Genomic DNA, 115,343 nt, shown 5'->3' with positions numbered 1-115,343 from the left:
TTTTGTGTTATTTACTCTATAAGAGAGTAAGTTTTTTAGCAATAGTGAAGCAGAATAAAGCTATTTTTGCGGTGACCACTTTTTATTTTTTAGTTTCACTTTTCTTTATTTTCTTTCATGGGGAGAAAATTAATCTAATGGATAATCCATTAAGAGCATTTTTATTTCTTTCTGTAATTATTTTTATAGTTTATAGTTCAGCTAAATTTGATATATTGCTCTATAGTATTCCTTTAGGTTCCTTTATTTCAGGTGTTGTAGCGCTCTATCAGTATTATATTTTAAACTTAGAAAGTGCTTTTTATAACCAAATGAAGATCCAGTCTGGAGATATGTCGATGTCATTAGGCTTATTTAGTTTTGTTATTGCATTTCATTTATTGGATGTAAATAAACATAAGCAGAAACTGGTTGCGTTGGTAATCCTCTTTGGAATATTCGGGGTTTTAGCAAGCCTACTTTCTTTTGCTAGAGGAGGATGGGTTGGAGTTCCAATTTTATTACTAATTCTTATTTTCTTATATAGACATTTATTATCTAAGAAACTTCTATTAGGTGGAATCACTTTTTTATGTATTATCTCCGTAGTATTAATAGTAAATAATAAATTTGTTAATCGACTATCTGAAGCACAATATGAATTAAAATTATATTTATCTGGAGATCATAAGGTCAGTTCTATTGGAGAGCGCCTAGATATGTGGAAGATTGGTTCAAAAGCTTTTTTAGAACACCCGATTTCTGGGTGGAGTTTAAAAGAATTAGATTCTTATAAAAAAGATCTGTCTGATAAAAATATTGTGACTAAGGCCTCAATCTCTTTTTCTCATTTACATAATCAATTTATAGATGAGTTAGTTAAAAAAGGTATTGTTGGTGGAGTAGCTATTTTAGGGGTATTTTTTCTACCTTTATATATTTTTTATACCAAGCAAAAAAATAAGAAAAATAATAAACGAATAAAATTTATTACAACTTTGGGGATTGTTCATATATTATCTACGATGAGTTATTGTATAACACAAGCTTTTATTTCCCATAATTCAGGAAATATTTTTTACTTCTTTGTTCTATTTTTATTTTATGCTTTCATGGTTAACGAAAGTGTGACTACATCAGAATAAATTGTACTTCATTTTATGAGTAATAGAATTCTCATCACTGGCGGTTCCGGCTTCATCGGTTCTGCCCTTATTCGGTATATCATTAATCACACTCAAGATTCTGTTATCAATATTGATAAACTGACCTATGCGGCAAATCAATTAGCGTTGAAAGAGGTAGAAAATAATCCTCGCTATGCTTTTGAGCAAATTGATATTTGTGATCTTAAGGCGATAGAAAGCGTTTTCGAGAAATATCAGCCTGATGCAGTGATGCATTTGGCGGCAGAAAGTCATGTCGATCGTTCTATTTCGGGAGCGGCTGATTTTATTCAAACCAATATTGTTGGTACTTATACGTTGTTAGAGGTTGCTAAGAATTATTGGCATACCTTAGACGAAGCTAAAAAAACGACCTTTCGATTCCACCATATTTCTACAGATGAAGTATATGGGGATTTATCCCTTTCTGAACCGGCCTTTACCGAACAGTCTCCTTATCATCCGAGTAGCCCTTATTCAGCCTCAAAAGCGGCGAGTGACCATTTGGTGCATGCTTGGCATCGTACTTATGGTCTGCCGGTGATTATCACAAACAGTTCCAATAACTATGGGGCTTATCAGCATGCTGAAAAGCTTATCCCTTTAATGATTTTAAATGCGCTGATGGGGAAGCCTTTGCCAATTTATGGCGATGGGCAGCAAATTCGTGATTGGTTATTTGTGGAAGATCATGTTCAAGCTTTATATTTAGTTTTGACAAAAGGTCGGGTCGGGGAAAACTATAATATCGGTGGAAATTGTGAAAAAACAAACCTTGAAGTGGTTAAAACAATTTGCCAATTACTCGAAGAACTTGCGCCAAATAAGCCTAATCACATAAAGTATTACGAAGATTTAATGACTTTTGTAAAAGACCGACCTGGTCACGATGTGCGATATTCATTGGATTATTCTAAAATTCATGCAGAATTAGGTTGGCAACCGCAAATAACCTTTGAACAAGGACTTCGTCAGACGGTAAAATGGTACCTAGAGAATAATAGATAAATAAAGGAGAAGAACCACATGCAAATTACACTATCAACGACTCCTGCTTCGGAGAGTTGGGGCAAAAATGCCATTTTAAGTTTTAATCAAGATCAAGCCGTTATTCATCTTAAAGATGATGAAAAATCTAACCTTGTTTTAGTTCAAAAAGCTGCACGTAAGTTACGTGGACAAGGCATTAAAGATGTTGAACTTGTGGGGGATGCATGGGAGTTAGAAAATTGCTGGGCATTTTATCAAGGTTTTTACTCGGCGAAGCAAGATTATTCGATTGAATTTCCTCATTTAGATGATGAGCCGCAAGATGAGTTATTAGCGCGTATTGAATGTGGTGATTTTGTACGTGGAATTATTAATGAACCAGCCGAAACACTCACGCCAGTTAAATTAGCAGAACGCGCGGCTGAGTTTATTTCTAAACAAGCCGAAAATTATGCCGATAAAAGTGCGGTCAGTTTTCAGATTATTTCTGGTGAAGCTTTAAAAGAGCAAGGTTACCACGGGATCTTTACTGTGGGTCGTGGTTCTATTAATCCGCCCGCTATGTTGCAATTAGATTTTAACCCGACTAATGATCCAAATGCGCCTGTATTAGCGTGCTTGGTTGGTAAAGGTATTACTTTTGATAGTGGTGGTTACAGCATCAAACCAAGTGATGGTATGAGTACTATGCGTACCGATATGGGTGGCGCAGCGTTATTAACGGGCGCATTAGGATTTGCCATTGCGCACGGTTTAAATCAACGTGTAAAACTCTATCTATGCTGTGCGGAAAACTTGGTGAGCGGTAATGCGTTTAAATTGGGTGATATCATCACGTATAAAAATGGTGTAACCGCTGAGATTTTAAATACTGATGCGGAAGGCCGTTTAGTATTGGCGGATGGCTTAATTGAAGCCGATAATCAAAATCCACAATTTATTGTCGATTGTGCAACCTTAACCGGTGCAGCGAAAGTGGCAGTCGGTAATGATTACCACAGTGTGCTTTCTATGGATGATGCGTTGGTAAATAGCTTATTCCAAGCTGCCAAAGAAGAAAATGAACCGTTCTGGCGTTTGCCTTTTGAAGAATTCCATCGTAGCCAAATCACTTCTTCTTTTGCGGATATTGCAAATACAGGTACAGCGCCGGTTGTCGCGGGCGCAAGTACTGCAACGGCATTTTTATCGTATTTTGTGAAAAACTATCAACAACGTTGGTTACATATTGATTGTTCGGCCACTTATCGTAAATCTGGTAGTGATTTATGGGCGGTTGGCGCAACCGGAATTGGTGTGAAAACTTTAGCAAATTTATTAGTAACGAAAGCAAGTTAAGTAGGATTTTATGGTAGAACGTACTTTCTCAATTATTAAACCTGATGCAGTAAAGCGTAATTTAATTGGTGCTATTTTAGGGCGTTTTGAATCTCAAGGATTCCGTGTCGTTGCGCTTAAAATGGTGCAATTAACCAAAGAACAAGCGGAAGGTTTCTATGCGGAACACCAAGGTAAACCATTTTTTGAGCCGTTGGTGGAGTATATGATCTCTGGACCGATGGTGGTTTCTGTATTGGAAAAAGAAAATGCCGTGAAAGATTACCGCACTTTGATTGGTGCAACGAATCCAGCTGAGGCGGCAGAAGGCACTATCCGTAAAGACTTTGCGTTAAGTCAGCGTGAAAACTCTGTTCATGGTTCTGATAGCGTTGAAAGTGCAAAACGAGAAATTGCTTATTTCTTCGTAGATTCAGAAATCCAACCATAATTCATTTCTATAAAAAAGCACTTAGTGAATATCTAAGTGCTTTTATTTTATTGCTTTTCAATTTTTGAGATAGTCTTTTTCAGTGGATCAATCTCAGCCCGAATATGAAAGGCTTTTGCCAAATTCTCCGCATTTAACACGGCTTGCGTTTCACCTACAGCTAACAATTTTCCTTTATCTAATAGAACAATTTCATCACAAAATTGATAAGCCAATGAAAGGTGATGAATGGCAACAACACACGTATGTTGTGGTGTGAGTGATTGAAGCTGTTCCATCATATCAATTTGATAATAAGGATCGAGTGGTGCAATCGGCTCATCGGCTAATAAAACAGGGGATTCCTTAATGCAGCAGCGAGCGAGTTGTACACGTGCTTTTTCGCCGCCTGAAAGTTGTTGAAATGGCTTATCAAGTAAATGAGTTACCGCAAATTTTTCTGAAAATGCTTGAATTTTTGACCGCTCTTTTTCTTTTGGTAACGGAGCTGACAAACCTAACGCAATCACATCATAAACGGATAAATCCCAATGAATTTGCGTATTTTGTGCGAGGTAAGCAATGTGTTGGCTTTTTTCAGTCGCATTCATTTTGCTTAATGGGTGATTATCGAACCAAACCTCCCCTTGTTTGAGGGGTAAGATACCAGCAATGGTTTTCAATAAGGTAGATTTCCCCGCACCATTGGCGCCCATAATGCCAATCAATTTACCTGATGGAAGCGTGCAGTTGATGTCATTTAAGCAATAGGATTGGGTGAGTTTTTCAATTCTAATCATAGATTTTTCTCTGTTGCGTTAATAACATCCAAATCAAGCAAGGGGCACCGATAAGCGCAGTTAACGTGCCGATGTAAATATGTGAGAACAGCGGGATGTATAAAATCGCTAAATCGGCCAGTAACAGCAATAATGCCCCAATTAACGCGCTAGTAAGGTAAAGCTGTGATGGGCGAGCTTTCAGTAAAATGCGGGCGAAGTGTGGCGCGATTAAGCCGATAAAGCCAATAGTCCCTGTTTGAGGAATTGTCGCACCGACTAATAAAGCCACACCCAAGGTGCTGATGAAAAAGCTACGTTTGGGATCTACGCCCATTGTGCTCGCTGTTTCTTCACCAAAGGTGAGTAAATCTAAGTATCGGCGAGTGTGGTATAAGCAGAAAACCCCTGCCAGAACAATCGGGAGTGAAATAAGCAGGGTATCTAATTTAGCCCACATCAATGAGCCTTGTAGCCAACGGTAAAGTTCAGCTAATGCCCATGGGCTTTCCGCGTTGGAAAGTAGTAATGCAATTGCTGAACCAAGCAACATATTGACCGCTAAGCCACTTAGAATCATCATTGTGGTGCCGTAGTTTTTGGCGATTAAATACACGATGAAAAAGCTTAAAAGCGCACCAATTACTCCTCCGGCTAAGAGCAGTGAAAATGGCACGGCAAAATAATAGAGGATAAATACACTAGCGGCTGTTGCCCCAGAGCTACTGCCGAGTAAGCCTGGACTCGCTAATGGATTTTGGAAAATACCTTGCATCGCATTGCCGGCAATCGCTAGGCTGGCACCCGTCAATAAAGCTAAACCAATGCGTGGAAAACGAATATCCCACAGCACCATTGAACGCATATCCGTGAGTACGCCATCCGCATTTTTGAGATGCGCGAAATTACCTAGCTGATGATAAACTGCAAATCCGCTAATCAATAGCAACGCGAAGAAAAGTGCGGTATTTAATTTTAGTGTTTTGGTCAATGATCAATTTCCTATGTAATCCAAATATCATTTGTTAATTTTATTTTGTCAAATCTCCCCTAACCCCTCTTTGCTAAAGAGGGGGATTAGAGTGTAGGGATTTATAATTCTGATGTTTTCTTCTAATCATTTATACATAAAGACATATAAATATGTCATCTAGGGTTAATTTAATAATGAAATTCCCCTCTTTAGCAAAGAGGAGCTAGAGGAGATTTGTCAGCTACATTATTTTAACTGTTGATAAATCTTCTCCGCCCCTTGCCACACGCCATGATCGAAACAATAGGTATATTTCATCGGGATGCTGACAAGCGGTTGGTTTTTGAAAAAATCTTGCAACATAGGGTGGTGCAGTAATTCGGCTTGTGCATTGTAACCTTGTTTGTCAGTCAGTGAAATGAGCACATTCGGTTGGCTTAAAATCACTTTTTCTAACGAGAAATTTTGTGCGGTAAGTGGTGTTTTTAACGGTGTTAATCCGAGTAAACTTAACAGCACGGGATATTGCGGATAATAACTTTCTACCACACCAGTTTCTGACAAAATCAGTGTATCAGTAAGCGGTCGATTTAAGTGAAAGTTTTGCGATTTGAGTTTTGTTACTAAATCAGCCGCTTTTTGCTCATTACCCAGTTGTTTGCCTAAGTCTAGAATCAACGTAAATAATTCATCTGGCGTTTGTGGGCTGTCGTTAATGGGAATAATCTTCACATTGAGTTTTTTCAGCTCTGGGACTAATTGTGGATAAAAGGTTTCGTTAATCAGAATCGTTTTATCCAAATAGGGCAATAATTCCGTTAATTGCGGTTCCAGTACAGGTTTGTCGGTATTAATTTTATCCAACATCATCAACGGATTTTTTGAATAAGGCGACTGTGCAGCAATTTGAGAAGGCTCAGCCAGTTCGATAAGCAGTCTGTCACTGCAAAGCGTAAGCGAGACGAATTGTTCCGAAGCCTGAGCGGTAAACGGAAGGAGAAGTGCGGTTAAAATTAAGCGAGTTTTTTGCATATAGATAATGATACGCTACGCCATCAAGAATGTAAAAAGGCGTGCTAAGCACGCCCTTGTTAGTAGGTAATAATTAGAACGATCCTTTCAACCCAACGTAAACATTACGTCCTTCTTGGCCATAGCCCAGTACGTTTTCATATTTTTTATTGAATACGTTGTTAAGATTTGCATAAATCGTCAAGCTATCCGCCACTTTATAGTTCACGCCTAAGTTTGCCAAGGTGTAAGATGGCAATTTCACTTTATGCGTGCTGTAGGTCGGTGAATAGTAGGTATCCATGCGTTTGCCTGTGTAAGATACATTTACATCCGCACCTAATTTTTCAGTGATTTGGTATGCTAAGCCCGCGTTCGCCAAATGTTTTGGACGACGAGCCAATTCAGCGCCTTTGCTATCTCGGGTTTGCGTGTAGGTGTAGTTAGCATAAGCAGTTAATGCATCGGTGATTTTACCGTTGTAAGTCACTTCAACACCTTTCACTTTGCTTTTACCTTCAAGGTTTACTGCACGGCTTGCATAAGTGGTAAAGTTGATTACTTCGCTGCTAATCGCGTTTTTCACGTTGCGAGCGAAATAAGTCACATCAAAGCTGTGACGACCATCATTGGTTTCAAATAAGAAACCAACATCGCCACCTAAACTTTTCTCTGGTTGTAAGTTCGGGTTGCCGATATAGCGCGCATTGTAGCCGTAATATTCCGTGATTGTTGGGTTTTGAATTGCTGAACCGAAACTTGCATGTGCTTTCACATTATTGTGTAAACGGTAAGCGCCCGCGATGCGGCCAGTCCATGAGTTTTCATATTCAGAGCTGTCAGTGTAGCGACCGCTAATATTTAAGCTATGATCTGCATCGTGTAATAAGCGATATTCTGCCGCTAAGCTTTTCTCAACAAGCTTTTTATTGCCAGCATTGTTGAAATAAGACGAGTTGAAATCTGTTTTTTGATAGTCAGTTAAGAAGCTTAAACCTTGTGTGAGAGTGCCTTCACGATCGAAATTGACGTCTAATTGATAGTTTGCATTGAGTTTTTTCGCATCGTAAGCTGATGTATAGCCAACGGTATCGCTGTCCGTTTTGATATGACTTACTCCCACTTTGTGTTTAAGTAATTCATCATCGTTACCCAAGAAACCACTTAATTTGAATAAGGTTTCACGTGTGCGAGTGTAGTGACCTTTTTCATCCGTTGCGCTGTTATCAAAGTTAGCGGTTTGGCTGCTGTGAGAGGTTAAGAAATCAAAACCTTTTTGGTTATCATCATAGCCAAAACGAAGAGAAGCGTTATCACGATGGAATTTATCGCGTTCGCTTGAACCACCAGTACTTACCGCTGTGCCATCTTGTGCAGTGTAGTTAAAGCGATTTTTGCTGAGTGCTGAAACGCCTTTGGTATGATGGCTGTCACCATGTAAAGCATAATAGAAACTGTTGTTTGAGCCTGAAAGGGTTAATGAACCATCTACCGTACGATTAGAGCCTGTGCCAAAATCGTAATCGACGTTGAAGGTTTTACCTTTTTCTAAGCCTTTCTTCGTGGTGATATAAATCACACCACCCATCGCATCACTTCCCCAAAGAGCGGATTGCTCTCCGCGTAATACTTCGATGCGGTCAATATTGCTTAATGCTAAGCCACCGAAATCAAAGCCATAGCCAGAAACAGGGTTCACTTTCACGCCATCAATAATCACTGCAGTGTGGTTTGCATCTGCACCACGTAAGAATACATTAGTTAATGTGCCACGCCCGCCAGAAGTGCTCACGGCTAAACTTGGTACAGTTTTCAATACATCACTGACATAAGTCGCACCACGTTGTGCAAAATCTTTTTCCGTTAAAACGGTAACAGATGAAGCTGTTTGATGAAGGCTAGTTGGAGTTGCTGAGGCAGAATAGACGTTAATCACATCTAATTTTGCCACATCTTCAGCCGCCGCTAATGCCGGAACCGCTAATAAAATCGCTGAAGTAATCACATTTTTTTTCATTTTAAAATCCCTAGGATAAAAGTCTGTATAAAAGCGCCAGCAGTTTACACATTTGAGGCTTGGCAAGCAAATCTCTCATGATGAAAATAACTCATCATCAAAATGAATAAAATTTAAGAGAAATAAAAAATTTAAGGATTTTTCTGACCGCACTTTTTCGCCTTTATCCGCCTTATAGTTTCAAGTATAATGCCTGTATTTTTCATCACATTGTTATTAAAAAAATTATGAGTACAAAATTCAACGTAAAAACATTCCAAGGCATGATTTTAGCCTTGCAAGAATATTGGGCAAATCAAGGTTGTACCGTTGTTCAACCTTTTGATATGGAAGTGGGCGCAGGAACCTCTCACCCAATGACTGCATTACGCGCATTAGGCCCTGAGCCGATGGCATTTGCTTATGTGCAACCTTCACGTCGTCCGACCGATGGTCGTTATGGCGAAAACCCAAACCGTTTACAACATTACTACCAATTCCAAGTGGTGATTAAACCGTCTCCAGATAACATTCAAGAACTCTATTTAGGTTCACTTGAAATGCTTGGTTTTGATCCGACACAAAACGACATTCGTTTCGTAGAAGATAACTGGGAAAACCCAACCTTAGGTGCGTGGGGTTTAGGCTGGGAAGTATGGTTAAATGGTATGGAAGTGACCCAATTTACTTATTTCCAACAAGTGGGTGGCTTAGAATGTAAACCCGTAACAGGTGAAGTGACCTACGGTTTAGAGCGTTTAGCGATGTACATTCAAGGCGTAGATTCTGTGTATGACTTAGTTTGGTCTGACGGCCCGCTTGGCAAAACAACTTACGGTGATGTATTCCATCAAAACGAAGTCGAGCAATCAACTTACAACTTTGAATATGCGGATACTGATTTCTTATTCTACTGCTTTGATCAATACGAAAAAGAAGCAAAAAGCTTATTAGAATTAGAACGTCCGTTACCATTACCGGCTTACGAGCGCATTTTAAAAGCGGCACACAGCTTCAACTTGTTAGATGCACGTAAGGCGATTTCGGTCACAGAGCGTCAACGCTATATTTTACGTATTCGTGCATTAACCAAAGGCGTGGCTGAAGCATACTATGCGAGCCGTGAAGCCTTAGGTTTCCCAGGTTGTAAAAAATAAGGCGAAAAACGACCGCACTTTAAGCATTAACCCAACGATATAAGGAGAAAATGATGAAAGATTTTCAATACCCAGATGATATCTACACGGAAGCAGAAACTGATCCTAATACACTCGCGAATTTAGGCCCATTAGCTAGATTAGCGGGTGTTTGGGAAGGTAAGCGTGGTGTGGATATCAACCCGAAAGCAGAAGGACCAGAAAAAGATCCTTATATCGAACGTTACGAAGCCCATCCAACTGATGGTCAAACCAATGGTCCGCAACTCTATTATGGATTACGTTATCACACCCATATTGTTGAGCCAGGCGAAGTGGAAACATTCCACGATCAAGTGGGCTATTGGTTATGGGAACCTGAAACAGGCAATATTTTATTAACTGGTAGCATTCCACGCGGCCAAACGTTTATTGCTGTCGGTAATGCACCGGCTGATGCAAAAGAGTTCACTGTAAAAGCGGTACGTGGTTCACTAACAAACGGTATTATTTCGAATCCGTTCTTGGAGCGTTCATTTACCACGGAAAGTTTTGAAATGACGGTGAAATTCCATGATGATGGCAGTTGGTCATATGATCAAACCACTATCCTGATTATCCCGAATTATGATGCGCCATTTGAACATCGCGATCGTAACCGCTTAACTAAAATTGGCGAACCGAAATTGAACCCAACTGCGGCAGCCGAACAAGAAGGTGAATAATGAAACCCATTCTTTATTATGCGGCAGATTGCCCAGATACAGCGCCATTTGTGGCAGAGTTAAAACGCTTGGGTGTGGATTATGAGTCAGTGGAAGTATTATCTTCCATTCCAAACTTGAAACAATGGTTACGCTTACGTGATCGTCACGCCGCATTTGATGATGCCAAAGCACAAGGCTATGCGGGCTTTCCAGCGTTATTGTTAGATGATGATCGTGTTATTTTAGATGAATCCAAATTAAAAGAGATTTTTTAAAGTGATGAAAAAAACCTTAGCCTTTGCAACTTCAGCGATGATTTTGACCGCTTGTAGTCATGCACAATCTCAAGGTGAAATGTTGTGTCTGGACAAAGGGAAATCAGATACTCACGGTTGCTTTCAAAATTTAGGAGAGTCTTACTCTTATTTGAAAAAAGCTTGCGTGCAAGTGTTTGATGTGGCGGATATTAAGTTAGATGATCCTGCCAATAAAACTCAAGCGGTGTACGGCATTCTTTCAGAAGATAAGCAACAGGTTGAAGTGTTTGCGTCTGATTTGCCAGAAAACACGATTTTAGATGTGGTAAAAGGCGGATATGTCTCCAAAGATGGCAAAGTGCGTTTAATGAAAACCAAGAAAAGTTGGAAAATTCGTAAGTAATGAAGAAAGTCAGTTTTTTGCAATTTTTATTTAGAATTGGTGATGACTATTTAATGTTTTTGCGAAATTTAACACCCGCTGTGTTGTTTTTATCACTCGCGTTATTTATGTATTCTGAGCTGAATTAGACACATTGGGCGTGGAGTAATGTGCTAGTGCTGTTTTTAAGTTTGGCTTCAGGATTTATTGCACTCAGCGTCATGGCAATAAATACTGTCGCTTTTGTACGCAAGATGCTGAAAACCTTAAGAACACTAAGCGGAGAGAGCGAACTTGATGAAAATATTGGTACGCTCGCATTATTTAAAATGCTCTGGGTGGAGAGCAACAGTAAACAACTAATCTTTTTTGCGGTAGTCAATATTGTTGCAGTATTTATGGTGTTAGTTTACGGCACCAAATATGCCTTGAATTTTTATAGCTCAATTTCAACATTAAATGATTAGGTCTCGAATATGAAAAAAATAACCCTAAAATTCACCGCACTTTTGCTTGGCTCAGCTTTAGCAAGTAGTGCGTTTGCAACAGAAAATGGTCAAACTTCCTCAAGTTCTGATTATGAATTAGAGAAAGTATTGATTTTCAGCCGACACGGATTGCGTTCACCAGTGGAAAAAGATCCGCAAGAAATGGCGAAATATTCCCCTTATGAATGGGCAAAATGGAATGTACCATCTGGCTATCTCACTGCAAAAGGGACGGTGCTAGAAACCTATTTCGGACAGTATTTAGGTCAATGGCTTGCAGATAAAGGGTTACTAACAACAGAACGTTGTGCATCGGGCGAAGGCATTTTTGCTTATGCAAATGGTGTGCAACGCACCATTGCAACAGGGCAAGCGATTGTTTCTGGTGCATTTGCGGGCTGTAATGTTCAACTGCAACATCACGGTAAAATTGGTTCAGAAAAAGATCCGATTTTTAAAACGCAAGCGCATAATCCAAGCAAAGCCTTGATTGAATCTGCAAAAAATAACGTTGATTTAACCGCTTTACAGCAAAAATTAGCGCCAAATTATGCACTATTGAGTGAAATCATTGATTACAAAAACTCACCAAATTGCTTACAAAAAGGCGAGTGTGATTTAGGTGGGAAAGTCGGTGAATACAGTATTAAAGACGGCAAGTCAGTCAAGATTACTGGTTCTATCAGCACCGGAAAGAAAATTGTCAGTGCATTATTACTCGCGCATTATGTGGGTAAGCCTGATTCAGAAATCGCAAACGGCCGTGTGGATAGCCAAGAAAAATGGCGTGCAATTAACGAAATTAAAAACGAATATTACCGCACGTTATTTAAAAATAACGAAGCGTTAGCACAAAATGCATCATACCCGCTATTGGCATTTATTCAGCAACAGTTAAATAGTGAAAACAAAATTAACTTATTGGTTGGACATGATTCTAATATCGTCGCTTTGCTTGCAGCACTGGGTGTTGAGCCTTACGAATTAGATGATTCATTGGAAAATATCCCAATCGGTGGCAAGTTGTTATTTGAAGTGTGGAAGCAAAAAAACAGTGGTAAGCTCAAATTTAAGTTGGATTATGTGTATCAAAGCACTGAGCAGCTGATTAACATCACACCACTAAGTTTAGCGACACCACCAAACCAAACCACATTAACCCTCAAAGGCTGTGAAAAAGATGAAAATGGCTTTTGTGATTACGAGCGTTTTCAACAGGTGTTGAGTGAGGGGATTAAAAAAGGCAAACTACCAGGAAGTAAATAATTATGTCACATAATTTATATTGGGCTATATATCAAAACTTAGAAGAAGGTCTTATTGAATTATCTAATAATATACATATTGATGATGAACAATTAAATGTATATTCCATGAAAATAGCTGAGATGTTAATTAGAATATCAGTTGAAGTTGAGTCAATTGCTAAAGAGCTATATTTTAAAAATGGTGGAGATAAGCCAGATGATAATAAATTATTTTTTGATACCGACTGTTTAAAATATCTTAATGAAAAGTGGGATTTGAGTAAAAAGAAAATACAAGTGGTCTCTGGTCAATTTTATTTTAATAAAGAGGAAAATAATGTGCTAACTCCTTTAAAAAAAGCACATAATAGGGGAGGAGAGAAATGGTTAAAAGCTTATCAAGCAATTAAACATAATAGAAGAAATTCTTTAAAGGATGCTAGTTTAAAAAATCTAATTCATGCATTAGCTGGATTGTTTCTACTCAATCTATATTATAAAAATGAGAGTATTGAATTAGGAACTGATTCAAAAGGAATGGGTTTTGATGCGAGTTTAGGGTCAAAGATTTTTGCAGTGTTGCCAGCTAAAACACTCCCAGTTTCAACAGATGAAAATGACGAAATAGAAAATAATAATGATGAATATGTATATATAATATCTCCGAAGAAAGAGGATAGAGAGAAATTAAAAGATAAATTACTAGAGCTGATAGATAAGATAAATAACGATCCTTCTCCTAATAAAGAATTTTCTGAAGAATATATTCAGCAAAAAGTAATAGAAATCGATCTTGAAAAGATACGAAATGAAACAAAATATGAAGCAATTTTGAATAAAAAGGATAAAAAATGATCCAAAACTTCCTAGTAGAAATCGGCACAGAAGAGCTGCCGCCAAAAGCTCTCAAAACATTAGCAACTTCTTTTGCGGATAACGTTGAGGCGGAATTGAACCAAGCAGGATTAACCTTCGACAAAATCGAATGGTTTGCGGCGCCGCGTCGTTTGGCGGTGAAAGTGTTGAACTTAGCGACACAACAACCGAGCAAAGAAATCGAAAAACGAGGGCCCGCAGTATCAGCAGCTTTTGATGCGGAAGGTAAACCAACTAAAGCCGCAGAAGGCTGGGCGCGTGGTTGTGGTATTACCGTTGAGCAAGCAGAACGCATTACAACTGATAAAGGCGAATGGCTTGTTCATCGTGCAAAAATTGAAGGTCAGCCGACCAAAAACTTATTAAACGACATTGTGGCCAATGCGTTGGCAAAACTGCCAATTCCAAAACCAATGCGTTGGGCAGACAAAACCGTGCAATTTATCCGTCCGGTTCATACCGTGACTATGTTATTAGGTGACGAGTTAATCGAAGGCGAAATTTTAGGTGTGACAAGTGCACGCACCATTCGTGGACACCGTTTCTTGGGCGAGAAAGAATTTGAAATTCAACATGCAGACCAATATCCGCAATTATTGCGTGAAAAAGGTTCTGTGGTAGCAGATTTCAACGAGCGTAAAGCGGAAATCCTTGCAAAATCTCAAGCAAAAGCGACCGCACTTGGTGGCGTGGCTGACATTGAAGAAAGTCTGCTTGAAGAAGTCACTTCCTTGGTGGAATACCCAAATGTTTTAGCGGCAAAATTTGAAGAACGTTTCTTAGCCGTACCTGCGGAAGCTTTGGTTTATACCATGAAAGGCGACCAAAAATATTTCCCGATTTATGATAAAGACGGCAAATTATTACCGCACTTTATTTTCGTATCGAACATCAACCCTGAAGATCCAACGGCAATTATCGAAGGGAATGAAAAAGTGGTTCGTCCACGTTTAACCGATGCGGAATTCTTCTTCAAAACCGACTTAAAACAAAAACTGGTTGATCGTTTACCACGTTTAGAAACCGTGTTGTTCCAACAACAACTCGGTACATTAAAAGACAAAACTGATCGTATCGAACAACTTGCAGGCGAAATTGCAAAACAAATCGGTGCAGACGAAGCGAAAGCAAAACGTGCCGGTTTACTGTCAAAATGTGACTTGATGACCAACATGGTATTCGAATTCACCGATACGCAAGGTGTAATGGGCATGCACTATGCTCGTCATGATGGTGAAGATGAAGAAGTGGCAGTGGCGTTAAACGAACAGTATATGCCACGCTTTGCGGGGGATGAATTACCTAAATCACTCGTTGCAAGTGCGGTCGCTTTAGCGGATAAATTTGACACTTTAACGGGTATCTTCGGCATCGGCCAAGCACCAAAAGGCAGCGCAGACCCATTTGCACTTCGTCGTGCAGCATTAGGTGCATTACGTATTATCGTTGAGAAAAACTTACCACTTGATCTAGAAGATTTAGTGAAAAAATCAGCTGCACTTTTCGGTGATAAACTCACGAATCAAAACGTGGTTGCTGATGTGGTGGACTTTATGCTTGGTCGTTTCCGTGCATGGTATCAAGATGAAGGCATTGCGGTGGATGTGATTCAAGCGGTATTGGCGCGTCGTCCAACTCGCCCTGCTGATTTTGATGCACGCGTGCGTGCGGTTTCACACTTCCGTACTTTAGATTCAGCGGAAGCGTTAGCGGCAGCAAATAAACGTGTAAGTAATATCTTAGCTAAAGCGGATGCTACAATTGGCGAGATCAATTTGACCGCTTGCGTAGAGCCAGCAGAAAAAGCCCTTGCTGAAGCGGTACTTGCATTGCGCACTGAAGTACAACCGCTTATCGCACAAGGTGATTATACGGCGGTATTAGATAAATTAGCGAACTTACGCGCGCCAGTAGACAGTTTCTTTGATAACGTAATGGTAAATGCTGAAGATTCTGCATTACGCCAAAACCGCTTAGCGATTTTAAACACGTTGCAAGGCTTGTTCTTACAAGTGGCGGATATTTCGGTATTGCAATAATCTTAAATAGCCCCTTTATGGGGCTTTTTATTATCAAGTGAATAGAATCTATGAAGGGATTTGTTATTTATCTGTCAAGTCAGAAAACTGAACTTGCTCATTTCTTGGCCCAAGCAGATGGTTGTGATTACACGGCTGTTGTTTCTGTTTCATCTGAGTTAGTTTCTCAGCTTGGTGGTGAAACGGTATTTAATTTGTCAAAAGCTAAAGCGATTTTACATCGAGAAATCACGGTAGATGAAATTGCTAATACGCTTTCACATATTGAATGTTGGCGGAAAATAGCGGCAGATGAAACGATTGCTGATAATGAATTTGCGATTGTCGCGGAAGCAGATTTACAGCTATCGCCAAATTACTTTAGTGCATTGCAAGAATATGTGAATGGTTATCTAGCAGATTCTCAATATCAGCTTGCATTACTAGAATGTTCGCGTCAGCATGAATTTTGGGATGATAAGATTTATCAGGGAGAAGGGCGGATTAATTCGGCACTTTTTCGACGGATAGAACATTACAATCTTGCGTATTGTCAGATGTATTTGATTCGTAAGGCTTTCATTAAGGAAATGCTGAATAAATTAACGAGTGAGAAACCTTATTGGTTAGCTCATCGATTAGGTGATTTTTGTGATATTGATGTTCTAATCCAAACGTTACCTCTAATTGCTCAGGCAAATCATAAAGTTTTACCTCGTCAAATAAAGGTGAAATCCGTAGATGAAACCTTGGATTTTATGTTGCAAAACCCTTGTTCAGTGATTCGTTTTGGTGATGGTGAATTTATCCTGATTAAAGGGAATTGGATTGTTTACCAAGATTATGATCCAAAATTGGCGGCAGAGTTAGAAAATATTTTACGCATGGAAAGCAATGAAAATCGATTGATTTGTTTACCACCGATGTTTGATTCACTTTCACCTTATATTGATTCAACGCAAAGCTATTGGCGAACTCATTTAAACAATCATTCTCTTTATTATGAGAATGTATGTACTGCGAGTGAGTATGGGAATACTTTCCTCTCTCGTCCTTATATCGATTGGCAAGATAAAAGCCAGTCTGCTCGTTGGTTCGAGAAATTAAAACAGCTTTGGCAAGATAAAGATTTATTGATTGTTGAAGGTGTGACTTCGCGTTCTGGAGTGGGAAATGACTTATTTGATAATGCTCATTCCATTAAGCGAATTATTTGCCCTGCCAGAGATGCATATTCTTACATTGAACAAATTCAGCAAGCAATCATTCAGCATGCAGAAAATCGTCTCATATTGCTTATGCTTGGACCAACGGCAAAAGTGTTAGCCTATAATTTATCCGAATTAGGTTATCGAGCCATTGATATAGGCCATATTGATTCGGAATATGAATGGTTTAAAATGGGCGCAACAGAAAAAGTCAGATTTATCCATAAACATACCGCTGATTTTAATGAAGATGGAATTAAGTTAGAGGATGATGCTGTTTATGAGCAGCAAATAATCTGTCGGATTTAAAAATAGAATAGTCAGACTAAAAAAGGATGGTCAATTTTCCAACGACCATCCTTTTGTATATAGACTTCAAAGGATTATTTCTCTATAATCAACCGCACTTTCCCCCTTTAGCTCAGTCGGTTAGAGCAGGCGACTCATAATCGCTTGGTCGCTGGTTCAAGTCCGGCAAGGGGGACCATTTATTGAGATCGCATTAGGCGGTCTTTTTTATTGCCTTTCTCTAATGCGTTTTAGGCGTTATAACCTTTCAACAATTCAGTCCAATTTTCTTCATTGAATTGAATATTCATTCTGCCGACTTCTTTGACAAAAGAGCGGTGTAATCTTTCCAAGTTGCCTTGTTTCCAAGAATCTCCTGATTTTTGACCGCACTTATCGAAATCAATGAGCCAACATTTTTGTTCATTTCCGAGTTGTTGAACGAGAATATTGTGAGCGTTGAGATCCGTATGGCAAATTTGTAAATCATGTAACTGGCGAATTAATTTGCCGATGGCTTGCCAGATATCATTAGGCAGCTGCTGGGTTTGCAAAAGTGCGGTCAGATCTTGGGCATTTTCGATCTTTTCAATCAAGATATCCGCTTGATAGCAAATACCTAATTTACCTTTTTTGACTCGCGCAGCGATCGGTTTTGGCACAGCAACGCCTGCTTGATGGAGTTGATTTAAAAGCTGAAATTCTGCCACGCTACGTGTTTCAGTAAATGATTGAAAACGATAGCGATCTTTGTTGAACTTTCCCCATAAACCACCGCGATAATAATGACGAAGGGCAGTGTTTACCCCAAACAGATCTTTTGTATTCAGGAAATAGGTTGTGCCACGTCCTTTGGCTGAACCGGTAATACGTTGTTGTTTTTTCCAAAAAGCCGATTCAAAAAATGAAGTGGGCTCTGTTGGTTTTTCTGTGAGATTTAAAAGAAAGAATTGATTATCTTGTTGGAATTCAAGCATTTTAGTTGAACCGAATAATAGAAAATGCCTTCATTCTACTTTAAATACGCTGATTTTCTAGCATTACAAGCTTTTCATCTTATTTTATGTCAAAGTTGTGAAGCAGATCACATCACATAAGTAGTGAGATATCTGTATTTTGTTAATTCGTAAAATTTTCTCAGAATTTTACCGCTTGCAGTGTGATTTTATGTTATAAAATGAATAGAAGTGAAAAGCACTACTTTACATATTTATGTTGTTAGGTTACACTTTTTCCAGAAATTATTTTGATGACCCTCTATTTAATATGAGGAAATTAGCTATGAAAAAACCTCTATTTACTGTTTTAGCACTTTTTTGTATTGGTTCTGCTACGGCGTATATTCGTTCAACAATAGAGAATCAGACTTTTCATCCTAACGGTAATATAAAATCGGAGGTGGTTGAAATAAATGGCGTCAAAACGACTAAATATTATGATGAATCAGGAACACTTATCTCGCAAGGCGAATTAAAAAATGGCGTAGAGCAAGGAATGTGGAAATATTTTGATAAAGATGGTAACGTTATCTTTACTAAGCACTATGTGAACGGGCATATTGTTGCGGAAGGATTAGGTCCTAAAAAGTAGCAATCTAGATAAATAAAAGGGCGAATTAAATAAATTCGCCCTTTGTTTTCATTAAATTATTTTGGGTTAATAGACGGAAATTAAATGCGCGAGGAATTCAAATGTCCCATTCTCCACTTTTTACCTCTCCCCCTAAATCACTTTGTATTTTGCGTTTGTCTGCGGTGGGGGATGTTTGCCATGCACTTGCTGTGGTGCAGCATATTCAACGTCATTGGCCACAAACGAAATTAACGTGGATTGTGGGGAAAACAGAAATGGGCTTGCTTTCTGGTATTGAAGGCGTGGAACTGGTTCCTTACGATAAAAAGAGCGGTTGGAAAGGCGTGTGGAATTTATGGATGTTTTTGAAAAATAATAAATTTGATGCGCTTTTGAATATGCAGACGGCATTTCGTGCATCTATCATATCTCTTGGTATTCAAGCAAAATATAAAATTGGGTTTGGCAAAAAACGTTCCCGAGAAGGGCAGTGGTTATTTGTGAATCGTCGAGTGCAAGATCCTGAAACGCCTCATGTGCTAGATGGTTTCATGGCTTTTGCAGATTATCTTGGTGTGCCACCGGCAGAAATGCTTTCTTGGCAATTGGCAATTTCTGATTCAGATCGAGAATATGCCAAACAGTTTATTGATCCAACACGCAAAAATCTGATTATTTCTCCTTGCTCTAGTAAAGCCGAGAAAGATTGGTTGGTTGAGCGTTATGCGGAAGTGGCAAATATTGCTCATCAACATAATGTGAATGTAATTTTTTGCAGCTCACCGGCAAAACGCGAATTAGAAATGGTGAAAAAAATTACCGCACTTTGTGACTTTCAACCGATTGATGCTTCAGGAAAAACCAGTTTGAAACAACTTGCTGCATTAATTCATCAAGCAAATTTAGTCATCTCGCCTGATTCTGGGCCAGCTCATATCGCGACCACGCAAGGAACACCTGTCATTGGATTGTATGCCTATCATAATCCATTGCGAACCGCGCCTTATCATAATCTGGATAATGTGGTGTCGGTATATGAAGAAAATGTGCAGAAAGAACAAGGAAAACCTTCAAGTGAATTGCCTTGGGCGACTAAATTAAAAGGCAAAAATTTAATGGCTGAAATTCAGGTAGAGCAAGTGGTGGCTCAGATAAGAGCTTTGAATTTATTTTAAAGTGCGGTCAATTTTAGAGATAAAAAAAAGCCCTCAAATGAGGGCTAAAAGAATCATAAAGTTCCTTGCGAATTATTCGCCTTTTTGTGCGTTGTAAGCTTCTAATGCACGAAGAGAGTAGGTGTAAGCTGCACCTGCATTTAATGCGATAGACATCGCTAATGCTGCTGCCACTTCTTCTTCAGTTGCACCTGCTTTCACCGCTTCATCAGCGTGCACGCCAATGCAGCTTTCACAACGTGTTGTTACTGCAACGGCTAATGCAATTAATTCACGGGTTTTGGCATCTAATACGTTACCTTCTGCTGCCGCCGCACCTAATGCGCCATAAGCTTGTAACATTTTAGGGTATTTTTTACCTAATGCACCGAATGATTTTTTAACGTGTGCTACATCATTTTTCCAATCTGCAAACATTGTTTTTCTCCTTAAATTTAGTACAAATTTCGAGAGGAATTATAAGCAGATTAGCGTATGATACTTGTCAAATTGTCTTAACTTTTAGACGGAAAATCTCACAATGGATTATTTAGATAAATTAACACAGCTGGGGCAAGTGCGTGGGGAAATTAATATTCACTGCTTGTTTCAAGGGGATTGGCAAGTTGAACATCAGCCTGATGCGGCGGAATATCAAGGTTTATTTCATTTAATCGAGCAAGGTGAGTGCTGGGTAACCTTTGCGGGAAAACAATTTCATTTGAAAAAAGGCGATCTCTTTTTTCTCCCTCAAAATCGACCGCACTTTTTGGGCAGTTCTCAACAAAAAAGAGAGAACAGCCTACAGCGAGCGCAATCAAATGCACTTTTTAATGTCCATCAAATAGGTGCAGGTACGCCCGATCTGAAGATGTTTTGTGGGACATTTTATTACCAAAAACCGTCATTATTAATTGATTCGTTACCAGACTATTTGCATCTTTCTCTACAAAATACACCTGTACAGCCCTTGATTTCACTTTTTTTACAAGAAGCCGAGAAACCGGAGCAAGGCACAAAATCGGTGATTGATGCACTATCAAACGTGTTGTTTATTTATATTTTGCGTCATGCTCAGCAAATAGGTTTGCTCAATCAAGGCTTATTGGCCGCGTTGCAGGATAAAAGACTGAATCAAGTCCTTGAAAAAATCCTGTTTTCACCTCAATTAGATTGGCATATTGAGCAATTAGCAGAGTTGGCTTCCATGTCTCGTGCGACCTTTATGCGGATCTTTCAACAACAACTCGGGATGCCCCCAGGAAAATTTCTCACACAAGTGCGGTTAGAAATGGCGGCTGTTTTATTGAAAAATACGCAAAAGACCATTTTGGCAATCGCCCTTGAAGTAGGGTATCAATCAGAAGCACATTTTAGTAAAGCGTTTAAAGCAATTTATGGACTTTCACCGAGCCAATTTCGCAAAACCTAGCCCATTGTCCAAAACTTACGCTATAATGACTGCACTTTAGGCGGCACTGTCGCCTTTCATTTTTTAAGGTATTGTTATGTTTAATAAAATATTTTCATGGTTTGAAAACCGTTTAAATCCTTATCCGGAAAGCAATCCAACGACGCCTGAAAAAGGCTTGTTCCGTTTTATTTGGTCAAGTATTGACGGCATGAAAGGCTGGATCTTTTTACTTGCGGTATTGACGGTCGGTACTGGGGTGATGGAAGCCTTACTTTTCCAATTTATGGGATTATTGGTGGATTGGCTGGGTGCTTATTCACCAACCACACTTTGGCAAGAAAAAGGGCATTTGCTTGCCGGCATGGTAGCCTTGCTTATTTTCAGTATTATTTGGTCATTTGTGGGCGTGAATGTACGCTTACAAACGCTACAAGGAGTGTTTCCAATGCGTTTGCGTTGGAATTTCCACCGTTTGATGCTGGGACAAAGCTTAAGCTTCTACCAAGATGAATTTGCGGGTCGTGTATCGGCTAAAGTGATGCAAACTGCTCTTGCGGTGCGAGATACTGTCATGACCATTGCGGATATGCTGGTGTATGTTGCCGTATATTTTATTACTTCTAGTTTGGTGCTTGCAGCTTTAGATACTTGGTTTTTAGTGCCGTTTTTTTTATGGATTGTGGCATTTGTGACTATTTTACGTTTGCTTATTCCACGCTTAGCGAAAACAGCACAACGACAAGCTGATGCACGATCTTTAATGACAGGACGTATTACGGATGCTTACTCAAATATTGCAACGGTGAAACTATTTTCACATGATGCGAGAGAAGCGAATTATGCAAAACGTTCCATGGAAGAATTTATGGTCACCGTGCATGCACAAATGCGTTTAGCAAGTTCATTAGATACCTTAACTTACGCCACCAATATCTTCTTAACGTTAAGCACCGCGATTTTAGGTGTGGTGTTATGGCAAAACGGCCAAGTCGGTGTGGGTGCAGTGGCTACTGCAACTGCGATGGCATTACGTGTAAATGGTCTTTCTCGTTGGATTATGTGGGAATCAGCTCGTTTATTTGAAAATATCGGGACAGTGAATGATGGTATGGCAACGCTAACCAAACCGCATACTATTGTTGATAAGCCAAATTGTGTTGCATTAGAAGTAAAACAAGGTGAGATCAAATTTAACAATGTTTCGTTTGCCTATGATCCGAATAAACCATTACTTAACCATTTTAATCTCACCATCAAACCGGGTGAAAAAGTGGGCTTAATTGGTCGTTCTGGTGCCGGTAAATCAACCATTGTGAATTTACTTCTACGTTTCTACGAAGCGCAAGAAGGTTCAATTACCATTGATGGTCAAAATGTTTTAGATGTAAGCCAAGAAAGCCTTCGTAGTCAGATTGGTCTTGTAACACAAGATACCTCGCTTTTACACCGTTCTGTTCGCGATAACATCATTTATGGTCGCCCAACAGCGACAGATGAAGAAATGATAAATGCAGCTAAACGTGCCGAAGCAGCCGATTTCATTCCTTATCTCAGCGATGCTCAAGGTAGAAAAGGCTATGATGCTCATGTTGGTGAACGTGGGGTAAAACTGTCAGGTGGCCAACGCCAACGTATTGCCATTGCTCGTGTCATGTTAAAAGATGCGCCAATTTTACTACTAGATGAAGCGACCAGTGCGTTAGACTCCGAAGTAGAAGTGGCGATCCAAGAAAGTCTCGATAAGATGATGGAAAATAAAACGGTTATTGCCATTGCTCACCGTTTATCCACTATTGCGGCAATGGATCGTTTAATCGTGTTAGATAAAGGACAAATTGTCGAACAAGGAACTCACGCAGAATTGCTTGAACAAAATGGCCTTTATGCTCGCCTTTGGAAACATCAAAGTGGTGGCTTCTTGAGTGAGCATGCCGAGTAAAACACAGGAAAAAATGACCGCACTTTGCAAAGGTGTAAATCTTGAGAGAGTTTAGATAGAGATTGAACTTTTCTCATAATTAGTGCGAATTTCCTTTGACTATTTTATTGACAACAGGTAATATTCGCACCCTATGCAAAAGGTAAAACTACCCCTAACCGTTGATCCGGTTAAAGACGCTCAACAAAGAATTGATTATGATGGTTATTATACCGCTAGTCAGTTAGTGCGTTTAGCTGAATCTACGGGGAAAGTGCTCAGCGATGCACAGGTAACATTATCGTTTTATATTGATCCACAAAAATTAGTGGTGATGAAAGGGCAAGTACAAGTTGATGTCGAATTAGACTGTCAACGCTGTGGCGAACCATTCAAACAAACATTGGAATGTCATTTTATGTATAGTCCAGTGGCTAATTGGGATCAGGCTGATGACTTGCCGGAAATTTATGAACCAATCGAATTTAATGAGTTTGGTGAAATAGATTTACTTGGTGCAGTGGAAGACGAACTTATTTTAGCTCTACCGCTTGTTCCAATGCATTCATCTGAACACTGTGAAGTGTCCGCGCACGAACAGGTTTTTGGCGAATTGCCTGACGAATTGGCAAAAAAACCGAACCCGTTCGCTGTATTAGCTAATTTAAAGCAAAAGTAAATTAAATTTAGGAGTATAGCCAATGGCTGTTCAACAAAACAAAAAATCTCGTTCACGTCGTGATATGCGTCGTTCACACGATGCATTAACTACTGCTGCAGTATCAGTGGATAAAGCAAGCGGTGAAACTCACTTACGCCACCACGTAACTGCTGACGGTTACTACCGTGGTCGCAAAGTGATCAATAAGTAATTTTACTTATAAGGTATTCACTTGAACCGTCTAACCTTAGCGTTAGATGTGATGGGCGGGGACATTGGTCCCCGTATTACTATCCCCGCATCTCTTTCAGCGTTGGAAGCAGATCCAATGCTCTCTTTAGTGCTGTTTGGCGATAGCCAACAAATTTCCCCCTTACTGGAAAATGCACCTTCTTCTCTTTTAGAACGTATTCAAATTCATCATTGCACTAAGACTATTGATAACAATCAAGGTATTTCTCATGCATTGCGTCATAGCAAAGGTACGTCGATGCGTTTAGCTATTGAAATGGTTCAGAAAGGTGAGGCGCAAGGTTGTGTCAGCGCAGGGAATACGGGCGCATTGATGGGATTGTCAAAGGTACTCTTACAGCCTTTAGAGGGGATTCAACGCCCAGCGTTGGTATCCTTATTACCGTCGATGACGGGTGATAAAACCGTGATGTTAGATTTAGGCGCAAACGTAGAATGTTCTGCTCAAAATCTTTATGAATTTGCCGTCATGGGCTCGATCTTTGCCGAAAACCGATTGAACTTAGTTTATCCACGCATTGCCTTACTCAACATCGGCGTGGAAGAAATTAAAGGGCATCAATCCATTCGTGAGGCCGCGAATTTATTAGAAAAATCGACCGCACTTAATTATACCGGCTTTATTGAAGGTGACCTTTTATTAAATAGTGTGGCTGATGTGATCGTGAGTGATGGGTTTTCGGGAAATATTGCATTAAAAACCCTTGAAGGGGCAGCTAAGAATCTGTTATCTCTTCTAAAAGGAAAAGAAAAACAGCCTATTTTTAAATCATTTGCCAAATTTATCCTGCGTTTTTTCTTTAAGGATGCTTATCATCGCTTGAAACGCATTAACCCAGATGAATATAATGGAGCATCTTTACTCGGATTAACGGCTGTTGTGGTGAAAAGCCATGGCAGCGCAAATGTGGATGCATTTGCTCGTGCAATTGCGGATGCAGCTTTACAAGCGCGTTTGCAAATTCCACAAAAAATCTTGGCGGGTTTACAACGTTATTAATTAATAAGTTTTGATATGATGAATAGTAGAATTTTATCCACCGGTAGCTATTTGCCGAGCCATATTCGTACCAATGCGGATTTGGAAAAAATGGTTGATACTTCAGATGAATGGATCGTGACTCGTTCAGGCATTCGTGAACGTCGTATTGCAGCAGCAGATGAAACTGTTGCAACAATGGGATGTGAAGCAGCCAAAAAAGCACTTGAAATGGCCAATCTTGATCCTCAAGAAATTGAGTTGATCATCGTTGCGACAACCAGTGGTTCTCACGCTTATCCAAGTTCAGCTTGCCAAGTTCAAGGTTTATTAGGTATTGAAGACGCGATTTCTTTTGACTTAGCAGCGGCTTGTACAGGTTTTGTTTATGCTTTAGGCGTAGCGGATAAATTTATTCGTTCAGGTAGCGTGAAAAAAGCCCTTGTGATTGGTGCAGATCTTAACTCGCGTAAATTAGATGAAACCGATCGTAGCACTGTCGTGTTATTTGGTGATGGTGCGGGTGCGGTGATCTTAGAGGCATCAGAGCAAGAAGGCATTATTTCAACGCATTTACATGCATCGCCAGATAACAATGCGGCATTACTACTTCCACAAGCTGAACGTGGTGTGGAGAAATCTGGTTATATTGAAATGCAAGGTAACGAAACCTTTAAATTAGCGGTACGTGAGCTTTCTAATGTGGTGGAAGAAACCCTTTCTGCTAATAATCTCCAAAAAACAGATATTGACTGGCTTGTGCCACATCAAGCAAATTTACGTATCATCACTGCGACAGCGAAAAAATTAGAGATGGATATGTCGCAAGTCGTGGTAACGCTTGATCGTACAGCTAATACCAGTGCAGCGACTGTGCCAACGGCTTTAGATGAAGCGGTACGTGATGGTCGAATTCAACGCGGTCAATTGCTTTTACTCGAAGCTTTTGGCGGTGGTTGGACTTGGGGTTCAGCATTGGTGCGATTCTAATTAATTTGTTAGAATCCCGACAGAATTTTAAAAGTGCGGTTAAATTTGACCGCACTTTCAACATTTAAACGATGAAGAAATAGGAAGAAAACATGAAAAAATTCGCAATGGTTTTTCCAGGTCAAGGTTCTCAAGCTGTTGGCATGTTAGCTGATCTTGCTAACGAATATCCGGTAGTCACTGAGACTTTTAAACAAGCATCTGAAGCGCTTGGCTATGATTTATGGAACTTGGTTCAACAAGGTCCAGCAGAAGAATTAAATAAAACTTGGCAAACTCAGCCGGCATTATTAGCGGCATCCGTTGCGATCTTCCGTGTATGGCAAGAAAAATACCCACAATTACAACCAAGTGTGATGGCTGGTCACAGTTTAGGTGAATATTCAGCATTAGTTTGTGCGGGTGTCATTGATTTTAAAGACGCGATCAAATTAGTCGAATTACGCGGTAAATTAATGCAACAAGCAGTACCAGAAGGTACTGGTGCAATGTATGCGATTATTGGTTTAGACAATGAAGCGATTATCAATGCATGTAAACAAGCCGAGCAAGGTGAAGTCGTATCTGCAGTAAACTTTAACTCCCCAGGCCAAGTAGTCATTGCTGGAGCGAAAGAAGCGGTAGAGCGTGCGGCTGCATTATGTAAAGAAGCGGGTGCAAAACGTGCTTTACCATTAGCGGTAAGCGTGCCTTCACATTGCGCATTAATGAAACCAGCAGCAGAGCAATTAGCTGTAACACTTGAAGGCATTACGCTTAATGCGCCAGCAACACCAGTATTAAATAACGTGGATGTGAAAGCGGAAACAGAAAGTGCAGAAATTCGTACCGCACTTATTCGTCAATTATATAGTCCAGTTCGTTGGACTGAAACTGTTGAGAAAATGGCGCAAGATGGCGTAGAAGTTTTAGTTGAAATCGGCCCAGGTAAAGTATTGAATGGTTTAACAAAACGTATCGTGGCAGAATTACAAGCAACATCAGTAAACGATGTGGCATCATTAGATGCTGTTGAAGCATTATTAGCATAAAAGGGGATTAAAAATGCAAAATAAAATCGCATTAGTGACAGGTGCAACACGTGGTATTGGCCGCGCAATTGCAGAAGAATTAGCATCAAAAGGTGCATTTGTAATTGGTACCGCAACCTCTGAAAAAGGTGCAGATACAATTTCTGCTTACCTTGGCGATAAAGGTAAAGGTTTAGTATTAAATGTGGCAGACAAAGAAAGTATTGATGCCGTATTAGAACAAATTAAAGAACAATTTGGTGATATTGATATCCTCGTGAATAACGCAGGTATCACTCGTGATAACTTATTAATGCGTATGAAAGATGAAGAATGGTTCGATATTATGCAAACCAACTTAACCTCTGTGTTCCATCTTTCTAAAGCAATGTTACGCTCAATGATGAAAAAACGTTTCGGTCGTATTATTACTATCGGTTCTGTTGTGGGCTCAATGGGCAATCCGGGTCAATCTAACTACTGTGCCGCAAAAGCCGGCTTAATTGGTTTCTCTAAAGGCTTAGCGAAAGAAGTGGCATCACGTGGCATTACCGTAAACGTTGTGGCTCCAGGCTTTATCGCAACGGATATGACAGAAGTGCTTACTGAAGAACAAAAAGCGGGTATTCTTGGTAATGTCCCAGCTGGTCGTTTAGGTGAGCCAAAAGATATTGCAAAAGCGGTGGCGTTTTTAGCTTCTGACGATGCGGCTTATATTACGGGTACTACATTGCATGTGAATGGCGGCTTATATATGAGCTAACCCTTTAGGGGATATATATCTGGGATTTTGTCTATAAAATATAGCAAAGCAGTTTAGTTAATGATAAAATCCCAATCGCAATGTAACTTTTTCTCTGTATGTGTTTTTACATTGCCTGTTTTTTTGTGGTGCGACCACCTAAGAAATAGTTGCAACTTTATCAAAAATGCATACACTAACCGCTCTTAAATGAGTTAAAACAACAATAGGAAAAACAAATGAGTATTGAAGAACGCGTGAAAAAAATCATCGTTGAACAATTAGGTGTTAAAGAAGAAGACGTAAAACCAGAAGCTTCTTTCGTTGAAGATTTAGGTGCGGATTCTTTAGATACAGTTGAATTAGTAATGGCTTTAGAAGAAGAATTCGATATCGAAATTCCTGATGAAGAAGCTGAAAAAATCACAACTGTTCAATCTGCGATTGACTACGTTCAAAACAATCAGTAATTTTTAAGTTGGGCGATCTTTTAGGTCGCCTAATTTTTTCTTTAAATTTCTTTTCTAAATTCTTTATCTTCAAATAAAACAAAATATATCTAAATCTCTTAAATTCCTGACCGCACTTTCCTTTATTTAATCTTTCGCAGATTTGCTTTTATTATTTAGTTCCTTTATTTTTTGATTTAAAACAAGATTTACCTTAAAAGTACTTATTATGAGTTAATTTTGATGCTAGTATTCGATCAAAATTTTTTTTAATTAACCATAAAATGATTCGGAGTATCTTATGGATTTTCTAATGAACCTAGGTGAAGGTAGCCAGTTTGCGATTCAGCTTGCTATTGTTCTTATCTGTTTATTTTACGGGGCAAAAAAAGGTGGTATCGCACTGGGTATGCTCGGTGGGGTAGGCTTAATTGTTCTTGTTTTCGGCTTCGGTATTGAACCAGGTAAGCCAGCTATCGATGTTATGTTAACCATCCTTGCGGTGGTGGTGACATCGGCAACATTACAAGCCAGTGGCGGTTTAGATGTCATGTTACAAATTGCGGAGAAAATGCTTCGTCGTAACCCGAAATATGTCAGTATTTTGGCTCCGTTTGTAACCTGTTTCTTAACCATTTTATGTGGTACAGGTCACGTGGTTTATACCATGTTACCAATCATCTATGATATCGCGATCAAAAATGATATTCGTCCTGAACGTCCAATGGCGGCAAGTTCAATCGCTTCTCAAATGGGTATCATCGCGTCACCAGTTTCTGTGGCAGTCGTGACTTTAACCACATTCTTAGTGAATGCTAAAAACCCATTAGCAGGTTTTGATGGCTATTTAGATTTATTAAAAATTACCGTGCCTTCAACTCTTTGTGGTGTATTAGCTATCGGTATTTTCAGCTGGTTCCGTGGTAAAGATTTAGATAAAGATCCTGAATTCCAAGAGAAATTAAAAGATCCCGAATTCAAAAAATATGTTTATGGTGATAGCACATCATTGTTAGACAAAAAATTACCACAATCTAGCTGGAATGCGATGTGGATCTTCTTTGGTGCAATTTTAGTGGTAGCGGTCTTAGGTTACTTTAAAGATTTACGCCCAGCCTTTGAAAAATCAGTACCAGCTCAAGTGGTTGAAATTGTTTCTGCGGATAAAACAGTGAAATCCTTTAATGTTAAAGACGGTAAAATTGTTGCGTTAGCGAAAGATGGTACGTTAGTGCTTGATGTTAAAGACAGCAAAGCAAAAGCTCAAACAGCCTACAACAACGTTGCAATTTATAACGATAAAGGTGAGGTCGCTCAAACAATTACCGCTCAAGATAACAGTGTTATGATCACAGCTGGAGATAAAACTGAAACTATCGATAACGCTGCAATCGTATTAAAAGATACCGCGAAGAAAAAAGTGAATTTAAGCATGGTTCACGTTATTCAAATCTTCATGTTATTAGCGGGTGCGTTAATCGTTATCTTTACCAAAACTGATGCAGGCAAAATCAGTAAAAATGAAATTTTCCGTTCAGGTATGATTGCGTTAGTAGCGGTATTCGGTATTTCTTGGATGGCGGAAACCATGTTTACCGTTCATACACCGATGATGAAAGCAGCACTTGGTGATGTGGTAAAAGCACACCCTTGGACTTACGCATTAATGTTGTTATTAATTTCTAAATTCGTAAATTCACAAGCTGCAGCATTAGTTGCATTCGTTCCTCTTGCTTTAGGTATCGGTGTTGATCCAGCTATTGTCTTGGCCTTTGCTTCAGCTTGTTATGGTTACTATATTTTACCTACTTACCCAAGTGATCTTGCGGCAATCCAATTTGACCGTTCAGGTACAACCCACATTGGTAAGTTTGTAATTAACCATAGCTTTATTTTACCGGGCTTAATCGGTGTAATTACTTCATGTATCTTTGGTTACATTTTCACAAGCTTGTTTGGGTATCTATAATTAACTGCTGATAAAATAAAAGGCTATTCGTTTGAATAGCCTTTTTTATTTGTAAAGTGCGGTTAAATTTTAGGATGTTTTATCTCGATGCTCTATTTGACTTTATCATTCATCAAAATCCCTAAAAAACCGATCGCACTTTTGCGTTTCTTAAAATAAATTCCTGCTAAAGGTTGAAACATAGGGGGATTTATTGCGATAATCTTCATTATTTTTTGGGTGATCTTTCGGGCTGCCATTTTTTCAGGTAGCCAGTTTTTATTAGGAAAGATTAATTTGAACATTATTTAAGTAAGTTAGAAGAATAACAATGGCTGAAAAACGTAATATTTTTTTAGTAGGTCCAATGGGCGCGGGTAAAAGCACTATTGGCCGTCAGCTTGCGCAACAATTGAATATGGATTTTGTCGATTCAGATGCCGTAATTGAGGAACGTGCGGGAGCAGACATTAGCTGGATTTTTGATTTAGAAGGCGAAGAAGGCTTTCGTAAGCGTGAAGAGCGTATTATCAATGAATTAACCCAATTACAAGGCGTCGTGCTTTCTACAGGTGGTGGAGCAGTGATGTCAAAAGAAAATCGTAATTATCTTTCTGCTCGTGGTATTGTGATTTATTTAGAAACCTCAGTAGATAAGCAATATCAACGTACGCAACGTGATAAAAAACGTCCTTTATTACAAGGAACAGATAACCCTCGCCAAGTGTTGGAAGATTTAGCCAAAGTACGCAATCCGTTATACGAAGAAATTGCAGATATTACTTTGCCAACAGATGAGCAAAATGCCAAAGTAATGGTTAATCAAATCGTTGATTTAATTGATAATCTAAACGGCTTAAACGGTTCACTCTAAGGATTTAAAATGTTGTGCGTAAATGTTGAATTAAAAGAACGTCGTTATCCCATTTATATTGGCGAAGGTTTATTAAAAGATGAAACCTGTTATCCGCTGAAAAAAGGGGATAAAGTGATGATCGTGACTAATCCAACCGTCGCACAATATTATCTTGAAACCGTTACAAAAACGCTAGAAAAAATCGGCTGTCAGGTAGAATCAGTATTATTGCCTGATGGCGAAAAATATAAAACGCTTGAGTCTTTAAACCTCATTTTTACCGCACTTTTAAAGCATAATCATGGGCGAGATACCACCATTATTGCATTAGGTGGTGGTGTGATTGGTGATGTGGCAGGTTTTGCCGCAGCAAGTTATCAACGTGGCGTGCGTTTTATTCAAATTCCTACCACATTATTAGCCCAAGTGGATTCTTCTGTTGGTGGCAAAACAGCCGTTAATCATGAGTTGGGCAAAAATATGATTGGGGCGTTTTATCAACCTTCTACGGTGATCATTGACACCCTTACACTCAATACCTTGCCAAAACGTGAAGTGAATGCGGGACTTGCGGAAGTCATTAAATATGGGGCGATTTTAGATTATGCCTTTTTTGAATGGCTTGAAGCACATATTGATGAGCTAGTCGCATTAAATCAACAGTCACTTCAATATTGCATTGCGCGTTGTTGCCAAATCAAAGCGGATGTTGTTGCGCGTGATGAAACCGAAAAAGGTGATCGTGCATTATTAAATCTCGGCCATACTTTTGGCCATGCGATCGAAACACATTTAGGCTATGGAAACTGGTTACATGGTGAAGCTGTTGCAGCTGGAACTATGATGGCTGCGGTGTTATCTGAACAATTAGGCGATCTTTCTTTTGAAGATGTTGCACGTTTAGAAAAGCTTTTAGCTCGTGCTAATTTACCAACCGTTTCGCCTGATACCATGCAACCAGACGATTATTTACCGCATATGATGCGAGATAAAAAAGTACTGGCAGGCAAGTTGCGTCTTGTGTTGCTAAAAGCCCTTGGTCAAGCCTACGTGGCGACTGATACTGACGAATCTCTTGTGCTAAACGCGATTGAGCGTTGCACACAACATGACTAACTGTCATTGCTCTCATGTTGCGTCCGAAAAATAACAAAACGAAACCTCGAATTAAACACCGCCCGTTTTTGAAATGGGCGGGCGGTAAATTTCGTTTAACGGACGATCTCAACCGAGTCTTTCCAAAAAGAAAACAGTGTTTGATTGAACCCTTTGTTGGCGCGGGTGCTGTTTTTTTGAATTCCCATTTTGAACGTTATATTTTGGCAGATATTAATCCTGATTTGATTAACTTGTTTAATATCGTCAAAGACAATGTGGATGCCTATATTGAGGCTTGTAAGCCAATTTTCTTTGCAGAGAATGCCAATACAGCCGAGTATTATTACGCACAGCGAGATGCCTTTAATCAATCAACCGATCCTTTCGTGCGTTCCGTATTGTTCCTTTATTTGAACCGTTTTGGGTTTAACGGATTATGCCGTTATAACAGTAAAAATGAGTTCAATGTGCCATTTGGGGCTTATAAAACCCATTATTTTCCCGAGGATGAATTACGCTATTTCGCCCATAAAGCGCAAAGTGCGGTCTTTTTATGTGCTGATTTTCAACAGACGTTTGAATTAGCGGATAAACACAGCGTGATCTATTGTGATCCGCCTTATGCACCGCTTCCGCAAGATACTAATTTTACTGGATATGCGGGGAATGCTTTTGGTCTTGAGCATCAAAAGAATTTAGCGGAATGTGCAAAAAAAGCTCAAAAAGAAAAGCAAATTTCTGTCGTGATTTCTAACCACGATACGAAATTTACGCGTGAGATTTATAAAGGGGCAAAATTCAAACGCGTTAAAGTACAGCGCTCGATTAGCCAATCTTCAGAAAAACGAGTTAAAGTAAAAGAATTAATCGCCATCTTTAAAGGTTAGCGTTGCAGGTTAATTCTGGATTGATTTTAATCTTAAAGCCTTTTACTTCGGGATAAGTCGGTTGAATTGCGGCGAGTAATTCGTGTTGGCGAAATAAAATCCCTTGGCGAACGACCGCGCTTTTGACTTCGATAAAGAGTTTCCCATCTGTGATGGAGCCTAACCGGAAGAGTCCTTTAAATTCTCGAGGGAAAAGGCGACTGATGTTTTGGTTCAGTTCATTCAACATTAATCCTTTCTGCATGATTTTGGCAAATTGTGATCCTTCTAGCACATCAATAATATTCATGGCTTTTTGATAACGCTCATGCTTGTTTTCCACAAAAATACCCCAATAATGACTTTACGTTGAATTTCCGATACAATACACACAAATTTTGTCAGAGACAATAAGATGATGAAATCAAACAAAGGTAAAACAAATTTCTGGTCGCAGTTGCTGTTAAGCATGATTGCGATTTTTGCTTTGCCTGTTGCTCAGGGATTGGAGGCACAGCCTTTATCAAATATGAGTGGCGAAAATTACCAAACATCATCTGAACAACATATGTTGATTGCGGTGCGTGAAATTCGTCAAGCATTGCAGGTTCAACCTCAGCCAACAAATCATAAAACCCATTCCAATCAAAAACACGAAAAAATTCAACCGCACTTTATCGCGGCGGAATTTCCTGTTTTTGCCCCTATTCGTGCCGGCCCAGCCATCATTTAATTTTCTTTTTATTTTTGAACGAACCGATTTTTTAATCGGATGATCCTTTTTATTTTTTATTTGAAAGAGAAATTATGAGTTTTTTAACAAAAATTTTTGGCAGCCGTAACGATCGTATTTTACGTAAATTAAGAAAACAAGTTGCGAAAATCAACAAAATGGAGCCGGCTTTTGAAGCATTGAGTGATGATGAATTAAGAGCAAAAACTGACGAGTTCCGTAGCCGTTTAGCTAACGGTGAAACCTTACAACAACTTTTACCTGAAGCGTTTGCTACCGTGCGTGAAGCGGGTAAACGTGTACTCGGTATGCGTCATTTCGATGTGCAATTAATTGGTGGTATGGTGTTAACAAACCGTTGTATCGCTGAGATGCGTACGGGTGAAGGTAAAACCTTAACCGCAACCTTACCTTGCTATTTGATGGCGTTGGAGGGTAAAGGCGTACATGTTGTGACAGTGAATGATTACTTGGCACGTCGTGACGCGGATACCAACCGTCCATTATTTGAATTCTTAGGTATGACTGTTGGGGTGAATATCCCTGGCTTACCGCCTGAAGCAAAACGTGAAGCTTATGCGGCTGATATTACATACGCGACAAACAGCGAATTAGGTTTCGATTACCTTCGTGATAACTTAGCGCATTCTAAAGAAGAACGTTTTCAACGTCATTTAGGTTATGCGTTAGTGGATGAGGTGGACTCAATCTTAATCGATGAAGCACGTACGCCGTTGATTATTTCAGGTCAAGCGGAAGACAGTTCAGAGCTTTATATTGCGGTAAATAAATTAATTCCGAATTTAGTTAAGCAAGAAAAAGAAGACACCGAAGAATATACCGGTGAAGGCGATTACACCTTAGATCTTAAAACCAAACAGGCGTATTTGACTGAACGCGGTCAAGAAAAAGTAGAGAATTGGTTAATCGAACAAGGTTTAATGCCTGAAGGTGATTCACTTTATTCACCTGCGCGTATTGTATTGTTACACCATGTTATGGCGGCATTACGTGCAAACACCTTATTTGAGCGCGATGTAGACTATATCGTGAAAGATGGCGAGATCGTGATCGTCGATGAACACACTGGTCGTACAATGGCAGGTCGTCGTTGGTCTGATGGCTTACACCAAGCGATCGAAGCGAAAGAAGGCGTAGAAATTAAGAGCGAAAACCAAACTGTTGCCTCTATTTCTTACCAAAACTACTTCCGCCTTTATGACAAATTAGCGGGTATGACAGGTACAGCAGATACCGAAGCCTTTGAATTCCAACAAATCTATGGTTTAGAAACTGTCGTTATCCCAACCAACCGTCCAATGATTCGTGATGATCGTACGGACGTCATGTTTGAGAATGAAGAATACAAATTTAATGCGATTATTGAAGATATCAAAGACTGCGTTGCTCGCAATCAACCGGTTCTTGTGGGTACCGTATCAGTTGAAAAATCAGAAATGCTTTCTCAAGCGTTAGATAAAGCAGGCATCAAACACAATGTGTTGAATGCAAAATTCCACGCACAAGAAGCGGAAATTGTTGCTGAAGCGGGGGCACCAGGTGCAGTAACCATTGCAACCAATATGGCAGGTCGTGGTACCGATATTATCCTAGGTGGTAACTGGAAAGCTCAAGTAGCAAAATTGGATAATCCAACACCAGAGCAAATTGAGGCAATCAAAGCTGAGTGGGAGAAAAATCACGAGATCGTGATGCAAGCCGGTGGTTTACATATTATCGGGACAGAACGCCACGAATCACGTCGTATTGATAACCAGTTGCGTGGTCGTTCAGGTCGTCAAGGTGACCCAGGTTCTTCACGTTTCTACCTTTCTTTAGAAGATGGCTTAATGCGCATTTATCTAAATGAAGGTAAATTAAATATGATGCGTAAAGCCTTCACTCAACCAGGCGAAGCGATGGAGTCTAAGCTTCTTGCTAAAGTGATCGCATCAGCGCAAGCGAAAGTAGAAGCGTTCCACTTTGATGGTCGTAAAAACTTGCTTGAATATGATGATGTGGCTAATGACCAACGTCATGCGATTTACGAACAACGTAATTACTTGCTCGATAATGATGATATTTCAGAGACTATCAAAGCAATCCGCAGCGATGTATTTAACGATGTGATTGACCAATATATTCCACCACAATCGTTGGAAGAACAATGGGATATTAAAGGCTTAGAAGAACGTTTAGCCCAAGAGTTTGGACTTGAGTTACCAATTGAACGTTGGTTAGAAGAAAATAATAATCTTCACGAAGAAAACTTGCGTGAGCGCATTATTCAAGAAGCGGAAGATGAATACAAAGCGAAAGAAGCGCTTGCTGGTGAAGAAACCATGCGTCATTTCGAAAAAGGCGTGATGTTACAAACCCTTGATGAACTTTGGAAAGAGCATTTGGCTGCAATGGATTATTTACGTCAAGGTATCCATTTACGCGGTTATGCGCAAAAAGATCCAAAACAAGAGTACAAAAAAGAATCTTTCCGTATGTTTACTGAAATGTTAGATTCTTTAAAACATCATGTGATTACCACACTCACTCGTGTGAAAGTCCGTACCCAGGAAGAGATTGAAGAAGCAGAACGCGCACGTCAAGCAATGGCTGAGCGTGAAGCTCAAACGCATCATCCTGTAGGTGAAAACACAGAGCAAGCTCAAAGCGAGGACTATTCAGATCGCCATATTGGACGTAATGAACCTTGTCCTTGTGGGTCAGGTAAAAAATACAAGCATTGTCATGGTAGTAAAGCCCGATATGCTTAGTTAAGGAAAAGAGCGGTTAAATTTTTGCGTGTTTTAAAACACCGCTAAAAATGACCGCTCTTTCTACTTTTGAGATAAGGAAAAACGATGAGTAAGCCTATCATTCAAGTTGCGGCAGGGATTATACGTAATGAATTTGGGCAGCTATATTTGACCCAGCGTTTAGAAGGGCAAGATTTTGCACAGGCATTAGAATTTCCGGGTGGCAAAGTTGATGCAGGTGAAACCCCTGAAGAAGCCCTAAAAAGAGAATTGGAAGAAGAGATTGGCATTCATATTTTAAATGCTGAACTGTACGAATGTTTTCAATTTGAATATCCAACCAAAATTTTAGATTTTAGTTTTTACTTGGTCACAGAATGGATCGGCGAGCCTTTTGGACGCGAAGGCCAGGAAGGCTTCTGGCTTGAACAAGGGGAGCTTGATGCAGGGCAATTCCCACCAGCCAATTTAAAGCTGATTCAGCGTTTAGTGGCTGAAAGTGTCAAATAACATTTAATCAACTTTATTTATTATGATTCCAAGTATTTTTCTGAGTTTATTTTTTATTGCGACGGTGATTTTTATCGTCAATTCACACTATCGTTGGACATATTTTTTTGCGATTGCATTATTCGTCTTATTGTTTAGCTCAATGTTTGCGATAACTGGTCAATGGCAACGCGGATTGAATTTTGCGTCCGTACTTTTTGTGGTGTTGATGTTATTCCATCGAATGAAAATTCATTACTACAAACAACCTTTACTCATTTCAGATTTTTGGCTCGTGACAGATTGGCGAAATTGGGAAACCCTTTTACATTATAAAGGGGCGATTTTCGGTGTATTAGGGCTATTAGGTCTATTGGGTTATGCTATCTTTGGTTGGTCAGATGTAGAAAGTGCCTCAACTGGATTTCGTGTATTTGCGGCAATACTCGCTGCAACGAGCTTTGGTTTAATGTGGCATTATTCTAAAGATCCGGATGCGACAAAAGTCTGGTTAGACTCATTGCCGGATGATGGTAGAGATGTTTTCTTAAACCTGCCTATGTCTTGTCGTGGCGTATTCTTTAAAGTGCCAGAATTTGAAGGTAATAGTCAAAAATTTAAAGAAAAAATGACCGCACTTTTAAATGAAAAGGCTGAGAGTAAAACTGAAAGTGCAGAAAAGCCAGACGCAGAAAAACCAGACATAGTGGTGTGTCTACAAGAATCAACCTTGAATCCCCATCAATTTGATTTTGATGCAGAAACTATCCCGCCATTTTCAATGTTTAATAAGCAGGAAGATACTGCGTTTTTGAGTCCATTGCGTGTACATACGGTGGGCGGCGCAACGTGGAAATCTGAATTTGCTTTCCTTGCTGGTGTGCCTTCAACGGATTTTGGTGCTTTGGCAAGTGGCGTGTTTTATTCGGTTGTACCACACTTACAGACGGGGTTTATTAAAAATCTCCGTGAGCAAGGCTATTTTTGTGTAGCATTATCACCTTTTACTAAAGGCAACTACAACGCAAAACCTGCTTATGACCACTTTGGTTTTGATTTGATGTTGCAACCACAAGATTTAGGCTATCCCGCATCAATCAGCAAGAATCTCTGGCATATTAGTAGTGAAGAGATGATGTATTACACCAAACTGATTTTGCAGAAACAGCATCCATCATTGGAGAATGTACAACAGCCCATGTTTGTTTATGTGCTTACGATGAAAGAGCACGGCCCTTACAACACGAATATGCCAAACCATTTTAATTTGGCGAGTAAGCGTTTAGGGGGAAAAGCGATTTCTTGCTTGAACGATTATATTGATCGTATTGATAGCCTTAATGAGGCAATCGAAGGCTTGAATGATTATTTAAAATCGCGTGAAACACCTTATGTATTCGGTTATTTTGGTGATCATCAGGTTGCTTTTGATAATCAGCTTCCACCGAAAAAAGGTAACTTTGCGAATCCAGATTATGTGACTCAATTTGTGGTTAGAACTAATCGTAAGACTGACTTTGTTCAACAGCAAGATTTCTTAGATTTAGCCTTTGTTGGTGGCGTATTACTTGATGTGGCAGGTTTATCACCGAAAGATGACTTTATGCGAGCGAATATCGCTATGCGTCAGCTAAGCCAAGGTAAGCTCGAAGATGCAGAGGATATGGATTTAGTGAATAGCTATCGAAATTATCTGTATCAAGATTTAAAAATTGCGCAATAATAAAAAATCTCGGTTAACGCCGAGATTTTTTTATAAGCAAAATTTAACCGATAAGTCTGTCAATTTTACCCACACGTCTTGACCATATTCTTGCTTGGTTGTGCGCTCAATATCTGCCAACTCTTGCAATATTTCAAAGAGCTTTTGATAAGTCAGTCGCTGTATCGCTGCCGTATAAAGATGACGACGATTCTGCCAAATTTTGAGACGGTCAAAATCCGCTTTGAGTGTCTGTGTTGGCAAACTCGTGTTAAGAGAGGGATTACGCAGCTGTGGTTTTGTTAATTCTAACAACGTGAGCAGTTCACGCTGTAAAGTACGCAATAAAATAACTGGCTGCACATCTTCAGCTTGTAAACCTCGCAAAATTCGCTTTGAGCGATTTGCCTTGCCTGATAACACAGCATCAATCCATTGGAAAGGGGTAAAGACAGAAGATTGCTCTACGACTGATTTAACGCGGTTATACGTGAGTTTGTGATCAGGATAAAGCAAATCTAAAAGCTGTAATGCTTGTTTCAATGCCAGGAGATTATTTTCATAGCTATAACAAAGTAGTTGAACGGCTTCCTCATCCGCTGATAACCCCATGTTTTTTGTACGATGCTTCACCCAACGAGAAAGTTGTTCTGAATTCGGTGTTTGGCAGTTAACAATAACAGCTTGTGGCTCAAGTTGATTTGCCTGAATAAACCACTCTTGTTTTTCGGCTGCTTTAGACAATTTAGGCAAGGTGAGAACAAGCAAGCTATCTTCATTTAATCCACTAATAAATTGTTGAAGGTTTTTCTGCAAAAGTGCGGTCAAATTTTCGGGTAAATTAAGAATGAAAATTTGCTTATTAAAGAAGAGCCCCATAGATTGGCTGGCCTCAATTAAGGCAGGCCAGTCAGTATTAGTATCTATGGTGATTTGATTTTTTTCATCAAAACCTTGAAGAAGGGCAGCTTGATGAATGAGATCTTCACTTTCACTGAGCAACAGGGGATCAGCCCCAACCAAAAAATAGACTTTTGCTAAATGGCTGTTCAGGTTAGAGGCCAGTTGCTCAGGAAAAATGCGGTTCATTATTTTCCTTGAACTTGATGTTGTAAGGCAGCCATTTTATTAATTAATTGGCGAGCCGCTTGTTCGCGCATATCATTCCAAATTACATCGCGTTCAGCTGATTTTGCTAATGCAGCACGTGAGTTATCAAAGAAAGTGCGGTTGATTTTTGCAGAGATTGGATAGGTTTCTCCATTAGCCAAGCGTACACTTGCTTCAACATCAAGGGTCAATACTTTTTCTGCTTCACGGCCTTGTTTAAAGACTGACGCCACTTTATCGCTTGAAGTCTGTTTATTTAAACGCAACACTGGCACACCTTGTTTTGCAGGAACAAGGTTTACGTTGTTGCTAAGCAGTTGCTTACGCATTGCCATTGACATTTCACTGTATGGGTCACCGCTTTCAAGGGCCATTGTTTTTAATTCTGCAGGAACAGCAGCACCATTATCGAAGTGCCAACCACAAGCAGTTAAAAAGGCTGTTGCCCCAACTAAGCAGAGCGTTTTGATTGATTTCATCATAAAAATTACCTGTAAAATTCACCACACTTTATTTTGTTTAAGAGCCGTTTATACAACGCTTAGAATAAAATGCGGTTATTTTATGGATTATTGCGGTTTAACCACCACATTTAACAATTTACCTGGTACATAAATCACTTTCACGATTTGTGTATTGTCAGTAAATTTCTTCACATTTTCATCTGCAAATGCAACAGTTTTCACGGTTTCTTCATCCGCATCAGCTGCAACAGTCACTTTACCACGTACTTTACCGTTGACTTGCACCACGATAAGTTTTTCATCTTCTACCATCGCCGCTTCATCAGCTTTCACCCATTCTGCATGATCGATGTTACTTTCGTTGCCTAAAGCTTTCCATAATTCAAAGCAGATATGTGGTGTGATTGGGTAAAGCATACGCACGACGGCGCTTAATGCTTCCGCCATAACCGAACGATCTTGTTCGCTTTCTAATGGCGCACGAGTTAATTTATTCATTAACTCCATCACTGCTGCAATAGCCGTATTGAATGTTTGACGGCGACCAATGTCATCGCTCACTTTTGCGATTGTTTTATGAACATCACGGCGAAGTGCTTTTTGATCTGCAGAAAGTGCGGTCACATCTAAAGCGGTTTTTGCAGGATTTTGGCTGTATTCATACACCAAATTCCATACACGACCTAAGAAACGTTTTGCTCCTTCTACGCCAGATTCTTGCCATTCAAGTGTCATTTCTGCAGGAGACGCGAACATCATGAAAAGACGCACGGTATCTGCACCGTATTTTTCCACCATCTCTTGTGGGTCGATACCGTTGTTTTTGGATTTCGACATTTTGGTCATACCGGTATGCACCAATTCACGGCCTTCTGGATCGGTTGCTTTGATAATACGACCTTTTTCATCACGCTCAAGGGTCACTTGCGTTGGGCTTACCCAAATACGCTCGTTGGTTGGACTGGTGTAGTAGAATGCATCGGCTAACACCATACCTTGGCATAATAATTTTTGTGCTGGCTCATCACTCGTGACGAAACCTGCATCACGCAATAATTTATGGAAGAAACGGAAGTAGAGCAAGTGCATTGTCGCGTGCTCGATACCACCGATATATTGATCCACCGGTAACCAATAGTTGGCTTCATCTTTATCTAACATGCCTTCAGCATAGCTTGGTGAAGTGTAGCGTGCGTAGTACCAAGACGATTCCATAAAGGTGTCAAAAGTATCCGTTTCTTTTAACGCAGGTTCACCATTGAAGGTGGTTTTCGCCCAATTTGGATCCGCTTTAATTGGACTTTTCACGCCATCCATGACCACATCTTCCGGCAGAATAATCGGTAAATCTTCGATTGGTGCCGGTACGGTTTCACCGTTTGGCAAGGTCAGCATTGGAATTGGTGCACCCCAATAACGTTGACGGGAAACACCCCAGTCACGTAAACGGTAATTCACTTGGCGTTTACCCACGCCTAATTTTTCTAATTTATCCGCGATACCGTTGAATGCACCATCAAAATCTAAACCGTCAAACTCAGCAGAGTTCACTAATTTACCGTGCTCAACAAAAGCTTGTTTGGTTAAATCAATTTCTTCATCCGCAAGCGGTGCGATTACCTGTTTAATTGGCAAACTGTATTTTTGAGCAAATTCAAAGTCACGTTGGTCATGTGCTGGAACAGCCATTACCGCGCCAGTACCGTAGTGCATTAACACGAAGTTAGCGACCCAAATCGGTAATTTTTCACCGGTTAATGGATGAATGGCGAATAAGCCGGTTGCCATCCCTTTTTTCTCCATCGTGGCAAGGTCTGCTTCGGCCACTTTGGCATTTTTCGCTTCACGGATGAATTCGGCTAATTGAGGATTTTTTTCTGCAGCTAAGTCCGCTAATGGATGCGCTGCCGCAATACCTAAATAACTTACACCATAGAAAGTATCTGGACGGGTAGTATAAACCGCAACTTTTTCTGCGGTATCTGCCACATCAAAAGTAATTTCTACCCCTTCAGAACGGCCAATCCAGTTGCGTTGCATGGTTTTTACCATGTCTGGCCATTGTGGAAGTTGGTCTAATCCACCTAATAATTGTTCTGCATAATCAGTGATTTTAATAAACCATTGAGGGATCTCTTTTTGTTCTACTGGAGTATCACAACGCCAACAACAACCGTCGTGCACTTGTTCGTTCGCCAACACAGTTACATCGTTCGGACACCAGTTTACGGTTGAGTTTTTTTTGTACACTAAGCCTTTTTTATAAAGCTCAGTGAAGAACCATTGTTCCCATTTGTAGTATTCTGGACGGCAGGTCGCAATTTCGCGATCCCAGTCATAACCAAAGCCCAACATTTTGAGCTGGTTTTTCATGTATTCGATGTTTTCGTAAGTCCATTTTGCGGGTGCAGTTTTATTTTTAATTGCAGCCCCTTCAGCCGGTAAACCAAATGCATCCCAACCAATCGGCTGTAACACATTTTTGCCGTTCATACGTTGATAACGAGAAACCACATCACCGATCGTGTAGTTACGCACGTGGCCCATGTGTAAACGACCAGATGGGTAAGGGAACATTGAAAGGCAGTAATATTTTTCTTTAGACGTATCTTTGATTGCTTTGAAGACTTTATTTTCAGCCCAATATTGTTGAACTGCGGGTTCAATCAAATCGGGACGGTAATGTTGTTGCATAGAAAATCACCTTAAATTTTGACCGCACTTTGCGGCATGTTTTGATTTGTAAAATGTGATATAGGATAGCGTAAAACAGGGAAAATTGGTAGAAAGTGCGGTGATTTTTTTGCTGATTTTATAAGAGATTTTGAATTTCAGATGGAATTAATTTAGGCGAAGGAATCCAAACTTGTTTATGTCGGTTTAATTCACCTTTTTCAAGAACTATCGAGCTTTTGGGTACTTTGAATGCTTTACTCAAAAATTTCAGCAAGTGAGCATTGGCTTGACCATCAACAGGTGGCGCGGTGATCGTGATTTTGAGTTCGTCATCATGTAATCCCACGATTTGATCTTTGCTAGCTTTGGGTTGCAAAATGATTTTAAGACGTAATCCTTCAGGCGTTTGTTCGATTGCTGACATAACTAAATTTACTCACCACATTTACAATTACAATAAGGGCTGGAAAATCCAGCCCAAAAAATAATGTTATTTTTGACCGCACTTTAAGCGGCAATTGCCCATAAAACCTGGAAGTAATCATAAAAGAGATTATTCAAAAATAATAGAACAATGGCGATAACCATCGGTGAAAAATCAATGACGCCCACGGTTGGTAAAATGCGCTTAATTGGTTTTAATAATGGCTCGGTCAGTTGATATAACGCATAGAATGCAGGATTATTGCCACGATTAAACCAGCTTAAAATTGCACCGGCGATTAACACATAGAAAATGGCTATACCGATATTTTTAATCAGCCCTAATATGCCTAATAGTAGGAAGAAGTTGAGATTTAATCCGCCAAATAGAACCGATTTTAATCCGCAAAGCAAGAAGACTAAAACCAGCGCAGCGGTTTCCACTTTTTTCACCACTGGAAAAACTTTACGCAATGGGGCAATAACTGGCTGGGTAAATTTCAGCGTAAATTGAGAAATGGGATTGTAATAATCCACGTTCGCTAATGGTAGCCATACGCGTAAAATTAATACTAAACAATACAGATCGATAATCGATCCTAAAAATAACGCAGTTTGGGAAATTTCCATTATAACCAACCTTTCCGTTTGAAATAGATGTAAGGTGTAATCGCCGCACCAATCATTAAGCCAATAGCCATTGGGTAGCCATATTTAAAATGAAGCTCCGGCATAAATTCAAAGTTCATCCCGTAAGTGGATGCCACAAGCGTTGCCGGTAGGAACATCACAGAGACCACCGAGAAGAATTTCATGATTTTATTCTGCTCGATATTAATATAACCCATTGCCGCCTGCATTAAAAAGTTTACTTTTTGGAATAAAGACTCATTATGCGGTTGTAAGGATTCGATATCTCGTAAGATTTCACGAGCTTGTTCTAACTGATTAGCCGGTAAACGTGTTTTACGTACTAAGAAACCCAATGCACGTTGTGTATCCATCAAACACAGACGCACTTTAGAACTGGTATCTTCTTGTTCTGTTAGGGTATTTAAGGCTTCATCGAAAGCTTCATCTTGTGTACCGTTTAGAATTACACGGCTTAATTTTTCTAAATCCGCATAAACGTTTTCGATAACATCCGCTAATTGCTCAATTTTGGTTTCAAATAAGTCGAGCAAAACTTCATACGCATTGCATTCTAATAATCGCTGACTACGGGAACGCATACGATATAAACGGAATGCGGGTAATTCACGATCACGTAGGGTAAATAAGCGCCCATCACGAATAGTAAACGCCACGCTTGCGAGGTCGGCGTAATTTTCTTCGTCTTCACAATAAAAGAATGAGTGCAAGTGCAAGCCGTCTTCGTCTTCAAAGAAACGCGCGGATGCTTCGATGTCTTCTAATTCGAGGAATGAGGCGAGACTTTGTCCTAAGCCTTCTTGCAACATTTCACGTTCTTCCCCTGTCGGCTCCAGTAAATCTAACCAAATGGCAGAACTGAGCTCAGCTGGTTCGTCATCAATACGAAGCAAACGGGAATCGTTAATGGTAAAAGCGTTAATCATTGGTCATACTCCTTTTGGGATTATGAAGATCCAACTGTGAACAAAAAAAGATCAAACGAAATTGGCACTAGAGAAAAGTGCGGTTAAATTTTTGTATGTTTTAAAAATGAGTTTCGTTCGATAAAAGATGCCGAAGAAAGGTAAATTGATTACCAGCGAACTCTCGCTGATAAGAGGCGAGAGTCTAAAGCGATATTCGGTATCGACTATGACTGTCCAAAGTGTGTGTCCTTCTCGTTAAAAAATCGGGCGAATGTTACGCTTGAAAGGCACTTTCGTCAAGTATTATTGAAAAGGACACATTACTTTTAATTAATTAGTATATTGATTAATTGCGTTAGTAACTTCTTGATCTTGATAAATATTATTAACAATATCTTTGAAGGTTTCGCCTAACACTTTTTGAATTTCATCATTGCTCGCATTAAATGCACCAGATTGTGAACGGGTTGCATTAAAGGTTTTGTTGTATTGTCCGCGTGGACCTTGTACATAAACAACTGCTTGGATTTTGCTGTTCAAGGTGTAACGTAAATTACCTTGATCTACGTGAGTGTTGAATTCTTTCACTTCAACGGTTACACCCGCATTCGCATTATTAGCTTGTCCGATACGGAAACCTTTGCTAACTAAATTTTGTTGCATCACTTGTTGGAAAAGTTGAGTAACGCTTGGTGAGGCGTTTAATTTAATCAGCTCACCTGATTTAGTATAAGTTGCAATTTCTTGTTGTGGACGAGAATCGCGAGTATTAACTGTTACCACTGCTGATTGGTTAATATTCATTGATGCAGTCGGTGATTGAGGGGTAAAAGTTAAGGTATTAGATTGCGCTTGGCAACCCGCTAAAAATAATGTCGCAGCGGCCAACGTCATTGCTGATAATGCTTTGATTTTGTTTGTTACTTTCATAATTTCCTCATTGAATTAGGTTAATTTGTGTTATTCTTACAAACTTAACGCTGAATGTATAGCAAAAAGTTAGGGAGTTTATTTATGTCAAAACAGCAAGAATTATTAGAGAGAATTCAGACCGAATTTCAACCGCACTTTGCCACCGTAGAAAATGAAAGTCATATGCACAGTTCCGGTCGAGGGGCTGATTCTCATTTTAAATTAGTGATTGTCAGCGATGCTTTTGAAGGCATGCGTAAGGTGCAGCGCCACCAAAAACTTTACCAACTTTTTGCCGATGATTTAAAAAATGGCATTCACGCATTAGCGCTTCACCTTTATACAAAAAGCGAATGGGAAAGCCTAGGTGAAGCATTTCCAAAATCACCAAATTGTCTTGGTGTTGGACAGTAAGTATTTCCTTACGTTCCCTATATCAGATTTTCATAAGAAGAGAGAAGGCGAGAGACATTCTCTCTTTTTTATTTTTAATTCCTATTTATTTCTAACTCCTAATAAGTATGAGTCTAAAAGGTTCACAAATATTTCACAAAAAGTAAGGGCGTAAAGTGGAATAAAAGCCCATTTTTCGATAGAATAAGGCGCTTTTAATTTTCGAATTTCAATTTTTGGATGTGTAAGTAATTTCTTACTCATCGAGGAATTAAACAGATTTGAGTTTTTAAATTTATGTGTCAGTTAATAATGCTTTGATCTTAAAAGTGTTTTCTGGCTACGCTCAATCGTGAGATTGCTTTTAGAGCGTATGCTTTAATCGCAATCGTGTTTTTAACCTAGAAAAGTAGTGCAAACAGTATGATTACAATCAAAAAAGGCTTGGATCTTCCTATTGCAGGAAAACCAGCACAAGTAATCCATAGCGGTAACGCTGTGAATCAGGTTGCGATTCTTGGTGAAGAGTATGTGGGTATGCGTCCTTCTATGAAGGTACGTGAAGGCGATGTTGTGAAAAAAGGCCAAGTGCTTTTTGAAGACAAGAAAAACCCTGGAGTGGTTTTCACAGCCCCTGCAAGTGGTACTATCACTGTAATTAATCGTGGCGAAAAACGTGTATTACAATCTGTGGTCATTGATGTGCAAGGTAACGATCAAGTTACTTTCGCTAAATATAACGCAGGTGAGCTCAATACGCTTTCTTCTGAACAAGTTAAACAAAACCTCGTTGAATCCGGTTTGTGGACAGCGTTCCGCACCCGTCCGTTCAGCAAAGTGCCTGCCTTAGATGCAGAACCTTCTTCTCTGTTTGTAAATGCGATGGATACCAATCCTTTGGCAGCAAATCCAGAGGTGGTGTTAAAAGAGCATTGGCAAGATTTTATTGACGGTTTAACAGTATTAAGTCGTCTATTCCCAAATAAACCATTAAATCTATGTAAAGCGGGCAATAGCAATATCCCAACCGTGGATTTGGCTAACCTAAAAGTACATGATTTTGGCGGTGTTCATCCTGCTGGTTTAGTGGGTACACATATTCACTTTATCGATCCGGTTGGTGTTCATAAAACCGTATGGCACATCAATTACCAAGATGTGATTGCTGTAGGTAAATTATTCACTACGGGCGAACTTTATGTAGAACGTGTTGTTTCTCTTGCGGGTCCGCAAGTGAAAGAGCCTCGTCTAGTTCGTACAGTAATCGGTGCTAACCTTTCTCAATTAACGGCAGGTGAGTTAAAAGACGGTAATAACCGTGTGATTTCTGGTTCTGTGCTTTGTGGTCAAACAGCAAAAGACGCTCACGATTATTTAGGTCGTTATGCATTACAAGTTTCTGTGATTGCAGAAGGTAATGAGAAAGAGTTCTTAGGTTGGATCACTCCACAATCGAACAAATATTCGATTACCCGTACCGTATTGGGTCACTTTGGTAAGAAATTATTCAACTTCACTACCGCAGAAAATGGTGGTGAGCGTGCAATGGTACCAATCGGTAGCTATGAGCGCGTGATGCCGTTGGATATTTTACCGACATTATTATTACGTGATTTAATCGTGGGCGATACCGACGGTTCACAAGCGTTAGGTTGTCTTGAATTAGATGAAGAAGACTTAGCATTATGTTCTTTCGTTTGCCCGGGCAAATATGAATACGGTTCAATCTTGCGTCAAGTATTAGATAAGATTGAGAAGGAAGGTTAAAAATGGGTTTAAAAAATCTTTTTGAAAAAATGGAACCCGCGTTTTTACCAGGCGGTAAATACAGCAAGCTTTATCCGATCTTTGAATCGATTTATACCTTGCTTTATACACCAGGTACGGTAACGCACAAAAACACACACGTTCGTGATGCGTTAGACTCAAAACGTATGATGATTACGGTTTTCCTTGCGTTGTTCCCTGCGATTTTTTACGGGATGTATAACGTGGGTAACCAAGCGATTCCCGCTTTAAATCAATTAGGCAATTTAGATCAATTAATTGCTAACGATTGGCACTATGCGCTTGCAAGTTCATTAGGTTTAGACTTAACCAATAATGCAACTTGGGGCTCAAAAATGGCGTTAGGGGCGATCTTCTTCTTACCAATTTACTTAGTGGTATTCACCGTTTGTACAATTTGGGAATTATTGTTCTCAGTGGTGCGTGGTCATGAAGTAAATGAAGGGATGTTCGTTTCAACCATTTTATTTGCGTTAATCGTTCCACCAACATTGCCATTATGGCAAGCTGCACTTGGTATCAGTTTTGGTATCGTGGTAGCAAAAGAAATCTTCGGTGGTGTAGGTCGTAACTTTATGAACCCTGCGCTTGCTGGTCGTGCATTCTTATTCTTCGCTTATCCGGCTCAAATTTCTGGTGACTTAGTATGGACTGCTGCAGATGGTTTCTCTGGTGCAACCGCACTTTCACAATGGTCTCAAGGTGGTCAAGCAGCATTACAACACACTGTAACCGGTCAACCTATTACTTGGATGGATGCATTCATCGGTAATATTCCTGGTTCAATGGGTGAGGTTTCAACGCTTGCGTTATTAATCGGTGGTGCGTTAATTGTATTCACCCGTATTGCTTCTTGGCGCATTATGGCTGGTGTCATGATCGGTATGATTGGTACAGCAACCTTATTCAATTTAATCGGTTCTGATTCTAACCAAATGTTCTCAATGCCTTGGCATTGGCACTTTGTATTAGGTGGTTTTGCACTTGGTATGATCTTCATGGCTACAGACCCTGTATCAGCTTCATTCACCAACACGGGTAAATGGTGGTACGGTGCGTTAATTGGCGTGATGGCTGTATTAATTCGTACAGTGAACCCAGCTTATCCAGAAGGGATGATGTTAGCGATTTTATTTGCAAACTTATTTGCACCAATTTTCGACTACATCGTGGTTCAAGCAAATATCAAACGTCGGAGAGCAAGAACAAATGGCTAAATTTAATAAAGATAGCGTTAGCGGTACAGTTACCGTTGTTGTGTTGCTAAGTTTAGTGTGTTCTATCGTGGTTTCTGGTGCTGCAGTAGCATTAAAATCCAAACAAGATGAACAAAAAGCACTCGACGTTCAACGTAACATTTTAACTGTTGCTGGCTTAATGAAAGAAGATAATGCATCAGTAATTAAAGACACTTACAGCAAATTTATTGAACCGCGTTTAGTTGATTTGCAAAGTGGTGATTACGTTCAAGCTTCAGCAGAAGAAATCAACAAATTTGAACCTAAAGATGCCATTAAAGATCCTGCAAAAAGCCAAGCAATTCCAGCGGAAGCAGATAAAGCAGGAATTAAAGTTCGTGCAAATCAAGCACGTGTTTATCTTGTAAAAGATGAGCAAGGCAATGTCAGCCAAGTCGTATTACCAATGTATGGTCGCGGTTTATGGTCAACCATGTACGGTTTCGTTTCGGTTGCACCAGATGGAAATACCATCAAAGGTATCACTTACTATGACCAAGGTGAAACAGCCGGTCTTGGTGGTGAAATTGCGAATCCTCGTTGGCAAGCTCAATTCGTGGATAAAAAATTATTCGACGAACAAGGACACCAAAAATTCAAAATCTATAAAGGCACATCAACAGATAAAGATCACGGTGTAGATGGTTTATCTGGTGCAACCTTAACCAGTAACGGTGTACAAGGTTCATTTGATTATTGGTTCAGCCAAAATGGCTTCGGTCCATTCTTAGCGAAATTTAAAGCAGGAGAAATCAAATAATGGCTGATGCAAAAGTAAATTTGAAAGGTCTTTTATTAGATCCTATTGCTAAAAATAACCCGATTGCCTTGCAAATTTTGGGTATCTGTTCTGCGTTAGCGGTAACAACCCAATTACAAACAGCGATCGTAATGGCGATTGCGGTAAGTTTGGTAACCGGTTTCTCCAGTTTGTTCATTTCATTGATTCGTAACTATATTCCAAATAGTATCCGTATCATTGTGCAACTGGCGATTATCGCGTCTTTAGTAATCTTGGTTGACCAAGTATTAAAAGCTTATGCCTATGGTTTATCTAAGCAGCTCTCTGTATTCGTCGGTCTTATCATTACAAACTGTATCGTAATGGGCCGTGCAGAAGCGTTTGCGATGAAATCACCTCCGCTAGAAAGTTTTGTAGACGGTATTGGTAACGGTTTAGGTTATGGTGCAATCTTATTGATCGTTGCAACATTACGTGAATTAATCGGTTCTGGTCGTTTACTTGGTTTCCCTGTATTCCAAACTATTCAAGACGGCGGTTGGTATCAACCAAACGGTTTATTCCTTCTTGCACCAAGTGCGTTCTTCATTATCGGCTTCGTTATTTGGGGCTTAAGAACGTGGAAACCTGAGCAACAGGAGAAATAATCAATGGAACATTATATTAGCCTATTCGTGAAGGCGATCTTCATTGAAAACATGGCGCTCTCTTTCTTCTTAGGGATGTGTACTTTCCTTGCGGTTTCTAAGAAAGTTTCCACGGCGTTTGGCCTTGGTGTTGCAGTAGTCGTCGTACTTGGTATTGCGGTACCCGCTAACCAATTTGTATACGAGCACGTATTAAAAGATGGCGCATTGGTAAAAGGTGTGAGCCTTGAGTTCTTAAACTTCATTACCTTTATCGGGATTATCGCGGGTCTTGTTCAATTACTTGAAATGACCTTAGATAAATTCTTCCCTGCACTTTATAACGCATTAGGTATCTTCCTTCCACTTATCGCCGTAAACTGTGCGATCTTCGGTGGTGTATCTTTTGCCGTGCAACGTGAATACAACTTCGCTGAAGCGGCAGTTTATGGTATCGGTGCGGGTGTAGGTTGGATGTTAGCAATCGTTGCGCTTGCAGGCTTAACTGAGAAAATGAAATATGCCGATGTACCGGCAGGCTTAAAAGGATTAGGGATTACCTTTATCACTGCAGGCTTGATGGCGCTTGGCTTTATGTCATTCTCTGGTATTCAGTTATAAGGAGGCATAAATGAGCGAATCTTCAATTTTATTATTAGGTGTTGCGGCATTTACGGTTATCCTTTTAGTGCTCGTTGCGATTATTTTATTCGCTAAATCAAAATTAGTGGATTCTGGTGATATCACCATTTCTATTAATGACGATCCTGAAAAAGCGATCACTTTACCAGCTGGTGGTAAATTACTTGGTGCTTTAGCAAGTAAAGGTATCTTCGTTTCTTCTGCGTGTGGTGGTGGCGGTTCTTGTGGCCAATGTGTCGTCAAAGTAAAAAGCGGTGGTGGTGAAATTTTACCAACCGAACTTTCTCATATCAGCAAACGTGAAGCGAAAGAAGGTTATCGTTTAGCTTGCCAAGTCAATGTAAAAGGCAGTATGGATGTTGAATTGCCAGAAGAAATCTTCGGTGTGAAAAAATGGGAATGTACTGTTATTTCTAATGATAACAAAGCAACCTTTATTAAAGAGCTTAAATTAGCGATTCCTGAAGGTGAAGAAGTTCCTTTCCGTGCGGGTGGTTATATCCAAATCGAAGCTGATCCACATACGGTTTACTATAAAGATTTCGATATTCCAGAAGAATACCACGAAGATTGGGACAAATACGATTTATGGCGTTATGTGTCTAAAGTGGATGAGCATATTATCCGTGCTTATTCTATGGCTTCATACCCAGAAGAAAAAGGCATTATTATGCTTAACGTGCGTATTGCAACGCCTCCACCACGTCAACCTGATGCACCTCCAGGTCAAATGTCTTCATACATTTGGTCATTAAAAGCAGGTGATAAAGTGACAATTTCTGGTCCATTCGGTGAATTCTTCGCGAAAGAAACCGACAACGAAATGGTCTTCATCGGTGGTGGTGCGGGTATGGCACCAATGCGTTCTCATATCTTTGACCAATTAAAACGTTTACACTCTAAACGTAAAATGTCATTCTGGTATGGTGCACGTTCTAAACGTGAAATGTTCTATGTAGAAGATTTTGATCAGCTTCAAGCAGAAAATCCAAACTTTATATGGCACGTGGCATTATCTGATCCGTTACCAGAAGATAACTGGACAGGTTACACCGGCTTTATTCACAACGTACTTTATGAAAACTACTTGAAAAATCATGAAGCACCAGAAGATTGTGAATACTACATGTGTGGACCTCCGGTGATGAACGCTGCGGTAATCAAAATGTTGAAAGACCTCGGTGTTGAAGATGAAAACATCTTATTAGATGACTTCGGTGGTTGATTTTAGTTAATCAAAACATCATGAAAACTGACCGCACTTTGTGATGAAGTGCGGTCAAAATTTAAGGTGTTTTTAGAAAATTTTCTATGATTACAGGTAAATTTTGTTTAGTTTGCTAGTAGTTCACAGATTTAGGAAATCCAGATGAAAAAATTAATAAGCGGTATCGTGGCGGTGGCAATGGCATTAAGTCTTACAGCCTGTGAAAAAGAAACAAAAGTTATCTCATTAAGTGGTAAAACAATGGGAACAACTTATCATGTTAAATACCTTGATGAAGGCTCAATGAAAGCAACATCTGAAAAGACGCATGAAGAAATTGAAGCTATCTTAAAAGATGTGAACGCGAAAATGTCCACTTACAAAAAAGATTCGGAATTGAGTCGTTTCAATCAAAATACCCAAGTGAATACACCGATTGAGATTTCAGCAGATTTTGCCAAAGTATTGGCCGAAGCGATTCGTTTAAATAAAGTGACTGAAGGTGCATTGGATGTAACTGTTGGCCCAGTTGTGAATTTATGGGGATTTGGCCCTGAAAAACGTCCAGAAAAACAACCTACACCAGAACAATTAGCTGAACGCCAAGCTTGGGTTGGTATTGATAAAATTGCCCTTGATATGAGTGGTGCAAAACCGACATTAAGCAAAGCACTTCCTCAAGTTTATGTCGATTTATCATCGATTGCTAAAGGCTTTGGTGTTGATCAGGTGGCTGAAAAGTTAGAACAACTAAATGCTCAGAATTACATGGTTGAAATCGGCGGTGAAATTCGTGCGAAAGGAAAAAATATTGAAGGCAAACCTTGGCAGATCGCAATTGAAAAACCAACCACAACAGGTGAAAGAGCGGTTGAAGCTGTCATTGGATTAGACAATATGGGAATGGCAAGTTCTGGCGATTATCGTATTTACTTTGAAGAAAATGGTAAACGCTTTGCTCATGAAATTGATCCGAAAACAGGTTATCCAATTCAGCATCATTTAGCCTCAATTACGGTACTTGCGCCAACCTCAATGACTGCAGATGGCCTATCAACAGGTTTATTTGTGCTGGGTGAAGATAAGGCGTTAGAAGTGGCAGAGAAAAATAATCTTGCCGTTTACTTAATCATTAAAACAGATAATGGTTTTATCACAAAATCATCCTCTGCTTTCAAAAAATTAACAGAAACAAAAGAATAGTTATGCAAACTTTATTTTTTACTTTGATCGCTTTCGTCGCAATTATATTGTTGATGTCTATCGGATTTATTATCAAAAAACAAAGTTTAAAAGGTAGCTGCGGTGGTTTATCTACCCTTGGTATTGCCAAAGCTTGCGATTGTGATAAACCTTGCGACACGCTTCAATCAAAATTAGATGCGGGCGATGAACAAGCGAAAGCTGAATATGAGCAAAAATTCGCGAAAAAAGATGATGACTCGCAATTTTATGAAGTGAAATAACTTGCTCAAAAATGACCGCACTTTATGTGCAAAATAAACTTAACGGCAAAATTATTTTGCCGTTTTCTCATTCAATTACCAATGTGCTTCGCCTTAACCGAAGTTACGGGAGAAATATGTTAATTTCAAATACTTATAATCAATACTTTCCTCAAATGACACAAGAACAACTTGCGAGAAATGCGACAAAAAAAGTGATTTGTGGTATGTCTGGCGGAGTGGATTCTTCTGTGTCAGCTTTTATTCTTCAACAGCAAGGCTATCAGGTGGAAGGCCTGTTTATGAAAAACTGGGAAGAAGATGATGATACGGATTACTGTACTGCCGCAGCAGATCTTGCAGATGCTCAAGCAGTATGTGATAAGTTGGGGATCAAACTACATAAAATTAATTTTGCAGCAGAATATTGGGATAATGTCTTTGAGCATTTTTTAACTGAATATAAAGCAGGGCGCACGCCGAACCCAGATATTTTGTGTAATAAAGAAATTAAATTTAAAGCGTTTTTAGAATATGCAGCTGAAGATCTTGGTGCTCATTACATTGCAACAGGGCATTATGTACGTAGAGCAGGTAATGATGAAAATGCAAAATTATTACGTGGTCTAGATGCCAATAAAGATCAAAGTTATTTTCTTTATACCTTAAGCCATAAACAAGTGGGACAAAGCTTATTCCCCGTTGGTGAAATCGAGAAGCCCATTGTTCGCGCTATTGCTGAAGATCTTGGCTTAATTACGGCGAAGAAAAAAGACTCTACCGGTATTTGTTTTATTGGTGAGCGTAAATTTAAGGATTTCTTAGCTCGTTACTTGCCAGCTCAACCGGGTAATATTCGCACTGTAGATAACGAAATTATTGGTCGTCATGATGGATTGATGTATCACACATTAGGACAGCGTAAAGGATTAGGCATTGGTGGTTTAAAAAATGCGGGTGATGAGGCTTGGTATGTGGTAGATAAGGATGTGGAAAATAATGAACTTATTGTCGCTCAGGGGCATGACCATCCTCGTTTATTTTCAAAAGGTTTGATTGCTAGCCAATTACATTGGGTTGATCGCGAACCAATTCGAGAGTTATTACGTTGCACGGTTAAAACACGTTATCGCCAACAAGATATTCCTTGTGTGATTGAACCAATTGATGATGAAACTATTCGAGTGATTTTCGATGAACCTCAATCAGCCGTCACACCAGGGCAATCTGCCGTATTTTACCTTGGTGAGGTTTGTTTGGGCGGCGGGATTATCGAAGAACGGATTAAATAACCTAACAAAAAAGGCTTGGGATCCCAAGCCTTTTTCTTTGCGAAATTATTCGCCCAAACGCTCTTTAATACGAGCAGATTTACCTGAACGTTCACGTAAGTAGTAAAGTTTAGCTTTACGTACTGCACCTTTACGTTTAACAGTGATTGAATCTACAACTGGTGAGTGAGTTTGGAATACACGCTCAACACCTACACCGTTAGACACTTTACGTAAAGTAAATGCTGAGTGCAAGCCACGGTTACGAATTGCAATAACCACGCCTTCGAATGCTTGCAAACGACGTTTGCTACCTTCAACTACCCATACTTTAACTTCTAAAGTATCACCTGGGCGGAAGCTAGGTACGTTTTGTTTTAATTGTTCTTGTTCAAGTTGTTTGATAATGTTAGACATTGTTTGATCCTTTATTGATCCTAGATGTAACTGAAACTAACTGTTATGCTCGGCTTGCGCCTCTTTTAACAGCTTACGTTGTTCGTCAGTCAGAGCTAGGCCTTCTAAGAGCTCAGGGCGTCGGAGCCACGTTCTTTGTAGCGATTGTTTTAATCGCCATTTGCGAATTTCTTCGTGATGTCCCGACATCAGCACGGATGGCACAGTTAATCCTTCTAACACTTCCGGTCTGGTGTAATGCGGGCAATCTAATAAACCGTCTGCAAAAGAATCTTCTTCTGCGGAGGCTTGTTTGCCTAATACACCGGGAATAAAACGCGCAACAGCATCAATTAATGTCATTGCCGGCAATTCCCCACCGGTCAGAACGTAATCGCCAATTGACCATTCTTCATCAATTTCAGTTTGAATCAATCGCTCATCAATACCTTCATAACGTCCGCATACCAAAATCAATTTCTGATTTTGAGCAAGCTCGGTTACACCGCCTTGATCGAGTTTACGTCCTTGTGGCGAAAGGTAAATCACCTTTGCGCCTTCTCCTGCCGCTGCTTTCGCAGCATGAATCACATCCCGTAAAGGTTGCACCATCATCAGCATTCCCGGGCCACCACCATAAGGACGGTCATCCACGGTTTTATGCTTATCGAATGTAAAATCTCTTGGATTCCAACATTCCACTTGCAGAAGATTATGTTTTACAGCTCTACCTGTAACCCCAAATTCCGTAATCGCTTTAAACATTTCGGGGAATAATGAAATCACCCCTATCCACATAAAAAGCCTACTACATTACGTTTGTGCATACTTGAGATTAGAAACCAGCGTCCCAATCCACTTCAATTGTTTTCGTGGTGAGATCGACTCTTTTAACTACTTGTTCATACAAGAACGGAATTAACCGCTCTTGTTTTCCAAAAGCATCTTTGGTATTGGCTCTCACCACTAACACATCATTAGAACCGGTTTCCATCATCTCTGTTACCGTTCCCATTGTATAACCTTCTAAGTTGACGACTGAACAACCGATTAAATCGTGCCAGTAATAATCCCCTTCTTCCAGTTCTGGGAATACAGATAAATCCACACCAATTTCAACAGTTGCTAAAATTTGTGCGGCTTCACGGTCATCAACGCCTTTTAATTTAACGATGATTTCGTGATTATGATGACGCCAATTTTCTAATTCTGCAGGCTGCCATTCACCTTTGATTTTTAAAAACCAAGGTTGATAATCAAAAATACTTTCAGCTTGTTCTGTTGATGAATAAATACGTAACCACCCACGAATACCGTAGGTTGAGCCTAATTTGCCCACAACTTCAATACGTTGTTGTTCCATATTTTCACCTATCTTAGTTTAAGAACTAAATCAAAAAGCGAGATTATGCTTTTTGAGCTTCTTTTACCAAAGTTGCAACACGGTCTGAAAGTGAAGCACCTTGAGCAACCCAGTGGTTTACACGCTCAAGATCAACACGAAGACGCTCTGCGTTACCTTGTGCGATTGGGTTGAAGAAACCTATACGCTCAATGAAACGACCGTCACGTGGTGAACGGCTGTCAGCTACTACGATTTGATAAAATGGGCGTTTTTTAGCTCCGCCACGAGATAAACGAATGGTTACCATAACCTTCCTCTAAATGTTTAATTACTAAAAGAATATTCCTAAACTCGAAAGTGATTTAAGAATATAGCTTACTTTTTTCTCTGTATATATAGACAAAAAGCCTGCGAGTTTTATACTTTTTGAGCAAAATTGCAAGTTTTGGATGAGCATTCTAATAAGTACGTTATATTCTCTTGAAAAAGTAAACATTATCATTCACATGCAATTTTGTTTTACGTATAATCTAAGAAACTCTCAAATAGTTTTAGGTCAAGTTTACGCGTTAAGCGGTATTTTATATTGATAAAATATCAGTTAAATGAGGTTTATTATGAAAATCAGTTTTCATTCTGTGTTACTTGGATTAGCGTCATGTATTGGCATTCAACAATCTGTGATAGCGAGTCCTCCTTCGTCTTCTCACCAATCAATATCTACTGAGTCCGCTGAGGCTTTAAAGCAACAATTTTCAATCGCTTTAGCTAAACAAGAAAAGCAACAAATTTCTATTTTACAGAAAAAACTCACCGCACTTTTTTCTTTACCTCCCCAATTTCTTGATAATCAGATCCAAATAAGCGAAAAAATCCTCACTCGCATTTTTAAAACAGATAAAAATCTCACCCCTAAATTTCTTGATTATTTATACTTTGAACCGATAAATACTGGCGATGCTAATTTAATTCAGGAAATGAAGAAAAACTTACTGGTGTCTTTTTTAGCGAATGAGCAGGCAAAAATTTATATTCGTCAAACAGATAATTCGGAGCAATTTGTTCAGGCTTTAATAGAACGGGGAGCCAAACCAGATCAAATTATATTATTGTCTTTGGATGCTAAAGGCATATTTCAAAAAATTATTGAACAGATGCGTCAAGATTTTCCTAATCAAACAACTTTTTCTATTACTGAGAATCGAGTGAGTTTGATAACCCCTTCTTCTGAAATTAAGCCTCGCCTCGCTCTAGCCAATATGATGTTTGCTCGCCAATTTAAAGGGGTGGAGGTTGATGATTTTTCGTATTTAGATCAAGCACGTGAAAATCTTCAACACAATAACTATGCTATTCGTTATAAGACTTTCCAAGCAATGCTTGAAGGCTTAAATTAATCCGTTTACTCACAAGGAGCCATTATGTTTTTATCTAAAAAATCAGTTACCTTTGCAGTTAGTGCGTTAGCAATGCTTTGCTCAGGTGCAGCCTTTGCTAAAGAAGCGCTGCAAGCACATAAAGCTGTGGAGTTAAGTATCTTACATATTAACGACCACCATTCTTATTTGGAACCGCACGAAGCAAGAATTAATCTAAATGGTCAACAAACAAAGGTTGATATTGGCGGTTTTTCTGCTGTGAATGGAAAACTTTATGAGTTACGTAAAAAGTATAAAAATCCATTAGTACTGCATGCAGGCGATGCCATTACTGGTACACTTTACTTTACGCTGTTTGGCGGTTCTGCTGATGCGGCTGTGATGAATGCAGGTAATTTCCATTATTTTACTTTAGGTAATCATGAATTTGACGCGGGTAATGAAGGGTTATTAAAACTGCTTGAACCATTAAAAATTCCTGTGCTTTCAGCTAATGTGATTCCTGATAAAAGTTCAATTTTATATAACAAATGGAAACCTTACGATATTTTCACTGTGGATGGAGAAAAAATTGCTATTATCGGTTTAGATACCGTGAATAAAACGGTTAATTCCTCTTCACCAGGTAAAGATGTGAAGTTCTATGATGAAATTGCTACCGCACAAATTATGGCAAATGCGCTAAAACAACAAGGTATTAATAAAATCATTTTACTTTCACATGCAGGAAGTGAAAAAAATATCGAAATTGCTCAAAAAGTAAATGATATTGATGTGATCGTTACTGGCGATTCACATTATTTATACGGAAACGATGAATTACGTGGTTTAAAATTGCCAGTAATCTATGAATATCCGCTTGAATTTAAAAATCCGAATGGTGAACCGGTATTTATAATGGAGGGTTGGGCTTATTCTGCTGTGGTGGGGGATTTAGGTGTTAAATTCAGTCCTGAAGGTATTGCGTCTATTACTCGTAAAATTCCTCACGTGTTAATGAGTTCTCATAAACTTCAAGTGAAAAATTCGGAAGGTAAATGGACTGAATTAACCGGCGATGAACGTAAAAAAGCGCTTGATACTTTAAAATCAATGAAGAGTATTTCACTTGATGATCATGATGCAAAAACAGACATGCTTATTTCAAAATATAAAAGTGAAAAAGATCGTTTAGCACAAGAAATTGTTGGCGTCATCACTGGTTCTGCAATGCCAGGTGGTTCAGCGAACCGTATCCCAAATAAAGCAGGCTCTAATCCAGAAGGTTCTATCGCGACACGCTTTATTGCAGAAACGATGTATAACGAACTCAAAACGGTGGATTTAACCATTCAAAATGCAGGCGGTGTACGCGCAGATATTTTACCGGGCAATGTAACCTTTAATGATGCTTATACTTTCTTACCTTTCGGGAATACGTTATATACCTATAAAATGGAAGGTTCGTTAGTGAAACAAGTGCTTGAAGATGCGATGCAATTTGCTTTAATTGATGGCTCTACAGGAGCATTCCCTTATGGCGCAGGCATTCGTTACGAAGCGAATGAAACACCAAATGCAGAAGGTAAACGTTTAGTGAGCGTGGAAGTTTTGAATAAACAAACCCAACAATGGGAACCAATTGATGATAATAAACGTTATCTTGTTGGTACTAATGCTTATGTAGCTAGCGGTAAAGATGGTTACAAAACGTTTGGTAAATTATTTAACGATCCGAAATATGAAGGCGTTGATACTTACTTGCCTGATGCGGAAAGTTTCATTAAATTTATGAAAAAACATCCGCACTTTGAGGCTTACACTTCATCAAATGTGAAATTTAATGCTTCTAGTGATGCGTTACCTAAAAAATAAAAGCTAAAAACTATATTGCTACTGGCCATTATGTGCGTCGTCGTGGCGCAGATAATCAAGCGGAGCTATTGCGCGGCTTAGATAGCAACAAAGACCAAAGCTATTTCCTTTACACGTTGAGTAAAAATCAGGTAGGCCAAAGCCTTTTCCCTGTCGGTGAAATTGAAAAGCCGATCGTACGTGCTATTGCAGAAGATTTAGGTTTAATTACCGCGAAGAAAAAAGACTCTACTGGTATTTGTTTTATTGGTGAGCGTAAGTTTAAGGATTTCTTAGCACGTTATTTGCCGGCTCAACCAGGTGACATCCGTACCGTAGATGGCGAGATTATTGGTCGCCATGAAGGCTTGATGTACCACACCCTGGGGCAGCGTAAAGGACTAGGTATCGGTGGATTAAAAAATGCCGGTGATGAAGCCTGGTATGTAGTAGATAAAGATGTGGAAAATAATGAATTGATTGTGGCACAAGGCCATGATCATCCACGTTTGTTCTCCAAAGGCTTAATTGCCAAGCAGCTACATTGGGTGAGTCGTGAGTCCGTGCGTGAAGCGTTCCGTTGCACGGTGAAAACTCGTTATCGTCAAACGGATATTGCTTGTTTGGTTGAGCCGATTGATGACGATTGCATTCGAGTGATTTTTGACGAACCGCAAGCCGCAGTCACACCAGGTCAATCAGCGGTATTTTATCTTGATGAAGTCTGCTTAGGTGGCGGCATTATCGAAGAACGAATTTAATCAATATTGAATAAAATGCGGTCAGAAATTTAAGGATTTTTCTGACCGCACTTTTTAATTATTTACCTAATGGAGCTTTTTATGCGTTACATCGTATTGGGATGTCTGTTAACGTTGTTTTCCACTACACTTTTTGCTCAGTTAAAAACAGATTTAGCCTTATTAAATTTGAAAGGACCAGTAAAAAAATGGGAAATGAAATCGATCAATCCGAAAGATTCTTCAATTTTGGAGCATAAGATTACTTTTTTTAATCCGCAGGGATTTAAAACTAAAGAAAAAACCTTAGGGGATGTTGTTTTGACACAAAACTTTGTGTATGACGAAAAAGGACGTTTGATTAAATCTTTTATAGAAGGTGATAATAATGCTATCGAATATCTTTATCACACTAATTCTGATGGTTCATTGACAGTAATCCATAAGTATAAAGCGAAAGATATGCCTGATATCATCATATCTGAAAATACCTATGATAAAAATGGATTGCTCATCATTGAAAAAAAAGAAGATGAGTCTTGTGAGGAAGGGTGTGAAAAACTTGAAAATGGCATGAATAAGTATAGTCATCATTATGATGAACAGGGCAATCTTGTAGAAATTAGAAATGAGCTTTTTAATAATGAGTCTACCAAATATACCAACAAATATATTGATGGCAAATTAGTTGAACAAACAGAATACATGTATGGTGGAAAAGTTGTAAGAACTTTTGATGCAAATGGATATCCGATCAAACTTGAAGACTTTCCGCCTTATGGATTTGGGGATGGTAGTGTATCCTCCATAAAGCGTTGGAAAAATACAGTGGATGATCATGGTAATGTGGTGAAGATTGAAGAATTTGATGATGTTAATCATCCAAGCTTAATAATTATAAACTCATATGAATACTATTAGCTCAAAGTGCGGTCAGAAATTTAGAGATTTTCTGACCGCACTTTTTCCCCGTGAATCTTCACGGTCTAAAAAAACATGATCCACATCACATTACTGAAATTATTGTGAATTAAATACTAGAAAAAAGAAACTGAGCATAATAATATCCGCCCCGTAGAAAGTTTTTCTCAACACACAATAAGGATATATTATGTCGCAAATCTATACTCAGGTGAGAAAGTTAGCGGAACAGTTTATTGAGCCTTACGCCGACGAACTCGATCAAAAAAAAGAATTTCCTGTTCAGGCATTTAAAGAATTAGGTAAAGCCGGTTGGTTTTCACTTTTAATTCCAAAAGAATACGGCGGAATGGGATTAACTCTAAAAGAACATGCTGAAGTCTGTATGGCATTAGCTGAAAGTTCAGCCTCTGCTGGTCTCTGTTACATGATGAGTAACGTTGCAGTGAATTGTTTAAATCTATTCGGCAGCGATCAACTCAAACAAAAAATCTTTTCAGACATTGTTCAAAATCAAACCTTTGCCGCACTCGCCTATAGTGAATTAGGCACAGGTACTCACTTCTATATCACCGATGCAACCGCACAATTTAATGCTGAATATGCAGTATTCAATGGCTTAAAATCCATGGTGACATCGGGCAATTATGCCTCTTATTATTTAGCACTTTTGCCTTCCGAAAATGGCGAAACTATTGATAACTGGGTGCTTCCACTTGGTACTCAAGGCTTAACTTTTGAAGCTGATAGCTGGAATGGCTTAGGTATGCGTAGTAATGTTTCTTGCTTTATGCGCATGACCGATATGCCATTAGATCGTAGCTGGCGTATTGGTGAAGTTGGCACAGGCGCAGAACAAGTATTTGGTGGCATTGCACCAGCCTTTATTTGTGGTTTGGCAGCAGTCTATAGTGGCGTATGTAAAGCCGTGCTTACTGAGGCAATTAAACATTCAACACACCGTAAATACACATCGGGCACTGCATTAGCTGAAATCGAAACCGTGCAAATTCACTTAGCTAAAATCTATGCAAACACAAACGCTGCTGTATGTGCTACGCGAGATGCGGCTCGTGCAGCCACAGAAGGTGATGCAGATGCATTAGCTAAATTATTAGCTGCCCGAATTCTCGCGAGCGAAAACGCTATTGCTCTTGCTCAAATTGGTATGCGTATTGGCGGTGGCAAGGCTTATAACAAAATGGGACCAATGGAACGCTATTTACGCGATGCATTAGCAAGCCAAGTGATGGCGCCAAGTGTCGATGTGCTAAATATTTGGTTAGGTAAAGCCATTACAGGTCAACAAATTCCATAAAGTGCGGTGAAAAATGAGTGAGAAATTAAAAATTGGGGCGGTAATCTACGCCCCACAAGTGACAGTTATTTGGGGAATTATTGCAGACTTTTTCGAAAAAGAAGGATTCCCTATTGAGCCAGTGTATTTCAAAGACTACAAAGGACAAGTTGATGCGTTACTCAATAATGAAATTGATGTAGCGTGGAACTCTCCCCTAGCTTGGTTAGATGGTTACTTGCGTAGTGGCGGTAAAACCTTAAATGGTGCCATGCGTGATACCGATCAAGATCGTCAAAGCTATTTAGTTGTTAATGATCCAACTATCCAATCGATTGAAGATTTAAAAAATAAAACTATTGCTTTTGGTGCAATTGATTCCCCACAAGCGCGGTTAATTCCTATCGAGTTTTTACATCAACATGGCTTGGAATTTGGTCAAGATTATGTAGAAAAACGCTTTGATGTGGGTGTTGGTTTGCACGGTGATCATGTAGGCGGTGAATTAGATGCAGCCAATGCATTAAAAGATCGTCAAGTCTCGGCAACATGGATGTTAGATTTCAACTTTGAACGTTGGACAAAAGATGGCACACTCGATCCAGCAACAGTTCAAGTACTTGCAAAAACACCATCATTTGACCATTGTATTTTCAGTGGGCGCGTGGGATTAGATGAAACCAAATTCAATGCATTCACCGAAACCTTGTTCAAAATGGATTACAACAATCCAGAACATAAAGAAATGATGGATTTGGAAGGATTAAAACGTTGGGTTGCGGGTAGAACAAAAGGTTTTGCTCAATTACAAGCAGCCAATGAATATTTAAAATTCTTGTAATATCAATATGTCATGATGGGCGTGTAATAAACGCCCGTCATTGTGGATTTTCTATGAAACCTTTCACAACTTCCCTTTTAGGCTCAATGCCTCGTAGCCAAGCACTTTTGATGGCACGTAAAAAGCACGCACTCGGCAAAATAACCACTACAGAGCTTGAGCAAATCGTTGTTCAAGAAACGAAACAAATTGTTGCACTTCAACAACGCACAGGCATTGATATCATCACGAGTGGTGAATTACTTCGCGACAATTACCTTTCTTTTATTGCACAAAAAATTCAAGGCGCGACCTTAATGAGCATGAGTGAAATGCTCGATCACATTAAAGAAAAGCAAGTTTTTGAATCGATGCTAGAAACCTTGGATGTTCCCGCACTTTCCATAAAAAATGCTATTTGCGTGGGAAAAATCAGCTACAAACAATCTTTAGTAGCAGATGAAATGTTGCTACTGAAAAATCTAACCAAGCAACCAATTAAAGCAACCTTGCCTGGGCCTTACTTAATAGCTCGCTCCATGTGGCTTTCGCCTGTGTCAGGGCTACATTATTCATCAAAAGAAGAAATGGCGAAGGATGTTGTTGCTATCTTAAAACAAGAAATTGATCATTTATGTGAACTAGGGGTAAGTGTAGTTCAATTTGATGAGCCTGTTTTGACAGAAGTTATTTTTAGCCATCATCAAACACGTTCATTTATGTGTGCGGCGTTAAGCGAAAAACAAGATTTTGCAGCAGAGCTACAGTTTGCGAAAAGTTTAATTACTCAAATCTTTGAGTATGCAAGAAATAAAAATATCAAAACCGCCTTGCACGTTTGTCGAGGAAACTGGAGCAAAGATGAAAGCGTATTACTGCGCGGGCCTTATACATCACTAGTGAATTTATTTGAATCGGCGTTACCTGATATTTTAATGCTCGAATTTTCTACGCCAAGAGCGGGAGAATTAAGTTCGTTGTTAGAAAGTGAAATCTTAAGACAAAAATGTATTTTAGGCTTAGGCGTCATCAATCCTCGTTCTGATGAGGTGGAAACCGTAGATCAGATTGTTCAACGAGCGGAAAAAGCTTTAAATTACCTTCCACCAGAGCAAATTTGGCTAAATCCAGATTGTGGATTTGCCACTTTTTCTAACCGCCCTTTAAATGGTTTTGATATTATTGAAGCCAAACTTAAGGTATTAAATGAGGCAAAATCAATATTGAGGGAACGTTATGTATCACGTACCTGAAAGTGAATGTTTTACAGCGAAATATCGAGCCGTATTACGCGGAGAAGAAATTAAATTATTCACACCGAATGACAGTATTTCGCTCTATTCACAAGTCAATTTCGATAACCAATCGTTACAAAAAAGTGCGGTAGATTATTTTGCTGTTTCTATTCTAGGTGGCATTTTGAGTAGTGTAAAAGCGCATTTTGCTCAACAACGTGCCGATATTGTAGAAATGGAAGGAAAAATTTGGCTCAACCTCGCCAATCCTTTAACCTTACTTGGTGTGCATGGTTATGATGAACCTCCACACATAACCGATTGTAAAATTAAAATTTTTATTTCATCTGATTTAGATGATCAGACGTTTGATAAGCTTACTGAAGCTGCATTAAGAAATTGTTTTATCTACAACACATTAAATAAAACGTTTTCTTTTACTGTCTTGTTTGAGCAAGTTTTGTAATTCATTATATCAGTTAAAAATACGACTTAAATTAAATACCATCAATATTTTCCTAATTTGAAATAATTGGTATTTTTTTATACCATAAATGCACTTTTGGAAACAATCCACTCAAATCCTACTGAGCGTTTCCTTCAAAATCGCACTTCTCCGTGCTATCATTTGCGATGGTTCCATCTCACCATTTAGGGCTTAAGGCCTTATTTTATTTAATCTGATTTTATTTTTATTCACTTAATTTTTAAGGGGGAAGCGTTGTCTTTATCTAAATTTATGGAAAAGCAAACGTCGTTCAATCCTTTAGTGATTGGTGCAACGTTATTTTTTGTGGTGTTACTCGTTGCGATGATTTTAATCGCTCCGGAACAAACGCAAACTTTATTAAATACCGCCAAATCGGGCATTTTTGCCAACTTTAGTTGGTTTTACGTATTAGCATTCTCAGTATTTTTGGGCTTTTTAGTCATTTTATCAGTCAGTAGCCTAGGTAATATCAAATTAGGCAATGATGAAGAAGAGCCTGAATTTGGTTTTCTGTCTTGGTTGGCGATGTTATTTGCTGCCGGTATGGGGGTAGGGTTGATGTTCTTTGGTGTAGCAGAGCCATTGACGCATTACTTATCTGATATTACCACAGGCAGCGCAGAGCATAAGCAACAAGAAGCCTTGTTACACACCTTATTCCACTGGGGAATTCATGCCTGGGCGGTGTATGGCACGATTGCGTTGGCATTGGCTTACTTTGGATTCCGTTACAAATTACCTTTGGCATTACGTTCTTGTTTCTATCCGTTATTGAAAGAGCGTATTAATGGCAAGTTAGGCGATCTTATCGACATTATGGCGTTACTTGCCACCTTATTTGGTGTTATCACAACATTAGGTTTTGGTGCATCACAATTGGGTGCAGGCTTACATCAATTAGGCTGGATTAGCGAAAATAGCTTCAGCTTGCAAGTTGTCGTAATTGCCGTGGTAATGAGTTTAGCGATATTTTCCGCGATTTCTGGCGTAGGGAAAGGGGTAAAAATCTTAAGTGAGCTGAATTTAACACTAGCTTTCTGTTTGTTGATTTTCGTCTTAGTGGCGGGACCGACACTTTATTTGTTATCCGCTTTTAGCGACAACATCGGAACGTATCTTAGCAACTTAGTAAAATTAAGTTTCAAAACCTATGTGTATGAACAAGAACATACAGACTGGTTTAGCGGTTGGACAATTCTGTATTGGGCATGGTGGTGTTCTTGGGCGCCATTTGTCGGTTTATTTATTGCTCGTATTTCGAAAGGGCGTACAATTCGCGAATTTATTTTCGGCGTGTTGGTGATTCCTAGCATGTTCGGTATCTTGTGGTTTACCGTATTTGGTAATACAGCCATTTGGTTGAATGATGGTGAAGCAGCAGGTACGTTAGGACAAATGATTTCTTCGCCTGAAACGTTGCTCTTTAAGTTCTTAGATTATTTACCGCTTTCTGGTGTGACGGGTTTAGTGAGTTTAGTGGTGATTTCTTTATTTTTTATCACTTCTGCGGATTCGGGCATTTATGTATTAAATAACATTGCATCACGCGATAAAAGCCTTGCAGCACCTCGTTGGCAGGCCGTGATGTGGGGTATATTAATGTCAGTCGTTGCGATTGTTTTAATGCAATCGGGTGGTTTGGCAAACCTACAGGCAATGACGCTATTAGTGGCGTTACCTTTCGCCATGTTGATGTTGTTGATGTGTTTTAGTTTATGGAAAGGCTTGAATGCGGATAAAAAATATTTTGATACCAAAGTTAATCCAACCAGTATTTTCTGGACGGGGGATAAGTGGAAAGAACGTTTGGAACAAATGATGAACCAAACGCAAGAAAAAGATATTTTACGCTTCCTTAAACATACGGTATTACCGGCTATGCGTGAGCTACGCCAAGAGTTAATTAGTAAATATGAATTGAGTGTGCAAATTAACACGTTATTTGATCAAGATGAACCTGCAGTCGAGTTAGTCATTCAAAAAGATTTGATGCGAGACTTTATGTACGGGGTGAAATCTATCGGTCGTGAGGTGTCAGAGCAATTAATTAATGACGATAACTTGCCACATATCCAGCATAGTATGACTTATGAGCCATACACTTATTTCTTTGATGGTCGAGTGGGTTATGATGTGCAATATATGGATCAAGATGAATTAATTGCCGATATGTTGAAACATTATGAACGTTATTTAAGTTTGCTAGATGATGTAGGCCAAGAATTGATGGCACACGAGCAAACAGAACTGGCTGAATAATAAGACTAAAGTGCGGTTGAAAATCCTCTTAATTTTTAACCGCACTTTTTATCTTAAAACAAATATGAAGATACAAAATACTTTCAAAGCAAATGTTATTTGGGGCAGTTTAGGTTTTAGTTTAGCGATTATTGCAGCCCTTTTATTTGATACGCAGCAAACGATATCTTATCTTGCTGCGGCGAAAGCCTTTATTTTCTCTCAATTTAGCTGGTTTTATATTTTACTGAGTGCATTTTTTCTGTTCTTTTTACTTTTCTTGGCGTTAGGACGATACGGCGATATTAAACTCGGGAGTGATGAGGAAGAACCAGAGTTTAAATTAGGCTCTTGGATTGCATTACTCTTCACCTCTGGAATTGGTATTGGCATTGTTTTTCTTGGTGTTGCTGAACCGCTTTCACATTTTCTTTCACCAATAGGTGAATATGAGAAAGTTCGAACAGCATTATTTTTTAGTATTTTTCATTGGAGTATCAGTGCTTGGGCTATTTATGGATTAATTGCACTTACGATAGCTTACTTCGGATTTCGCTATAAATTACCCTTTTCTTTACGCTCTTGTTTTTATCCCTTACTAAAAGAAAAGATTAATGGAAAAGTAGGGGATATCATTGATATTCTCGGGATTTGTACCACCTTATTTGGCGTAGTCGCAACCTTAGGTTACAGTGCGATTCGGTTGGCTGCCGCATTCCATTCAATGCATTTATTGGATAACTCACCCTATTTGGTTCCCCTTATTTTAGTGAGTGTTTTTATCATTGCTATCTTAATTTCACTGCAGGGTATCGCCAACGGGTTCCGAATTCTTAGTGAGCTTAATCTAGGCGTTACCTTTCTCTTTATGCTATTGGTTTTGCTATTCGGTCCAACAATATATTTAATTTCGGCTTTTACGGAAAATATTGGTACCTATTTAAGCGGTTTAATTAGAGTCGGCTTCAAGGCTTATGCCTATGATATAGAACATCTAGACTGGTTTATGGATTGGACGGTTTTTTACTGGGCATGGTGGTTTTCATGGGCACCCGGCTTTGGGATTTTTATCGCACGGATTTCTCGCGGACGAACTTTGCGAGAGTTTATTTTCGGCGTATTGATGGTACCAAGTTTATTCTTCGTTTTGTGGTTCACGGTATTTGGTAATGGAGCAATTTGGGTGAATGAGCATCTTGCTAAGGGGGCATTAGGTCGAGCTGTAAATGATGTGGGATCACTTCTTTTTGATTTTTTGAGTTATTTACCCTATTCCGGTTTAACTAAAACGTTAGCTTTATTTATTATCACACTCTTTTTTATTGTAACCATTAACTTTGGTATTTATACGCTTAATAATATCGCAATTGAAGACAAAAGCCAGGTTTCACCTCGTTGGCAATCTATGTTTTGGGGTGGTTTATTGTCAGCTGTTACGTTTGTTCTTTATCTTTTTGGCGGTATTGAAATACTACAATCAACGATGTTGTTTTTCTCTTTGCCTTTTGCTCTGTTGATGTCAGTGATGGCATGGAGTTTGTTAAAAGGTTTACGATTTGAACGTCAATATTATTCCACAGAGGTTTCAGATTTGTGGACAGGTGCAAACTGGCGTAGCCGTTTAAGACAGTTAGTGATTGAACCTAAGCGAGATGACGCCATTTCCCATTTAAAAACAACGGCACTTTTAGCAATGAGAGAGTTACGGCAGTTACTCATTGGTACCTATGGTCTAAATGTGACATTACAGCAACGTTTTGACGTCGATAATAATCAACTGGTCCTTTCTATTGAAAATGGATTAGCAGAAGATTTTTTTTACCAAATTACCTTGTTTGAGAAGCCCGCATCTGAAACAGCACAAGTTCATCATGCATTAATGGTTTCAACCAATATTCAATTGGAAGGTTATCCTTTGAATATCACAAAGGAAGAGGATTTGATCGTGGACATCTTGCAATGTTATGAGCGATACATGAAAGAACTGGATTTTGTTATTTCATAATTCCTGTCTCATGAGCAAACAGAACTGGCTGAATAATAAGAATAAAGTGCGGTTAAAAATCCTCTAAATTTTTGACTGCACTTTTAAAATTACCTCTTGAGACAAATGCATAAAAAGAGTATATTCAGGTCCAAATTTTCAATTTAATTCTAACGGAGTTTTTCTATGTTTGGTTTATCCCCAGCACAAATGATTATTTTATTAGTCGTGATTTTATTAGTATTCGGTACAAAAAAATTACGCAATGCGGGATCTGATCTTGGCGCAGCAGTAAAAGGCTTTAAAAAAGCGATGTCTGATGACGAGCCGAAAAAAGATGCGGAATTTACTCAAATTAAAGACGGTACAAACACCGCTGAAAAAACTGAAACTGTAAAAGATAAAGAACAGGCATAACCGTGTTTGATATTGGTTTTTCCGAACTTGTTTTATTGATGCTTGTGGGCTTAGTAGTACTAGGCCCTAAGCGTTTACCTGTGGCTATTCGCACGGTAATGGGCTGGGTGAAAACGATCCGTGGGTTGGCAGCTAATGTTCAAAATGAATTAAAACAAGAGCTTAAATTGCAAGAATTGCAAGATAGCATTAAGAAAGCGGAACAACTTAATCTAAAACAGCTTTCCCCAGACTTAAGTAAAACCGTTGAAGAGCTGAAAGAACAGGCTCAAAAAATGCGTGCAGAGCTAGAAGAAAAAGCGGCTGCAGCGGGCACAACGGTAGAAGAGCAAATTAAAGAAATTAAAAGTGCGGCTGAAAATTCGGCTGATTCTGCTGAAAAACTCGTGGTGAATTCACAAGAAACGACAGAAAAACCGGCTGAAACAGCATCGATAGAGCATGTAGAGAATGAACTTGCTGAAGTTTCAGAACCTGAAAAAACAGAAGTAGATTTGACCGCACTTGAAGCCCATGAACAAGCTGAATTAACCGAGCGTTTATCTGATTACTATTCGCCGGATGATGTGGAACTGCAACCAGCACCTAAATCTGAAGCTAAGTCCTAGAGAATAATTATGAGCAATACGACGGACGATTCCCAACCGTTAATTACCCATCTTGTTGAACTCAGAAACCGCTTATTACGTTGTGTAATTTGTATTTTAGTGGTTTTTGTGGCGTTGGTTTATTTTTCTAATGATATTTATCATTTTGTTGCCGCACCCTTAACGGCTGTCATGCCAAAGGGCGCAACTATGATTGCAACCAATATCCAAACGCCTTTCTTTACGCCAATTAAATTAACTGCGATTGTATCTGTATTTATTTCGGTGCCTTATTTGCTTTATCAAATTTGGGCATTTGTTGCACCGGCGCTGTATCAACATGAAAAACGTTTAATTTATCCGTTATTATTTTCCAGTACAGTTTTATTCTATTGCGGTGTGGCGTTTGCTTATTATATTGTTTTTCCTTTCGTGTTTAGTTTCTTTACGCAAACTGCACCAGAAGGGGTAGCTATCGCAACAGATATCAGCAGTTACCTTGATTTTGCGCTAGCATTATTCTTGGCTTTCGGTGTGTGCTTTGAAGTCCCTGTTGCGATTATTTTGCTTTGCTGGACAGGTGTCACAACCACGAAAGCATTGGCAGCAAAACGCCCTTATATTGTTGTCGGTGCGTTTTTCGTCGGTATGATCTTAACGCCACCAGACGTGTTCTCTCAAACTTTACTAGCTGTGCCAATGTGCCTTCTCTTTGAATTAGGCTTGTTAGTTGCACGTTTCTATCAACCGAAAGATGATGAAGAAGAGACAACGGATGAAGAAAGTGCGGTAGAAAATCAGGCTGATTTGAATCACAAAGATTAAAAAAAATGGGCGTAGGTGATACGCCCTTTTAACATCATAAAAAAACAGGAATATTATTATGACTCAACAAATTTTAGGCGGTTTCCCAACCCGTCGTCTTCGTCGCTTACGTAAACATGATTTTAGCCGCCGCTTAGTGGCAGAAAATACCTTAACAGCGAATGATTTAATTTATCCGGTATTTATTATTGAAGGCGAAAATCATCGCGAGCCAGTGCCTTCTATGCCTAAAGTTGAGCGTTTAACCATCGATCAATTATTAATTGAAGCAGGTCTTTTGGTGAAATATGGTGTGCCAGTGATCGCATTATTCCCTGTGGTTGAGCAAGATAAAAAATCTTTAATGGCAGATGAAGCGTTTAACCCAAATGGTTTAGTACAGCGTGCAGTAAAAGCATTGAAAGCTGCGTATCCAGAATTAGGCGTATTAACTGACGTGGCGCTTGATCCTTATACCATTCATGGACAAGATGGCATCATTGATGAAGAAGGTTATGTTTTAAACGATATCACGACAGATATTCTGATCAAACAGGCTCTTTCTCATGCTGAAGCGGGTGCAGATGTTGTGGCACCGAGTGATATGATGGATGGTCGTATTGGCCGTATTCGTCAGGCATTGGAAGAGAATGGCTATATCAATACACAAATTATGGCGTACTCAGCGAAATATGCGTCTAATTACTATGGTCCATTCCGTGATGCAGTCGGTTCTGCGGGTAATCTGAAAGGTGGCGATAAGAAAACTTACCAACTTGATCCGGCAAATGGCAATGAAGGCTTGCAAGAAGTTGCACTTGATTTGCAAGAAGGTGCGGATATGGTGATGGTAAAACCAGGTATGCCGTATTTGGATATGGTATATCGCGTGAAAGAGTATTTCGGTGTGCCAACTTTTGCTTACCAAGTTTCTGGCGAATATGCGATGCATATGGCAGCCATTCAAAATGGTTGGTTGAAAGAAAAAGAATGCATTATGGAATCATTGCTTTGCTTTAAACGTGCGGGGGCAGATGGTATCTTGACGTACTTTGCGAAGCAAGTTGCAGAGTGGCTTTACTTAGAAGGTAAAAATAAATAAGGACTTTTTAAATTGAAGTGTTAGCTTAGATGCTGATTTTAGATCTTATCTAATAGAAACGAGAAAATATTAAATATTTTCTCGTTTTTTATTTTTTCTTCATTTTTTCTATAAAAAAACTATTGCTGAATTGATTTTTCCATTGCTATATTGAAGGCACACCGCAAGAAGACGGTGAAATAAAATAATTTTACACACATCATACTCACTCACTACTAGAAGGAAAATCCTATGTCAGCAGTAGCATCCTTAGACGAATTTCTCGAAAAAGTGGCTCAACGTGATGGCCACCAATCTGAGTTTTTACAAGCCGTTCGTGAAGTCTTCACGTCAATCTGGCCTTTCTTGGAAGCAAATCCTAAATACCGTTCAGAAGCCTTATTAGAGCGTTTAGTTGAACCTGAGCGCGCATTTCAGTTCCGTGTGGCGTGGACTGATGATAAAGGTCAAGTTCAAGTAAACCGAGCTTTCCGTATTCAATTCAACAGCGCAATTGGTCCATACAAAGGCGGAATGCGTTTCCATCCATCTGTTAACTTATCGATTTTAAAATTCTTAGGCTTTGAACAGATCTTTAAAAATGCCTTAACCACATTGCCAATGGGCGGTGCGAAAGGCGGCTCAGATTTTGATCCTAAAGGAAAATCAGATGCAGAAGTCATGCGCTTTTGCCAAGCGCTAATGGCAGAACTTTATCGTCATGTTGGACCGGATACCGATGTGCCGGCAGGTGATATCGGTGTAGGTGGTCGAGAGGTAGGCTATCTTGCAGGCTATATGAAAAAATTATCAAACCAAGCTGCTTGTGTGTTTACTGGTCGTGGTCTTTCATTCGGTGGAAGTTTAATTCGTCCTGAAGCGACGGGGTATGGTCTAGTGTATTTCGCACAAGCAATGCTCGCTGAAAAAGGGGATTGCTTCCAAGGTAAAACCGTTTTAGTTTCGGGGTCGGGTAACGTGGCTCAATATGCGATTGAAAAAGCGATGGAGCTCGGTGCGAAAGTGGTGACTTGTTCTGACTCAGCAGGTTATGTGTATTTGCCAGAAGGTTTTGACCGTGAAAAATTAGCCGCTTTATTAGAACTCAAAAACGTAAAACGTGGGCGCGTGAAAGAATTTGCGGAACAGTTTGGTTTACAATATATCGCGGGTAAACGCCCGTGGGAAGTGAAAGCTGATATCGCTCTTCCTTGTGCAACTCAAAACGAATTAGAGATTGCAGACGCTAAAACCTTAATTGCAAATGGCGTGAAATTAGTTGCTGAAGGTGCAAACATGCCAACAACTATCGAAGCAACAGAGGCATTCTTAGAGGCTGGCGTGCTATTTGGCCCAGGCAAGGCAGCAAATGCCGGTGGTGTAGCAACCTCTGGTTTAGAAATGGCACAAAGCTCACAACGTTTGTATTGGACGGCTGAAGAAGTGGATAAACAGCTTCATCGTATCATGTTAGATATTCATGCAAACTGTAAAAAATATGGCACTGTCGCTGGTCAAGCAAACATTAACTATGTAGTGGGTGCAAACGTAGCTGGCTTTGTAAAAGTAGCCGATGCAATGTTGGCACAAGGGGTTTATTAATCCAATAAATGAATAAAAATTTGACCGCACTTTGTGATGAAGTGCGGTCATTTTTTATGGTGAATTTCTCAAGTAGAAGTAGGCTATCGGCTTGCTTTTTTGCTCAAAAAGTGTAAAATCTTCAGGCTTTTTGTCTATATATACAGAGAAAAAAGTAAGCTATATTCTTAAATCACTTTCGAGTTTGAGAATATTCTTTTAGTAATTAAACATTTAGAGGAAGGTTATGGTAACCATTCGTTTATCTCGTGGCGGAGCTAAAAAACGCCCATTTTATCAAATCGTAGTAGCTGACAGTCGTTCACCACGTGACGGTCGTTTCATTGAGCGTGTAGGTTTCTTCAACCCAATTGCACAAGGTAACGCAGAGCGTCTTCGTGTTGATCTTGAGCGTGTAAACCACTGGGTTGCTCAAGGTGCTTCACTTTCAGACCGTGTTGCAACTTTGGTAAAAGAAGCTCAAAAAGCATAATCTCGCTTTTTGATTTAGTTCTTAAACTAAGATAGGTGAAAAATATGGAACAACAACGTATTGAAGTTGTGGGCAAATTAGGCTCAACCTACGGTATCCGTGGGTGGTTACGTATTTATTCATCAACAGAACAAGCTGAAAGCATTTTTGATTATCAACCTTGGTTTTTAAAAATCAAAGGTGAATGGCAGCCAACGGAATTAGAAAACTGGCGTCATCATAATCACGAAATCATCGTTAAATTAAAAGGCGTTGATGATCGTGAAGCCGCACAAATTTTAGCAAATGTTGAAATTGGTGTGGATTTATCTGTATTCCCAGAACTGGAAGAAGGCGATTATTACTGGCACGATTTAATCGGTTGTTCAGTCGTCAACCTAGAAGGTTATACAATGGGAACGGTAACAGAGATGATGGAAACCGGTTCTAATGATGTGTTAGTGGTGAAAGCCAATACCAAGGATGCTTTTGGAAAACAAGAGCGGTTAATTCCATTCTTGTATGAACAAGTAGTTAAAAGAGTCGATCTCACCACGAAAACAATTGAAGTGGATTGGGACGCTGGTTTCTAATCTCAAGTATGCACAAACGTAATGTAGTAGGCTTTTTATGTGGATAGGGGTGATTTCATTATTCCCCGAAATGTTTAAAGCGATTACGGAATTTGGGGTTACAGGTAGAGCCGTAAAACATAATCTTCTGCAAGTGGAATGTTGGAATCCAAGAGATTTTACATTCGATAAGCATAAAACTGTGGATGACCGTCCTTATGGTGGTGGTCCGGGGATGCTGATGATGGTGCAACCTTTACGGGATGCGATTCATGCTGCGAGAGCAGCTGCAGGAGAAGGCGCAAAGGTGATTTACCTTTCGCCACAAGGACGTAAACTCGATCAAGTTGGAGTGACGGAACTTGCTCAAAATCAGAAATTGATTTTAGTATGTGGACGTTACGAAGGTATTGATGAGCGATTGATTCAAACTGAAATCGATGAAGAATGGTCAATCGGGGATTATGTTCTGACCGGTGGAGAATTGCCGGCAATGACATTAATTGATGCTGTTGCGCGTTTTATTCCCGGTGTATTAGGCAAGCAAGCCTCCGCAGAAGAAGATTCTTTTGCAGACGGTTTATTAGATTGCCCGCATTACACCAGACCGGAAGTGTTAGAAGGATTAACTGTACCACCCGTGCTGATGTCGGGACATCACGAAGAAATTCGGAAATGGCGATTAAAACAATCGCTACAAAGAACGTGGCTCCGACGCCCTGAGCTCTTAGAAGGCCTAGCTCTGACTGACGAACAACGTAAACTGTTAAAAGAGGCGCAAGCCGAGCATAACAGTTAGTTTCAGTTACATCTAGGATCAATAAAGGATCAAACAATGTCTAACATTATCAAACAACTTGAACAAGAACAATTAAAACAAAACGTACCTAGCTTCCGCCCAGGTGATACTTTAGAAGTTAAAGTATGGGTAGTTGAAGGTAGCAAACGTCGTTTGCAAGCATTCGAAGGCGTGGTTATTGCAATTCGTAACCGTGGTTTGCACTCAGCATTCACTTTACGTAAAATTTCTAACGGTGTAGGTGTTGAGCGTGTATTCCAAACTCACTCACCAGTTGTAGATTCAATCACTGTTAAACGTAAAGGTGCAGTACGTAAAGCTAAACTTTACTACTTACGTGAACGTTCAGGTAAATCTGCTCGTATTAAAGAGCGTTTGGGCGAATAATTCGCAAAATAAAAAAGGCTTGGTTTTCCAAGCCTTTTTTGTTTTTAAGTGCGGTCAGAATTAAGACCGCTTCATAATTTCAAAAAACTCATCGTTGGTTTTCGCCACCATAAGTTTGTCGATGAGGAATTCCATCGCTTCCACTTCACCCATTGGGTTAAGGATTTTGCGTAAAATCCACATTTTTTGTAATTCATCTGGTGTGGTAAGTAAATCTTCTTTACGCGTACCAGAACGGTTGAAGTCAATTGCTGGGAACACACGTTTTTCTGCAATTTTGCGAGAAAGATGTAATTCCATGTTACCAGTACCTTTAAATTCTTCGAAGATAACCTCATCCATTTTTGAACCAGTATCCACAAGTGCGGTTGCAATAATGGTTAAGCTACCGCCTTCTTCCACGTTACGCGCCGCGCCAAAGAAACGTTTTGGACGATGTAAAGCATTAGCATCCACACCACCAGAAAGAATTTTACCGGATGCTGGTGTCACGGTATTGTAAGCACGTGCTAAACGAGTAATAGAGTCGAGTAAAATCACCACGTCTTTTTTATGCTCAACAGAACGTTTTGCTTTCTCGATAACCATTTCTGCTACTTGAACGTGACGGGTTGCTGGTTCATCAAAGGTAGAGGCAATGACTTCACCTTTTACTGAACGTTGCATTTCAGTTACTTCTTCTGGACGCTCATCAATTAAAAGCACAATAAGTTCACATTCTGGATAATTGTGCGTGATACTTTGTGCAATGTTTTGTAATAACATGGTTTTACCGGCTTTTGGCGGAGCCACGATAAGACCACGTTGGCCTTTACCAATTGGAGACGCTAAATCCAAAATACGAGCGGTTAAATCTTCGGTTGAGCCATTACCACGTTCCATTCTTAAGCGAGAATTCGCGTGTAATGGGGTTAAGTTTTCGAAAAGGATTTTGCTACGAGAGACTTCTGGTTTGTCATCGTTGACTTGGTCGACTTTTAAAAGTGCAAAATAACGTTCGCCTTCTTTTGGTGGACGGATTTTTCCTTCGATTTTATCACCAGTTTGAAGATTGAAACGACGAATTTGACTTGGGGAAACGTAGATGTCATCAGGACCAGCAAGGTAGGAACTGTCTGCGGAGCGTAAGAAACCGAAACCGTCGGGTAAAATCTCCAATACGCCGCCGCCAAAAATGTCTTCACCGCTCTTGGCGTGCTGTTTCAAAATAGCAAAAACAATATCTTGTTTACGTAAACGGGCAAGATTTTCCAAACCCATTTGTTCTTCGCCAAGTTTCACAAGATCAGAAACAGGCGTGTTTTTAAGTTCTGTAAGATGCATAATTAAATAATGTTGGAACTAATAAGAGTTGATAATACTGAATTGTTTGAATGGTGGGCACTGCCCTTAAGAATGTTGCGTAAATTACCACTAAAATGCAGTACTGTCTAGTTTTTGTTAGAAAAAACAGGGTAAAATAGTGGACGATATAGAGATTATCATTGCATATTGATTAATTATGCGTGATAATTGAATAATTAATCATTTTTATAATCGAGATAAGGATAACTTATGGCTCTCTGGGGTGGTCGTTTTACACAAGCGGCAGACAAACGTTTTAAAGATTTTAATGATAGCCTGCGTTTTGATTATCGCTTGGCAGAGCAAGATATTGAAGGTTCAATTGGTTGGTCTAAAGCTTTAGTTAATGTTGGTGTATTAAGTGCTGAAGAGCAACAACAGCTAGAGGTTGCCTTAAATGAATTATTAATCGAAGTGCGGTCAAATCCACAAGCGATTTTACAAGATGATGCAGAAGATATTCATAGCTGGGTGGAAAGTAAGCTCATCGATAAAGTGGGGAATTTAGGTAAAAAATTACACACGGGTCGTAGCCGTAATGACCAAGTTGCACTTGATATTAAAATGTGGTGTAAACAGCGTGTAGTCGAGTTGCAAGAGTCTGTTCGTAATCTTCAGCGCCACTTGGTACAAACTGCTGAAAATACGCAAGATGCGGTGATGCCAGGTTATACCCATTTACAACGTGCACAACCAATCACGTTTGCTCATTGGTGTATGGCTTATGTGGAGATGTTTGAGCGTGATTATTCACGTCTCGCCGATGCTTATAAACGCATGAATAGCTGTCCATTGGGTAGTGGCGCACTAGCGGGGACAGCCTATGCAGTCGATCGTGAACAATTAGCCGCGGATCTTGGTTTTGCTTTTGCGACGCGTAATAGTTTGGATAGTGTCTCTGATCGTGATCATATTGTGGAATTACTTTCAACGGCGTCTTTAAGTATGGCGCACCTTTCTCGCTTTGCAGAAGATATGATCATTTTCAACAGTGGTGAAGCGAATTTTGTCGAATTGTCAGATCGTGTAACTTCAGGCTCATCTTTAATGCCACAAAAGAAAAATCCGGATGCTTGTGAATTGATTCGTGGTAAAGCAGGCCGTGTCATGGGGGCATTAACAGGTATGTTGATGACCTTAAAAGGTTTACCATTAGCGTATAACAAAGATATGCAAGAAGACAAAGAAGGGATCTTTGATGCGTTAGATACCTGGCAAGATTGCGTAGATATGGCAACTTTTGTACTAGATGAATTAAAAGTGAATACCGATCGTACACGCGAAGCAGCCTTAAAAGGTTATTCAAATGCAACAGAGCTAGCGGATTACCTTGTGGCAAAAGGTGTGCCATTCCGTGATTCTCACCATATTGTCGGTGAAACCGTGGTTTATGCCATTGAAAAAGGAAAAGCCTTGGAGGACTTAACCATTTCTGAGTTCCGTCAATTCAGTGATGTGGTAGGGGATGATGTATATGACATTCTTTCACTACAATCTTGTTTAGATAAACGTTGTGCGAAAGGTGGGGTTTCACCACTTCGAGTGGCAGAAGCGATTGCAGAAGCAAAAGCGAGATTAGCTTAATTAGCGCAAATAAAAAGAGCGGTCAAAAAATGTTGTGTTTTTTGACCGCGCTTTCGTTTTTATGGCGTAGGTGGATCCATTAATTCAAGGATTTTATCGGTAGGCTCTTTTATATCGAAACTCGATCCCATTAATAATGAAAAAGTCTCGTCATTTCGTTTGCAAGCAGCATGAGAAATTAGCTTACCTTTCTCATTACGCAAATCGATAGTAACTTGACTGATGCTCGTCTTATCTACTGCTCTTTCTTTTATTATCGTCCACAACTGATTATTTTCTGTTGGTGGAAGAAAAAGAGTCGCTTCTGTGGCATAAGCTTGTAAGTAAGCATTATCTATCGTTTGATCAGCCACATTCACATCGTTTTTCATGTAAGTGAATGTTTTAAGATTATTTAGCGCGACCCAAATCTTTTCACCTTTGGTGGTTTCACATTTTACAACATCAATGACGCTCTCACCGAGATTCATAGCATTCTCATTTGCGAGCGAACATGCTGGAACTGCAGCCAAAAATACCCATAAATATTTTTTCATTAAATTAATCTCTAAAGTTATTAAATTGGAATGGTTGACCTAATTCAGCCCCTTTCACTAATTGAATAACAGCTTGTAAGTCATCACGGGATTTACCAGTTACACGTACTTGTTCACCTTGAATCTGAGTTTGAACTTTGATTTTTGAATCTTTCACTAATTTAGTGATTTTCTTCGCCATCTCTGTTTCAATCCCCTGTTTTAATTTGATTTCTTTGGTGTAAAGTTTACCATGGTGTTCACTTTCTGTTGGAATATCCAACGAGCTATGCTCAATGCCACGTTTTACAAACGCACCAATCAAGATTTCAATTAATTGTTCTAATTGGAAATCTGATTCAGTCGTCACTTTCACCGTTTCGCTTTTTTCATTTAATTCAATGACGGCTTCCACGCCACGGAAATCATAACGTGTACTTAATACGCGGTTTGCATTTTCAACCGCATTACGCACTTCGTGCATAGTAATTTCAGATACGATATCAAAAGATGGCATAAATTTTCTCCCAAAATGAATTAAATTCGATCATTTGCACTTAAAAGACATAAAAGTGCGGTTAAGTCAGCAAAGTTTACCACAATTTGCGCTTGTTGTTGCACCTTCGGTTTGGCATGGAATGCCACTCCTAATCCGGCGACATTCATCATCGCCAAATCATTGGCGCCATCACCAATGGCGAGGGTGTTTTTGCGTGAAATACTGTATTCCTCAGCGAGTTTTTGCAAGGTATTCGCTTTGTATTGTGCATCGACCACGCTACCTTTTACATTACCAGTGAGCGTGCCATCAATAATTTCAAATTGATTAGACGCCGCGAAGTCGAGGTTTAATAAACTTTTTAAATAATCGGCGAAATAGGTAAAGCCACCAGAGGCAATAGCGGTTTTCCAACCATGTTGTTGTAATGTCTTAATGGTTTCAATTAAGCCTGGCATTAACGGTAATTTTTCACGCACCTGTTGCAAAATACTTTCTGGCGCGCCTTTAAGCGTACCCACACGACGACGCAAACTTTGTTCAAAATCGAGCTCGCCACGCATGGCGCTTTCAGTAATGGCAGAAACTAATTCACCCGTGCCAGCCAGTTTAGCGATTTCATCAATACACTCAATTTGAATCGCCGTAGAATCCATATCCATCACCAATAAACCTTTTTCTGATAATTTGGCATCAAAATCCAGTTTTGCGATGTCTAATTGCAGGTTGTGAGCGTGGGCAATAAAATCAGTTAGCCATTCGCCTTTTAAAAGGACAACGGTATTTTTTTCAACGTTCCATGCATCAAAACACAGGAAAGATTGACCGCACTTTTGTTGGAATTCGAGTAATTTGGCTAAATTCAGCGTTGTACCGTATAAAATAAACGCATGCGATTCATCGGAGTGAGGCAAATCAGACGAAAGTGCGGTAGGAAATTGGGGATATTTTTGGGTAATGCTTGCAAGGTTTTGAATTTGCATAGAAAATCCTGTAAATTGTGAATACTCATCTATTCTAGCCGATCTTGGCGAAAAAATGGAAAAACAACGTGCAATTAATTAAAGAAAAACTTCAAAAATCACTGATGTTTGGACTCATCGTTCTGCTTTGTATCGGTGCCATGGCGGTGATTTTGTTTGGCGTGAAACAATTTAAGATTGGTTCACAGCTTTCAAGTGTGAATCAAGTAGCGAATTTATCGCATACTTTGGTTCGTCAGCAAGCCAATTTATTTTCAGTTTTATTAACCAATAATGCGAAATCCGATCAGCTCGTCGAAAATTTAGATAATTTAGTTAAAGAGAATTTTGTGCTCGATGCGACCATTTATGATTATAACGGCAAAGAATTGGCACAAAGTACCAATACCGGTAATCTTCGTGAGCAACTTGGTCTTGAGCATAAAAATGAAGGTGAGTTTTCAACACAACAAATTGTTGAACCGATTTACTCGGCTTCCAATAATGCGGTTCGTGGCTTTTTGCGCGTGACCTTTGACGCCCAATATGCGCAAACGACGCAGAGCAAAATCAATCAAGTTTTTCACCGCTTATATGGTGAAATTGTCGTGGTCTTTTTATTAGGCGCATTATTCGCCAGTTCCATTCATTATTTTTTAAGTCATTATCGTCGAACATATCGAAAACCAGTGGAAACTAAAACGGTGGTCAATTTACAAGGTAAATCGAGTAGCCAACGTTTCCATCAACGTCGTCGAAGAATTTGATCAAGGTAAATAAAATTGCAAATATTGGTTAAGCCAATCAGTAAATAGGGTAGAATACTGAGAATTATTTAGATAGGAGAAAAACATGGCAACTCGTAGACAACTCGCCAACGCAATTCGTGCGCTATCAATGGATGCAGTACAAAAAGCAAAATCAGGCCACCCAGGCGCACCAATGGGAATGGCGGATATCGCTGAGGTATTATGGCGCGATTTCTTAAAACACAATCCAAACAACCCTAAATGGGCTGATCGCGACCGTTTTGTGCTTTCTAACGGCCACGGTTCAATGTTGATTTATAGCTTATTACATTTAACAGGCTACGATCTTTCTATCGAAGATTTAAAACAATTCCGTCAATTACATTCTAAAACCCCAGGCCACCCAGAATATGGTTATGCACCAGGTGTTGAAACCACAACTGGTCCGTTAGGCCAAGGTATCACTAATGCAGTAGGGATGGCGATTGCTGAGAAAACCTTAGCAGGCCAATTTAACCGTGAAGGCCATGAAATTGTCGATCACCACACTTATGTGTTCTTAGGTGATGGCTGTTTAATGGAAGGGATTTCTCACGAAGCTTGCTCTTTAGCAGGCACATTAGGTCTTGGTAAATTAATCGCATTCTACGATGACAACAACATTTCGATTGATGGTCATGTTGATGGTTGGTTCAGCGATGATACGGCAGAACGTTTTGAAGCTTATGGCTGGCAAGTAATCCGTAATGTGGACGGTCACGATGCAGAACAAATTCGTGCTGCAACTATTCTTGCTCAAGCAGAAAAAGAAAAACCAACATTAATTATTTGTAAAACCATCATCGGTTTTGGTTCACCAAATAAATCAGGCTCTCATGATTGTCACGGTGCACCATTAGGTGATGAAGAAATCGCATTAACCCGTAAAGCACTGGGCTGGGAATATGGTCCATTTGAAATTCCGGCTGAGTACTATGCAGAATGGTCTGCGAAAGAAAAAGGCGCTGCAGCAGAAAAATCTTGGGAAGAAAAATTTGCCGCTTATGCAAAAGCATACCCTGAACTTGCAGCAGAATTTACACGTCGTGTAAACGGCGAATTACCAGCAAATTGGGCGGCAGAATCTAAAGCGTTCATTGAAAAATTACAAGCGAATCCTACAAGTATTGCAAGCCGTAAAGCATCACAAAATGCCATTGAAGCTTATGCACATGTGTTACCTGAATTTTTAGGTGGATCCGCAGACTTAGCCAGCTCTAACTTAACGTTATGGAGCGGTTCTAAACCAATTCGTGCCCACGAAAACGTAGGTGGTAACTATATCAACTATGGTGTGCGTGAGTTCGGTATGTCAGCGATTATGAATGGTATTGCTTTACACGGTGGGTTCATTCCTTATGGCGCAACCTTCTTGATGTTCTACGAATATGCACACAATGCGGTGCGTATGGCCGCATTAATGAAACAACGCACTTTATTCGTTTATACTCATGACTCGATTGGTTTAGGCGAAGATGGTCCAACTCACCAACCAGTTGAGCAAACCACCTCATTACGCTTAATTCCAAATCTTGAAACATGGCGTCCATGTGACCAAGTGGAATCAGCCATCGCATGGCAACAAGCGGTTGAGCGTCAAGATGGCCCAAGTGCGTTGATCTTTACCCGTCAAAACTTAGCACAAATGGACCGCACTTCTGCACAATTAGAGGCAGTTAAACGTGGTGCTTATGTGTTAAAAGACTGTGATGGCATACCTGAGTTAATCTTCATTGCGACAGGTTCTGAAGTGGAATTAGCAGTGAAGGCAGCAGAGGTATTGACTGCTGAAGGTAAAAAAGTACGTGTCGTCTCTATGCCAAGCACTAACCGTTTCGACAAACAAGATGCGGCATACCGTGAAAGTGTGTTACCAGCAGCTGTAACCAAACGTGTTGCGGTTGAAGCGGGTATTGCAGACTTCTGGTATAAATACGTTGGCTTTGAAGGTCGCGTGGTAGGCATGAATAGCTTCGGCGAATCAGCACCGGCAGATCAATTATTCAAACTCTTTGGTTTCACCGTGGATAACGTGGTAGCAAAAGCAAAAGAGATTTTATAATAATTAAAATAGATAAAGGCAGGTAATGACCTGCCTTTCTTTTTTAAGAAAGTACGGTCAAAAAATAAGAAAATTTTTGACCGCACTTTGTTTTTATCTGCTTTCACCTTGTTATCTAAGCCTTTTTTCGTCAATCCATTGAGTTAGCTTTTTAAGTTTGTTAAAATTCTCAGCACTTTTTGCAATAAGAATAAAACGTAAAAAGTGAGTTCGGAAGAAGGTAGCTGGAGAGTAGGGAATTGCCCCTACGCCGACGAGGTAAAATCTTTCAGGCGCAATCGCAAGATTGCAGGGACTGTTACTGGACGAACCCTTGGAGAGATCCATTGCATTTTATTGATGTAAATGGACGCCGAAGGCGCAAAAGAGCGGTCGATTTTTCGATTGTTTTCCAAACGCTCAGGCAAAAGGACAGGGGCAAAAGACAATCGGTATTATCAAAAATATTTCTATCGGGATTCTTCTTGTCTCCTTGTCGAGTTTATTTGTATTTTAAACGACGAGGAATCATCAATGTCATTACTGACAACCTTATCTGCTATTAGCAGCTTTGTATGGGGACCGCCCCTACTTATTCTATTGTCCGGAACCGGACTTTATCTCACCCTTCGTTTAGGTTTCTTACAAATTCGTTATTTGCCTCGTGCATTGGGCTATTTATTTGCGCGTGGTGCGAATAAAGGCAAGGGAGATGTGTCTTCTTTTGCGGCACTTTGCACGGCATTAGCGGCAACTATTGGTACAGGGAACATTGTTGGTGTTGCTACCGCCGTGCAAGCGGGCGGACCTGGAGCGATTTTTTGGATGTGGCTAGTTGCATTATTAGGCATGGCAACTAAATACGCTGAATGTTTACTTGCCGTGAAATATCGTGTGCGAGATAAATACGGTTTTATGGCGGGTGGACCGATGTACTACATCGAACGCGGTCTTGGTATTAAATGGCTAGCCAAATTATTTGCGCTCTTTGGAGTCTTGGTGGCCTTTTTCGGTATTGGTACCTTCCCTCAAATAAATGCCATTACGCATGCGATGCAAGACACATTCAATGTACCCGTTATTATTACGGCAACAGTGGTGACCGTATTGGTCGCTATGATTATTCTCGGTGGTGTAAGACGTATTGCGACAGCTTCTTCAGTGATTGTGCCTTTTATGGCAATCGGCTATGTGGCGACCTCAATTATCATCTTAATCGTTAATTACGACAAATTGCCTGCTGCAATTGCATTAATTATTCAGAGTGCGTTTAACCCACAAGCGGTTTTAGGCGGTGCAGTTGGTTTTACCGTGATGAAAGCGATTCAATCGGGTGTGGCACGCGGTATTTTCTCAAATGAATCCGGTTTAGGGAGTGCGCCTATTGCTGCTGCAGCGGCGCAAACGAAAGAGCCCGTTCGCCAAGGTTTAATTTCGATGACAGGGACATTTTTAGATACCATCATCGTATGTACGATGACTGGCTTAGTTCTTGTGATTACGGGAGCATGGAGTAATCCTGAGCTTTCTGGTGCAAGTGTTACCAACTACGCTTTTGCACAGGGCTTAGGCATATCAATCGGTGCAACTATTGTAACCGTTGGTTTATTATTCTTTGCTTTTACCACAATTTTAGGTTGGTGTTACTATGGTGAGCGTTGTTTTCTTTACTTAGTTGGTATCCGTGGTATTAAATTGTATCGCTTCGTATTTATTGTTTTGGTTGGAGCAGGCTCATTCCTCACCTTAGATTTAATCTGGATTTTAGCGGATATCGTGAATGGTTTAATGGCCTTCCCGAACTTGATAGCATTAATTGGTTTGCGTAAAGAAATTATTTCAGAAACTAAGGATTACTTCGAACGTTTAAAAGCGACGCAACATGATCAAGATGAATTAGCCTAATTTATCTCATAAAAAGAAAAGGGAAGCCGAGTGCTTCCCTTTGTTGTTTACAGCTTTACATCATAACAAGTTTACACAGAAAGAAAATCATATTTTTTCAGAAATTAGATCCCGATCATATTTTTGAACATTTGTTTTTTTATTTACCTAAAAGCACTTGAAAAAGTGGTTCAAGGTCGATATGTTGTCATTAAAGATGAACTGAACCGAAGGGTTCATTTAACCAAAAGAGGTAAATGCTATGACACTCAATATCACAAGCAAACAAATGGAAATCACCCCTGCAATCCGTGAACATGTGGAGGGAAGACTTGCAAAATTAGAGAAATGGCACACTCAACTGATTAGCCCGCACTTTGTTTTAAGTAAAGTGCCAAACGGCTTTTCTGTAGAGGCTTCAATTGGAACCCCGTTAGGTAATCTGTTAGCCAGTGCAACAGCAGAGGATATGTATAAAGCGATCAATGAAGTTGAAGAAAAATTAGAACGTCAATTAAACAAACTTCAACATAAAGGTGAATCCCGTCGAGCAGATGAACGTTTGAAAGATTCTTTTGAAAAATAAGGGATAATGAATAAATAAAAGGGCGAACATGATGTTCGCCCTTTTTTATTAAGGAAATAATGAGTTAAAAACGAATTTCAACAGATGCTGCGAAATTACGCCCAGGCGCATAAAAACGCTCTAAACCTTTCCCTTCTTTATCAACTGAATCAGTAGTACTTATTTTGTTAATGCCACGTAGGGTATCCCAGGTGTGATATTTGCGATTAAATAAGTTATAAAGTCCTGCTCGTAGTGTGATATTTTTATTTACTTTATAGAAACCATATAGATCGAATAAGACAGCTGAATTATTGAGATAAGGGTAGCTTTTGACTTCTCTTTCAAAATTAGCCGTGTACTGTACTATTTGGGCATCTTTAGCTTTCTTCGCACCAAGGTAACTAGCTTTCGCATTAATTCCCCAAAGGTCATTTGGATCTTCGTAGCCGATACCTAAAATCACTTTAATTGGCTGAATAGAAAGTAAGCTTGCTTCAGTGCCACTCAATTTTCCTTTGGCATAACCGAGATTAGCTAAGAATTTCCAACCTTGTGGAATGGCCGAAGAAACTTGTTCCAAGTTAACTTTGCTGGTGAATTCCACGCCTGAAATTCTAGCGCGATCAATATTTACTGCTTGTTGTGCGATAGTTGTGTAATAAGGTAACTGTCCATAGCCAGCACTATATGGATCATAGAATTGATTCCGCTTTTTATAGGTTGATTCCTGTTCATAGAGGAAGTTTTTATAACGAGTATGATACAGATTTAGACCGAATGAACCTAATTGGTGTTCTGCTTGAAGATGAATAGATTGATTAAGAGCCTGTTCAGCTTCTAAATCAGGATTCGCTAGCCAGTTACCCGCTGCATGGTTATAAGTAAAATACATCTCTGAGGCTGTTGGAATACGGAAACCAGTAGAAATGTTATAACCAATTTTCCAAATATCATTAAGTTGAGCATCTAATCCTAATGAACCACTGACACTTTGGAATGTATTTGATGGGGGAGTGCTACTACAAGCGCGACAGGTTGCATTTAAATCTTGTGGCACCAATTCATCCCAATCATAACGAATACCAAGTTGGCTAGAAAAAATGTCATTCCAAGTTACGTTATCTTGTAACTGAGTGAAGAATGAACGTGTTCTTACTGGATGTTGAATAGATTCGCTATCTTTTGCACTAGATCCATCGGCATTTATATTTAGATATTCATGATTATTGCGGTTATCAAAATCTTTTTGTGAAATACCGGTTTTTATAGTGAATTGATGGCTACCAAAACGACTTTCCCACGGCTGAAAATCAGCGCGTAACGATCCACGTATAAATCGAGTATTCATGTGTGTATCTTGGATTTCATATAAACGTTTTTCCGATGGTTTGCTAAAATCAGCATTATAATTATGCCCACCTTTGTAGTTATTTGAACCAACATTCGTTTTTTGCCAATCAAAGTCAGTTTTCACATAACTTAACCACCGATTATTTTCCGGAAAATATTCATAGGCAACGTTAGCATTATAACGTTTACCAATATCTTCAGATTCGCGCCAGATGCCTGATAGTTGGTAAGATTTTTCATCAACAAAATTATCGGCCTTTTGCCCATTAAATGAAGCACTTACACGATGAGATGGCGTAATAAAGTAGCCAATTTTCGCTAAATAACTGTTATTTTTATGATGTGCAGGATCTGGGATGCCGCGAGCATTACCAAAAATATCTTCGCCGTTACCACTACTTTTCATTTCATGTCCGTTACGGCGAGAATAGAGTAGCGTTGCATCAAATTTGTCATCTCTATAAGCTACACCTAAGGTGTGTGTCCATTCTCGATTTTTACTTGCGTAACCATTTTTAAGCAATACGCCCCATTTTTGATTTGGTAGAATAATATCCTCTGCACCAAGAGTGCGATAGTTTACTGAACCTCCCAATGATCCACTTCCTGCATTGAAAGAGTCTGAACCTCGCATAATGTCAATGCCTTGCACTAATTCAGGGTCAATACTTAATCGTGAGCTATTGAAATTACCATAGCGAGCATAAAGTGAGTTTTCTTCAGATTCAGGTAAATTAACCCCATCAACACTAATACCAACGCGGTTGCCTTCTACGCCTCTCATTGCAAAGCCTTTATTGCGACGACCATTATCGCTAATGCCTACATCAGTTGCATAACGCACTAAGTCATAATTATCAGCCACTAATTCTTCTTGAATGACCTTACGAGTTTTTTTAATTTGACTCGCTTTGATTTCAGTATCAGTTACCGTGATGGTATCTAATGTTGTTTGTTCTTCTGCGTAAGCTTGTAAAGCTACCGCTACACAAATTGCACCTAAAGAAAGAGGAAATTTAAGAGCCATATATTCACCTAAAATTTAATTTGATTTATAAACTTTGGAGTGAATTTTACAAAAGTTAAAGAATTTTGACAATGCTATTGCAAATTATTTTCATTTTCTGTAAATTGTGCACATCTATTTATAAAACATAAACAATAAGGATTCTCCTATGAGTAAAATTAAACTTTCAATCATTGCTCTTTCTTGTGTTATGGCATTAAGTGCTTGTTCTTCTAGCTCGAAAGGTGGTACGGATAATACTGATCAAATTCGCCAACTCGAAAGCGATTTAAATCAAAAAATAGCTGAGTTATCTAAGAAAGCAGAAAGCAACGCTTCAAAATCAAGTACTAACAGTACTCAAAGTCTAGGTAGTCAAAATCAAACTAGCCAAAGTAGTCAAAATCAAACTAGCCAAACTGGAACAAAGGGATCATACACATATACATCATCTTCAGACACAGATGCAAAACTAAAAGAACTTGAAAAATTACTTGCGGATGAAAAATCTAAAGTTTCATTAGGCGATAAAATTTTTGGTGGGACTAGTGGTGAGATGACAGATTATATTTCAGGTGGAGTGCTAGTTGGAGAGAAAAATGATGCTTCCCGCCCACAAGCACGAGATATCCGTGATCTGACGATCACTGATAAAAATGGTCAATTAGTGGATATCAATATTTTAAGAAGAGCAGGAGATATGGATCCTGAGAGTTATGAGCCATACGACGATCAATATAACCTTCGTAAAGAACGTCAAACGATTTTAAGTAATAGTAATTTTAAATCTAGCGCATTTGGTGCCTATTACGACACATTAACAGGTAATCGATATTTCTTTGCGCAAGGCTTACCAACAGCTGTAAGTCAAATTCCAACCGCGGGTCAAGTGGAGTATAAAGGTGGTGCTGTTTATAAGAAAGATGGTGAGCAAAATTACAGTGAACTAAGCCAGATGACAGCAACAGCAGATTTTGCTACAAAAGTGATTGATATCAATATTGCAGGAAAAACAAATGCTTTACCAGGAATGAACTTTGGCGGTAAGATCTCTGGTAACAGTTTTGCCGGAAATGCGAATGGTATTAAAACCCAAGGTGGTTTCTTTGGTGAAAATGCACAAGAAATGACAGGTCTATTCATTAACGAAGCAGACCAAGCTCGTGGTGCATTTGGTGGTATTAAGCAATAATATCTAGTAATCAATAGTAAAAAGGCGAACATGATGTTCGCCTTTTTATTAGATATCTTGAATCACAAGTTGTAATGCGTGGCGTTGGAATTGTTGTGCTTTACGGTGTTTAAAACGTCTTAGACGTAAATTACGTGAAGCAGAGATATCTCTTGATGCTTTTTTCTTTAAAAAAGTTTTTCTTTTTAACATCTTTTTCTCCTTGTTTTCTTTGAGTTCAATAAAACATTGTTTTTTCTGACCGCACTTACTCTGTTGCAGTCGCTTGGTTTTCTTGAACGCGATGATAATTCACAATACTATTCATGTAACGTCGAATATTTTCGACATATTGGTAGGCCTCATAGCCGCGAGCGTAGCCATATTTTAAGTTTGAATAATGACGTTTTTCCGATAATAGCTGAAGATTATTTTTTACATCTAACCAGTTATCAGGATTGCCGCCTAATTTTTTAGTTAGGCGACGAGCATCTAAAATATGCCCTAACCCCATATTGTATGCCGCTAAAGAATACCAAATTCGATCTTCTTCTGGAATACTGTTAGGCATTTGGTCGAGTAGCCAATGCAGATATTCGGAGCCTGCCTTAATACTTTGTTCGGCATCCGTACGATTGTTAATATTCATACGTGCAGCCGTATCTTTGGTTAACATCATCATCCCACGCACACCGGTTGGAGAGGTCGCATAAGGGTCCCAATGCGATTCTTGATAGGCTACAGCGGCTAATAATCGCCAGTCTAAATTCCCTTTATATTTTTCAAAGAGCGGTTGATATTGAGGAAGAATTTTTTCAACTGCCTCTAAATAAGCCTGAGTATCTACATAGTCAAAGGCAGTAATATGGCGGAAATATTTTTCCTCAATACGATCAATTAATCCTGTTTCAATGGCATTATTCATAAAATCTAACAAGCCTGCTTGTAGCTCATTATAGGATTTATTGGAGAGATACCAATGTACGGTCATTTCATCCGTTAGGTCAAATGCGATCGCTAAATTCGGGCGAATTTGTTGTGCTGCAGCCACATCAATACTGTTTGCAATGGTGTAAGGAATTTTCCCTTCAGCTACTTGAATCAATAATTCCTCTTGAGTCAATTGCTTGTTATTCTGCCATTTGAGTGCAGGGAGTTTTTTCTGTGTTTGAGATAATAATTTTTCTAAGTCTTCTCCCGCAGAAATAATAATTTCTTGCTGTACTTGAGCCAAATCTTTCGGGCGATTTTCCCCTTTTTTATACACTAGCTGCCAAGAGGCGGAAGTATAAGAGGGCCCTAACTGAAATTTTTCTGCACGTTGAGGCTGGAACAAAAGATTTGCGGCAGCAATATCAATATTGTTGTTCTCTAATTCGTTAAAAAGTTGATCGTTATTTTCTAAGGTTTTAATTTGTAAGCGAACCCCTAAATAATCAGCAAAGTTTTTTGCTAATTCGTATTCCAAGCCAGATTCGCCCTCATTCCCAATAAAATAGTAAATGGGATTGTTAATGGTGCCGACAATAAGGCTACCGCGATTTTTGATCGCAGTGTAAGGGTTTTGCTCCGATTGCATAATTTTTTGCCAAGGGAACACCATATCCACTGCCCAAAGTAATAATGCAAAGGCAGCAATAATACGTAAAAATAGACCTTTCAATAGATAAACCTTATAAATTGAGATAAGAGACGATTGTAACGAGAATTAAGACAATAAAAAAGCCCCTTTTACTTCAAGGGGCTGTTAAATAAGGATTAACGTTGGCGATCTCGGCGACCACGTTCATTAAAAGTGCGGTCGTTTTTATCGTTAAATTTACGCTGACGACGTTCACCATTACGTTCACCACGGAAGCGATCTTGACCACGATCTCCACGCTCATTACGACGACCATCGCGACGGCCTTTTCCGCCAAAATCGTTACTACCACGTCCGCTGTCTGATTGTGTCGCGCCCATAAAGCTCATTTGCATTTGTTTATTTAAAACGCGAGTTTTAACGAATTGTTGAAGCAATTCTTTTGGCATGCCTTGTGGTAGTTCAACGGTAGAGTAGTCATCATAAAGTTTGATATGGCCAATATAACGACTGTTAATATCACCTTCATTGGCGATAGCGCCCACGATATGACGCACTTCTACACCATCCGCGCGACCCACTTCGATACGATATAAATCCATCGGTTGTGGTGTGCCGTAGCCTTTACGTTCACCACGACGTTCAGCCGAACGAGGATTTTCACGGCGATCACCGCGATCATTACGGTCACGACGGCGTTTATCCATTGGTGGATCCGGTGGAAGGATGAGTTTTTGTTTACCTTGAAGCAACATCAACATGGCTGCAGCAATATCTTCTTGATCCTGATCTGCGGTGAATAAATCTTCCAATAAGCTGCGATACATTTCCAGATCGTGATGTTCCAATTGCTTGGTAATCTTGTCTTGGAATTTTTTACGACGACAGGCTTGCAACACTTCATGATTTGGCAATTCAACTTCATTGATTGGTTTTTTCATCAGGTGTTCGATATTACGAAGTAAACGGCGTTCACGTGGTTCAACGAATAATAATGCACGACCAGAACGACCTGCACGACCAGTACGACCGATACGGTGAACGTAAGATTCTGCATCAAGTGGGATGTCATAGTTCACTACAAGACTGATTCGTTCAATATCGATACCGCGCGCAGCAACATCAGTTGCAACCACAATATCAAGGCTACCATTACGTAAGCGATCTAAGGTTTGCTCACGTAATTGTTGGGTCATATCACCGTTTAAGGCTGCAGCACGGAAACCGTGTTTTTCTAATAATTCAGTCACATCAAGTGTGCCTGTTTTAGTACGGGTAAAAATAATTGCCGCATCAAAATCTTCTACTTCTAAGAAGCGTAATAATGCATCATTTTTACGGAAACCTTGAACATACCAACAATTTTGCTCAATATCAGGCGCATTATCGTTATTTACTTTGATTTTCACTTCTTGCGGATTATTCATGAAGCGTTTTGTGATACGACGAATTGGCTCAGGCATGGTTGCTGAGAAAAGGGCAGTTTGGTGCTCTTCCGGTAATTCAGCCATAACGGTTTCTACATCATCAATAAAGCCCATACGAAGCATTTCATCTGCTTCATCAAGTACGATTGCTTTTAATTCAGATAGATTTAATGTGTTACGACGGATGTGATCCAAAATACGGCCTGGTGTACCTACAACAACTTGTGCACCTTGTTTTAATGCACGTAATTGGATGTCATAACGTTGACCACCATAAAGAGTCACGATGTTGATGCCTTTGGCATATTTCATGAAGTGTTCGCAAGCATCAGCAACTTGAATTGCTAGTTCACGTGTTGGTGCCATCACCAATAATTGTGGATGTTTTGCGGCTGGATCAATTTTAGCCAAAATAGGTAAAGAGAATGCGGCAGTTTTACCACTACCGGTTTGTGCCATACCAAGTACATCTCTGCCTTCTAGAAGAGCAGGAATACAAGCTTGTTGGATTGGCGAAGGTGTTTCAAAACCAAGGTCAGAAACGGCTTTTAGAATGAATTCAGGCAAGCCTAAATCATTAAAAGTGATTTTGTCAGTCATTAAAATACTCGAATGTAAGTAAGGAAAGCTCAATTTAGCTTTCAGGTTTATTTGTTATAAAAGAAGGAGGTAAGTCTAAAAAACAGCTGTTTTTGTGACCGCACTTTTTTCTTCTTTTTCGTCTTCAGTTTGAGCCGGTTTCAATTTCATCAGCTCTAACACGGCAAAACGATACTCAACAAAGTTATACACCTGATTCGCAATAGCAAGTTTGAATAAAGCCGCAGCTTCATCAATTTGCCCCAAATTGAGTTTTTGTTTTGCTAGATAAAAGTAGGTTTCGGTTAATATTTCTGCATATTGTTGCGAGTTTTCTGCAAATTTGGTTGCCCGCTCTTGCAAGTCACTCACGGAAATATTACCTAAATAGTATTGAACGATATTTGTTCCCCAGAAGTCCTTAGATAGCCCTTTAGCTCGTTCAACAAGGTTGGCATGGGCTTCTTGTGGTTTTAATTTTTGTTCGTTCAAATAGAGCCAGAGTACGCGATAGGGATCTTTGGTATCGGCTTCATAAAACTTCATCAAATCGTCTTCAGCAAGATTATAGCGTTCGACGTAATAAAAATTTAAACCACGATTAAGATGGGTATAGTCATAACTTGGGTCCAATTCAAACACCGCATTAAAGGTTTCTAATGCACTGTCGTAATCTTCTTCAAGCAGTAAGTAAAGCCCTAAATAATTGTAAACGGAAGCCATCTTTGGCTGTAACGCGAGGGCTTGTGTAAAGTCATAACGTGCGAGACCCCATAAACCGAGGGAATCGTATAACACGCCACGTTCAAAGTGAAGCGTCGCTCGTTCTTCATTACTCATTTTTCCAACTAATAAAACTTGCCCGATTCGGGTAATCATCACTTCTTGTTCGAAGTGCGTATTCGGCGTTTGATCCGCTAGCACGACTTTATTTGGTGCGACAAACACGTTTCCCGATTGTACACAACCGGAAATAAATAAAATCACACTTAGGCTAGACAACGAAACTAGAAAACGGAATAACCGAAAATACTGCATTGTTTTATAAGTTAGTTTGATAATCAAAATGGGTGTGTAAACTAAATTCACACACCCTGTGAGATTATTCCTGTTCTTCTGAAATATCTTCTGCAGGTGCAGATTCTGCTTCAGTTTCTTGTTTTGGTGCAAGATCTTTCATGGTTAAGCGGATTCGACCTTGACGATCGATTTCAACCACTTTCACCGTCACTTCTTGACCAACTTGAAGATAATCACTCACTTTCTCTACGCGCTCTTCTGCGATTTGAGAAATATGAACTAAACCTTCTTTATTTCCAACGATAGCAACGAATGCCCCGAAGTCAGCAAGACGAGTCACTTTACCTTTGTAAATTGCACCCGCTTCAACTTCAGCAACGATTTCTTCAATACGTGCCATCACATTTTTCGCTGCACTGCTATCTACTGCAGCAATTTTCACTGTACCATCATCATCGATATCGATAGACGTACCGGTTTCTTCAGTTAATGCACGGATAGTTGCACCACCTTTACCGATAACATCTTTGATTTTCTTCGGATCAATTTTCATGGTGTGAATACGCGGTGCGTAGTCAGAAATATCTGCACGTGGTGCAGGGATTGCTTGTTCCATTACACCAAGAATGTGCATACGTGCACCTTTCGCTTGGTTTAATGCAATTTGCATAATTTCAGGGGTGATACCTTCAATTTTGATATCCATTTGAAGTGCGGTGACACCTTCACGTGTGCCCGCCACTTTAAAGTCCATATCACCTAAGTGGTCTTCATCACCTAAGATATCTGAAAGAACTACGAATTTCTCTTCTTCTTTCACTAAGCCCATTGCGATACCTGCGACAGCAGCTTTGATTGGAACGCCCGCATCCATTAATGCTAAAGACGCACCGCATACAGATGCCATAGAAGAAGAACCGTTAGATTCAGTGATTTCAGATACAACACGCACAACATACGGGAATTCTGCAAGGCTTGGCATAACGGCTGCTACACCACGTTTTGCTAAACGACCGTGACCGATTTCACGGCGTTTTGGCGAGCCGATCATACCGGTTTCACCTACAGAGTATGGAGGGAAGTTGTAGTGGAATAAGAAGTGATCTTGACGTTCACCTGTTAATTCATCAATGATTTGTGCATCGCGTTCAGTACCTAACGTTGCAACGGCTAATGCTTGCGTTTCACCACGGGTGAAAATTGCAGAACCGTGAGTACGTGGTAATACACCAGTACAAATGTCTAATGCACGAACGGTATCAACAGTACGGCCATCAATACGTGGTTCACCTGCAATGATACGGCCACGAACGATTTGGCTTTCAAGTGCGGTGAAAATATCCACGATTTTACCTTCGCTGATTTCTTCATCTTCAGCTGTGATTTTTGCAATCACATCCGCTTTAATCGCATCGATCTGTTCGTAACGTGCTTGTTTTTCAGTAATGCGGTATGCATCGCCTAAACGTGCTTCTGCAATCGCTTTTACTTTATTGATTAAATCGGTGTTTGGCTCTGGAGCAACCCAATCCCAACGTGGTTTGCCTGCTTCTTTCGCAAATTCTTTGATCGCTTCAACCACAACTTGTTGTTGTTGATGACCGAATACGACTGCCGCTAACATTTGTTCTTCAGTTAAAACGTCTGCTTCAGATTCAACCATTAATACGGCTTTGTCAGTACCTGCAACCACTAAGTCTAAACGGCTTTGTTTTTGTTCAGCCATAGTTGGGTTTAATACGAATTGGTTGTCGATGAAACCAACACGTGCTGCACCGATAGGGCCATTGAAAGGCACACCAGATAAGGTTAATGCTGCAGAAGCACCAATCATTGCCACTAAGTCTGGGCTGATTTGTGGGTTTACAGAAACTACAGTTGCCACAACTTGGATTTCGTTGAAGAAACCTTCTGGGAATAATGGACGAATTGGACGGTCGATTAAACGTGCAATTAAAGTTTCGCCTTCAGATGGACGACCTTCACGTTTGAAGAAACCACCAGGGATTTTACCCGCCGCATAAGTACGCTCTTGGTAGTTTACGGTTAATGGGAAGAAGTCTTGACCTTCTTTTACATCTTTTTTAGCAACAACAGTCACGAATACCGTGGTATCGTCCATGCTTGCCATGACTGCAGCAGTTGCTTGACGTGCAATCGCGCCGGTTTCTAGAGTAACGGTATGTTGACCGTATTTAAATTGTTTAACAATTGGATTCACAATGTTTTCCTTCAAAATAATATTTAAAACAAAGCTTTATTTTCCAGATTGCGACTAGCAAAAGAAATCTTTCGAAAAAATGACCGCACTTTGGGCGTTTAAAAATCTCTTTTGATAGCCGCACGCTAATGCAGAAAATAAAGCTCGCTTATTATACAGAGTTTTAAATTTATTGGTAACTTTATTTAATATAAGCAACTTGTTATCATATTCTCATACAAATACATACGTAAGGAGACACTATGATTATCAGTGCATTAAATAACCCAAATTTCAAAGTGGGTTTACCCAAAGTTATCGCGGACATTTGCGATCATCTCAACACGTTAGATCTTGAAGCATTAGAAAATGGCCGTCATGATTTAAGTGAGCAAGTTTATATGAATGTCATGGAATTTGATACGGTTGAAACGGATAGCAAACAAGCTGAACTTCACCACAAATATCTAGATATTCAATTACTTATTCGTGGTGAAGAAAATGTTGAAGTAAGCGCGACTTATCCAAATCTCAGCTTATACGATGAATATCGTGATGCTGATGATTATCAACTTACCCCACAAATTGAAGATAAAAGCACCGTAACACTTTTACCAAAAATGTTCGCCGTCTTTTTCCCTTATGAACCACATAAACCAGGTTGCACCGTAAACGGCAAATCAAGTTTTGTGAAAAAATTAGTGGTGAAAGTACCAGTCGAATTGATTTAACAATTTCGATTTATTAAAACAAAAGTGCGGTCAGAAATTTTGGTGTTTTTCTGACCGCACTTTTTTATTATTTAACCACTGTAATTGACCATTTCGCATCATCAATTTGTTCGAAGTTGGTCACTTCATAACCTTCTTCAGCCGCCCAAGCGGGAATGGCTTCAGTGGCTTGGGTGCAGTCGAACTCAATTTCGAGGCCATCGCCTTTATTTAACTTAGCCATGGCTTCCTTAGCTTCAACGAGAGGAAATGGGCAAACAAGGCCGAGTGTTGGTAATTTAACGATCATATAAACTCCTTATGATGCTTTTGATAATTTTAAACGTTGTGGACGGATAATGGTGAAGTAGGCGGCTACCCAAGTGCCGAGAATCATCAATGGCAATGAGACCCAACCTTGCCAAGAGAAAAAGGCAGTTTCGACTAAACCGTTACCGATAGAACAGCCACCCGCAAGTGTTGCGCCAATACCCATAAGAATACCGCCGAGTCCGCTGCGTAGAATCGTGGTGGCATCCGGTACGCGAACACGAAATTCATTGCTTGCTTTAGCACCGATGAATGACCCTATAAAAATCCCTAAGACTAAGAATACGCCCCAATTAATAAATTTACCGTCGCCAGTAACAAGAAATTGCATAATATTAGCGGATGGGCCGGTGATACCAAGTCCAAACTCACGACCAGTAGCAACACTGAGTGGCCAAGCGGCAAGCGCGATTAATCCAATTAACACGGCTGAGAAAAATGGGTGCCAGCGTTTTTCAAATAATAAGTGGGCAAGCCCCGTTTTCTTCGGTTTTAATGCCGCAACTTTTACGCTTGGTTTGCTGAGATGTTTGTATACATAAAAGGCTGTCACTAAAGTTAATAGTGCCACTAACCACCAAGGTGAAATGCCGAATGTATCATAAATGTTGCGTTGTTCGATATTGATGCCACGTAAAGTTTTATTGAATTCGCCTAATGGGCCAGTGCGCATGATGGCACTTAATAACATATAAGTGAATAACGCGACCCAACTACCGACTAAGCCTTCCGCAGCACGGTACCACGTACCTGTTGCACAACCGCCAGCAAGAACAATGCCGATACCAAACACAAAGGCACCGATAATTACCGCTAAAAAGGCAAAATTTTCAGCGGGATCGACATTTAATACACCGATTTCTTTTAAGAGAAAGAAACCGATGGATTGCACGGTAATCGCCAATAGAAGGGCTACAAACATTTTGTTATTTTTGGTGACATACATATCGCGAAATGCGCCAGTAATACAAAAGCGCCCACGCTGCATCACAAATCCGAGTAAAATTCCGCAAAGTAATCCGGTTAAAAGCATAAATATTCCTTCTCTTTTAGAACTAAGTAGGTTGGTATTTTCTAAAAAAATAAGAAGGTAGCGCCAATAACTTTTGGCTAGAAAATATGTTTTTTTGATATAAAAAAGTGCGGTCAGAAATTTGTGTGTTTTTCTGACCGCACTTTATCGTAAGTTATCACGATATTAAGGGCAGGGCTTACTCACCATAATTTCAATTACTTGGCGATCGATGTGGTGCATACTCTTAGACGCAATTGAGCATAGATTGTCGATAGTACGATCGAGATCATGTTCAACAATACCTTCATTACCTGTAACATGGGTTTCATCCATTGCCATGAGTACCGATTTATAGCCAGAAGCCACGCTGGTGGACACTTTCATCGCACAGCTATTGGATGCGCCATCGCAGATGATTCCACTGATGTCACCGATCATACTGCAAATGCCCATGCTCAGGGTTTCGAATTTACCTGTGAGTAAATAGGCAATACCCGCACAGCTCCCCATAGAGGCAGTTGTTACCGCACAAAGGGCAGAAAGTTTGGGTAATTTACTGTGGATATAAATGGCCATTAAGTGTGATAAGAAGAGGGCACGGAGACGTTTTTCTTCACTCACGTTTAAATAATCGGCGACCACAACCACGGGCATAGTCGCGGCAATACCTTGGTTACCTGAACCTGAATTACTCATTGCTGGCAATGTAGCCCCGCCCATACGCGCATCGGAGGCTGCAGTAGTTTCGATCATAATTTTACTGAGCAAATCGTCTGACATTAAACCGCTACCGACTTGTTTGCGTAACGTTCTGCCAATGTGTAAGCCGTAATTTTCACGTAATCCTTCGTTAGACAGCGCTCGGTTGAGTTCGGCAGCCTGTCCGATAAAGCGGATTTTATCGAGCTCAATTTCACAAGAAAATTCAAAGATTTCACGTGCGCTCACCTGTTTGAAAATATCATAAGGATCGCAATCAGTGCATTCATCGTGTTCTTTCTCAAAAACAACTTCGCCATTTTTTTCAATTAAAATGATATTTGTGTGTTGATCTTGAATCGCTACTTTTACTCGGTCATTATCGGCAAACAACACGGCTTCTGAATATAAGATATGATCGGTTTGATGAATATCCACATTAACAAGTTTTTTATCAAGCATAGCTTTGGCTTGTGAAACTTGCTCGGGTGTGATGTGTTTTAATACTTCTAACTCACCCTCAGGGTCACCGCCTAAAGCACCAATCGCCGCGGCAATAGGTAATCCCACCATGCCCGTTCCCGGTACTGCAACACCCAATCCATTTTTCATTAAGTTTGGTGATACTTTAGCTTCAATACGTTCAGGTGTTTTACCTAAATATTTAGCTGCGGTTGCTGCGGCAAGTGCTAAAGAGATAGGTTCAGTACAGCCCAGAGCCGGAACCACATCTCGTTCCACAAGGTGAAGTAATGGTTTTTCGATTTCGTTGAGTCTTTCTTGATTCATAAAATTCTTTTTTATCTGCTAAATGCTGTCTTCTTTCTCTATGACTAATATGCGCGCTTCACCTTGTGGATGAGCAACATGTTCGGTACCGATACCCGCATAAAAAATATCACCCGTATGGAGTAATACGGCTTTCTCTTTGCCATCTTCTTTGTAGCGCATTTCCACTGTCCCATCCATGACAGCAAAGACTTCTTCACCGTCATTGATATGCCATTTGTAAGGTTTATCTGTCCAGTGAAGACGCACGGAGATGCCATTCATATTGGTAATATCAAGGGCTCCCCAAGCGCGTTCAGCCGTAAAGAGGTGACTTCTAATAACTTTATTCATGACTAAATTTGTTAGTGAGCCTCATCCCAGTTGTTGCCTTGCCCCACATCTACAATCAATGGCACCACTAAATCAGCTGCACTTTCCATTTGTGTTTTGATGAGTTCGCTATAAAACGCCACTTTTTCTGACCGCACTTCAAACACCAATTCATCATGCACCTGCATAATCATCGCAATATTGGGATCGTTTTGTAGTTTTTGATCTAATTGAATCATGGCGCGTTTAATAATGTCTGCGGCAGTGCCTTGCATTGGTGCATTGATCGCGACACGTTCGGCTGCTTTACGGCGCATACCATTAGAAGAGTTAATATCCGGCAGATATAAACGACGGCCGAATAGGGTTTCCACATAGCCTTGGGCTTTAGCTTTTTCACGAATATCATGCATAAAAGTTTGTACGCCAGGATAGCGTTTGAAATACAAATCCATATAGCTCTGAGCATCGGCACGGCCAATACCGAGTTGGCGCGATAAGCCAAAGGCTGACATACCATAAATTAAACCGAAGTTAATTGCTTTAGCATTGCGGCGTTGCTCGGAAGTTACTGCATCCAGTGCCACCCCAAAGATTTCTGCCGCAGTAGAGCGGTGAATATCTTTGCCTTGGGTAAAGGCGTTAATTAAGCCCTGATCCTGTGATAGGTGCGCCATAATGCGCAGCTCGATTTGTGAATAGTCGGCCGCAACAACAGTAAAGCCTTCGCGCGCAATAAATGCCTGACGAATACGACGCCCTTCTTCATTACGAATCGGAATGTTTTGTAGATTCGGATCGCTTGATGAAAGACGACCGGTGGCTGTCACCGCTTGATGGTAGGAAGTATGCACTCGACCCGTTTGCGGATTCACCATTTGCGGCAATTTGTCGGTGTAGGTGGATTTTAGTTTGCTTAGCCCACGATGTTCTACTAACACTTTCGGTAATTCATGACTAAATGCCAGTTCCTCCAATACTTCCTCGTTAGTGGATGGCGCACCTTTTGGTGTTTTTTGAATAACCGGCAAACCTAATTTATCAAACAAAATTTCCTGTAATTGTTTGGTGGAGGCCAAATTAAATGGCTGCCCCGCCAAGACATAAGCTTGTTCTTCTAATTCACTTAAACGGTTAGCGATTTCGTTAGATTGTAGGAATAGTGCATCGCTATCAATTAAGACACCACGACGTTCCATACGGGAAAGTACGCCTAACAATGGCAATTCCATTTCTTTAAAGAGTTTTTCAAGAGTGGGTTCTTTAGAGAGTTTTTCCCATAGCACTTGTTGCAGCTTCATCGTTACATCGGCATCTTCCGCCGCGTACTCGGCGGCTTGTTCTAATGGAATTTGGTTAAAGGTCAGCTGATTTTTACCTTTGCCTGCAATTTCTTCAAAACTAATAGTTTGGTGTCCTAAATAACGTTTCGCCAGATCGTCCATATTATGACGACCAGTGCTGTTGAGTACATAGGACTCCAACATAGTATCGAAAGCCACACCTTGTACATCAATGCCATTACGGGCAAAGATGGTGAGATCGTACTTGAAGTTTTGCCCGACTTTTTGAATGGCTGGATTTTCTAAAACGGGTTTTAACAGTGAAAGTGCGGTTGTTTTTTCAAGGGTTTTCGGTGCACCTAAATAATCTAATTGTAGCGGTAAGTAAGCTGCTTCACCATTTTCTAACGCAAAGGAAATGCCCACTAAGTTAGCAGCCATATAATCTAAATTATCGGTTTCTGTATCTAGGGCAAAAAGCTTGGCTTGCTTGAGTTTTTCCACCCAACGATTTAAATCTGCTTCAGTGAGCAAGGTTTCATAACGGCTACGATCAATTTGAATTGGTGGTAATGCTTCCTCGCTATTGTCTTGAGCGAGCGCAGGCGTAGCTTGATAGTGATTAATCTTGGTCGGTTGTTCGTTATTATTGGTGATGGAATCAGCGCCATTCATCACTTCATTGAGCCAACGTTTAAATTCATAACGGCCGAAATATTCAGTGAGTTGATCGTTATTGCTTGCGCCAAGAGTGAGTTGCTCTGGCGTAATATCGAGGGCAACATCGGTTTTGATCGTGGCAAGGCGATAGGATAAGTCGGCCATTTCTTTTTCAGCCAATAATTTATCACCTAATTTTTTTGCCCCACGAATTGGCAATTCAGCCACTTTGTCTAAGTTGGCATAAATTTCTGCCATGCTGCCGATACCTTGCAAGAGACCAAGTGCGGTTTTTTCACCCACACCCGCCACGCCTGGAATATTATCGGCGCTATCGCCCATTAGCGCTAAGTAATCGATGATGAGTTCTGGCGGAATACCGTATTTTTCAATCACGGCCTCGCGATCCAATAAGGTATTATTCATGGTGTTGATTAACATAATGTTGTCATCCACCAGTTGTGCCATGTCTTTATCGCCGGTGCTGATCAAGACTTTTTGATTAGCTTTGGAAGCCGCTACCGCTAAGGTACCAATGACATCGTCCGCCTCCACGCCTTCAATGACTAAAAGAGGAATGCCAAGGGCACGGATAATATCGTGTAACGGTTGAATTTGTTTGCGCAGATCATCTGGCATCGGTGGACGATGGGATTTATATTGTTCAAACATTTCATCACGGAAAGTTTTGCCTTTCGCATCAAAGACTACCGCAATATGGCTCGGTTGCACTTGTGAAATCAGGCTTTTGAGCATGTTCAATACACCGTACATGGCGCCAGTCGGTTCGCCGGCTGAATTGGTGAGTGGCGGAAATGCATGGAAAGCACGATATAAATAAGATGAACCGTCCACTAGGACTAATGGATTAGGAGCGATAGTTGGCATAAATATTCCGTTCAAAAATAATGAAAAGTGTCGCATTATAGCGTAAATTGCGAAATGGGGCGAACGGATAAAGTGCGGTCAATTAAACGTAAAAATTATGACGAAGGCATTTGGCTGTGGCATAATAGGAACACTTGAGCATTCAACATAAGGGAATAACATGTCATTAAAACTGGTTGAAGTTGTTGTATTAGGGCAAGTGCTGCGCTTGAATGTCCCTGCCGAACAAGAAGAGATTTTGCGTCAAGCGGCGCGTAATTTAGATCTTCAAGTGTCTGAAATGAAAGAGCGTACAGGTTTATTGCAATTAGACCGTGTGCTTTCTATTGTTGCCTTGAATTTAAGTTTTGAATTAACCCAAGAAAAGAATAAAAATGCCCAGATTGAAAACGTGTTATGTACGCGAATTCAGCAGTTAGATCATTCTTTAGAGAATGCATTAGGTGGGCGTCTTATCGTTGATTAAATAAAAAAGAACCGCATGTTGAAAGTGCGGTTCTTTTTTTATGTATTTTTAATCGGGCGTGTAATAGAGTTTACCAATTTCAATTTTTTGTCGCCCTGTTTCTTCACGCCATTTATTGCTGTCTCGTAAAGAATAAACGCAGCCACAATATTCTTGCTGATAAAAACGTTCACGTTTACTGATTTCGATCATGCGTTGCGATCCGCCAGCTTTACGCCAGTTGTAATCCCAATAAATTACATCATCATATTTTTCAGCTGCACGGTGACCACATCCATTAATTTGATCCATGTCTTTCCAGCGAGAAATACCAAGACAGCTGGTAAATACAGGGAAACCATGTTCATGAGCATATTCAGCCGCTTTTTCAAAACGCATATCAAAACACATGGTGCAACGGATGCCACGTTCGGGTTCCCATTCCATACCTTTTGCGCGATCAAACCATTGTTGGCGATCGTAGTCAGCATCAATAAACGGAATCCCAAATTTTTGGGCAAAGCGGATATTTTCTTCTTTACGAATTAAATATTCTTTTAATGGATGAATATTCGGGTTGTAAAAATAAATCGTAAATTCAATACCCGAGGCCAAAATGGCTTCCATCACTTCACCTGAGCAAGGCGCACAGCAGGAGTGGAGAAGTAACTTATTATGTCCTTCAGGTAATTCAAGTTTTTCACGAATAAAAGGCGCATTGGGATCCTTGCGCACTTTTTGTTTACGCGGTTTTTGAAATTTAGCTTGAGAATCGACCGCACTTTGCGGTTGAATTTGTTCTTCAGTCATATTAATAAGTTCGGTCTACCGATAAATAAGCCAGTGAAATTAAGGCTTTTTTGTATTCGCTTTCAGGTAATAAGGCAATGGCATCAACCGCTTTTTTTGCTTCTTGTTTCGCACGATCCATTGCATAATCAAGAGATTTATGTTCTGCCATAATCGCAAGCACTTCATCGATCGCATCACGTTTTCCGCCTTGTTCAATGGCTTCACGAATAAGCGCAGCTTGTTGTGGATTACCGTGACGCATTGCGTGTAATAAAGGAAGAGTCGGTTTACCTTCGGCGAGGTCATCACCCACATTTTTGCCTAATGCTGCAGCGTTTGCGCTGTAATCTAGCACGTCATCTACTAATTGGAATGCGGTACCGAGATAGCGGCCATATTCTTGAAATGCGGTTTCAATTGATTTTTCAGCACCCGCAACAATCGCAACAGATTGTGCCGCCACTTCAAATAAGCGTGCTGTTTTACTATAAATCACGCGCATATAGCTTTCTTCTGTGGTATCCGGATCATTCACATTCATCAATTGTTGAACTTCACCTTCCGCCAACACGTTGGTGGCGTCAGCCATAATGCGAAGAATATCTAGCGATTGTAACTGCGCCACTAATTGGAATGCACGGGTATAAATGAAGTCGCCCACTAATACGCTAGCCGCATTACCAAAGGCAGAGTTTGCCGTTGCGCGGCCTCGACGCATATCCGATTCATCCACCACATCATCATGTAATAAAGAAGCGGTGTGAATAAATTCTACAAAGGTCGCACAAGTTGCTACTTTATCGCTTTCGTAGCCTAATGCACGCGCCGCTAAGACCGCAATAAGTGGTCGAATACGTTTTCCGCCACCTTGTACAATATAAAAACCAAGCTGATTAACCATCGGCACGTCTGAGTTAATTTGTGCTAAAATAGCTTGGTTGACTTTCTGCATATCCGCATCGGTTAATGCTTGGATTGCATGCATATCCATTAAATCTTGTTTGTTCATCTTCATTTGGTTCGATGGTTGTGTATATATATATAAAAGAAAAGTGCGGTGAATTTTACCCGATTTTTCAAGGTTTCTGAAATTAAACTCGAGGAAAAGCGCTTTTTTTTATTTTATTGCAAATAAGTGCTTGCGATCGAGTTGTTTTTTCCGTAGAATTTGCGACCTATTTATATGAATTTTGAAGTGCGGACCGAAAATAGTAACGGAGAAGCACAATTATAGCGGAGTATTTATGTACGCAGTTTTCCAAAGTGGCGGTAAACAACACCGTGTGAGCGAAGGTCAAGTAGTTCGTTTAGAAAAACTTGAACTTGCAACTGGCTCAACAGTTGAGTTCGACTCAGTGTTGATGGTCGTTAATGGTGAAGATGTTAAAATTGGTGCACCAGTAGTAGCTGGCGCGAAAGTAGTGGCTGAAGTTGTGGCACAAGGTCGTGGCGATAAAGTTAAAATCGTTAAGTTCCGTCGTCGTAAACACAGCCGTAAACAACAAGGTCATCGTCAGTGGTTCACAGAAGTGAAAATCACTGGGATTCAAGCATAATTTCAGAGGAGATCAAGTAGATGGCAACTAAAAAAGCTGGTGGTTCAACTCGTAACGGTCGTGATTCTGAAGCTAAACGCCTTGGTGTTAAACGTTTCGGTGGCGAATCTGTATTAGCAGGTAGCATCATTGTACGTCAACGTGGTACTAAATTCCACGCAGGTAACAACGTAGGTATGGGTCGTGACCACACCTTATTTGCTACCGCAGACGGTAAAGTAAAATTTGAAGTGAAAGGCGAGAAAAGCCGTAAATACGTAAGTATTGTAACTGAATAATTTTACATCTGATTTGATAAACGCCCCGCATTATCTGTGGGGCGTTTTCTTTGTTTTCTTACCTGTGATTTACAATCATTAATCAAATCTGTTATCTTGGCACTGTCATTCATTCTCTTCAATATTTCTTAGAATGAAATTTACCTGAATTCCTAACTGTGCTTTAGCCAAATAAAGGAAGACATCATGAAACAACAACCTCTTTTAGGATTTCTATTTGCTTTAATTACAGCGATGGCATGGGGATCTTTACCTATTGCGTTAAAACAGGTTTTATCCGTGATGACGCCACAAACGATCGTGTGGTATCGCTTTATTGTGGCATTTCTAGCACTCTTTATTTTACTTGCCTATAAGAAAAAATTGCCACAATTTTTGAAAGGCGGTCAATTTATTTGGTTGGTAGTAATTGGTGTCATAGGGTTGTCTGGCAACTTCTTCTTATTTAATAGCTCACTTAAGTTTATTGATCCTTCTTCAGCTCAAATTTTTATTCACTTTTCCTCTTTTGGCATGTTGATTTGCGGTCTTTTTGTCTTTAAAGAAAAGCTCGGATTACACCAAAAAATAGGTTTAGTCTTATTACTTGTAGGGTTAGTGCTTTTCTTTAATGATAAACTAGGTGGGTTTCAAGGGGAAAGTCGCTATTTAACGGGTGTATTATTAAGTCTAGCGGGCTCGTTAATTTGGGTTGCTTATGGTATGGCACAGAAATTAATGCTTCGCCGTTTTAGTTCACCACAAATTTTATTAATGATTTATTTCGGTTGTCTTTTGGTATTTACGCCTGTTGCTGAATTTTCCCAAGTGAGAGAGCTCAGCCCGTTAGCATTTGGTTGTTTAGCTTATTGTTGCTTAAATACCTTATTTGGTTATGGCGCGTATGCCGAAGCACTTAATCGCTGGGAAGTTTCTAAAGTAAGCGTTGTGATAACCTTAGTGCCACTATTTACAATTTTCTTTGCTCATCTTGCGCATTATGCGAGCCCTGATAATTTTGCCGCGCCAGAATTAAATATGATTAGCTATATCGGGGCGTTTGTTGTAGTATGCGGAGCAATTTTGTCGGCAATCGGACATAAGTTATTACCGCAATCAAAGTAAAGTGCGGTTAAATATTGGAGAGTTTTTATGAAATTTATTGATGAAGCCTTGATTCGTGTGGAAGCAGGGGATGGTGGAAACGGTTGTGTAAGTTTCCGCCGTGAAAAATTTATCCCCAAAGGTGGTCCTGATGGCGGTGATGGCGGTGATGGCGGTGATGTTTATTTGGTTGCAGACGAAAACTTAAATACCTTGATCGATTATCGCTTTACGAAACGTTTTGCTGCAGAACGCGGTGAGAATGGTCATAGTTCAGATTGTACCGGTCGCCGCGGTAAAGATATTACGTTACGTGTGCCGGTGGGAACGCGTGCAATTGATAATGATACCAAAGAAGTGCTTGGCGATTTGACAAAGCATGGCGCCAAAATGTTAGTGGCGAAAGGTGGTTATCATGGTTTAGGTAATACACGTTTTAAATCTTCAGTGAACCGTGCACCTCGCCAAAAAACCATGGGGACACCTGGGGAAAAACGTGATTTATTATTAGAATTGATGCTTCTTGCGGATGTCGGGATGCTTGGTTTACCAAATGCAGGTAAATCCACCTTTATTCGTGCCGTTTCAGCCGCAAAACCAAAAGTTGCGGATTATCCATTTACCACTTTAGTGCCAAGTTTAGGCGTAGTGAAAGTGGATGAGAGCCATAGCTTTGTAGTGGCAGATATTCCTGGATTGATTGAAGGTGCATCGGATGGTGCGGGTTTGGGTATTCGTTTCTTAAAGCACTTAGAACGTTGTCGTGTGTTAATTCATTTAGTGGATATTAACCCAATTGATGAATCCGATCCTGCTGATAATATTGCGATCATTGAGTCAGAATTATTCCAATATAGTGAAAAATTGGCAGATAAACCACGTTGGTTAGTCTTCAATAAAATTGATACGATGACAGAAGAAGAGGCGCATGAACGTGCTCAAGAGATTACCGAACGTCTTGGTTGGGAAGAAGGCTATCACCTCATTTCTGCCGCAACCGGTAAAAATGTGCCGCCACTTTGTCGTGATATTATGGATTTCATTGAAGCGAATCCACGTGATGCGGAAGTAGAAGAAAATAAACCAGAAGAAGTGAAATTCAAATGGGAAGACTACCATCAAGAACAGCTTGCTGAACATCAATTTGATGATGAAGATGATGACTGGGATGATTGGGACGAAGAAGATGAAGAAGGTGTTGAGTTTATTTACAAACCTTAATGCCTAAATGAAAAAAGAGCGGAAATTTGACCGCTCTTTTTTTATTGGGGTTAACCTTTCTTTTTCCCACCTTGACGCGCTTTAAAGCGAGGGTTGGTTTTCGAAATGACATAGACGACACCGTGGCGACGAACAATTTTGCAGCCAGGACGGTTTTTTGCGCTTTTGAGTGAAGATAATACTTTCATTGAACATTCCTATTTTGATTTAAATGCGCCAAATTTACCGTAGCGGTTTGCAAATTCACTTGCACGACCTTCGTTACCAATTTGACGAGTTTTACCAGTATAAAATGGGTGAGAGGCTGATGAGGTATCGCACATAAATACAGGGTATTCATTACCATCTTCCCATTTCATGGTGTTGTTGGTTTTAGCACAAGAACGAATGAGAAAGCCTTGTTTCGCGTTGGAATCGTAAAATAAAACGGTACGATAATTTTCAGGGTGAATGCCTTTTTTCATTAGAGCTCCTTATATAACGAAAAGAATTGGGCGAAGATACTAATTCAAAAGAGAATGATTATCAATATAATTTTATTCATAGCTATGAGAATTTTTTTCATATTGAGAAAAAGAAAAATGCCTTTTGGTTGAAAGGCATTTTGTCTGTTTTGTCGGATGGCTACCCACGATGTGCATTTTTCATAATACGCTCTTTCGCTACTTTCCATTCTCGCTCTTTAATATCATCACGTTTATCATGTTGTTTTTTACCTTTCGCAAGACCGATTTTGATCTTTGCCCAAGCACCTTTCCAATAAAGAGAAAGGGCAACAATGGTAAAACCATCACGGCTTGATTTACCGAAAAGATTATCCAGTTCACGTTTATTCAATAAAAGCTTACGCGTACGCGTCGGATCGCAAACCACGTGGGTAGAAGCCAAGCTTAATGGTTGAATGGTCGCACCAAATAAATAGGCTTCCCCGTTTTTAAAAATGATATAGCTGTCGCTGATATTGGCTTTACCTGCGCGCATTGATTTTACTTCCCAACCTTGTAATTCAAGGCCGGCTTCAATTTCATCTTCAATAAAATATTCGTGTCGAGCTCGTTTATTTAACGCAATGGTGTTGGAGCCGACTTTGACTTTTTTCTTGGTCATTGTTATCCGTTGTTCATTAATCGTAAATTGGCGTTGATTTTACCGAATCTCGCCGTGGATAGCAAAAAACAAAAGGCTGATTTGACTCAGCCTTTTATTACTAAATGATCAATTATTCTTCTAACTCTCCACAGAAACGATAGCCTTCTCCATGTACGGTAGCAATGATTTCTGGGGTATTAGGATGATCTTCAAAATGTTTTCGAATACGACGAATTGTTACATCCACAGTACGATCTTGTGGTTTTAATTCACGTCCTGTCATTTTTAGCAATAATTCTTCACGAGTTTGCAATTTTCCAGGGTTTTCGCAGAAGTGCAACATGGCACGGAATTCACTACGAGGCAGTTTAAATTCAACGCCTTCAGGTGTGATTAAATTGTGGCTATTTAAATCCAGTGTCCACCCATTAAAACGATAGTTCTCACGTTGTAAATGGGTTTCTTTGCCATTTAGTGTCATGGTGCGATGCAATAAATTTCGTGCACGAATGGTGAGTTCTCTTGGGTTAAATGGTTTAGTGAGATAATCATCTGCCCCAATTTCCAAGCCTAAAATTTTATCGACCTCGTTATCTCGTCCCGTGAGGAAGATTAATGGAATTGCAGCTTTCTCACGTAATTCACGTCCCAGTAATAAACCATTTTTACCAGGTAAGTTGATATCTAATACGATGAGATTGACCGTTTCTGAGTTTAACTGACGATACATTTCTGCACCATCTTGTGCTTGTAATACCTCATAGCCCTCAGCTTCAAAAATTCCTCTTAACGTATTACGGGTTACCGCTTCATCTTCCACAATGAGAATTTTTGGGGTAGCCATTCGTTGCTCCTTGTTATACTTCGTTATGGGCATATTCTATAATTGTAACATTGCTGTAACAACAGAAAAGTGTGGTCATTGTTTAAATTACATTTAATTTTATGATCTAAGTCATAAATTATTAACATTCCGCTTATCTATGCTAGAATTTTAGCAGGAACAATAGTTGGAACTTTATGATGAAGCGAATTCTTCTTTTTTTATTTTTTATTTTTACCGCACTTTCCACTCAAGCCGGTCTTTTTGATAAGAAACCGGCTTTCTTGCCAGTGGATGAAGCTTTTCAATTTTCAGCTGCGAAAAGCGAGAATCAAGAAAATGTGATCGTCAATTGGTCGATTGCAGAAGGGTATTATCTCTATCAAGAGAAAATTTCCGTGAAGCTCAATCAAGAAGAAAATGCATCATTTGATGTAGCTACATTTTCTATTTCACCCGAAGATTATAACGATCCTTATTTTGGCTTAATGAAGATTTTCAAAAAGCCTGTGCAAGCTATTTTTAAAGTGAGTCAGTCGCCATTAAAAGCAGAAGATATGGTTGAGATTGCTTACCAAGGTTGTACTGAGGGCTTTTGTTATCCTCCTGAAGTGAAAGAAATTAAAGTGGCAGATTTGCCTATTGCACAGGTCGCTAATACTGAAAAAACATCGGAAAACTCGACCGCACTTTCAGTACAACCCAAAGCAGAACAAGACCGTTTAGCGGAAAGTTTATTTAACAGCAAATATGCTGTATTTGGTTTCTTCTTGTTAGGATTAGGTTTAGCCTTTACCCCTTGTGTATTGCCAATGCTACCACTGCTTTCAGCGATTGTGATTGGTCAAAATCAACGCCCTAATATGTGGCGCGCTTTCGCATTAAGCTTTGTGTATGTGCAGGGGATGGCGGTGACTTACACCTTATTAGGCTTGGTTGTGGCTGCAATTGGTTTGCCATTCCAAGTGGCGTTGCAACATCCTTATGTGATGATTGGCTTATCAATCATCTTTGTCTTGTTAGCCTTGTCGATGTTCGGTGTATTTACCTTACAGCTCCCAAGCTCCTTACAAACAAAACTCTCTTTACTTAGCCAACAGCAAAAAGCCGGTGCTTTGGGTGGCGTGTTCTTAATGGGGATGATTGCGGGGCTTGTGGCTTCGCCTTGCACATCAGCACCGCTTTCTGGCGCATTGCTTTACGTGGCGCAGAGTGGGGATTTGTTTACAGGTGCGATCACACTTTATTTGCTCGCGTTGGGCATGGGCGTACCGTTGATTTTAATCACTTTATTTGGGAATAAAATCCTGCCTAAATCAGGTATGTGGATGGAAACCGTCAAAAAGCTCTTTGGTTTTGTGATGCTCGCATTACCGGTATTCTTAATTTCTCGTATTTTGCCAGATGAATGGACACCAAGATTATGGGCGATGCTCGGTACCGCATTCTTCATTTGGTTTGCTTTCCAAATGCCGAAAAATGACACAGGTTGGGTATTCCGAATTCTCTTTTTAGTGGCGGCAATGATTAGTGTTAAACCACTTCAAACTTGGGTTTGGGGCGAAACCTCAACACCAAGTGCGATCGAAAATAAAGTGGTTTCCCATGTTGAATTTAAGAAAGTAAAAAGCGAAGCTGAATTGCAACAAGCACTTGCTGAAAATAACAAACCGCTTGTGATGCTCGATCTTTATGCGGATTGGTGTGTGGCGTGTAAAGAGTTTGAAAAAGAAACATTTAGTGATCCAAGTGTACAAAAAGCCTTTGGTGACATGCTGCTTCTTCAAGTCGATATGACAAAAAACTCCGAAGAAAACCGTGCTTTAATGACAAAATATAAAGTGTTAGGTTTACCGACAATTTTATTCTTTAACCGAGATGAAAAAGAAATAGAGGGGAGTCGTGTTAACGGATTCATGCCGCCAGTTGAGTTTTTACAATGGATTAAGAAAATCAGTAAAGCGTAAGATTATTTCCTAATCGTAAAAAGTCCTTTTCGATTTGAGGTATTGTTTGGCTTTGGGTTAATCATTAATATACACCCCGTTCTCAAATCACTTTTTATTTTTTATTAGGAAAACTTTATGAAAAACTTAGAAAAATACTCTCCGTATGTTTTAGCTTTATTACGTATCGTCGCTGCGTATATGTTTATCTTACACGGCACAGCGAAATTCTGGGAATTCCCAATTTCAATGACGGGCGGTAACGGCGCAGTGGGCGATCCAATGATGATTGTCGGTGGAGTAATCGAGATTGTCGGTTCAATCCTATTAATTTTAGGTTTATTTGTTCGCCCTGCGGCATTTATCCTTTCGGGTCAAATGGCTTATGCGTATTTCTTTATGCACGTTGCAGGTAAAGGGAATTTATTCTTCCCAATCGCGAACGGTGGTGAACTTGCTTTACTTTACTCTCTCGTGTTCTTCTATTTTGTGTTTGCTGGTGCCGGTGCATTTTCTTTAGATAACCGCAAACGCTAATCACATTATTCACACTGTTAGGTTGCCCGTATTTTGCGGGCTTTTTTATTTTTTAAACCTCCTAAATAATAAGCAGTCGAACCTTGAAGTGCGCTTACCAGGAAAATTTTTTCTACATAAACGCAAACGTTTGCGTTATAATTCCCCGCGCTTATTTTTAACCATTTAATTAAAGGAAAATGTAATGACAGATCGTCCAATTCGTCAGGCTTTACTGAGTGTTTCTGATAAAACCGGTATCGTAGAATTTGCTCAAGGCTTAGTACAGCGTGGTGTAAAACTACTTTCCACAGGTGGTACCGCAAAATTGTTGGAGCAGCATGGTTTGCCGGTGACTGAAGTGTCTGATTATACGGGATTCCCTGAAATGATGGACGGTCGTGTGAAAACCTTGCATCCAAAAGTACATGGCGGGATTCTTGGTCGTCGTGGTATAGATGATGCCATCATGCAGCAACATGGCATTGAAGGCATTGATATGGTTGTCGTGAATTTATATCCGTTTGCAGCCACTGTGGGTAAACCAGATTGTACTTTGGCTGATGCGGTAGAAAATATCGATATCGGTGGACCAACCATGGTGCGTTCTGCAGCGAAAAATCATAAAGATGTGGCGATTGTGGTAAATAATGGTGATTTCAATGCAATTCTTGCAGAGATGGATAAACATCAAAACAGCCTAACGCTTGAAACCCGTTTTGATCTTGCGATTAAAGCATTTGAACATACCGCGCAATATGATTCCATGATTGCTAACTACTTCGGACAAATGGTGAAACCATATCATGTGGCAGAGGAAGAAGATGCGGATGCGAAGTGCGGTCAATTCCCACGGACTTTAAACCTTAACTTCGTGCGTAAACAAACCATGCGTTACGGCGAAAATGCCCATCAAAATGCTGCCTTCTATGTTGATTTGAGTGTGAAAGAGGCGAGTGTGGCTACGGCTAATCAACTCCAAGGTAAAGCCTTGTCTTACAATAATATTGCAGACACCGATGCGGCACTTGAATGCGTGAAAGAATTTGATGAGCCAGCTTGTGTGATCGTTAAACATGCCAATCCATGCGGCGTCGCCTTAGGTAAAGATATTTTAGACGCCTACAACCGTGCTTACCAAACCGATCCAACTTCTGCATTTGGCGGCATTATTGCTTTCAACCGTGAATTAGACGAAAAAACGGCGAATGAAATTGTGGAACGCCAATTCGTTGAAGTGATTATTGCACCGAAAGTTTCTGCTGAAGCGCAAGAAGTCGTGAAACGTAAGAAAAATGTTCGTTTGCTTGAATGTGGTGAATGGACGTCACGTTCCGAACGTTTAGATTTCAAACGCGTGAACGGTGGCTTGTTAGTACAAGATGCGGATTTAGGCATGGTTGGTTTGGATGATTTAAAAGTGGTGAGTAAACGTCAACCAACTGAACAAGAATTAAAAGACTTATTATTCTGCTGGAAAGTGGCGAAATTCGTGAAATCGAATGCCATTGTTTACGCCAAAGATAACCAAACTATCGGTATTGGTGCAGGCCAAATGAGCCGCGTGTATTCGGCCAAAATTGCAGGTATCAAAGCACAGGATGAAGGCTTGACCGTGGCTGGTTGTGTGATGGCATCTGATGCTTTCTTCCCATTCCGTGACGGCATTGATGCAGCGGC

The 115,343-nt window shown here is 39.8% G+C and carries 114 protein-coding genes, 1 tRNA gene, 2 pseudogenes and 1 riboswitch (2 of these 118 only partly in view); of the genes and pseudogenes, 77 read left to right on the top strand and 40 right to left on the bottom strand.

The annotated features are described in order from the left end of the window. The 4 genes in view from QP437_RS01415 to ndk are tightly spaced (at most 18 nt apart) and all read left to right on the top strand, a layout consistent with a single transcriptional unit that may run on beyond the window. On the top strand, positions 1-1,124 hold the 3' portion of the coding sequence (locus QP437_RS01415; protein WP_285266687.1) for an O-antigen ligase. 130 nt of this gene lie to the left of the window's left edge; only the last 1,124 of its 1,254 coding nucleotides appear in the window; its start codon lies beyond the left edge, outside the window; the stop codon is at positions 1,122-1,124. A gap of 15 nt (positions 1,125-1,139) precedes the next feature. Further along, positions 1,140-2,153: a dTDP-glucose 4,6-dehydratase gene (rfbB, locus tag QP437_RS01410; RefSeq protein WP_285266686.1), complete on the top strand. Its 1,014-nt coding sequence runs from the start codon at positions 1,140-1,142 to the stop codon at positions 2,151-2,153. An 18-nt stretch (positions 2,154-2,171) separates the two neighbouring features. Beyond that, the gene (gene pepB / locus QP437_RS01405) at positions 2,172-3,473 is read left to right on the top strand and encodes an aminopeptidase PepB (protein ID WP_285266685.1); all 1,302 of its coding nucleotides are present in this window, start codon (positions 2,172-2,174) and stop codon (positions 3,471-3,473) included. A gap of 10 nt (positions 3,474-3,483) precedes the next feature. Next, a complete protein-coding gene (ndk, locus tag QP437_RS01400) occupies positions 3,484-3,903 on the top strand; it encodes a nucleoside-diphosphate kinase (RefSeq protein WP_285266684.1) in 420 nt (139 codons plus the stop codon). 47 nt (positions 3,904-3,950) lie between these two features. Here ndk and QP437_RS01395 read toward each other — a convergent pair whose 3' ends face one another. The 4 genes from QP437_RS01395 to QP437_RS01380 all read right to left on the bottom strand — a co-directional run bounded on the left by QP437_RS01395 (position 3,951) and on the right by QP437_RS01380 (position 8,662). Then, positions 3,951-4,682, bottom strand: a complete 732-nt coding sequence (locus tag QP437_RS01395) for an ABC transporter ATP-binding protein (protein WP_285266683.1) — start codon at positions 4,680-4,682, stop codon at positions 3,951-3,953. Beyond that, positions 4,675-5,652 carry an iron ABC transporter permease gene (locus QP437_RS01390; protein WP_285266682.1) on the bottom strand — a complete coding sequence of 326 codons (978 nt, stop codon included), beginning with the start codon at positions 5,650-5,652 and terminating at the stop codon, positions 4,675-4,677. Before QP437_RS01390 ends, QP437_RS01395 begins: the two co-directional genes overlap by 8 nt. A gap of 228 nt (positions 5,653-5,880) precedes the next feature. Further along, entirely contained in the window at positions 5,881-6,666 is a 786-nt protein-coding gene (locus QP437_RS01385) for a helical backbone metal receptor (RefSeq protein WP_285266681.1), read from the bottom strand. Positions 6,667-6,739: 73 nt separating this feature from the next. Further along, positions 6,740-8,662: a TonB-dependent siderophore receptor gene (locus QP437_RS01380; RefSeq protein WP_285266680.1), complete on the bottom strand. Its 1,923-nt coding sequence runs from the start codon at positions 8,660-8,662 to the stop codon at positions 6,740-6,742. 227 nt (positions 8,663-8,889) lie between these two features. Between QP437_RS01380 and glyQ the strand changes: the two genes are divergently transcribed. The 10 genes and pseudogenes from glyQ to QP437_RS01330 all read left to right on the top strand — a co-directional run bounded on the left by glyQ (position 8,890) and on the right by QP437_RS01330 (position 17,447). After that, positions 8,890-9,798, top strand: coding sequence for a glycine--tRNA ligase subunit alpha (glyQ, locus tag QP437_RS01375; RefSeq protein ID WP_005695296.1), 909 nt, complete (start codon positions 8,890-8,892; stop codon positions 9,796-9,798). Positions 9,799-9,851: 53 nt separating this feature from the next. Beyond that, complete coding sequence (locus QP437_RS01370) at positions 9,852-10,502, top strand: FABP family protein (protein ID WP_049369796.1); 651 nt, start codon at positions 9,852-9,854, stop codon at positions 10,500-10,502. After that, entirely contained in the window at positions 10,502-10,759 is a 258-nt protein-coding gene (locus QP437_RS01365) for a hypothetical protein (protein ID WP_005709778.1), read from the top strand. Before QP437_RS01370 ends, QP437_RS01365 begins: the two co-directional genes overlap by 1 nt. Position 10,760: 1 nt before the next feature. Next, positions 10,761-11,144 (top strand): hypothetical protein, encoded by a 384-nt coding sequence (locus QP437_RS01360; RefSeq protein WP_285266679.1) that lies wholly within the window; start codon positions 10,761-10,763, stop codon positions 11,142-11,144. After that, positions 11,144-11,590 (top strand): annotated as a pseudogene (locus tag QP437_RS01355) (hypothetical protein). The gene QP437_RS01360 and the pseudogene QP437_RS01355 overlap by 1 nt, the downstream one beginning before the upstream one ends. A gap of 9 nt (positions 11,591-11,599) precedes the next feature. Then, entirely contained in the window at positions 11,600-12,877 is a 1,278-nt protein-coding gene (locus tag QP437_RS01350) for a histidine-type phosphatase (protein WP_285266677.1), read from the top strand. 2 nt (positions 12,878-12,879) lie between these two features. Then, positions 12,880-13,713 carry a hypothetical protein gene (locus QP437_RS01345; RefSeq protein WP_285266676.1) on the top strand — a complete coding sequence of 278 codons (834 nt, stop codon included), beginning with the start codon at positions 12,880-12,882 and terminating at the stop codon, positions 13,711-13,713. Further along, positions 13,710-15,773, top strand: a complete 2,064-nt coding sequence (gene glyS / locus QP437_RS01340; RefSeq protein ID WP_285266675.1) for a glycine--tRNA ligase subunit beta — start codon at positions 13,710-13,712, stop codon at positions 15,771-15,773. Before QP437_RS01345 ends, glyS begins: the two co-directional genes overlap by 4 nt. A gap of 50 nt (positions 15,774-15,823) precedes the next feature. Beyond that, positions 15,824-17,269 (top strand): SP_1767 family glycosyltransferase, encoded by a 1,446-nt coding sequence (locus QP437_RS01335; RefSeq protein WP_285266674.1) that lies wholly within the window; start codon positions 15,824-15,826, stop codon positions 17,267-17,269. A 101-nt stretch (positions 17,270-17,370) separates the two neighbouring features. Then, a tRNA-Ile gene (locus QP437_RS01330) sits at positions 17,371-17,447 on the top strand. A gap of 52 nt (positions 17,448-17,499) precedes the next feature. Here the strand turns inward: QP437_RS01330 and QP437_RS01325 are convergent. Next, positions 17,500-18,225 (bottom strand): 3-deoxy-D-manno-octulosonic acid kinase, encoded by a 726-nt coding sequence (locus tag QP437_RS01325; RefSeq protein ID WP_285266673.1) that lies wholly within the window; start codon positions 18,223-18,225, stop codon positions 17,500-17,502. 304 nt (positions 18,226-18,529) lie between these two features. On the opposite strand from QP437_RS01325, the gene QP437_RS01320 reads away from it, so the two are divergent. Together QP437_RS01320 and QP437_RS01315 are read left to right on the top strand one after the other, a co-directional pair. Next, positions 18,530-18,838, top strand: a complete 309-nt coding sequence (locus QP437_RS01320; RefSeq protein ID WP_054420299.1) for a toxin-antitoxin system YwqK family antitoxin — start codon at positions 18,530-18,532, stop codon at positions 18,836-18,838. Positions 18,839-18,939: 101 nt separating this feature from the next. Further along, a complete protein-coding gene (locus QP437_RS01315; RefSeq protein WP_285266672.1) occupies positions 18,940-19,995 on the top strand; it encodes a glycosyltransferase family 9 protein in 1,056 nt (351 codons plus the stop codon). A 72-nt stretch (positions 19,996-20,067) separates the two neighbouring features. On the opposite strand, the gene QP437_RS01310 is transcribed toward QP437_RS01315, so the two are convergent. After that, positions 20,068-20,412, bottom strand: a complete 345-nt coding sequence (locus QP437_RS01310; RefSeq protein ID WP_005698020.1) for a carboxymuconolactone decarboxylase family protein — start codon at positions 20,410-20,412, stop codon at positions 20,068-20,070. 103 nt (positions 20,413-20,515) lie between these two features. Between QP437_RS01310 and QP437_RS01305 the strand changes: the two genes are divergently transcribed. The 10 genes from QP437_RS01305 (at position 20,516) to QP437_RS01260 (ending at position 30,358) form a co-directional block, all read left to right on the top strand. Next, positions 20,516-21,406 carry an AraC family transcriptional regulator gene (locus tag QP437_RS01305; RefSeq protein ID WP_285266671.1) on the top strand — a complete coding sequence of 297 codons (891 nt, stop codon included), beginning with the start codon at positions 20,516-20,518 and terminating at the stop codon, positions 21,404-21,406. Between the two features lie 76 nt (positions 21,407-21,482). After that, the gene (locus QP437_RS01300; protein WP_285266670.1) at positions 21,483-23,327 is read left to right on the top strand and encodes an ABC transporter ATP-binding protein; all 1,845 of its coding nucleotides are present in this window, start codon (positions 21,483-21,485) and stop codon (positions 23,325-23,327) included. A 133-nt stretch (positions 23,328-23,460) separates the two neighbouring features. Then, on the top strand, positions 23,461-23,985 hold the full coding sequence (yceD, locus tag QP437_RS01295; protein ID WP_177992178.1) for a 23S rRNA accumulation protein YceD: 525 nt from the start codon (positions 23,461-23,463) through the stop codon (positions 23,983-23,985). A 22-nt stretch (positions 23,986-24,007) separates the two neighbouring features. Then, complete coding sequence (gene rpmF, locus QP437_RS01290; protein ID WP_005544470.1) at positions 24,008-24,178, top strand: 50S ribosomal protein L32; 171 nt, start codon at positions 24,008-24,010, stop codon at positions 24,176-24,178. A gap of 21 nt (positions 24,179-24,199) precedes the next feature. Then, positions 24,200-25,219 carry a phosphate acyltransferase PlsX gene (plsX, locus tag QP437_RS01285; protein ID WP_285266669.1) on the top strand — a complete coding sequence of 340 codons (1,020 nt, stop codon included), beginning with the start codon at positions 24,200-24,202 and terminating at the stop codon, positions 25,217-25,219. An 18-nt stretch (positions 25,220-25,237) separates the two neighbouring features. Beyond that, positions 25,238-26,188 (top strand): beta-ketoacyl-ACP synthase III, encoded by a 951-nt coding sequence (locus QP437_RS01280; RefSeq protein ID WP_032822546.1) that lies wholly within the window; start codon positions 25,238-25,240, stop codon positions 26,186-26,188. Between the two features lie 92 nt (positions 26,189-26,280). After that, entirely contained in the window at positions 26,281-27,219 is a 939-nt protein-coding gene (gene fabD / locus QP437_RS01275; RefSeq protein ID WP_075875683.1) for an ACP S-malonyltransferase, read from the top strand. Positions 27,220-27,232: 13 nt separating this feature from the next. Further along, positions 27,233-27,961 carry a 3-oxoacyl-ACP reductase FabG gene (fabG, locus tag QP437_RS01270; RefSeq protein WP_005695317.1) on the top strand — a complete coding sequence of 243 codons (729 nt, stop codon included), beginning with the start codon at positions 27,233-27,235 and terminating at the stop codon, positions 27,959-27,961. A gap of 218 nt (positions 27,962-28,179) precedes the next feature. Beyond that, positions 28,180-28,410: an acyl carrier protein gene (gene acpP, locus QP437_RS01265; RefSeq protein WP_005544465.1), complete on the top strand. Its 231-nt coding sequence runs from the start codon at positions 28,180-28,182 to the stop codon at positions 28,408-28,410. A 280-nt stretch (positions 28,411-28,690) separates the two neighbouring features. Further along, complete coding sequence (locus QP437_RS01260) at positions 28,691-30,358, top strand: anaerobic C4-dicarboxylate transporter (RefSeq protein WP_285266668.1); 1,668 nt, start codon at positions 28,691-28,693, stop codon at positions 30,356-30,358. Between the two features lie 92 nt (positions 30,359-30,450). Here QP437_RS01260 and QP437_RS01255 read toward each other — a convergent pair whose 3' ends face one another. Next, entirely contained in the window at positions 30,451-30,642 is a 192-nt protein-coding gene (locus QP437_RS01255; protein ID WP_285266667.1) for a hypothetical protein, read from the bottom strand. A 26-nt stretch (positions 30,643-30,668) separates the two neighbouring features. Between QP437_RS01255 and aroK the strand changes: the two genes are divergently transcribed. Genes aroK through QP437_RS01240 form a run of 3 tightly spaced genes read left to right on the top strand, consistent with a single transcriptional unit; the run spans position 30,669 to position 33,178 of the window. After that, positions 30,669-31,211 carry a shikimate kinase AroK gene (gene aroK / locus QP437_RS01250; protein WP_005699620.1) on the top strand — a complete coding sequence of 181 codons (543 nt, stop codon included), beginning with the start codon at positions 30,669-30,671 and terminating at the stop codon, positions 31,209-31,211. A gap of 9 nt (positions 31,212-31,220) precedes the next feature. Next, the gene (gene aroB / locus QP437_RS01245) at positions 31,221-32,309 is read left to right on the top strand and encodes a 3-dehydroquinate synthase (RefSeq protein WP_285266666.1); all 1,089 of its coding nucleotides are present in this window, start codon (positions 31,221-31,223) and stop codon (positions 32,307-32,309) included. Between the two features lie 14 nt (positions 32,310-32,323). Beyond that, entirely contained in the window at positions 32,324-33,178 is an 855-nt protein-coding gene (locus tag QP437_RS01240; RefSeq protein ID WP_285266665.1) for a Dam family site-specific DNA-(adenine-N6)-methyltransferase, read from the top strand. Here QP437_RS01240 and QP437_RS01235 read toward each other — a convergent pair. Continuing rightward, positions 33,168-33,500: a DciA family protein gene (locus QP437_RS01235; RefSeq protein WP_285266664.1), complete on the bottom strand. Its 333-nt coding sequence runs from the start codon at positions 33,498-33,500 to the stop codon at positions 33,168-33,170. The two genes, QP437_RS01240 and QP437_RS01235, sit on opposite strands and share 11 nt — an antisense overlap. A gap of 72 nt (positions 33,501-33,572) precedes the next feature. Here QP437_RS01235 and secM point away from each other — a divergent pair, with 72 nt between their 5' ends. The 4 genes from secM (at position 33,573) to QP437_RS01215 (ending at position 38,855) form a co-directional block, all read left to right on the top strand. Next, a complete protein-coding gene (gene secM, locus QP437_RS01230; protein ID WP_285266663.1) occupies positions 33,573-33,890 on the top strand; it encodes a secA translation cis-regulator SecM in 318 nt (105 codons plus the stop codon). 74 nt (positions 33,891-33,964) lie between these two features. After that, entirely contained in the window at positions 33,965-36,661 is a 2,697-nt protein-coding gene (secA, locus tag QP437_RS01225) for a preprotein translocase subunit SecA (RefSeq protein WP_285266662.1), read from the top strand. Positions 36,662-36,748: 87 nt separating this feature from the next. After that, positions 36,749-37,153, top strand: a complete 405-nt coding sequence (gene mutT / locus QP437_RS01220) for an 8-oxo-dGTP diphosphatase MutT (RefSeq protein ID WP_197547483.1) — start codon at positions 36,749-36,751, stop codon at positions 37,151-37,153. A gap of 22 nt (positions 37,154-37,175) precedes the next feature. Then, the gene (locus tag QP437_RS01215; protein ID WP_285266661.1) at positions 37,176-38,855 is read left to right on the top strand and encodes a sulfatase-like hydrolase/transferase; all 1,680 of its coding nucleotides are present in this window, start codon (positions 37,176-37,178) and stop codon (positions 38,853-38,855) included. Between the two features lie 30 nt (positions 38,856-38,885). On the opposite strand, the gene holA is transcribed toward QP437_RS01215, so the two are convergent. From holA to QP437_RS01180, 7 genes are all read right to left on the bottom strand, one after another. Further along, positions 38,886-39,923, bottom strand: a complete 1,038-nt coding sequence (gene holA, locus QP437_RS01210) for a DNA polymerase III subunit delta (protein WP_285266660.1) — start codon at positions 39,921-39,923, stop codon at positions 38,886-38,888. After that, positions 39,923-40,426 carry an LPS assembly lipoprotein LptE gene (gene lptE, locus QP437_RS01205; protein ID WP_285266659.1) on the bottom strand — a complete coding sequence of 168 codons (504 nt, stop codon included), beginning with the start codon at positions 40,424-40,426 and terminating at the stop codon, positions 39,923-39,925. The genes holA and lptE overlap by 1 nt, the downstream gene beginning before the upstream one ends. An 87-nt stretch (positions 40,427-40,513) precedes the next feature. Further along, positions 40,514-43,102 carry a leucine--tRNA ligase gene (gene leuS, locus QP437_RS01200; RefSeq protein ID WP_285266658.1) on the bottom strand — a complete coding sequence of 863 codons (2,589 nt, stop codon included), beginning with the start codon at positions 43,100-43,102 and terminating at the stop codon, positions 40,514-40,516. A gap of 118 nt (positions 43,103-43,220) precedes the next feature. Then, positions 43,221-43,508 carry a DUF167 family protein YggU gene (gene yggU, locus QP437_RS01195; protein ID WP_014064163.1) on the bottom strand — a complete coding sequence of 96 codons (288 nt, stop codon included), beginning with the start codon at positions 43,506-43,508 and terminating at the stop codon, positions 43,221-43,223. 83 nt (positions 43,509-43,591) lie between these two features. After that, on the bottom strand, positions 43,592-44,137 hold the full coding sequence (locus QP437_RS01190; protein ID WP_285266657.1) for a YggT family protein: 546 nt from the start codon (positions 44,135-44,137) through the stop codon (positions 43,592-43,594). Beyond that, positions 44,137-45,084, bottom strand: a complete 948-nt coding sequence (gene corA / locus QP437_RS01185; protein ID WP_285266656.1) for a magnesium/cobalt transporter CorA — start codon at positions 45,082-45,084, stop codon at positions 44,137-44,139. The genes QP437_RS01190 and corA overlap by 1 nt, the downstream gene beginning before the upstream one ends. 312 nt (positions 45,085-45,396) lie before the next feature. After that, positions 45,397-45,996 (bottom strand): YajG family lipoprotein, encoded by a 600-nt coding sequence (locus QP437_RS01180; protein ID WP_005695369.1) that lies wholly within the window; start codon positions 45,994-45,996, stop codon positions 45,397-45,399. Positions 45,997-46,080: 84 nt separating this feature from the next. On the opposite strand from QP437_RS01180, the gene QP437_RS01175 reads away from it, so the two are divergent. The 10 genes from QP437_RS01175 to mnmA (QP437_RS01130) all read left to right on the top strand — a co-directional run bounded on the left by QP437_RS01175 (position 46,081) and on the right by mnmA (QP437_RS01130) (position 55,351). Continuing rightward, positions 46,081-46,392 (top strand): BolA family transcriptional regulator, encoded by a 312-nt coding sequence (locus QP437_RS01175; RefSeq protein WP_014064159.1) that lies wholly within the window; start codon positions 46,081-46,083, stop codon positions 46,390-46,392. A 402-nt stretch (positions 46,393-46,794) separates the two neighbouring features. After that, positions 46,795-48,138, top strand: a complete 1,344-nt coding sequence (locus QP437_RS01170) for a Na(+)-translocating NADH-quinone reductase subunit A (protein WP_197547014.1) — start codon at positions 46,795-46,797, stop codon at positions 48,136-48,138. 2 nt (positions 48,139-48,140) lie between these two features. Continuing rightward, a complete protein-coding gene (locus tag QP437_RS01165) occupies positions 48,141-49,376 on the top strand; it encodes an NADH:ubiquinone reductase (Na(+)-transporting) subunit B (protein WP_049358020.1) in 1,236 nt (411 codons plus the stop codon). Then, positions 49,369-50,157 (top strand): Na(+)-translocating NADH-quinone reductase subunit C, encoded by a 789-nt coding sequence (locus QP437_RS01160; protein WP_285266655.1) that lies wholly within the window; start codon positions 49,369-49,371, stop codon positions 50,155-50,157. The genes QP437_RS01165 and QP437_RS01160 overlap by 8 nt, the downstream gene beginning before the upstream one ends. Beyond that, on the top strand, positions 50,157-50,786 hold the full coding sequence (locus tag QP437_RS01155) for an NADH:ubiquinone reductase (Na(+)-transporting) subunit D (RefSeq protein WP_007243078.1): 630 nt from the start codon (positions 50,157-50,159) through the stop codon (positions 50,784-50,786). The genes QP437_RS01160 and QP437_RS01155 overlap by 1 nt, the downstream gene beginning before the upstream one ends. Positions 50,787-50,789: 3 nt before the next feature. After that, positions 50,790-51,386 carry an NADH:ubiquinone reductase (Na(+)-transporting) subunit E gene (gene nqrE, locus QP437_RS01150; protein ID WP_285266654.1) on the top strand — a complete coding sequence of 199 codons (597 nt, stop codon included), beginning with the start codon at positions 50,790-50,792 and terminating at the stop codon, positions 51,384-51,386. Positions 51,387-51,396: 10 nt separating this feature from the next. Next, positions 51,397-52,632, top strand: coding sequence for an NADH:ubiquinone reductase (Na(+)-transporting) subunit F (nqrF, locus tag QP437_RS01145; protein WP_285266653.1), 1,236 nt, complete (start codon positions 51,397-51,399; stop codon positions 52,630-52,632). 144 nt (positions 52,633-52,776) lie between these two features. After that, complete coding sequence (locus tag QP437_RS01140) at positions 52,777-53,817, top strand: FAD:protein FMN transferase (RefSeq protein WP_285266652.1); 1,041 nt, start codon at positions 52,777-52,779, stop codon at positions 53,815-53,817. Between the two features lie 2 nt (positions 53,818-53,819). After that, positions 53,820-54,080 (top strand): (Na+)-NQR maturation NqrM, encoded by a 261-nt coding sequence (gene nqrM, locus QP437_RS01135; protein ID WP_005629187.1) that lies wholly within the window; start codon positions 53,820-53,822, stop codon positions 54,078-54,080. A 116-nt stretch (positions 54,081-54,196) separates the two neighbouring features. Next, entirely contained in the window at positions 54,197-55,351 is a 1,155-nt protein-coding gene (gene mnmA, locus QP437_RS01130; protein WP_285266651.1) for a tRNA 2-thiouridine(34) synthase MnmA, read from the top strand. A gap of 45 nt (positions 55,352-55,396) precedes the next feature. On the opposite strand, the gene rplS (QP437_RS01125) is transcribed toward mnmA (QP437_RS01130), so the two are convergent. Genes rplS (QP437_RS01125) through rpsP (QP437_RS01110) form a run of 4 tightly spaced genes read right to left on the bottom strand, consistent with a single transcriptional unit; the run spans position 55,397 to position 57,378 of the window. Continuing rightward, entirely contained in the window at positions 55,397-55,747 is a 351-nt protein-coding gene (rplS, locus tag QP437_RS01125; RefSeq protein ID WP_049358025.1) for a 50S ribosomal protein L19, read from the bottom strand. 36 nt (positions 55,748-55,783) lie between these two features. Further along, positions 55,784-56,524 carry a tRNA (guanosine(37)-N1)-methyltransferase TrmD gene (gene trmD, locus QP437_RS01120; protein WP_285266650.1) on the bottom strand — a complete coding sequence of 247 codons (741 nt, stop codon included), beginning with the start codon at positions 56,522-56,524 and terminating at the stop codon, positions 55,784-55,786. A gap of 37 nt (positions 56,525-56,561) precedes the next feature. After that, complete coding sequence (gene rimM, locus QP437_RS01115; protein WP_111303550.1) at positions 56,562-57,089, bottom strand: ribosome maturation factor RimM; 528 nt, start codon at positions 57,087-57,089, stop codon at positions 56,562-56,564. Between the two features lie 43 nt (positions 57,090-57,132). Continuing rightward, positions 57,133-57,378 carry a 30S ribosomal protein S16 gene (gene rpsP / locus QP437_RS01110; RefSeq protein WP_111303547.1) on the bottom strand — a complete coding sequence of 82 codons (246 nt, stop codon included), beginning with the start codon at positions 57,376-57,378 and terminating at the stop codon, positions 57,133-57,135. 310 nt (positions 57,379-57,688) lie between these two features. Here rpsP (QP437_RS01110) and QP437_RS01105 point away from each other — a divergent pair, with 310 nt between their 5' ends. From QP437_RS01105 to rplS (QP437_RS01015), 19 genes and pseudogenes are all read left to right on the top strand, one after another. After that, positions 57,689-58,468, top strand: coding sequence for a hypothetical protein (locus QP437_RS01105; RefSeq protein WP_032827502.1), 780 nt, complete (start codon positions 57,689-57,691; stop codon positions 58,466-58,468). Positions 58,469-58,492: 24 nt separating this feature from the next. Further along, positions 58,493-60,304, top strand: coding sequence for an NAD nucleotidase (nadN, locus tag QP437_RS01100; RefSeq protein WP_285266649.1), 1,812 nt, complete (start codon positions 58,493-58,495; stop codon positions 60,302-60,304). Positions 60,305-60,312: 8 nt separating this feature from the next. After that, a pseudogene (mnmA, locus tag QP437_RS01095) lies at positions 60,313-61,044 on the top strand (tRNA 2-thiouridine(34) synthase MnmA); the annotation flags it as partial. A gap of 81 nt (positions 61,045-61,125) precedes the next feature. After that, a complete protein-coding gene (locus tag QP437_RS01090) occupies positions 61,126-61,944 on the top strand; it encodes a hypothetical protein (protein ID WP_111327822.1) in 819 nt (272 codons plus the stop codon). 190 nt (positions 61,945-62,134) lie between these two features. Next, a complete protein-coding gene (locus QP437_RS01085) occupies positions 62,135-63,262 on the top strand; it encodes an acyl-CoA dehydrogenase family protein (RefSeq protein ID WP_285266648.1) in 1,128 nt (375 codons plus the stop codon). Positions 63,263-63,275: 13 nt separating this feature from the next. Next, positions 63,276-64,082, top strand: a complete 807-nt coding sequence (locus tag QP437_RS01080) for a phosphate/phosphite/phosphonate ABC transporter substrate-binding protein (RefSeq protein ID WP_065245881.1) — start codon at positions 63,276-63,278, stop codon at positions 64,080-64,082. Positions 64,083-64,135: 53 nt separating this feature from the next. Next, the gene (locus QP437_RS01075; RefSeq protein WP_285266647.1) at positions 64,136-65,314 is read left to right on the top strand and encodes a cobalamin-independent methionine synthase II family protein; all 1,179 of its coding nucleotides are present in this window, start codon (positions 64,136-64,138) and stop codon (positions 65,312-65,314) included. Further along, a complete protein-coding gene (locus QP437_RS01070; protein ID WP_049358033.1) occupies positions 65,298-65,762 on the top strand; it encodes an OsmC family protein in 465 nt (154 codons plus the stop codon). Before QP437_RS01075 ends, QP437_RS01070 begins: the two co-directional genes overlap by 17 nt. A 255-nt stretch (positions 65,763-66,017) precedes the next feature. After that, complete coding sequence (locus QP437_RS01065; protein ID WP_285266646.1) at positions 66,018-68,045, top strand: BCCT family transporter; 2,028 nt, start codon at positions 66,018-66,020, stop codon at positions 68,043-68,045. A 64-nt stretch (positions 68,046-68,109) separates the two neighbouring features. Next, positions 68,110-70,029 (top strand): BCCT family transporter, encoded by a 1,920-nt coding sequence (locus QP437_RS01060; RefSeq protein WP_285266645.1) that lies wholly within the window; start codon positions 68,110-68,112, stop codon positions 70,027-70,029. Between the two features lie 165 nt (positions 70,030-70,194). After that, on the top strand, positions 70,195-70,425 hold the full coding sequence (gene tatA / locus QP437_RS01055) for a twin-arginine translocase TatA/TatE family subunit (protein WP_005697873.1): 231 nt from the start codon (positions 70,195-70,197) through the stop codon (positions 70,423-70,425). Between the two features lie 2 nt (positions 70,426-70,427). Then, positions 70,428-71,033 carry a Sec-independent protein translocase protein TatB gene (gene tatB, locus QP437_RS01050; RefSeq protein WP_197544861.1) on the top strand — a complete coding sequence of 202 codons (606 nt, stop codon included), beginning with the start codon at positions 70,428-70,430 and terminating at the stop codon, positions 71,031-71,033. A gap of 9 nt (positions 71,034-71,042) precedes the next feature. After that, positions 71,043-71,837, top strand: coding sequence for a twin-arginine translocase subunit TatC (gene tatC / locus QP437_RS01045; protein ID WP_285266644.1), 795 nt, complete (start codon positions 71,043-71,045; stop codon positions 71,835-71,837). A 58-nt stretch (positions 71,838-71,895) separates the two neighbouring features. Continuing rightward, entirely contained in the window at positions 71,896-72,918 is a 1,023-nt protein-coding gene (gene hemB, locus QP437_RS01040; protein WP_285266643.1) for a porphobilinogen synthase, read from the top strand. A 231-nt stretch (positions 72,919-73,149) separates the two neighbouring features. Beyond that, positions 73,150-74,499, top strand: a complete 1,350-nt coding sequence (gdhA, locus tag QP437_RS01035; RefSeq protein WP_285266642.1) for an NADP-specific glutamate dehydrogenase — start codon at positions 73,150-73,152, stop codon at positions 74,497-74,499. Between the two features lie 226 nt (positions 74,500-74,725). Beyond that, on the top strand, positions 74,726-74,971 hold the full coding sequence (gene rpsP / locus QP437_RS01030) for a 30S ribosomal protein S16 (RefSeq protein ID WP_005697005.1): 246 nt from the start codon (positions 74,726-74,728) through the stop codon (positions 74,969-74,971). A 44-nt stretch (positions 74,972-75,015) separates the two neighbouring features. Next, positions 75,016-75,543 (top strand): ribosome maturation factor RimM, encoded by a 528-nt coding sequence (gene rimM, locus QP437_RS01025; protein ID WP_065244522.1) that lies wholly within the window; start codon positions 75,016-75,018, stop codon positions 75,541-75,543. Between the two features lie 37 nt (positions 75,544-75,580). Next, positions 75,581-76,321 (top strand): tRNA (guanosine(37)-N1)-methyltransferase TrmD, encoded by a 741-nt coding sequence (trmD, locus tag QP437_RS01020; RefSeq protein ID WP_285266641.1) that lies wholly within the window; start codon positions 75,581-75,583, stop codon positions 76,319-76,321. A gap of 36 nt (positions 76,322-76,357) precedes the next feature. After that, on the top strand, positions 76,358-76,708 hold the full coding sequence (gene rplS, locus QP437_RS01015; protein ID WP_014064141.1) for a 50S ribosomal protein L19: 351 nt from the start codon (positions 76,358-76,360) through the stop codon (positions 76,706-76,708). A gap of 60 nt (positions 76,709-76,768) precedes the next feature. Here the strand turns inward: rplS (QP437_RS01015) and rho are convergent, their stop codons facing one another. Next, positions 76,769-78,031 (bottom strand): transcription termination factor Rho, encoded by a 1,263-nt coding sequence (rho, locus tag QP437_RS01010; protein WP_014064140.1) that lies wholly within the window; start codon positions 78,029-78,031, stop codon positions 76,769-76,771. Positions 78,032-78,262: 231 nt separating this feature from the next. On the opposite strand from rho, the gene argH reads away from it, so the two are divergent. Further along, positions 78,263-79,636, top strand: a complete 1,374-nt coding sequence (gene argH / locus QP437_RS01005; RefSeq protein ID WP_285266640.1) for an argininosuccinate lyase — start codon at positions 78,263-78,265, stop codon at positions 79,634-79,636. Between the two features lie 59 nt (positions 79,637-79,695). On the opposite strand, the gene QP437_RS01000 is transcribed toward argH, so the two are convergent. The 3 genes from QP437_RS01000 to serB are packed head-to-tail and all read right to left on the bottom strand — an operon-like array spanning position 79,696 to position 81,633. Beyond that, positions 79,696-80,172, bottom strand: a complete 477-nt coding sequence (locus QP437_RS01000) for a hypothetical protein (RefSeq protein WP_285266639.1) — start codon at positions 80,170-80,172, stop codon at positions 79,696-79,698. Positions 80,173-80,176: 4 nt separating this feature from the next. Then, positions 80,177-80,668, bottom strand: coding sequence for a YajQ family cyclic di-GMP-binding protein (locus QP437_RS00995; RefSeq protein WP_005695407.1), 492 nt, complete (start codon positions 80,666-80,668; stop codon positions 80,177-80,179). A 20-nt stretch (positions 80,669-80,688) separates the two neighbouring features. Next, complete coding sequence (gene serB, locus QP437_RS00990; RefSeq protein WP_285266638.1) at positions 80,689-81,633, bottom strand: phosphoserine phosphatase; 945 nt, start codon at positions 81,631-81,633, stop codon at positions 80,689-80,691. Between the two features lie 68 nt (positions 81,634-81,701). On the opposite strand from serB, the gene QP437_RS00985 reads away from it, so the two are divergent. The 4 genes from QP437_RS00985 (at position 81,702) to raiA (ending at position 86,911) form a co-directional block, all read left to right on the top strand. After that, the gene (locus tag QP437_RS00985) at positions 81,702-82,379 is read left to right on the top strand and encodes a YtjB family periplasmic protein (protein ID WP_041918191.1); all 678 of its coding nucleotides are present in this window, start codon (positions 81,702-81,704) and stop codon (positions 82,377-82,379) included. Between the two features lie 85 nt (positions 82,380-82,464). Then, on the top strand, positions 82,465-84,462 hold the full coding sequence (tkt, locus tag QP437_RS00980; RefSeq protein WP_285266637.1) for a transketolase: 1,998 nt from the start codon (positions 82,465-82,467) through the stop codon (positions 84,460-84,462). A gap of 303 nt (positions 84,463-84,765) precedes the next feature. Further along, a riboswitch (glycine riboswitch) is annotated at positions 84,766-84,887 on the top strand. 88 nt (positions 84,888-84,975) lie between these two features. Next, the gene (locus tag QP437_RS00975; protein ID WP_285266636.1) at positions 84,976-86,346 is read left to right on the top strand and encodes a sodium:alanine symporter family protein; all 1,371 of its coding nucleotides are present in this window, start codon (positions 84,976-84,978) and stop codon (positions 86,344-86,346) included. Between the two features lie 241 nt (positions 86,347-86,587). Beyond that, complete coding sequence (gene raiA / locus QP437_RS00970; RefSeq protein WP_014064133.1) at positions 86,588-86,911, top strand: ribosome-associated translation inhibitor RaiA; 324 nt, start codon at positions 86,588-86,590, stop codon at positions 86,909-86,911. Positions 86,912-86,975: 64 nt separating this feature from the next. Here raiA and QP437_RS00965 read toward each other — a convergent pair whose 3' ends face one another. After that, entirely contained in the window at positions 86,976-89,270 is a 2,295-nt protein-coding gene (locus QP437_RS00965; RefSeq protein ID WP_285266635.1) for a TonB-dependent hemoglobin/transferrin/lactoferrin family receptor, read from the bottom strand. Between the two features lie 148 nt (positions 89,271-89,418). On the opposite strand from QP437_RS00965, the gene QP437_RS00960 reads away from it, so the two are divergent. Beyond that, positions 89,419-90,441 (top strand): transferrin-binding protein-like solute binding protein, encoded by a 1,023-nt coding sequence (locus QP437_RS00960; protein WP_054419881.1) that lies wholly within the window; start codon positions 89,419-89,421, stop codon positions 90,439-90,441. Between the two features lie 48 nt (positions 90,442-90,489). Here QP437_RS00960 and QP437_RS00955 read toward each other — a convergent pair whose 3' ends face one another. The 5 genes from QP437_RS00955 to pnp form a co-directional block, all read right to left on the bottom strand. Beyond that, complete coding sequence (locus QP437_RS00955; protein WP_172621994.1) at positions 90,490-90,633, bottom strand: hypothetical protein; 144 nt, start codon at positions 90,631-90,633, stop codon at positions 90,490-90,492. A 55-nt stretch (positions 90,634-90,688) separates the two neighbouring features. Continuing rightward, positions 90,689-92,083: a membrane-bound lytic murein transglycosylase MltF gene (gene mltF / locus QP437_RS00950; RefSeq protein ID WP_285266634.1), complete on the bottom strand. Its 1,395-nt coding sequence runs from the start codon at positions 92,081-92,083 to the stop codon at positions 90,689-90,691. Between the two features lie 95 nt (positions 92,084-92,178). Next, on the bottom strand, positions 92,179-94,029 hold the full coding sequence (locus QP437_RS00945) for a DEAD/DEAH box helicase (protein WP_285266633.1): 1,851 nt from the start codon (positions 94,027-94,029) through the stop codon (positions 92,179-92,181). 75 nt (positions 94,030-94,104) lie between these two features. After that, the gene (nlpI, locus tag QP437_RS00940) at positions 94,105-95,046 is read right to left on the bottom strand and encodes a lipoprotein NlpI (protein WP_070776275.1); all 942 of its coding nucleotides are present in this window, start codon (positions 95,044-95,046) and stop codon (positions 94,105-94,107) included. 64 nt (positions 95,047-95,110) lie between these two features. Then, entirely contained in the window at positions 95,111-97,249 is a 2,139-nt protein-coding gene (gene pnp, locus QP437_RS00935; RefSeq protein WP_285266632.1) for a polyribonucleotide nucleotidyltransferase, read from the bottom strand. Between the two features lie 242 nt (positions 97,250-97,491). Between pnp and nanQ the strand changes: the two genes are divergently transcribed. Next, positions 97,492-97,959, top strand: a complete 468-nt coding sequence (gene nanQ, locus QP437_RS00930) for an N-acetylneuraminate anomerase (RefSeq protein ID WP_285266631.1) — start codon at positions 97,492-97,494, stop codon at positions 97,957-97,959. Positions 97,960-98,026: 67 nt separating this feature from the next. Here the strand turns inward: nanQ and QP437_RS00925 are convergent, their stop codons facing one another. The 5 genes from QP437_RS00925 to polA form a co-directional block, all read right to left on the bottom strand. Next, the gene (locus tag QP437_RS00925) at positions 98,027-98,248 is read right to left on the bottom strand and encodes a sulfurtransferase TusA family protein (RefSeq protein ID WP_005626781.1); all 222 of its coding nucleotides are present in this window, start codon (positions 98,246-98,248) and stop codon (positions 98,027-98,029) included. Between the two features lie 9 nt (positions 98,249-98,257). Further along, positions 98,258-99,301: a YeeE/YedE family protein gene (locus QP437_RS00920; protein ID WP_285266630.1), complete on the bottom strand. Its 1,044-nt coding sequence runs from the start codon at positions 99,299-99,301 to the stop codon at positions 98,258-98,260. Positions 99,302-99,466: 165 nt separating this feature from the next. Further along, positions 99,467-100,771: a serine dehydratase subunit alpha family protein gene (locus QP437_RS00915; RefSeq protein ID WP_285266629.1), complete on the bottom strand. Its 1,305-nt coding sequence runs from the start codon at positions 100,769-100,771 to the stop codon at positions 99,467-99,469. 18 nt (positions 100,772-100,789) lie between these two features. Continuing rightward, positions 100,790-101,104, bottom strand: coding sequence for a cupin domain-containing protein (locus QP437_RS00910; protein WP_285266628.1), 315 nt, complete (start codon positions 101,102-101,104; stop codon positions 100,790-100,792). An 11-nt stretch (positions 101,105-101,115) separates the two neighbouring features. Next, the gene (gene polA / locus QP437_RS00905; protein WP_285266627.1) at positions 101,116-103,914 is read right to left on the bottom strand and encodes a DNA polymerase I; all 2,799 of its coding nucleotides are present in this window, start codon (positions 103,912-103,914) and stop codon (positions 101,116-101,118) included. 160 nt (positions 103,915-104,074) lie between these two features. Between polA and QP437_RS00900 the strand changes: the two genes are divergently transcribed. Continuing rightward, on the top strand, positions 104,075-104,380 hold the full coding sequence (locus QP437_RS00900) for a cell division protein ZapA (RefSeq protein ID WP_049362360.1): 306 nt from the start codon (positions 104,075-104,077) through the stop codon (positions 104,378-104,380). Between the two features lie 48 nt (positions 104,381-104,428). On the opposite strand, the gene QP437_RS00895 is transcribed toward QP437_RS00900, so the two are convergent. Together QP437_RS00895 and ispB are read right to left on the bottom strand one after the other, a co-directional pair. After that, on the bottom strand, positions 104,429-105,169 hold the full coding sequence (locus QP437_RS00895; RefSeq protein ID WP_065243789.1) for an epoxyqueuosine reductase QueH: 741 nt from the start codon (positions 105,167-105,169) through the stop codon (positions 104,429-104,431). Between the two features lies 1 nt (position 105,170). Continuing rightward, complete coding sequence (ispB, locus tag QP437_RS00890; RefSeq protein ID WP_005697829.1) at positions 105,171-106,160, bottom strand: octaprenyl diphosphate synthase; 990 nt, start codon at positions 106,158-106,160, stop codon at positions 105,171-105,173. A 235-nt stretch (positions 106,161-106,395) separates the two neighbouring features. Between ispB and rplU the strand changes: the two genes are divergently transcribed. The 4 genes from rplU to cgtA all read left to right on the top strand — a co-directional run bounded on the left by rplU (position 106,396) and on the right by cgtA (position 109,289). Next, positions 106,396-106,707 (top strand): 50S ribosomal protein L21, encoded by a 312-nt coding sequence (gene rplU, locus QP437_RS00885; RefSeq protein WP_111406854.1) that lies wholly within the window; start codon positions 106,396-106,398, stop codon positions 106,705-106,707. 20 nt (positions 106,708-106,727) lie between these two features. Next, a complete protein-coding gene (gene rpmA / locus QP437_RS00880; protein WP_005539872.1) occupies positions 106,728-106,985 on the top strand; it encodes a 50S ribosomal protein L27 in 258 nt (85 codons plus the stop codon). Between the two features lie 186 nt (positions 106,986-107,171). Then, a complete protein-coding gene (locus QP437_RS00875; protein ID WP_285266626.1) occupies positions 107,172-108,089 on the top strand; it encodes a DMT family transporter in 918 nt (305 codons plus the stop codon). 27 nt (positions 108,090-108,116) lie between these two features. Next, positions 108,117-109,289 carry an Obg family GTPase CgtA gene (gene cgtA, locus QP437_RS00870; protein ID WP_005697855.1) on the top strand — a complete coding sequence of 391 codons (1,173 nt, stop codon included), beginning with the start codon at positions 108,117-108,119 and terminating at the stop codon, positions 109,287-109,289. 50 nt (positions 109,290-109,339) lie between these two features. On the opposite strand, the gene ykgO is transcribed toward cgtA, so the two are convergent. The 4 genes from ykgO to arcA all read right to left on the bottom strand — a co-directional run bounded on the left by ykgO (position 109,340) and on the right by arcA (position 111,222). Beyond that, complete coding sequence (gene ykgO, locus QP437_RS00865; protein ID WP_005695435.1) at positions 109,340-109,477, bottom strand: type B 50S ribosomal protein L36; 138 nt, start codon at positions 109,475-109,477, stop codon at positions 109,340-109,342. A 9-nt stretch (positions 109,478-109,486) separates the two neighbouring features. Then, a complete protein-coding gene (locus QP437_RS00860; protein WP_005695437.1) occupies positions 109,487-109,753 on the bottom strand; it encodes a type B 50S ribosomal protein L31 in 267 nt (88 codons plus the stop codon). A gap of 160 nt (positions 109,754-109,913) precedes the next feature. Beyond that, positions 109,914-110,396 (bottom strand): SsrA-binding protein SmpB, encoded by a 483-nt coding sequence (gene smpB, locus QP437_RS00855; protein ID WP_049357636.1) that lies wholly within the window; start codon positions 110,394-110,396, stop codon positions 109,914-109,916. A gap of 112 nt (positions 110,397-110,508) precedes the next feature. Then, complete coding sequence (gene arcA, locus QP437_RS00850) at positions 110,509-111,222, bottom strand: two-component system response regulator ArcA (protein WP_065243792.1); 714 nt, start codon at positions 111,220-111,222, stop codon at positions 110,509-110,511. 179 nt (positions 111,223-111,401) lie between these two features. Between arcA and QP437_RS00845 the strand changes: the two genes are divergently transcribed. The 3 genes from QP437_RS00845 to purH form a co-directional block, all read left to right on the top strand. Further along, on the top strand, positions 111,402-113,168 hold the full coding sequence (locus QP437_RS00845) for a protein-disulfide reductase DsbD (protein WP_285266734.1): 1,767 nt from the start codon (positions 111,402-111,404) through the stop codon (positions 113,166-113,168). Between the two features lie 117 nt (positions 113,169-113,285). After that, positions 113,286-113,684, top strand: a complete 399-nt coding sequence (locus QP437_RS00840; protein ID WP_049357642.1) for a DoxX family protein — start codon at positions 113,286-113,288, stop codon at positions 113,682-113,684. Positions 113,685-113,868: 184 nt separating this feature from the next. Beyond that, positions 113,869-115,343: the 5' portion of a bifunctional phosphoribosylaminoimidazolecarboxamide formyltransferase/IMP cyclohydrolase gene (gene purH / locus QP437_RS00835; protein WP_285266625.1), read on the top strand. It continues 124 nt past the right edge of the window; only the first 1,475 of its 1,599 coding nucleotides appear in the window; the start codon lies at positions 113,869-113,871; its stop codon lies beyond the right edge, outside the window.

Origin of the sequence: Haemophilus sp. UMB1048, from assembly GCF_030218125.1 — a bacterium.
GTDB lineage: Bacteria > Pseudomonadota > Gammaproteobacteria > Enterobacterales > Pasteurellaceae > Haemophilus_D.
Note: the sequence above shows the minus strand (reverse complement) of the source record. Positions and strands in the feature narration are given on the sequence as shown.

What these genes read in the sequence shown, in the direction of transcription:
- aroK (WP_005699620.1), top strand. Translation starts at nt 30,669, where the DNA reads ATGGCTGAAAAACGTAATATTTTTTTAGTAGGTCCAATGGGCGCGGGT.
- rfbB (WP_285266686.1), top strand. Translation starts at nt 1,140, where the DNA reads ATGAGTAATAGAATTCTCATCACTGGCGGTTCCGGCTTCATCGGTTCT.
- QP437_RS00845 (WP_285266734.1), top strand. Translation starts at nt 111,402, where the DNA reads ATGAAGCGAATTCTTCTTTTTTTATTTTTTATTTTTACCGCACTTTCC.
- argH (WP_285266640.1), top strand. Translation starts at nt 78,263, where the DNA reads ATGGCTCTCTGGGGTGGTCGTTTTACACAAGCGGCAGACAAACGTTTT.
- QP437_RS01320 (WP_054420299.1), top strand. Translation starts at nt 18,530, where the DNA reads ATGAAAAAACCTCTATTTACTGTTTTAGCACTTTTTTGTATTGGTTCT.
- secM (WP_285266663.1), top strand. Translation starts at nt 33,573, where the DNA reads ATGATGAAATCAAACAAAGGTAAAACAAATTTCTGGTCGCAGTTGCTG.
- QP437_RS00875 (WP_285266626.1), top strand. Translation starts at nt 107,172, where the DNA reads ATGAAACAACAACCTCTTTTAGGATTTCTATTTGCTTTAATTACAGCG.
- QP437_RS01170 (WP_197547014.1), top strand. Translation starts at nt 46,795, where the DNA reads ATGATTACAATCAAAAAAGGCTTGGATCTTCCTATTGCAGGAAAACCA.
- QP437_RS01315 (WP_285266672.1), top strand. Translation starts at nt 18,940, where the DNA reads ATGTCCCATTCTCCACTTTTTACCTCTCCCCCTAAATCACTTTGTATT.
- leuS (WP_285266658.1), bottom strand. Translation starts at nt 43,102, where the DNA reads ATGCAACAACATTACCGTCCCGATTTGATTGAACCCGCAGTTCAACAA.
- QP437_RS01305 (WP_285266671.1), top strand. Translation starts at nt 20,516, where the DNA reads ATGGATTATTTAGATAAATTAACACAGCTGGGGCAAGTGCGTGGGGAA.
- glyS (WP_285266675.1), top strand. Translation starts at nt 13,710, where the DNA reads ATGATCCAAAACTTCCTAGTAGAAATCGGCACAGAAGAGCTGCCGCCA.
- QP437_RS01365 (WP_005709778.1), top strand. Translation starts at nt 10,502, where the DNA reads ATGAAACCCATTCTTTATTATGCGGCAGATTGCCCAGATACAGCGCCA.
- secA (WP_285266662.1), top strand. Translation starts at nt 33,965, where the DNA reads ATGAGTTTTTTAACAAAAATTTTTGGCAGCCGTAACGATCGTATTTTA.
- QP437_RS00925 (WP_005626781.1), bottom strand. Translation starts at nt 98,248, where the DNA reads ATGATCGTTAAATTACCAACACTCGGCCTTGTTTGCCCATTTCCTCTC.
- hemB (WP_285266643.1), top strand. Translation starts at nt 71,896, where the DNA reads ATGACTCAACAAATTTTAGGCGGTTTCCCAACCCGTCGTCTTCGTCGC.
- QP437_RS01165 (WP_049358020.1), top strand. Translation starts at nt 48,141, where the DNA reads ATGGGTTTAAAAAATCTTTTTGAAAAAATGGAACCCGCGTTTTTACCA.
- QP437_RS00960 (WP_054419881.1), top strand. Translation starts at nt 89,419, where the DNA reads ATGAGTAAAATTAAACTTTCAATCATTGCTCTTTCTTGTGTTATGGCA.
- nqrM (WP_005629187.1), top strand. Translation starts at nt 53,820, where the DNA reads ATGCAAACTTTATTTTTTACTTTGATCGCTTTCGTCGCAATTATATTG.
- QP437_RS01155 (WP_007243078.1), top strand. Translation starts at nt 50,157, where the DNA reads ATGGCTGATGCAAAAGTAAATTTGAAAGGTCTTTTATTAGATCCTATT.
- ndk (WP_285266684.1), top strand. Translation starts at nt 3,484, where the DNA reads ATGGTAGAACGTACTTTCTCAATTATTAAACCTGATGCAGTAAAGCGT.
- QP437_RS00995 (WP_005695407.1), bottom strand. Translation starts at nt 80,668, where the DNA reads ATGCCATCTTTTGATATCGTATCTGAAATTACTATGCACGAAGTGCGT.
- nqrF (WP_285266653.1), top strand. Translation starts at nt 51,397, where the DNA reads ATGAGCGAATCTTCAATTTTATTATTAGGTGTTGCGGCATTTACGGTT.
- rpsP (WP_005697005.1), top strand. Translation starts at nt 74,726, where the DNA reads ATGGTAACCATTCGTTTATCTCGTGGCGGAGCTAAAAAACGCCCATTT.
- nanQ (WP_285266631.1), top strand. Translation starts at nt 97,492, where the DNA reads ATGATTATCAGTGCATTAAATAACCCAAATTTCAAAGTGGGTTTACCC.
- trmD (WP_285266641.1), top strand. Translation starts at nt 75,581, where the DNA reads ATGTGGATAGGGGTGATTTCATTATTCCCCGAAATGTTTAAAGCGATT.
- QP437_RS01075 (WP_285266647.1), top strand. Translation starts at nt 64,136, where the DNA reads ATGAAACCTTTCACAACTTCCCTTTTAGGCTCAATGCCTCGTAGCCAA.
- QP437_RS00915 (WP_285266629.1), bottom strand. Translation starts at nt 100,771, where the DNA reads ATGAATCAAGAAAGACTCAACGAAATCGAAAAACCATTACTTCACCTT.
- QP437_RS00900 (WP_049362360.1), top strand. Translation starts at nt 104,075, where the DNA reads ATGTCATTAAAACTGGTTGAAGTTGTTGTATTAGGGCAAGTGCTGCGC.
- QP437_RS01335 (WP_285266674.1), top strand. Translation starts at nt 15,824, where the DNA reads ATGAAGGGATTTGTTATTTATCTGTCAAGTCAGAAAACTGAACTTGCT.
- nadN (WP_285266649.1), top strand. Translation starts at nt 58,493, where the DNA reads ATGTTTTTATCTAAAAAATCAGTTACCTTTGCAGTTAGTGCGTTAGCA.
- QP437_RS00910 (WP_285266628.1), bottom strand. Translation starts at nt 101,104, where the DNA reads ATGAATAAAGTTATTAGAAGTCACCTCTTTACGGCTGAACGCGCTTGG.
- QP437_RS00955 (WP_172621994.1), bottom strand. Translation starts at nt 90,633, where the DNA reads ATGTTAAAAAGAAAAACTTTTTTAAAGAAAAAAGCATCAAGAGATATC.
- cgtA (WP_005697855.1), top strand. Translation starts at nt 108,117, where the DNA reads ATGAAATTTATTGATGAAGCCTTGATTCGTGTGGAAGCAGGGGATGGT.
- QP437_RS01345 (WP_285266676.1), top strand. Translation starts at nt 12,880, where the DNA reads ATGTCACATAATTTATATTGGGCTATATATCAAAACTTAGAAGAAGGT.
- trmD (WP_285266650.1), bottom strand. Translation starts at nt 56,524, where the DNA reads ATGTGGATAGGGGTGATTTCATTATTCCCCGAAATGTTTAAAGCGATT.
- mutT (WP_197547483.1), top strand. Translation starts at nt 36,749, where the DNA reads ATGAGTAAGCCTATCATTCAAGTTGCGGCAGGGATTATACGTAATGAA.
- glyQ (WP_005695296.1), top strand. Translation starts at nt 8,890, where the DNA reads ATGAGTACAAAATTCAACGTAAAAACATTCCAAGGCATGATTTTAGCC.
- QP437_RS01260 (WP_285266668.1), top strand. Translation starts at nt 28,691, where the DNA reads ATGGATTTTCTAATGAACCTAGGTGAAGGTAGCCAGTTTGCGATTCAG.
- pepB (WP_285266685.1), top strand. Translation starts at nt 2,172, where the DNA reads ATGCAAATTACACTATCAACGACTCCTGCTTCGGAGAGTTGGGGCAAA.
- serB (WP_285266638.1), bottom strand. Translation starts at nt 81,633, where the DNA reads ATGCAAATTCAAAACCTTGCAAGCATTACCCAAAAATATCCCCAATTT.
- QP437_RS01380 (WP_285266680.1), bottom strand. Translation starts at nt 8,662, where the DNA reads ATGAAAAAAAATGTGATTACTTCAGCGATTTTATTAGCGGTTCCGGCA.
- rho (WP_014064140.1), bottom strand. Translation starts at nt 78,031, where the DNA reads ATGCATCTTACAGAACTTAAAAACACGCCTGTTTCTGATCTTGTGAAA.
- QP437_RS01060 (WP_285266645.1), top strand. Translation starts at nt 68,110, where the DNA reads ATGAAGATACAAAATACTTTCAAAGCAAATGTTATTTGGGGCAGTTTA.
- ispB (WP_005697829.1), bottom strand. Translation starts at nt 106,160, where the DNA reads ATGAACAAACAAGATTTAATGGATATGCATGCAATCCAAGCATTAACC.
- QP437_RS01000 (WP_285266639.1), bottom strand. Translation starts at nt 80,172, where the DNA reads ATGAAAAAATATTTATGGGTATTTTTGGCTGCAGTTCCAGCATGTTCG.
- lptE (WP_285266659.1), bottom strand. Translation starts at nt 40,426, where the DNA reads ATGATGAAATCAATCAAAACGCTCTGCTTAGTTGGGGCAACAGCCTTT.
- yceD (WP_177992178.1), top strand. Translation starts at nt 23,461, where the DNA reads ATGCAAAAGGTAAAACTACCCCTAACCGTTGATCCGGTTAAAGACGCT.
- QP437_RS00840 (WP_049357642.1), top strand. Translation starts at nt 113,286, where the DNA reads ATGAAAAACTTAGAAAAATACTCTCCGTATGTTTTAGCTTTATTACGT.
- gdhA (WP_285266642.1), top strand. Translation starts at nt 73,150, where the DNA reads ATGTCAGCAGTAGCATCCTTAGACGAATTTCTCGAAAAAGTGGCTCAA.
- rimM (WP_111303550.1), bottom strand. Translation starts at nt 57,089, where the DNA reads ATGGAACAACAACGTATTGAAGTTGTGGGCAAATTAGGCTCAACCTAC.
- QP437_RS01215 (WP_285266661.1), top strand. Translation starts at nt 37,176, where the DNA reads ATGATTCCAAGTATTTTTCTGAGTTTATTTTTTATTGCGACGGTGATT.
- QP437_RS01105 (WP_032827502.1), top strand. Translation starts at nt 57,689, where the DNA reads ATGAAAATCAGTTTTCATTCTGTGTTACTTGGATTAGCGTCATGTATT.
- rimM (WP_065244522.1), top strand. Translation starts at nt 75,016, where the DNA reads ATGGAACAACAACGTATTGAAGTTGTGGGCAAATTAGGCTCAACCTAC.
- fabD (WP_075875683.1), top strand. Translation starts at nt 26,281, where the DNA reads ATGAAAAAATTCGCAATGGTTTTTCCAGGTCAAGGTTCTCAAGCTGTT.
- QP437_RS01280 (WP_032822546.1), top strand. Translation starts at nt 25,238, where the DNA reads ATGAATAGTAGAATTTTATCCACCGGTAGCTATTTGCCGAGCCATATT.
- yggU (WP_014064163.1), bottom strand. Translation starts at nt 43,508, where the DNA reads ATGTCAGCAATCGAACAAACGCCTGAAGGATTACGTCTTAAAATCATT.
- raiA (WP_014064133.1), top strand. Translation starts at nt 86,588, where the DNA reads ATGACACTCAATATCACAAGCAAACAAATGGAAATCACCCCTGCAATC.
- acpP (WP_005544465.1), top strand. Translation starts at nt 28,180, where the DNA reads ATGAGTATTGAAGAACGCGTGAAAAAAATCATCGTTGAACAATTAGGT.
- rplS (WP_014064141.1), top strand. Translation starts at nt 76,358, where the DNA reads ATGTCTAACATTATCAAACAACTTGAACAAGAACAATTAAAACAAAAC.
- smpB (WP_049357636.1), bottom strand. Translation starts at nt 110,396, where the DNA reads ATGACCAAGAAAAAAGTCAAAGTCGGCTCCAACACCATTGCGTTAAAT.
- holA (WP_285266660.1), bottom strand. Translation starts at nt 39,923, where the DNA reads ATGAACCGCATTTTTCCTGAGCAACTGGCCTCTAACCTGAACAGCCAT.
- QP437_RS00895 (WP_065243789.1), bottom strand. Translation starts at nt 105,169, where the DNA reads ATGACTGAAGAACAAATTCAACCGCAAAGTGCGGTCGATTCTCAAGCT.
- QP437_RS00945 (WP_285266633.1), bottom strand. Translation starts at nt 94,029, where the DNA reads ATGACTGACAAAATCACTTTTAATGATTTAGGCTTGCCTGAATTCATT.
- nqrE (WP_285266654.1), top strand. Translation starts at nt 50,790, where the DNA reads ATGGAACATTATATTAGCCTATTCGTGAAGGCGATCTTCATTGAAAAC.
- QP437_RS01240 (WP_285266665.1), top strand. Translation starts at nt 32,324, where the DNA reads ATGTTGCGTCCGAAAAATAACAAAACGAAACCTCGAATTAAACACCGC.
- arcA (WP_065243792.1), bottom strand. Translation starts at nt 111,222, where the DNA reads ATGGCTACCCCAAAAATTCTCATTGTGGAAGATGAAGCGGTAACCCGT.
- QP437_RS01190 (WP_285266657.1), bottom strand. Translation starts at nt 44,137, where the DNA reads ATGGAAATTTCCCAAACTGCGTTATTTTTAGGATCGATTATCGATCTG.
- nlpI (WP_070776275.1), bottom strand. Translation starts at nt 95,046, where the DNA reads ATGCAGTATTTTCGGTTATTCCGTTTTCTAGTTTCGTTGTCTAGCCTA.
- QP437_RS01070 (WP_049358033.1), top strand. Translation starts at nt 65,298, where the DNA reads ATGTATCACGTACCTGAAAGTGAATGTTTTACAGCGAAATATCGAGCC.
- QP437_RS01350 (WP_285266677.1), top strand. Translation starts at nt 11,600, where the DNA reads ATGAAAAAAATAACCCTAAAATTCACCGCACTTTTGCTTGGCTCAGCT.
- rpsP (WP_111303547.1), bottom strand. Translation starts at nt 57,378, where the DNA reads ATGGTAACCATTCGTTTATCTCGTGGCGGAGCTAAAAAACGCCCATTT.
- QP437_RS01140 (WP_285266652.1), top strand. Translation starts at nt 52,777, where the DNA reads ATGAAAAAATTAATAAGCGGTATCGTGGCGGTGGCAATGGCATTAAGT.
- corA (WP_285266656.1), bottom strand. Translation starts at nt 45,084, where the DNA reads ATGATTAACGCTTTTACCATTAACGATTCCCGTTTGCTTCGTATTGAT.
- QP437_RS01385 (WP_285266681.1), bottom strand. Translation starts at nt 6,666, where the DNA reads ATGCAAAAAACTCGCTTAATTTTAACCGCACTTCTCCTTCCGTTTACC.
- tatC (WP_285266644.1), top strand. Translation starts at nt 71,043, where the DNA reads ATGAGCAATACGACGGACGATTCCCAACCGTTAATTACCCATCTTGTT.
- tatA (WP_005697873.1), top strand. Translation starts at nt 70,195, where the DNA reads ATGTTTGGTTTATCCCCAGCACAAATGATTATTTTATTAGTCGTGATT.
- QP437_RS00975 (WP_285266636.1), top strand. Translation starts at nt 84,976, where the DNA reads ATGTCATTACTGACAACCTTATCTGCTATTAGCAGCTTTGTATGGGGA.
- rplU (WP_111406854.1), top strand. Translation starts at nt 106,396, where the DNA reads ATGTACGCAGTTTTCCAAAGTGGCGGTAAACAACACCGTGTGAGCGAA.
- QP437_RS00860 (WP_005695437.1), bottom strand. Translation starts at nt 109,753, where the DNA reads ATGAAAAAAGGCATTCACCCTGAAAATTATCGTACCGTTTTATTTTAC.
- rpmF (WP_005544470.1), top strand. Translation starts at nt 24,008, where the DNA reads ATGGCTGTTCAACAAAACAAAAAATCTCGTTCACGTCGTGATATGCGT.
- polA (WP_285266627.1), bottom strand. Translation starts at nt 103,914, where the DNA reads ATGCCAACTATCGCTCCTAATCCATTAGTCCTAGTGGACGGTTCATCT.
- QP437_RS01395 (WP_285266683.1), bottom strand. Translation starts at nt 4,682, where the DNA reads ATGATTAGAATTGAAAAACTCACCCAATCCTATTGCTTAAATGACATC.
- QP437_RS01080 (WP_065245881.1), top strand. Translation starts at nt 63,276, where the DNA reads ATGAGTGAGAAATTAAAAATTGGGGCGGTAATCTACGCCCCACAAGTG.
- QP437_RS01255 (WP_285266667.1), bottom strand. Translation starts at nt 30,642, where the DNA reads ATGTTCAAATTAATCTTTCCTAATAAAAACTGGCTACCTGAAAAAATG.
- QP437_RS01325 (WP_285266673.1), bottom strand. Translation starts at nt 18,225, where the DNA reads ATGCTTGAATTCCAACAAGATAATCAATTCTTTCTTTTAAATCTCACA.
- tkt (WP_285266637.1), top strand. Translation starts at nt 82,465, where the DNA reads ATGGCAACTCGTAGACAACTCGCCAACGCAATTCGTGCGCTATCAATG.
- QP437_RS01160 (WP_285266655.1), top strand. Translation starts at nt 49,369, where the DNA reads ATGGCTAAATTTAATAAAGATAGCGTTAGCGGTACAGTTACCGTTGTT.
- rplS (WP_049358025.1), bottom strand. Translation starts at nt 55,747, where the DNA reads ATGTCTAACATTATCAAACAACTTGAACAAGAACAATTAAAACAAAAC.
- QP437_RS01310 (WP_005698020.1), bottom strand. Translation starts at nt 20,412, where the DNA reads ATGTTTGCAGATTGGAAAAATGATGTAGCACACGTTAAAAAATCATTC.
- aroB (WP_285266666.1), top strand. Translation starts at nt 31,221, where the DNA reads ATGTTGTGCGTAAATGTTGAATTAAAAGAACGTCGTTATCCCATTTAT.
- rpmA (WP_005539872.1), top strand. Translation starts at nt 106,728, where the DNA reads ATGGCAACTAAAAAAGCTGGTGGTTCAACTCGTAACGGTCGTGATTCT.
- mnmA (WP_285266651.1), top strand. Translation starts at nt 54,197, where the DNA reads ATGTTAATTTCAAATACTTATAATCAATACTTTCCTCAAATGACACAA.
- QP437_RS01180 (WP_005695369.1), bottom strand. Translation starts at nt 45,996, where the DNA reads ATGAAAGTAACAAACAAAATCAAAGCATTATCAGCAATGACGTTGGCC.
- QP437_RS01090 (WP_111327822.1), top strand. Translation starts at nt 61,126, where the DNA reads ATGCGTTACATCGTATTGGGATGTCTGTTAACGTTGTTTTCCACTACA.
- QP437_RS01370 (WP_049369796.1), top strand. Translation starts at nt 9,852, where the DNA reads ATGAAAGATTTTCAATACCCAGATGATATCTACACGGAAGCAGAAACT.
- QP437_RS01300 (WP_285266670.1), top strand. Translation starts at nt 21,483, where the DNA reads ATGTTTAATAAAATATTTTCATGGTTTGAAAACCGTTTAAATCCTTAT.
- fabG (WP_005695317.1), top strand. Translation starts at nt 27,233, where the DNA reads ATGCAAAATAAAATCGCATTAGTGACAGGTGCAACACGTGGTATTGGC.
- ykgO (WP_005695435.1), bottom strand. Translation starts at nt 109,477, where the DNA reads ATGAAAGTATTATCTTCACTCAAAAGCGCAAAAAACCGTCCTGGCTGC.
- QP437_RS01175 (WP_014064159.1), top strand. Translation starts at nt 46,081, where the DNA reads ATGTCAAAACAGCAAGAATTATTAGAGAGAATTCAGACCGAATTTCAA.
- QP437_RS01085 (WP_285266648.1), top strand. Translation starts at nt 62,135, where the DNA reads ATGTCGCAAATCTATACTCAGGTGAGAAAGTTAGCGGAACAGTTTATT.
- QP437_RS00920 (WP_285266630.1), bottom strand. Translation starts at nt 99,301, where the DNA reads ATGCTTTTAACCGGATTACTTTGCGGAATTTTACTCGGATTTGTGATG.
- QP437_RS00965 (WP_285266635.1), bottom strand. Translation starts at nt 89,270, where the DNA reads ATGGCTCTTAAATTTCCTCTTTCTTTAGGTGCAATTTGTGTAGCGGTA.